This is a genomic window from Micromonospora thermarum (assembly GCF_012034245.1).
In the GTDB taxonomy this organism is placed as follows: domain Bacteria; phylum Actinomycetota; class Actinomycetes; order Mycobacteriales; family Micromonosporaceae; genus Micromonospora; species Micromonospora thermarum.
Map to the genome: position 1 here is coordinate 57,431 of NZ_JAATEO010000009.1, position 114,461 is coordinate 171,891.

At 72.6% G+C, this 114,461-nt stretch carries 102 protein-coding genes and 2 pseudogenes (2 of these 104 running past the window's edge); 69 read left to right on the forward strand and 35 right to left on the reverse strand.

From position 1 onward, the window contains the following. From HCJ94_RS30750 to polA, 7 genes are all read left to right on the forward strand, one after another. On the forward strand, nt 1–1,055 hold the 3' portion of the coding sequence (locus HCJ94_RS30750) for a hypothetical protein (RefSeq protein WP_309227215.1). Its footprint begins 124 nt before the window's first position; 1,055 of the gene's 1,179 nt are visible here — the last part of the coding sequence; its start codon lies beyond the left edge, outside the window; its stop codon occupies nt 1,053–1,055. 260 nt (nt 1,056–1,315) lie between these two features. Next, nucleotides 1,316–2,488, forward strand: a complete 1,173-nt coding sequence (locus HCJ94_RS10425) for a branched-chain amino acid ABC transporter substrate-binding protein (RefSeq protein ID WP_168000776.1) — start codon at nt 1,316–1,318, stop codon at nt 2,486–2,488. Nucleotides 2,489–2,576: 88 nt separating this feature from the next. Beyond that, nucleotides 2,577–3,527: a branched-chain amino acid ABC transporter permease gene (locus HCJ94_RS10430; RefSeq protein WP_168000777.1), complete on the forward strand. Its 951-nt coding sequence runs from the start codon at nt 2,577–2,579 to the stop codon at nt 3,525–3,527. Then, on the forward strand, nt 3,524–4,684 hold the full coding sequence (locus HCJ94_RS10435) for a branched-chain amino acid ABC transporter permease (protein ID WP_168000778.1): 1,161 nt from the start codon (nt 3,524–3,526) through the stop codon (nt 4,682–4,684). The genes HCJ94_RS10430 and HCJ94_RS10435 overlap by 4 nt, the downstream gene beginning before the upstream one ends. Then, entirely contained in the window at nt 4,677–5,597 is a 921-nt protein-coding gene (locus HCJ94_RS10440) for an ABC transporter ATP-binding protein (protein ID WP_168000779.1), read from the forward strand. The genes HCJ94_RS10435 and HCJ94_RS10440 overlap by 8 nt, the downstream gene beginning before the upstream one ends. Next, a complete protein-coding gene (locus tag HCJ94_RS10445; protein ID WP_168000780.1) occupies nt 5,587–6,297 on the forward strand; it encodes an ABC transporter ATP-binding protein in 711 nt (236 codons plus the stop codon). Before HCJ94_RS10440 ends, HCJ94_RS10445 begins: the two co-directional genes overlap by 11 nt. Before the next feature lie 138 nt (nt 6,298–6,435). Further along, nucleotides 6,436–9,135 (forward strand): DNA polymerase I, encoded by a 2,700-nt coding sequence (gene polA / locus HCJ94_RS10450; protein ID WP_168000781.1) that lies wholly within the window; start codon nt 6,436–6,438, stop codon nt 9,133–9,135. 4 nt (nt 9,136–9,139) lie between these two features. On the opposite strand, the gene HCJ94_RS10455 is transcribed toward polA, so the two are convergent. From HCJ94_RS10455 to HCJ94_RS10465, 3 genes are all read right to left on the reverse strand, one after another. Then, complete coding sequence (locus HCJ94_RS10455) at nt 9,140–9,571, reverse strand: DUF3140 domain-containing protein (RefSeq protein ID WP_168000782.1); 432 nt, start codon at nt 9,569–9,571, stop codon at nt 9,140–9,142. Beyond that, nucleotides 9,558–9,776: a hypervirulence associated TUDOR domain-containing protein gene (locus HCJ94_RS10460; RefSeq protein WP_155331198.1), complete on the reverse strand. Its 219-nt coding sequence runs from the start codon at nt 9,774–9,776 to the stop codon at nt 9,558–9,560. The genes HCJ94_RS10455 and HCJ94_RS10460 overlap by 14 nt, the downstream gene beginning before the upstream one ends. Before the next feature lie 107 nt (nt 9,777–9,883). Continuing rightward, the gene (locus HCJ94_RS10465; RefSeq protein ID WP_168000783.1) at nt 9,884–10,690 is read right to left on the reverse strand and encodes a class I SAM-dependent methyltransferase; all 807 of its coding nucleotides are present in this window, start codon (nt 10,688–10,690) and stop codon (nt 9,884–9,886) included. Nucleotides 10,691–11,171: 481 nt separating this feature from the next. Between HCJ94_RS10465 and rpsA the strand changes: the two genes are divergently transcribed. Together rpsA and coaE are read left to right on the forward strand one after the other, a co-directional pair. Then, entirely contained in the window at nt 11,172–12,656 is a 1,485-nt protein-coding gene (rpsA, locus tag HCJ94_RS10470; RefSeq protein ID WP_168000784.1) for a 30S ribosomal protein S1, read from the forward strand. 327 nt (nt 12,657–12,983) lie between these two features. Continuing rightward, on the forward strand, nt 12,984–14,165 hold the full coding sequence (gene coaE, locus HCJ94_RS10475) for a dephospho-CoA kinase (protein ID WP_168000882.1): 1,182 nt from the start codon (nt 12,984–12,986) through the stop codon (nt 14,163–14,165). A gap of 4 nt (nt 14,166–14,169) precedes the next feature. On the opposite strand, the gene HCJ94_RS10480 is transcribed toward coaE, so the two are convergent. Next, nucleotides 14,170–15,576: a hypothetical protein gene (locus HCJ94_RS10480; protein ID WP_205801020.1), complete on the reverse strand. Its 1,407-nt coding sequence runs from the start codon at nt 15,574–15,576 to the stop codon at nt 14,170–14,172. Between the two features lie 519 nt (nt 15,577–16,095). Between HCJ94_RS10480 and uvrB the strand changes: the two genes are divergently transcribed. From uvrB to HCJ94_RS10495, 3 genes are all read left to right on the forward strand, one after another. Further along, entirely contained in the window at nt 16,096–18,195 is a 2,100-nt protein-coding gene (gene uvrB, locus HCJ94_RS10485; RefSeq protein ID WP_168000785.1) for an excinuclease ABC subunit UvrB, read from the forward strand. A gap of 1,059 nt (nt 18,196–19,254) precedes the next feature. Then, complete coding sequence (locus tag HCJ94_RS29595; protein ID WP_205801021.1) at nt 19,255–20,061, forward strand: zinc ribbon domain-containing protein; 807 nt, start codon at nt 19,255–19,257, stop codon at nt 20,059–20,061. Between the two features lie 24 nt (nt 20,062–20,085). Next, the gene (locus tag HCJ94_RS10495; protein WP_168000786.1) at nt 20,086–20,946 is read left to right on the forward strand and encodes a helix-turn-helix domain-containing protein; all 861 of its coding nucleotides are present in this window, start codon (nt 20,086–20,088) and stop codon (nt 20,944–20,946) included. A gap of 117 nt (nt 20,947–21,063) precedes the next feature. Here HCJ94_RS10495 and HCJ94_RS10500 read toward each other — a convergent pair whose 3' ends face one another. Beyond that, nucleotides 21,064–21,357, reverse strand: coding sequence for an antibiotic biosynthesis monooxygenase family protein (locus HCJ94_RS10500; protein WP_168000787.1), 294 nt, complete (start codon nt 21,355–21,357; stop codon nt 21,064–21,066). A gap of 102 nt (nt 21,358–21,459) precedes the next feature. On the opposite strand from HCJ94_RS10500, the gene pnuC reads away from it, so the two are divergent. The 3 genes from pnuC (at nt 21,460) to HCJ94_RS10515 (ending at nt 24,579) form a co-directional block, all read left to right on the forward strand. Next, nucleotides 21,460–22,113, forward strand: coding sequence for a nicotinamide riboside transporter PnuC (gene pnuC, locus HCJ94_RS10505; RefSeq protein ID WP_168000788.1), 654 nt, complete (start codon nt 21,460–21,462; stop codon nt 22,111–22,113). Further along, on the forward strand, nt 22,110–23,258 hold the full coding sequence (locus HCJ94_RS10510) for an AAA family ATPase (RefSeq protein ID WP_309227216.1): 1,149 nt from the start codon (nt 22,110–22,112) through the stop codon (nt 23,256–23,258). Before pnuC ends, HCJ94_RS10510 begins: the two co-directional genes overlap by 4 nt. Before the next feature lie 322 nt (nt 23,259–23,580). Continuing rightward, entirely contained in the window at nt 23,581–24,579 is a 999-nt protein-coding gene (locus tag HCJ94_RS10515; protein WP_168000789.1) for a TerC family protein, read from the forward strand. A 59-nt stretch (nt 24,580–24,638) separates the two neighbouring features. On the opposite strand, the gene HCJ94_RS10520 is transcribed toward HCJ94_RS10515, so the two are convergent. Together HCJ94_RS10520 and HCJ94_RS10525 are read right to left on the reverse strand one after the other, a co-directional pair. Next, complete coding sequence (locus HCJ94_RS10520) at nt 24,639–25,553, reverse strand: C40 family peptidase (RefSeq protein ID WP_168000790.1); 915 nt, start codon at nt 25,551–25,553, stop codon at nt 24,639–24,641. Between the two features lie 59 nt (nt 25,554–25,612). Then, nucleotides 25,613–26,710, reverse strand: coding sequence for a mandelate racemase/muconate lactonizing enzyme family protein (locus HCJ94_RS10525; RefSeq protein ID WP_168000791.1), 1,098 nt, complete (start codon nt 26,708–26,710; stop codon nt 25,613–25,615). A 112-nt stretch (nt 26,711–26,822) separates the two neighbouring features. Between HCJ94_RS10525 and HCJ94_RS10530 the strand changes: the two genes are divergently transcribed. Beyond that, nucleotides 26,823–27,620, forward strand: coding sequence for a tyrosine-protein phosphatase (locus HCJ94_RS10530; protein WP_168000792.1), 798 nt, complete (start codon nt 26,823–26,825; stop codon nt 27,618–27,620). On the opposite strand, the gene HCJ94_RS10535 is transcribed toward HCJ94_RS10530, so the two are convergent. From HCJ94_RS10535 to typA, 3 genes are all read right to left on the reverse strand, one after another. After that, the gene (locus HCJ94_RS10535) at nt 27,589–28,284 is read right to left on the reverse strand and encodes a lysoplasmalogenase (RefSeq protein WP_168000793.1); all 696 of its coding nucleotides are present in this window, start codon (nt 28,282–28,284) and stop codon (nt 27,589–27,591) included. The genes HCJ94_RS10530 and HCJ94_RS10535 overlap by 32 nt on opposite strands. Before the next feature lie 157 nt (nt 28,285–28,441). After that, nucleotides 28,442–29,311 (reverse strand): serine hydrolase, encoded by an 870-nt coding sequence (locus tag HCJ94_RS10540; RefSeq protein WP_168000794.1) that lies wholly within the window; start codon nt 29,309–29,311, stop codon nt 28,442–28,444. Between the two features lie 109 nt (nt 29,312–29,420). Then, entirely contained in the window at nt 29,421–31,289 is a 1,869-nt protein-coding gene (gene typA, locus HCJ94_RS10545; protein ID WP_168000795.1) for a translational GTPase TypA, read from the reverse strand. Between the two features lie 136 nt (nt 31,290–31,425). On the opposite strand from typA, the pseudogene HCJ94_RS10550 reads away from it, so the two are divergent. Together HCJ94_RS10550 and HCJ94_RS10555 are read left to right on the forward strand one after the other, a co-directional pair. Continuing rightward, a pseudogene (locus HCJ94_RS10550) lies at nt 31,426–32,829 on the forward strand (DedA family protein); the annotation flags it as partial. A 201-nt stretch (nt 32,830–33,030) separates the two neighbouring features. Continuing rightward, complete coding sequence (locus HCJ94_RS10555) at nt 33,031–33,498, forward strand: lytic transglycosylase domain-containing protein (RefSeq protein ID WP_168000797.1); 468 nt, start codon at nt 33,031–33,033, stop codon at nt 33,496–33,498. A 42-nt stretch (nt 33,499–33,540) separates the two neighbouring features. On the opposite strand, the pseudogene HCJ94_RS31450 reads toward HCJ94_RS10555, so the two are convergent. After that, a pseudogene (locus HCJ94_RS31450) lies at nt 33,541–33,876 on the reverse strand (hypothetical protein); the annotation flags it as partial. A gap of 270 nt (nt 33,877–34,146) precedes the next feature. On the opposite strand from HCJ94_RS31450, the gene HCJ94_RS10565 reads away from it, so the two are divergent. The 4 genes from HCJ94_RS10565 to HCJ94_RS10580 all read left to right on the forward strand — a co-directional run bounded on the left by HCJ94_RS10565 (nt 34,147) and on the right by HCJ94_RS10580 (nt 38,601). Next, complete coding sequence (locus HCJ94_RS10565) at nt 34,147–34,653, forward strand: MarR family winged helix-turn-helix transcriptional regulator (protein WP_168000884.1); 507 nt, start codon at nt 34,147–34,149, stop codon at nt 34,651–34,653. Nucleotides 34,654–34,660: 7 nt separating this feature from the next. After that, nucleotides 34,661–36,322 carry a CocE/NonD family hydrolase gene (locus HCJ94_RS10570; protein WP_168000798.1) on the forward strand — a complete coding sequence of 554 codons (1,662 nt, stop codon included), beginning with the start codon at nt 34,661–34,663 and terminating at the stop codon, nt 36,320–36,322. A 160-nt stretch (nt 36,323–36,482) separates the two neighbouring features. Beyond that, nucleotides 36,483–37,337, forward strand: a complete 855-nt coding sequence (locus tag HCJ94_RS10575; RefSeq protein WP_168000799.1) for a hypothetical protein — start codon at nt 36,483–36,485, stop codon at nt 37,335–37,337. A gap of 58 nt (nt 37,338–37,395) precedes the next feature. Next, nucleotides 37,396–38,601 carry an MFS transporter gene (locus HCJ94_RS10580; protein WP_168000885.1) on the forward strand — a complete coding sequence of 402 codons (1,206 nt, stop codon included), beginning with the start codon at nt 37,396–37,398 and terminating at the stop codon, nt 38,599–38,601. A gap of 45 nt (nt 38,602–38,646) precedes the next feature. On the opposite strand, the gene HCJ94_RS10585 is transcribed toward HCJ94_RS10580, so the two are convergent. Further along, nucleotides 38,647–38,850, reverse strand: coding sequence for a cold-shock protein (locus HCJ94_RS10585; RefSeq protein WP_168000800.1), 204 nt, complete (start codon nt 38,848–38,850; stop codon nt 38,647–38,649). Nucleotides 38,851–39,036: 186 nt separating this feature from the next. Between HCJ94_RS10585 and HCJ94_RS10590 the strand changes: the two genes are divergently transcribed. Then, on the forward strand, nt 39,037–39,714 hold the full coding sequence (locus HCJ94_RS10590) for a class I SAM-dependent methyltransferase (protein ID WP_168000801.1): 678 nt from the start codon (nt 39,037–39,039) through the stop codon (nt 39,712–39,714). Nucleotides 39,715–39,807: 93 nt separating this feature from the next. Continuing rightward, on the forward strand, nt 39,808–40,410 hold the full coding sequence (locus HCJ94_RS10595; protein ID WP_168000802.1) for a DedA family protein: 603 nt from the start codon (nt 39,808–39,810) through the stop codon (nt 40,408–40,410). Nucleotides 40,411–40,607: 197 nt separating this feature from the next. Here the strand turns inward: HCJ94_RS10595 and HCJ94_RS10600 are convergent, their stop codons facing one another. Together HCJ94_RS10600 and HCJ94_RS10605 are read right to left on the reverse strand one after the other, a co-directional pair. Beyond that, complete coding sequence (locus HCJ94_RS10600) at nt 40,608–41,261, reverse strand: MBL fold metallo-hydrolase (protein ID WP_168000803.1); 654 nt, start codon at nt 41,259–41,261, stop codon at nt 40,608–40,610. 7 nt (nt 41,262–41,268) lie between these two features. Beyond that, nucleotides 41,269–41,985: a maleylpyruvate isomerase family mycothiol-dependent enzyme gene (locus HCJ94_RS10605; RefSeq protein WP_168000804.1), complete on the reverse strand. Its 717-nt coding sequence runs from the start codon at nt 41,983–41,985 to the stop codon at nt 41,269–41,271. A 300-nt stretch (nt 41,986–42,285) separates the two neighbouring features. Between HCJ94_RS10605 and rsgA the strand changes: the two genes are divergently transcribed. The 3 genes from rsgA to HCJ94_RS10620 all read left to right on the forward strand — a co-directional run bounded on the left by rsgA (nt 42,286) and on the right by HCJ94_RS10620 (nt 47,226). Then, nucleotides 42,286–43,365, forward strand: coding sequence for a ribosome small subunit-dependent GTPase A (gene rsgA, locus HCJ94_RS10610; RefSeq protein ID WP_168000805.1), 1,080 nt, complete (start codon nt 42,286–42,288; stop codon nt 43,363–43,365). Nucleotides 43,366–43,559: 194 nt separating this feature from the next. Next, on the forward strand, nt 43,560–46,502 hold the full coding sequence (uvrA, locus tag HCJ94_RS10615; protein ID WP_168000806.1) for an excinuclease ABC subunit UvrA: 2,943 nt from the start codon (nt 43,560–43,562) through the stop codon (nt 46,500–46,502). A 247-nt stretch (nt 46,503–46,749) separates the two neighbouring features. Continuing rightward, the gene (locus tag HCJ94_RS10620) at nt 46,750–47,226 is read left to right on the forward strand and encodes a Rieske (2Fe-2S) protein (protein WP_168000807.1); all 477 of its coding nucleotides are present in this window, start codon (nt 46,750–46,752) and stop codon (nt 47,224–47,226) included. 84 nt (nt 47,227–47,310) lie between these two features. Here the strand turns inward: HCJ94_RS10620 and HCJ94_RS10625 are convergent, their stop codons facing one another. Further along, entirely contained in the window at nt 47,311–50,559 is a 3,249-nt protein-coding gene (locus HCJ94_RS10625; protein ID WP_168000886.1) for a penicillin acylase family protein, read from the reverse strand. A gap of 149 nt (nt 50,560–50,708) precedes the next feature. Here HCJ94_RS10625 and uvrC point away from each other — a divergent pair, with 149 nt between their 5' ends. Next, nucleotides 50,709–52,676 (forward strand): excinuclease ABC subunit UvrC, encoded by a 1,968-nt coding sequence (uvrC, locus tag HCJ94_RS10630; RefSeq protein WP_168000808.1) that lies wholly within the window; start codon nt 50,709–50,711, stop codon nt 52,674–52,676. 7 nt (nt 52,677–52,683) lie between these two features. On the opposite strand, the gene recQ is transcribed toward uvrC, so the two are convergent. After that, nucleotides 52,684–54,531 carry a DNA helicase RecQ gene (recQ, locus tag HCJ94_RS10635; protein WP_168000809.1) on the reverse strand — a complete coding sequence of 616 codons (1,848 nt, stop codon included), beginning with the start codon at nt 54,529–54,531 and terminating at the stop codon, nt 52,684–52,686. A 247-nt stretch (nt 54,532–54,778) separates the two neighbouring features. Here recQ and rapZ point away from each other — a divergent pair, with 247 nt between their 5' ends. From rapZ to HCJ94_RS10675, 8 genes are all read left to right on the forward strand, one after another. Continuing rightward, complete coding sequence (gene rapZ / locus HCJ94_RS10640) at nt 54,779–55,663, forward strand: RNase adapter RapZ (protein WP_168000887.1); 885 nt, start codon at nt 54,779–54,781, stop codon at nt 55,661–55,663. After that, on the forward strand, nt 55,660–56,679 hold the full coding sequence (locus HCJ94_RS10645; protein WP_168000810.1) for a gluconeogenesis factor YvcK family protein: 1,020 nt from the start codon (nt 55,660–55,662) through the stop codon (nt 56,677–56,679). Before rapZ ends, HCJ94_RS10645 begins: the two co-directional genes overlap by 4 nt. Before the next feature lie 54 nt (nt 56,680–56,733). Continuing rightward, nucleotides 56,734–57,714 carry a DNA-binding protein WhiA gene (whiA, locus tag HCJ94_RS10650; protein ID WP_168000811.1) on the forward strand — a complete coding sequence of 327 codons (981 nt, stop codon included), beginning with the start codon at nt 56,734–56,736 and terminating at the stop codon, nt 57,712–57,714. A gap of 267 nt (nt 57,715–57,981) precedes the next feature. Then, complete coding sequence (gene gap, locus HCJ94_RS10655) at nt 57,982–58,986, forward strand: type I glyceraldehyde-3-phosphate dehydrogenase (RefSeq protein ID WP_168000812.1); 1,005 nt, start codon at nt 57,982–57,984, stop codon at nt 58,984–58,986. Continuing rightward, nucleotides 58,983–60,206: a phosphoglycerate kinase gene (locus HCJ94_RS10660; protein ID WP_168000813.1), complete on the forward strand. Its 1,224-nt coding sequence runs from the start codon at nt 58,983–58,985 to the stop codon at nt 60,204–60,206. The genes gap and HCJ94_RS10660 overlap by 4 nt, the downstream gene beginning before the upstream one ends. Next, nucleotides 60,207–60,998, forward strand: a complete 792-nt coding sequence (gene tpiA / locus HCJ94_RS10665; protein ID WP_168000814.1) for a triose-phosphate isomerase — start codon at nt 60,207–60,209, stop codon at nt 60,996–60,998. A 95-nt stretch (nt 60,999–61,093) separates the two neighbouring features. Further along, entirely contained in the window at nt 61,094–61,357 is a 264-nt protein-coding gene (gene secG / locus HCJ94_RS10670) for a preprotein translocase subunit SecG (protein ID WP_155331231.1), read from the forward strand. A gap of 137 nt (nt 61,358–61,494) precedes the next feature. Next, complete coding sequence (locus HCJ94_RS10675) at nt 61,495–61,845, forward strand: RNA polymerase-binding protein RbpA (protein ID WP_168000815.1); 351 nt, start codon at nt 61,495–61,497, stop codon at nt 61,843–61,845. A gap of 33 nt (nt 61,846–61,878) precedes the next feature. On the opposite strand, the gene pgl is transcribed toward HCJ94_RS10675, so the two are convergent. From pgl to tkt, 6 genes are all read right to left on the reverse strand, one after another. Further along, nucleotides 61,879–62,649 carry a 6-phosphogluconolactonase gene (gene pgl, locus HCJ94_RS10680; RefSeq protein ID WP_168000816.1) on the reverse strand — a complete coding sequence of 257 codons (771 nt, stop codon included), beginning with the start codon at nt 62,647–62,649 and terminating at the stop codon, nt 61,879–61,881. A 151-nt stretch (nt 62,650–62,800) separates the two neighbouring features. Then, nucleotides 62,801–63,823, reverse strand: coding sequence for a glucose-6-phosphate dehydrogenase assembly protein OpcA (locus tag HCJ94_RS10685; protein WP_168000817.1), 1,023 nt, complete (start codon nt 63,821–63,823; stop codon nt 62,801–62,803). Nucleotides 63,824–63,857: 34 nt separating this feature from the next. Next, nucleotides 63,858–65,375, reverse strand: coding sequence for a glucose-6-phosphate dehydrogenase (zwf, locus tag HCJ94_RS10690; protein WP_168000888.1), 1,518 nt, complete (start codon nt 65,373–65,375; stop codon nt 63,858–63,860). A gap of 38 nt (nt 65,376–65,413) precedes the next feature. Then, entirely contained in the window at nt 65,414–67,063 is a 1,650-nt protein-coding gene (locus HCJ94_RS10695) for a phosphoglucose isomerase-related protein (protein ID WP_168000818.1), read from the reverse strand. Between the two features lie 76 nt (nt 67,064–67,139). Beyond that, nucleotides 67,140–68,318 (reverse strand): transaldolase, encoded by a 1,179-nt coding sequence (tal, locus tag HCJ94_RS10700; protein WP_168000819.1) that lies wholly within the window; start codon nt 68,316–68,318, stop codon nt 67,140–67,142. Between the two features lie 16 nt (nt 68,319–68,334). Further along, on the reverse strand, nt 68,335–70,473 hold the full coding sequence (tkt, locus tag HCJ94_RS10705) for a transketolase (protein ID WP_168000820.1): 2,139 nt from the start codon (nt 70,471–70,473) through the stop codon (nt 68,335–68,337). A gap of 265 nt (nt 70,474–70,738) precedes the next feature. On the opposite strand from tkt, the gene HCJ94_RS10710 reads away from it, so the two are divergent. The 3 genes from HCJ94_RS10710 (at nt 70,739) to HCJ94_RS10720 (ending at nt 73,218) form a co-directional block, all read left to right on the forward strand. After that, the gene (locus HCJ94_RS10710; RefSeq protein WP_168000821.1) at nt 70,739–71,695 is read left to right on the forward strand and encodes a heme o synthase; all 957 of its coding nucleotides are present in this window, start codon (nt 70,739–70,741) and stop codon (nt 71,693–71,695) included. Between the two features lie 263 nt (nt 71,696–71,958). Beyond that, nucleotides 71,959–72,291 carry a hypothetical protein gene (locus HCJ94_RS10715; protein WP_168000822.1) on the forward strand — a complete coding sequence of 111 codons (333 nt, stop codon included), beginning with the start codon at nt 71,959–71,961 and terminating at the stop codon, nt 72,289–72,291. 6 nt (nt 72,292–72,297) lie between these two features. Then, complete coding sequence (locus HCJ94_RS10720; protein ID WP_168000823.1) at nt 72,298–73,218, forward strand: ATP-grasp domain-containing protein; 921 nt, start codon at nt 72,298–72,300, stop codon at nt 73,216–73,218. 129 nt (nt 73,219–73,347) lie between these two features. Here HCJ94_RS10720 and HCJ94_RS10725 read toward each other — a convergent pair whose 3' ends face one another. Next, the gene (locus tag HCJ94_RS10725; protein WP_309227217.1) at nt 73,348–74,313 is read right to left on the reverse strand and encodes a COX15/CtaA family protein; all 966 of its coding nucleotides are present in this window, start codon (nt 74,311–74,313) and stop codon (nt 73,348–73,350) included. Between the two features lie 98 nt (nt 74,314–74,411). Between HCJ94_RS10725 and HCJ94_RS10730 the strand changes: the two genes are divergently transcribed. The 10 genes from HCJ94_RS10730 to HCJ94_RS10775 all read left to right on the forward strand — a co-directional run bounded on the left by HCJ94_RS10730 (nt 74,412) and on the right by HCJ94_RS10775 (nt 82,929). Then, nucleotides 74,412–75,167, forward strand: coding sequence for a helix-turn-helix transcriptional regulator (locus tag HCJ94_RS10730; RefSeq protein WP_168000825.1), 756 nt, complete (start codon nt 74,412–74,414; stop codon nt 75,165–75,167). Then, the gene (gene sufB / locus HCJ94_RS10735; RefSeq protein ID WP_168000826.1) at nt 75,164–76,594 is read left to right on the forward strand and encodes a Fe-S cluster assembly protein SufB; all 1,431 of its coding nucleotides are present in this window, start codon (nt 75,164–75,166) and stop codon (nt 76,592–76,594) included. Before HCJ94_RS10730 ends, sufB begins: the two co-directional genes overlap by 4 nt. Nucleotides 76,595–76,722: 128 nt before the next feature. Next, nucleotides 76,723–77,919 (forward strand): Fe-S cluster assembly protein SufD, encoded by a 1,197-nt coding sequence (sufD, locus tag HCJ94_RS10740; RefSeq protein ID WP_168000827.1) that lies wholly within the window; start codon nt 76,723–76,725, stop codon nt 77,917–77,919. After that, complete coding sequence (locus tag HCJ94_RS10745) at nt 77,919–78,245, forward strand: non-heme iron oxygenase ferredoxin subunit (protein ID WP_155331245.1); 327 nt, start codon at nt 77,919–77,921, stop codon at nt 78,243–78,245. The genes sufD and HCJ94_RS10745 overlap by 1 nt, the downstream gene beginning before the upstream one ends. Continuing rightward, entirely contained in the window at nt 78,245–79,018 is a 774-nt protein-coding gene (sufC, locus tag HCJ94_RS10750; protein ID WP_168000828.1) for a Fe-S cluster assembly ATPase SufC, read from the forward strand. Before HCJ94_RS10745 ends, sufC begins: the two co-directional genes overlap by 1 nt. 25 nt (nt 79,019–79,043) lie before the next feature. Continuing rightward, nucleotides 79,044–80,348 (forward strand): cysteine desulfurase, encoded by a 1,305-nt coding sequence (locus HCJ94_RS10755; protein ID WP_168000829.1) that lies wholly within the window; start codon nt 79,044–79,046, stop codon nt 80,346–80,348. Further along, nucleotides 80,348–80,824 (forward strand): Fe-S cluster assembly sulfur transfer protein SufU, encoded by a 477-nt coding sequence (sufU, locus tag HCJ94_RS10760; RefSeq protein ID WP_168000830.1) that lies wholly within the window; start codon nt 80,348–80,350, stop codon nt 80,822–80,824. Before HCJ94_RS10755 ends, sufU begins: the two co-directional genes overlap by 1 nt. Beyond that, nucleotides 80,821–81,195 carry a metal-sulfur cluster assembly factor gene (locus HCJ94_RS10765; protein ID WP_155331249.1) on the forward strand — a complete coding sequence of 125 codons (375 nt, stop codon included), beginning with the start codon at nt 80,821–80,823 and terminating at the stop codon, nt 81,193–81,195. The genes sufU and HCJ94_RS10765 overlap by 4 nt, the downstream gene beginning before the upstream one ends. 310 nt (nt 81,196–81,505) lie before the next feature. Continuing rightward, the gene (locus tag HCJ94_RS10770; RefSeq protein ID WP_168000831.1) at nt 81,506–82,132 is read left to right on the forward strand and encodes a LysE family transporter; all 627 of its coding nucleotides are present in this window, start codon (nt 81,506–81,508) and stop codon (nt 82,130–82,132) included. Between the two features lie 134 nt (nt 82,133–82,266). Beyond that, nucleotides 82,267–82,929, forward strand: coding sequence for an acVLRF1 family peptidyl-tRNA hydrolase (locus HCJ94_RS10775; protein ID WP_309227218.1), 663 nt, complete (start codon nt 82,267–82,269; stop codon nt 82,927–82,929). A 156-nt stretch (nt 82,930–83,085) separates the two neighbouring features. Here HCJ94_RS10775 and ypfJ read toward each other — a convergent pair whose 3' ends face one another. Further along, nucleotides 83,086–83,997 carry a KPN_02809 family neutral zinc metallopeptidase gene (gene ypfJ / locus HCJ94_RS10780; protein WP_168000832.1) on the reverse strand — a complete coding sequence of 304 codons (912 nt, stop codon included), beginning with the start codon at nt 83,995–83,997 and terminating at the stop codon, nt 83,086–83,088. A gap of 245 nt (nt 83,998–84,242) precedes the next feature. Between ypfJ and HCJ94_RS10785 the strand changes: the two genes are divergently transcribed. Then, nucleotides 84,243–85,850, forward strand: a complete 1,608-nt coding sequence (locus HCJ94_RS10785; protein ID WP_168000833.1) for an ABC-F family ATP-binding cassette domain-containing protein — start codon at nt 84,243–84,245, stop codon at nt 85,848–85,850. 78 nt (nt 85,851–85,928) lie between these two features. Here HCJ94_RS10785 and HCJ94_RS10790 read toward each other — a convergent pair whose 3' ends face one another. Beyond that, nucleotides 85,929–86,528 (reverse strand): cadmium resistance transporter, encoded by a 600-nt coding sequence (locus tag HCJ94_RS10790; protein WP_168000834.1) that lies wholly within the window; start codon nt 86,526–86,528, stop codon nt 85,929–85,931. Between the two features lie 225 nt (nt 86,529–86,753). Between HCJ94_RS10790 and HCJ94_RS10795 the strand changes: the two genes are divergently transcribed. The 3 genes from HCJ94_RS10795 (at nt 86,754) to HCJ94_RS10805 (ending at nt 89,890) form a co-directional block, all read left to right on the forward strand. Continuing rightward, nucleotides 86,754–86,981: a helix-turn-helix domain-containing protein gene (locus HCJ94_RS10795; RefSeq protein ID WP_007462679.1), complete on the forward strand. Its 228-nt coding sequence runs from the start codon at nt 86,754–86,756 to the stop codon at nt 86,979–86,981. A gap of 46 nt (nt 86,982–87,027) precedes the next feature. Further along, entirely contained in the window at nt 87,028–87,795 is a 768-nt protein-coding gene (locus HCJ94_RS10800; RefSeq protein WP_168000835.1) for an enoyl-CoA hydratase/isomerase family protein, read from the forward strand. Nucleotides 87,796–87,913: 118 nt separating this feature from the next. Beyond that, entirely contained in the window at nt 87,914–89,890 is a 1,977-nt protein-coding gene (locus tag HCJ94_RS10805) for an ABC transporter ATP-binding protein (protein WP_168000890.1), read from the forward strand. A gap of 23 nt (nt 89,891–89,913) precedes the next feature. On the opposite strand, the gene mug is transcribed toward HCJ94_RS10805, so the two are convergent. From mug to HCJ94_RS10835, 6 genes are all read right to left on the reverse strand, one after another. Then, nucleotides 89,914–90,477 (reverse strand): G/U mismatch-specific DNA glycosylase, encoded by a 564-nt coding sequence (gene mug / locus HCJ94_RS10810; RefSeq protein ID WP_168000836.1) that lies wholly within the window; start codon nt 90,475–90,477, stop codon nt 89,914–89,916. Next, entirely contained in the window at nt 90,477–91,238 is a 762-nt protein-coding gene (locus tag HCJ94_RS10815; protein WP_168000837.1) for an SDR family oxidoreductase, read from the reverse strand. Before HCJ94_RS10815 ends, mug begins: the two co-directional genes overlap by 1 nt. A gap of 88 nt (nt 91,239–91,326) precedes the next feature. After that, on the reverse strand, nt 91,327–91,776 hold the full coding sequence (locus tag HCJ94_RS10820; RefSeq protein ID WP_168000838.1) for an SCO6045 C-terminal-like domain-containing protein: 450 nt from the start codon (nt 91,774–91,776) through the stop codon (nt 91,327–91,329). Continuing rightward, a complete protein-coding gene (locus HCJ94_RS10825) occupies nt 91,773–92,591 on the reverse strand; it encodes an MbnB/TglH/ChrH family RiPP precursor modification enzyme (RefSeq protein WP_168000839.1) in 819 nt (272 codons plus the stop codon). The genes HCJ94_RS10820 and HCJ94_RS10825 overlap by 4 nt, the downstream gene beginning before the upstream one ends. Further along, a complete protein-coding gene (locus HCJ94_RS10830; RefSeq protein ID WP_168000840.1) occupies nt 92,588–93,487 on the reverse strand; it encodes a TIGR04222 domain-containing membrane protein in 900 nt (299 codons plus the stop codon). The genes HCJ94_RS10825 and HCJ94_RS10830 overlap by 4 nt, the downstream gene beginning before the upstream one ends. 117 nt (nt 93,488–93,604) lie before the next feature. Continuing rightward, entirely contained in the window at nt 93,605–94,177 is a 573-nt protein-coding gene (locus HCJ94_RS10835) for a TetR/AcrR family transcriptional regulator (RefSeq protein ID WP_168000841.1), read from the reverse strand. Between the two features lie 92 nt (nt 94,178–94,269). Between HCJ94_RS10835 and HCJ94_RS10840 the strand changes: the two genes are divergently transcribed. The 3 genes from HCJ94_RS10840 to HCJ94_RS10850 all read left to right on the forward strand — a co-directional run bounded on the left by HCJ94_RS10840 (nt 94,270) and on the right by HCJ94_RS10850 (nt 97,017). Continuing rightward, nucleotides 94,270–95,139, forward strand: coding sequence for a carbon-nitrogen hydrolase family protein (locus HCJ94_RS10840; RefSeq protein ID WP_168000842.1), 870 nt, complete (start codon nt 94,270–94,272; stop codon nt 95,137–95,139). A gap of 61 nt (nt 95,140–95,200) precedes the next feature. Continuing rightward, on the forward strand, nt 95,201–95,845 hold the full coding sequence (locus tag HCJ94_RS10845) for an HAD family hydrolase (protein ID WP_168000843.1): 645 nt from the start codon (nt 95,201–95,203) through the stop codon (nt 95,843–95,845). A gap of 236 nt (nt 95,846–96,081) precedes the next feature. Beyond that, nucleotides 96,082–97,017, forward strand: coding sequence for a serine protein kinase RIO (locus tag HCJ94_RS10850; RefSeq protein WP_168000844.1), 936 nt, complete (start codon nt 96,082–96,084; stop codon nt 97,015–97,017). A 111-nt stretch (nt 97,018–97,128) separates the two neighbouring features. On the opposite strand, the gene HCJ94_RS10855 is transcribed toward HCJ94_RS10850, so the two are convergent. Next, entirely contained in the window at nt 97,129–97,383 is a 255-nt protein-coding gene (locus HCJ94_RS10855) for a DUF2630 family protein (protein ID WP_205801027.1), read from the reverse strand. 526 nt (nt 97,384–97,909) lie between these two features. Between HCJ94_RS10855 and HCJ94_RS10860 the strand changes: the two genes are divergently transcribed. The 7 genes from HCJ94_RS10860 (at nt 97,910) to HCJ94_RS10890 (ending at nt 105,783) form a co-directional block, all read left to right on the forward strand. Continuing rightward, nucleotides 97,910–99,253 (forward strand): cytochrome P450, encoded by a 1,344-nt coding sequence (locus tag HCJ94_RS10860; RefSeq protein ID WP_168000891.1) that lies wholly within the window; start codon nt 97,910–97,912, stop codon nt 99,251–99,253. Nucleotides 99,254–99,262: 9 nt separating this feature from the next. After that, entirely contained in the window at nt 99,263–100,168 is a 906-nt protein-coding gene (locus HCJ94_RS10865; protein ID WP_168000846.1) for a terpene synthase family protein, read from the forward strand. Continuing rightward, a complete protein-coding gene (locus HCJ94_RS10870) occupies nt 100,158–101,777 on the forward strand; it encodes a prenyltransferase/squalene oxidase repeat-containing protein (protein ID WP_168000847.1) in 1,620 nt (539 codons plus the stop codon). The genes HCJ94_RS10865 and HCJ94_RS10870 overlap by 11 nt, the downstream gene beginning before the upstream one ends. 179 nt (nt 101,778–101,956) lie before the next feature. Beyond that, nucleotides 101,957–104,371, forward strand: a complete 2,415-nt coding sequence (locus tag HCJ94_RS10875; protein ID WP_168000848.1) for a sensor histidine kinase — start codon at nt 101,957–101,959, stop codon at nt 104,369–104,371. A 14-nt stretch (nt 104,372–104,385) separates the two neighbouring features. Beyond that, entirely contained in the window at nt 104,386–104,805 is a 420-nt protein-coding gene (locus HCJ94_RS10880; RefSeq protein WP_168000849.1) for a roadblock/LC7 domain-containing protein, read from the forward strand. An 8-nt stretch (nt 104,806–104,813) separates the two neighbouring features. Next, a complete protein-coding gene (locus HCJ94_RS10885) occupies nt 104,814–105,191 on the forward strand; it encodes a DUF742 domain-containing protein (RefSeq protein WP_168000850.1) in 378 nt (125 codons plus the stop codon). Beyond that, nucleotides 105,172–105,783, forward strand: a complete 612-nt coding sequence (locus HCJ94_RS10890; protein ID WP_168000851.1) for a GTP-binding protein — start codon at nt 105,172–105,174, stop codon at nt 105,781–105,783. Before HCJ94_RS10885 ends, HCJ94_RS10890 begins: the two co-directional genes overlap by 20 nt. Before the next feature lie 116 nt (nt 105,784–105,899). Here HCJ94_RS10890 and HCJ94_RS10895 read toward each other — a convergent pair whose 3' ends face one another. Continuing rightward, nucleotides 105,900–106,922 (reverse strand): AraC-like ligand-binding domain-containing protein, encoded by a 1,023-nt coding sequence (locus tag HCJ94_RS10895; protein WP_168000852.1) that lies wholly within the window; start codon nt 106,920–106,922, stop codon nt 105,900–105,902. A 239-nt stretch (nt 106,923–107,161) separates the two neighbouring features. Then, nucleotides 107,162–110,014, reverse strand: a complete 2,853-nt coding sequence (locus tag HCJ94_RS10900; protein ID WP_168000853.1) for an aconitate hydratase — start codon at nt 110,012–110,014, stop codon at nt 107,162–107,164. A gap of 167 nt (nt 110,015–110,181) precedes the next feature. On the opposite strand from HCJ94_RS10900, the gene HCJ94_RS10905 reads away from it, so the two are divergent. Beyond that, nucleotides 110,182–110,589: an ArsC/Spx/MgsR family protein gene (locus HCJ94_RS10905; RefSeq protein ID WP_240944122.1), complete on the forward strand. Its 408-nt coding sequence runs from the start codon at nt 110,182–110,184 to the stop codon at nt 110,587–110,589. 1 nt (nt 110,590) lies between these two features. Here HCJ94_RS10905 and HCJ94_RS10910 read toward each other — a convergent pair whose 3' ends face one another. Beyond that, the gene (locus tag HCJ94_RS10910; RefSeq protein ID WP_168000854.1) at nt 110,591–110,773 is read right to left on the reverse strand and encodes a hypothetical protein; all 183 of its coding nucleotides are present in this window, start codon (nt 110,771–110,773) and stop codon (nt 110,591–110,593) included. 90 nt (nt 110,774–110,863) lie between these two features. On the opposite strand from HCJ94_RS10910, the gene HCJ94_RS10915 reads away from it, so the two are divergent. From HCJ94_RS10915 to pulA, 5 genes are all read left to right on the forward strand, one after another. Next, entirely contained in the window at nt 110,864–111,571 is a 708-nt protein-coding gene (locus HCJ94_RS10915; RefSeq protein WP_168000855.1) for a hypothetical protein, read from the forward strand. Between the two features lie 37 nt (nt 111,572–111,608). Continuing rightward, nucleotides 111,609–111,998 carry a DUF6841 family protein gene (locus HCJ94_RS10920; protein ID WP_168000856.1) on the forward strand — a complete coding sequence of 130 codons (390 nt, stop codon included), beginning with the start codon at nt 111,609–111,611 and terminating at the stop codon, nt 111,996–111,998. A gap of 148 nt (nt 111,999–112,146) precedes the next feature. Further along, nucleotides 112,147–112,818 (forward strand): cellulose binding domain-containing protein, encoded by a 672-nt coding sequence (locus tag HCJ94_RS10925; protein ID WP_168000857.1) that lies wholly within the window; start codon nt 112,147–112,149, stop codon nt 112,816–112,818. An 85-nt stretch (nt 112,819–112,903) separates the two neighbouring features. Beyond that, the gene (locus HCJ94_RS10930; RefSeq protein WP_168000858.1) at nt 112,904–113,563 is read left to right on the forward strand and encodes a cellulose binding domain-containing protein; all 660 of its coding nucleotides are present in this window, start codon (nt 112,904–112,906) and stop codon (nt 113,561–113,563) included. 173 nt (nt 113,564–113,736) lie between these two features. Further along, nucleotides 113,737–114,461 carry the beginning of a pullulanase-type alpha-1,6-glucosidase gene (gene pulA, locus HCJ94_RS10935; RefSeq protein WP_168000859.1) on the forward strand. 4,783 nt of this gene lie beyond the right edge of the window, so the window shows 725 of its 5,508 coding nt (coding positions 1–725); its start codon is at nt 113,737–113,739; its stop codon lies beyond the right edge, outside the window.

Sequence of the window (114,461 nt, forward strand, 5' to 3'; positions counted from 1 at the left end):
CGCTCCCGCCGGGCCCTCCGGGGCGGCTGCTGCTGCGCGACGCGGCGACCTGCGGGGGCCGGTGGTACGTGACGGGTGGCGTCGCCGACGCGGCGGGTGGCACCCGGCCGGCGGCGTGGACGAGTGCGGACGGTGTGACGTTCACGCCGCTGACGCTGGTGCCGTCGAGCTTCTCCGGTGAGCAGCACGTGCTGTCGGCGGTGGCGTGCCGCGGGTCGCGGGTGGCGGCGGTCGGGTCGAAGGGCGGGGGAGTGCACGGCAATCCGCGGGTCGGGACCTGGGCGCAGGGCCCGGACGGGGCGTTGCGGGAGGTGCTGGCGCCGTTCGAGCAGTTCGGTGGCCCGCGGGCGGTACGCGTCGGCCGGCTGGTGGCGGGTCCGCGGGGCTGGCTGGTGGTGGGTTCGCGGGTGGCCGGGGCCGCGGTGTGGATCTCGCCGGACTCGTCGGCGTTCACCCTGGTGGAGGGCGCGCCGGAGCTCGCGGGCGACGGTCGCGGGCGCACGGCGGCGGACGACGCGGTGGCCGTACCGTCCGGGTGGCTGGTGGTGGGGTCGTTGCTGGCGGCGGCCGGGCCCCGGCCGTTGGCCTGGACGTCGGCGGACGGCCGGGTGTGGCGGCGGGCGGAGCTGCCAGGTGGGCCGGTCGGGTCCGGGGCGGCACAGCGGGTGGTGGCCTCCGCGCGCGGGCCGGTGGCGGTGGGTTCGGCGGGTGCCGCGGGCTTCGGGGCGTGGCGGTTGTCGGGCGACGGGTGGCGGTGGGTCGGGACGTTGGGTACGGCCGGGACGTCCGCGGGGGGTGGGGTGCCGTCGGTGGCGGGTCTGGCGGCGGCCGGCGGGGACCTGGTGGCGGTCGTCCGCGAGGCGGCCGGTCACGCGCTGTGGACGTCGTCCGATGCGGGGGATTCGTGGCGACCGATGGCGCTGCCGAGGGCGGTTCCGGACACGGGTGACACGGCGGTGGCGGTGGCCACCGATGGAGATCGATTGCTGTTGGTCGAGGATGACGGAAAAGGGTCCCGTGCCTGGTGGGGGCGGGTGCCGGCGGTCGATCGGTAGCTGGTCTAACGACTTTCGCTCGTTACCTTCGAAACGAAGGTGAAAAGCCTTCACAACTGAAGGTTCTTACAGCGATCGTTTCCGATCGGGCACGGCGTGTAACGGTTCGGTCAACCCGATCCCCTGGGGCTTACATCACAGCTCAACGGTGGGATAACGTCCGGCCCCAGACCGGCGACGACGGTCTGGTTCGGCCGCCCCCGCAAGGGCCAATCGGCACCGGGTGGATCGGACCATTGGGATGGAGGAGGGTACGAGCCGTGAGGCAGAAGCTCGCACGGGTGCTGGGTGGCATCGCCATCAGCGCTCTGGTGTTCGGCGGCGCGGCCGCTTGCAAGGCTGACAGTGGTAGCGAGGGTGGCGGCGGCAGCAACGCCGCCTGCGATCTCAAGATCGGCTTCTTCGGCCCGCTCACCGGCGACGCCGCCGGTCTCGGTATCCACATGCGTAACGGCACCAAGCTGGCGATCGACCAGTACAACAAGGAGAACGCCGACTGCAAGGTCAACCTGACCGAGTACGACTCGCAGGGTGACCCGGCCAAGGCCCCCGCCCTCGCCCAGCAGGCCGTCGGTGACCAGAAGGTCGTCGGCATCATCGGCCCGGCCTTCTCCGGCGAGTCCGAGGTCGCCGACCCGATCTTCGACGAGGCGGGTCTGCCGATCATCACCCCGTCGGCCACCCGGCCGAGCCTGAGCACCAAGGGCTGGAAGATCTTCCACCGGGGCGTCGGTAACGACACCTCGCAGGGCCCGGCCGCCGGTCGGTACATCAAGGACGTCTTGAAGGCCGAGAAGGTCTACGTCGTCGACGACCAGTCCGCCTACGGCGCCGGTCTGAAGGACGAGGTCAAGAAGGTCATCGGCGCGAGCGTGGTCGGCGAGGACAAGATCCAGGTCAAGCAGACCAACTTCTCCGCCGTCTCCACCCGGATCATCTCCAGCGGCGCGACGGTGCTGTTCTTCGGTGGCTACTACACCGAGGCGGGCCTGCTGCTCAAGCAGCTCAAGGGCGCCGGCTGGAAGGGCACGATGGTCGCCGGTGACGGCGTCAACGACGCCAACTTCATCAAGGTCGCCGGCGAGGCGGTCGCCGAGGGCACGATCCTGACCTGCCCGTGCGCTCCGGCCACGGCGGCCAAGGGCACCTTCCTCACCGACTACAAGGCGGCGTTCGACAACGCCGAGCCCGGCACCTACGCCGACGTGTCGTACGACATCACCAAGATCATGCTGGAGGGCATCAAGGCGGGTAAGGCCACCCGTGCCGACCTGCTGTCCTTCATCAAGTCGTACAACAAGGCGGGCACCGCGACCGGCGTGACCTACAAGTTCGAGGGCACCGGCGAGCTGGACCCGGCCCAGGTCATCGTCTGGGCGTTCAAGGTCAACGCGGGCAAGGTCGTTCCGGACGTCGAGATCCCCAAGGCCTGACCGGACAGCCGGTCCCCCTCGGGAACCACGGTGCGGCCGGGAGTTCTGCTCCCGGCCGCATCGCTTGGCCGCACCTTTGGAGCCCCACTTGAACTTCGATGAGTTCTTCGGAAACTTTCCGGCGCTGACCATAACCGGGTTGGAGCAGGGCGCGATCTACGCGCTCGTCGCTCTCGGCTACACCCTGGTCTACGGTGTGCTGCGCCTGATCAACTTTGCCCACTCCGAGGTCTTCATGGTCGGTACCTTCACCGCCCTGTGGACGTGGGAGGCGCTGGGCTACAACCAGAACAGCCCCTCACCGGCGTTCGGTGCGCTGCTGATAGCCCTGCTGGCCGGCCTCGTCGTGGCGGCGCTGGCCTCGGCGGTGACCGCGGTGACGGTGGAGCTGGTGGCGTACCGGCCGCTGCGCAAGCGCAACGCCCCGCCGCTGGCGTTCCTCATCACCGCGATCGGCGCGTCCTTCGTGCTGGCCGAGTCGTTCGGTATCGGCACCTCCCGGGCGCCGTTCGGCATGCCCAACCTGATCCCGCAGGAGACGCTCTTCACCGTCTTCGGCGCCGCGGTCACCAACGTCCAGCTGATCATCCTCGGGGTGACGCTGGTGATGATGGTCGGCCTGGACCAGTTCGTGAACCGCAGCCGGCTCGGCCGCGGCATCCGCGCGGTGGCCCAGGACGCGGACACCGCCGCGCTGATGGGCGTCAACAAGAACCGGGTCATCCTGCTGGTGTTCGTGCTCGGCGGTCTGATGGCCGGTGTCGCGGCGCTGCTGTGGAACGTCCGGTACGGCTACACCAAGTTCAACGTCGGCTTCCTCATCGGGCTGAAGGCCTTCGCGGCCGCGGTCCTCGGCGGTATCGGCAACCTGCGCGGCGCGCTGCTCGGTGGCCTGCTGCTCGGGGTGGCGGAGAACTACGCGGCGGGCCTGTTCGGTGGCGACTGGAAGGACTTCACCGGTTTCGTGCTGCTGGTCGTGTTGCTGATGTTCCGGCCGACCGGTCTGCTCGGTGAATCACTCGGGAGGGCGCGCGCATGACCGCCACCGCAGAAAAGGGACGGGGACGGCTCGCCGGCATGAAGGAGCGCTGGGCGCACCTGCCCAAGCAGGTGCGCTGGGCGGGGATCGCGGCGCTGATCGCCTTCCTCTACATCCTGCCCAACCGCTGGTTCTACGAGTACCTCGGTTTCCCGATCGGCAGCGAGTACTTCGCCTTCTACACCACCCGGTCGGACTTCGCCGGCGTGCTCTTCGACACCGCGGTGTTCGTGCTGCTGGCCGTTGGTCTCAACGTCGTGGTCGGCTTCGCCGGCCTGCTCGACCTGGGCTACTTCGGCTTCTACGCGCTCGGCGCGTACACGGTGGCGTTGCTGACGTCGCCGGAGAGCCGGTTCGGGACCGAGTGGCCGTGGCTGGCGGCGGTGCCGCTGGCGGTCATGGTGACGATGGTCTCCGGTGTCATCCTCGGCGGCCCGACGCTGCGCCTGCGCGGCGACTACCTGGCCATCGTCACGCTCGGCTTCGCCGAGATGATCCGGCTCTACGCCGCGCGTAACGAGGGCATCCTCCAGGGGCAGCGGGGCATCCCCGCGGTCCCGCATCCGCCGGGCACCGGCACGGACGGCAAGCCGCTGTTCGGCGTGGTGGACGCCAAGCCGTACTACTGGCTGATGCTCACCCTCATCCTCATCGTCATCCTGCTGGTGCGGAACCTGGCGAACAGCCGGGTCGGCCGGGCCTGGGTGGCGGTCCGCGAGGACGAGGACGCGGCCGAGATCATGGGCGTGCCGACGTTCAAGTACAAGCTGTGGGCGTTCGCCATCGGCGCCGCCGTCGCCGGCCTGACCGGTGCGGTGTTCGCCGGAAAGCAGACGTTCATCAACTCGGACCAGTTCCTGCTGGAGAGCTCGATCCTGGTGCTCGCGGCGGTCATCCTGGGTGGTGCCGGCAACATCAAGGGAGCGATCGTCGGCGGTGCCCTCACCTGGTACCTGCCGGAGTGGCTGCGGGGCGTCGGCGATCTGGTCGGCGTCGAGTTCGACGCGGCCGAGTACCGGATCCTCGTGTTCGGTCTGGTCATCATCGTCATGATGATCTTCCGTCCGCAGGGTCTGGTGCCCAACCGGCGGCGGGCGGCCGAGTTCGCCGACCGGCGCAAGGAAGTGGTTCCCCAGGAGACGGTGCCCAATGAGTGACCCGCAGATGCACAGCGAGCGCGATGTAACCAGCGAGCGGGACATCGCCGACGACGCGCGGACCACGATCGGCGTGCCGCCGGAGAAGGGTCCGGCCGAGCCGGCCGAGGTCACCCCGGCCGGGCCGGACGCCGCGGGCCGGGAGCCGTTGCTGGAGGTCGACCACGTCACGCTGCGCTTCGGCGGCGTGGTGGCCCTCAACGACGTCAACTTCACCCTCTACAAGGGGGAGATCCTCGGCCTGATCGGCCCGAACGGCGCCGGCAAGACGACCTGCTTCAACGCGATGACCGGCGTCTACCGGCCCACCGAGGGCGAGATCCGGTTCAAGGGGGAGCGGGTCAGCGGCAAGCGGCGGTCGTGGATCACCAAGGCCGGCATCGCCCGTACCTTCCAGAACATCCGGCTGTTCCCGGAGATGACCGCGCTGGAGAACGTGATGGTGGGCGCGGACGTCCACCACAAGACCAGCGTGATCTCCGCGATGCTGCGGCTGCCCCGCCACTGGCGCGAGGAGAAGCAGGGCCGGGAGAAGGCCCACGAGCTGCTGCGCTTCGTCGGTATCGACCGCCGCGCCGACGATCTGGCCCGCAACCTGTCGTACGGTGAGCAGCGCCGGCTGGAGATCGCCCGGGCTCTCGCCACCGACCCGGCCCTGCTCTGCCTGGACGAGCCGGCCGCCGGCTTCACCCCGGCGGAGAAGGAGGAGCTGCTCGGCCTGATCCGCAAGATCCGTGACCAGGGGGTCACGGTGCTGCTGATCGAGCACGACATGCGGCTGGTGATGGGCGTGACGGACCGGATCGTGGTGCTGGAGTTCGGCAAGAAGATCGCCGAGGGCCTGCCGGCCGAGGTCCGGGAGGACCCGAACGTGATCGCCGCGTACCTGGGGGTGCCGACCGATGCTGCTTGAGATCAACGACCTGACCCTGCTGTACGGGCGGATCCAGGCGCTGCACGGGATCAGCCTGCGCGTCAACGAGGGCGAGGTGGTGGCGCTGATCGGCGCCAACGGCGCCGGCAAGACCACCACCATGCGCGCGATCTCCGGCCTGCGGCCGGTGGCGTCGGGCTCGATCGTGTTCGACGGCACCGACGTCACCCGGATGCGCGCCGACCTGCGGGTGATCCGGGGCATCGGGCAGGCGCCCGAGGGCCGGGGCGTGTTCCCCGGCATGACCGTCATGGAGAACCTGGAGATGGGGGCGTACACCCGCCGGGACCGGAGCGAGATCAACAAGGATCTCGACATGGTGCTGGACCTGTTCCCCCGGCTCGCCGAGCGGCGCAAGCAGCCCGGCGGCACGCTGTCCGGCGGTGAGCAGCAGATGCTGGCGGTCGGCCGGGCCCTGATGGCCCGTCCGCGGCTGCTGCTGCTGGACGAGCCGTCGATGGGGCTCGCGCCGAAGCTGATCCAGCAGATCTTCGAGATCATCACGCGGATCAACGAGCAGGGCACCACGATCCTGCTGGTGGAGCAGAACGCGCAGCAGGCGCTCTCCCGGGCCCACCGGGGGTACGTGCTGGAGACCGGCCGGATCGTCAAGGAGGGCACCGGCGAGGCCCTCCTGCACGACCCGGCGGTCAAGGAGGCGTACCTCGGCGTGGCCTGAGGCCCGTCCGGTCCGCGCGGCCGGCCGCCCCCACCGTGGGGGCGGCCGGCCGCCGGCTTTGTGCCCGGTCGTCGTGCTTCGGGCGCGGCGCGGTGCCGGCGGGCGGCCTTGTCGGTGGTACGGACTAGAGTCGCCACCGTGACAGCTACGACGCCGCGCCTGCTCCTCGTCGACGGACACTCCCTGGCCTACCGGGCGTTCTTCGCCCTGCCGGTGGAGAACTTCTCCACCACGACGGGCCAGCCGACCAACGCGGTCTACGGCTTCACCTCCATGCTGATCAACGTGCTGCGCGACGAGCAGCCGACGCACATCGTCGTGGCGTTCGACGTGTCCCGGCGCTCGTTCCGCACCGAGAAGTACGCGGAGTACAAGGCCGGCCGCAGCGAGACCCCGACCGACTTCAAGGGGCAGGTCAGCCTGGTCAAGGAGGTCCTGGCGGCGCTGCGCATCCCGGTGGTCGAGAAGGAGGGCTACGAGGCCGACGACGTCATCGCGACCCTCGCCTGCCAGGCCCGCGACCAGGGCATGTCGGTGCTGATCACCACCGGCGACCGGGACGCGTTCCAGCTGGTCGGCGACAACATCACCGTGCTGTACCCGCGCAAGGGCGTCTCCGACCTCGCACGGATGGACCCGGCGGCGGTCGAGGCGAAGTACGGCGTCCCGCCGGAGCGCTACCGCGACCTGGCCGCGCTGGTCGGCGAGACGAGCGACAACCTGCCCGGCATCCCCGGCGTCGGCCCGAAGACCGCCGCCAAGTGGATCACCACGTACGGCGGGGTGGACGGCGTCGTCGCCCGCGCCGACGAGATCAAGGGCAAGGCCGGCGACAGCCTGCGGGAGCGGCTCGCCGACGTGATCCGCAACTACGAGATCAACTGCCTGGTGTCCGACCTGGAGCTGCCGCTGCGCCCGGAGGACGCCCGTTGGGCCGGGTGGGACCGGGAGGCGGTGCACCAGGTCTTCGACACGCTGGAGTTCCGCATCCTGCGCGACCGGCTCTACCAGTACCTGGAGGCCGTCGAGCCGGAGGCCGAGGTCGGCTTCGACCTGGCCGGCGAGATGCTGACCGAGCCGGGCGCGCTCGCCGCCTGGCTGGGCACGCACGCACCGGCGGGCACGCCGGTCGGCGTCGCCGTCACGCTGGACACCGGCCCCAACCGGCGGCACACCGCCTCGGTGACCGGGATGGCCCTGGCCACCGCCGCCGGCGCCGGGGCCTGGTTCGACCCGGCCCGGCTGGACGCCGCCGACGAGGCCGCCCTGGCCGGGTGGCTCGCCGACGGGACCCGCCCCAAGGTGCTGCACGACAGCAAGCCGGCGGTGCTCGCGTTCGCCGCCCACGGCTGGTCACTGGAGGGCATCGCCCGCGACACGCAGATCGCCGCGTACCTGGCCCGGCCCGACCAGCGGTCGTACGACCTGACCGACCTGGCGCTGCGCTACCTGCACCGCGAGCTGCGGGTCGACACGCCGGACACCGGCCAGCTCACCTTCGACGGCCTCGGCAACGACGGCGAGGCCGAGCAGAACCTGATGCTCCGGGCCCGGGCCACCCTCGACCTGGCCGACGCCATCGACGCCGAGCTGTCGCGGGACGGGGAGCAGTCGGCCCGGCTGATGGCCGGGGTGGAACTGCCCCTCATGCGGGTGCTCGCCGGCATGGAGCGGATCGGCATCGGCGCCGACACGCAGTACCTGTCCGAGCTGGAGGCGCACTTCGCCGCCGAGGTGAAGGCCGCCGCGCAGGGCGCGTACGAGGCGGTGGGGCGGGAGTTCAACCTGGGCTCGCCGAAGCAGCTCCAGGAGATCCTCTTCGGCGAGCTGGGCCTGCCCAAGACCAAGAAGATCAAGACCGGCTACACGACCGACGCCGACGCCCTCCAGTGGCTCTACGCGCAGAACCCGCACCCGGTGCTCGCGCACCTGCTGCGCCACCGCGACGTGGCCAAGCTCAAGACCACCGTGGACGGCCTGCTCAAGTCGGTCTCCGACGACGGCCGCATCCACACCACGTTCAACCAGACGGTGGCGGCGACCGGCCGGCTGTCGTCGACCGAGCCGAACCTGCAGAACATCCCGATCCGCACCGAGGAGGGGCGGCGGATCCGCCGGGCCTTCGTGGTGGGCGAGGGGTACGAGTGCCTGCTCACCGCCGACTACAGCCAGATCGAGATGCGCATCATGGCGCACCTGTCGTCGGACGACGCCCTGATCGACGCGTTCAACTCCGGCGCCGACTTCCACGCCGCCACCGCCTCGTCGGTGTTCCAGGTCCCGGTCGACGCGGTCACCGCCGACCAGCGGCGCAAGATCAAGGCCATGAACTACGGCCTGGCGTACGGGCTGAGCGCGTTCGGCCTCTCCCAGCAGCTCGGCATCACCACCGAGGAGGCGCGGGCCCTCATGGAGGACTACTTCGCCGGGTTCGGCGGGGTGCGTGACTACCTCCAGGAGGTGGTGGCCCGGGCCCGCCACGACGGGTACACCGAGACGATCCTGGGCCGCCGCCGCTACCTGCCCGACCTGGGCAGTGACAACCGGCAGCGGCGGGACATGGCCGAGCGGATGGCGCTCAACGCCCCGATCCAGGGCTCGGCCGCCGACATCATCAAGGTCGCGATGCTGCACGTCGACACGGCGCTGCGCGAGGCCGGGCTGCGCTCCCGGATGCTGCTCCAGGTGCACGACGAGCTGGTCTTCGAGGTGGCCCCCGGTGAGCGGGAGACCCTGGAGGCGCTGGTCCGGCGCGAGATGGGTGGGGCGTACCCGCTGTCGGTGCCGTTGGAGGTCTCCGTCGGCGAGGGCCGGGACTGGAACAGCGCCGACCACTGATCCGTCAGCGTCCCGGCCCCCGGCGCTCCTTCGGCGGGGTGCCGTGCCGCTCCAGGGCCTTCCGGGACGGGCCACCCGGCGGCGGCAGCGGGCCCTTCACCGGGTCGTGACCCCAGTTCATCAGGGAGTACCGCCACCGCGTCGCGCGGACGTCACCGCTCGGCCGCTGGGCCATGTGGCGGCGGACGTACCCGACGACCTTGCGCATGTGCTTGTAGTCGGCCTCGGACAGGTCGCCGCGCCTGCGCCGCAGCAGGTCGACGATCTTCCGGCCGGACTCGTGGCCGACGGTCTCGCCGCCCCCGCCGCCCTTCCGCCGCCAGCCGACGTGCTTGGACTCCTCGGTGTCCAGCCACGTGGACAGCTCGCCGGGCTTCATGTTCACCGCCTCGGTGAACTCCCGATAGGTGTCCCGGTCCCGGTCACCGCCGCTCATGGCGCAGCGCCTCCGGCCGGTGGGCGACGTCCCGCCCCGAGTGGTCGTTGCGGATCCGGTACTGCGGGTCCTCCGGTGACGCGTCGACGGTGTGCCCGCGTACGTGTGTCCGGTCGATGAGCTTCTCCTTGACCACGCCGTGGGCCCGGCCGCTGTGGCTGGCCCAGGACACGTGGTCACCCTCGCGGAACTCCTGCTTGGCCATGCCGCCCGGGTACCCGGAGGACATGGGCGGAAACGACCGCCGGGCGGGGTCGGGATCGGTCAGCTACGCGCTGCCGCGGCCACGGCTCGTACCGGCGCCCCGTGTCCTCACGCCTCCGGTTTCTCGGTGACGAAGATGGCGGTCCCGGGGAAGAGCCGGCCGCGCAGCGGGCTCCACTGGCCCCAGATCCCCTCGTGCCCCTCCGGCCACTCCGGCTCGACCAGGTCGACCAGCCGGAAGCCCGCGCCCACCAGCTCCCGGATCCGGTCGCCGAGCGTCCGGTGCTGCTCGACGTACGTGGCGACGCCGTGCTCGTCCTGCTCCACGTAGGGGGAGCGGTCGAAGTACGAGTGCACGGCGGTCAGCCCGTGCTCGCCCGGGTCGTCGAGGAAGATCCAGCGCATCGGGTGGGTCACGGAGAACACCCAACGGCCCCCGGGGCGCAGGACCCGGGCGACCTCCCGCATGACGGCCGCCGAGTCGGCGACGAACGGGACCGCGCCGAACGCCGTGCACACCACGTCGAACGCGGCGTCGGCGAACGGCAGCGCGAGCGCGTCGGCCTGCACCAGCGGCACGCGTACCCCGGTGCGGTCGGCGGCGAGCGCCGCGTGCCGCAACATGCCGGCGGACAGGTCCAGGGCGACCGGCCGCGCCCCCTGCGTGGCGAGCCAGCGGGCCGCGGCGGCGGCCCCGGCCCCCAGTTCCAGTACGCGCCGTCCGGCCAGCTCGCCGAGGAGGCGTACGTCCGCCTCGCGGAGCCCCTCGGGACACCAGACGAAGTCCACCTCGCCCAGGAACGCCCCGTGCTCGGCCTGGTACGCGTCGGCGTCGCCGTCCCACCAGCGGCGGTTGGCGCGGCGCGCCTCGGCGTCGCCGACGGTGCGGCGGGCCACCCGGCTGTCGTCGTCCACCCGCTCACGCTAGGCGGCGACCCGGCGCCGGCGGCCGGCGGGTCCGCCCGTACGTCGGCCGGAGCCGTGCCCCCTCGCCGTCCCGGCCGTCCCGCCGTGCCCGCGGTGCCGGGCGTGCCGCCGTCTCGCCGGTTGGCCTCCGATCGTGCGGCGGTCGTCGGCGCGTCCTACCCTTGACCCTGGGCCTGGTGTGACTCGCGTGACACCCGGGGTGACTTCCGGCCGAAATCTCCGCTTTCGCAGCTGACGAGGTCGCGGTGAGGTGGGAGGGCTTGCACGCTGTGGTAATGCAGCGGGTAGGCTAGACGATGCGCTCGCGGATCGTGTGCCTCGGCAGGGAGCAGGTGCGCGGTCGACGGAGCCACATCATGATCCCCATCAGCGATCGTAGGGTGTGCCCGGCGGCGGATCCGCTGGCGCGAACAGGTCACCGCGGCCCACGTCCGTGATGACAACCCATCCGACCGGAGCAACCGCCCACATGACGAGCAGCATCGAGGCCCCCTCGAGCGCCACCAAGGTCACCGTCGACGATCTCGGTTCCGAGGAGGCTTTCCTCGCCGCGATCGACGAGACCATCAAGTACTTCAACGACGGCGACATTGTCGAAGGCACCGTCGTCAAGGTCGATCGGGACGAGGTCCTGCTCGACATCGGCTACAAGACCGAGGGTGTCATCCCCTCTCGGGAGCTGTCGATCAAGCACGACGTGGACCCGGCCGAGGTCGTCTCGGTTGGCGACCACATCGAGGCCCTTGTCCTCCAGAAGGAGGACAAGGAGGGGCGTCTGATCCTCTCGAAGAAGCGCGCGCAGTACGAGCGGGCCTGGGGCACGATCGAGAAGATCAAGGACGAGGACGGCGTCGTCCGCGGTTCGGTCATCGAGGTGGTCAAGGGTGGCCTCATCCTCGACATCGGGCTGCGCGGCTTCCTGCCCGCCTCCCTGGTCGAGATGCGGCGGGTGCGTGACCTGCAGCCGTACGTCGGCCGCGAGCTCGAGGCCAAGATCATCGAGCTGGACAAGAACCGCAACAACGTGGTTTTGTCCCGCCGTGCCTGGCTGGAGCAGACGCAGTCCGAGGTGCGCACCGAGTTCCTCAACAAGCTTCAGAAGGGCCAGGTCCGCAAGGGCGTCGTGTCCTCGATCGTCAACTTCGGCGCCTTCGTCGACCTGGGCGGCGTGGACGGCCTGGTGCACGTCTCCGAGCTGTCCTGGAAGCACATCGACCACCCGTCCGAGGTCGTCGAGGTGGGCCAGGAGGTCGAGGTCGAGGTCCTGGACGTCGACCTGGACCGCGAGCGGGTCTCGCTGTCGCTGAAGGCGACCCAGGAGGACCCGTGGCGGCAGTTCGCCCGCACCCACGCGATCCAGCAGATCGTGCCCGGTAAGGTCACCAAGCTGGTGCCGTTCGGCGCGTTCGTCCGGGTCGACGACGGCATCGAGGGCCTGGTCCACATCTCCGAGCTGGCCGAGCGTCACGTGGAGATCCCGGAGCAGGTCGTGCAGGTCGGCTCCGAGGTCATGGTCAAGGTCATCGACATCGACCTGGAGCGCCGCCGGATCTCGCTGTCGCTGAAGCAGGCCAACGAGGGCTTCGTCGAGGGCGAGGAGCACTTCGACCCGACCCTCTACGGCATGGCCGCGACCTACGACGCCGAGGGCAACTACATCTACCCGGAGGGCTTCGACCCGGAGACCGGCGAGTGGCTCGAGGGGTACGAGAAGCAGCGCGAGACCTGGGAGACGCAGTACGCCGAGGCGCGTCAGCGCTGGGAGGCCCACCAGAAGCAGGTGCAGACCTCCCGCGCCGCCGACGCCGAGGCGGCCGCCGCCCCGGCCCCGGCCGCCGGCACCACCACCACGATCAGCCCGGCCCCGAGCCGGCAGGCCGAGGAGCCGGCCGGCACCCTCGCCACCGACGAGGCGCTCGCCGCGCTGCGGGAGAAGCTCGCCGGCGGCAAGTGAGCCGAACGACAACTCCGGCCCGGCGCGGCTGACGCCGCGCAGCGCCCGGAACCGTCGCTGACGACGGGCCCCGTCCCCGCGATCGACAGATCGCCGGGGGCGGGGCCCTCGCCGTTTCCCCGCCGGCCCATCGACCGTCCGGCCCTGCCCCGCCGTGCCGGGCAGCACGGCACCTGATGGACACCGGAATGCGGGATGTCGGCCTGTTCGTCCGCGATGACGGCACCCCGCGCCCGCGGCCCCCGGCCCCGCACCGGCGGGATGCCGTACGGCGAGTGGATCACGGCCCGGTTTGGCAGCCCGGCGATGATCCGGTTGACTGGTGCCGTGCTGAAGGTGGGATTGACGGGCGGGATCGGTTCCGGCAAGAGCGCGGTCGCCTCCCGGCTGGCCGAGCGCGGCGCCGTGGTCGTCGACTCCGACCGGATCGCCCGGGATGTCGTCGCACCGGGCACCGAGGGGCTCGCCGAGATCGTCGCCGCCTTCTCCGAGCGGGTGCTCGGCCCCGACGGCGCGCTCGACCGCGCCGCGCTGGGCGCCGTGGTCTTCGCCGACGAGGCCGCCCGCCGGACGCTGGAGTCGATCACCCACCCGCGGGTCCGGGCCCGCAGCGCCGAACTGGTCGCCGCGGCGGCGCCGGACGCGATCGTCGTCAACGACGTGCCGCTGCTGGTGGAGGTGGGGCTCGCGCCCACGTACCACCTGGTGGTCGTGGCGGAGACGGCCGTGCCGACGCGGCTGGAGCGGCTGGCGCGGGACCGGGGGATGGACCCGGCGGAGGCCCGGCGGCGGATCGCCGCGCAGGCCGACGACACCCGCCGCCGGGCGGCGGCCGACGTGGTGCTCACCAACGACGGCACCCTCGCCGACCTGCACGCCGCGGTCGACGCGCTGTGGACGGACCGGTTGCTGCCCTACGAGGCCAACGTCCGCGAACGGCGGGCGGTCCGACCGCCGCGGGTCGAACTGATCGAGGCGGACCCGACGTGGCCGCTGCAGTACGCGCGCCTGGCCGCCCGGATCCGGCACGCCGTCGCCCCGGCCGACCTCCGCATCGACCACATCGGCTCGACGGCCGTTCCCGGCCTGGCCGCCAAGGATGTGATCGACATCCAGCTCACCGTGCCGCGCCTCGCCGACGCCGACGGGCCGCTGGCCGAGTGTCTCGCCGACGCGGGTTTCCCGCGCCTGCCCGGCGAGTGGTGGGACACACCCCGGCTGCCCGGCGACGACCGGTGGGAGAAGCGGCTGCACGGCAGCGCTGACCCGGCCCGGCCGGTGTACCTGCACATCCGCGAAGCCGGTACGCCCGGCTGGCGGTACGCGCTGCTGATGCGGGACCACCTGCGGGCGGATCCCGACCAGCGGGCCGCGTACCTGCTGCTCAAGCGCGAGCTGGCCGCTTCCGCGCCGGACGCCGCCACCTACTCGACGGCGAAGGACCCGTGGTTCGACGAGGAGCACCTGCGGGCCGAGGAGTGGGCCGTGCAGACCGGCTGGCGGCCCTGACCGGTCACCGCCCGCCCGCCACCCCGGTCGTGGTGGAGCGCGTGGCGTCCAGTCGGGGCACCGACCCCGGCACCAGGTCGAGCTGCGCCCATGTGTCCGCCCGGGTCCGCAGCTCCAGCCGGCGCAGCAGGCCCGACCGGTCGACCCAGTAGCGCAGGTGCGCGCCGGACGCCCGCAGCTCCACCACGTCGACGCTCGTCCCGGCGAGACTGTCCCCGCGGATCCGTCGGATGGTGCCGGTGGGTGTGCTCGCGCCGGCCCGCAGGGCGGCCGCCACGAGCGCGGTGAGGTCGTCGGCGGGGGCGGCCCGCCAGCCGCGCGCCGGCACCGGCAGCGGCGGGCGTCCGGGTGCCTCCACGGCGCCGGGGACGGTGGCAGCCGGGACGTCCGTCCGGGTCGCGCGTCCCCCGTCGTGCCGCACCAGCGTCCGTCGCGCGGGCACGGCGAGGTCTCCGACGACCAGGTACGCGTCGCGCCCGTTCCAGGTGAGCCAGCCGGCGCCGCGCAGGTTCGTGCCCGGGCCGAGGGGCGCGGTGAGCGTGACGGTCGCCCCGCCCACGCCGCGCAGGCGCGCGGGGAGCCGCTCCAGGCGGCGCCGCTCGGTGGCGGTGAGCGTCCGGGGCGTCCCGGGCCGGCCGCCCAACGCGTCCACCGGGCGCAGCGTGGGCCGGTCGGCGCGGTGGAGCTGCACGGTGACCGGGCCGGCACCCGGCAGTGGAACCTCCAGCCGGTGCAGCCGGGCATCGCGGTCCACCCACCAGCGCCCGGCCGGGACCGCCGGCGGGGACGCGCCGGGGGGCGCCGGCAGCGGCGCCTCCAGGACGTCCAGCCGTTCGGCCGCCACGTCGGCCCGGGCGGTCCAGCGCGCCGTGTCGGGGGCCGGCGCGTCGGGGCGGTCGGCCGCGAGCCGGAACAGCAGGTCGAGGACCGGGGCGAGGCGCCCGTCGGCGGGCAGCGCGGCCAGGCGCCACCGGTCGACGGGCGGCACCAGGGGCGGGGGCGCCGGGGTCGGTACGGCGGCAGGGTCCGGCCGCAGGACCACCGTCGACGGCGTGGCCTGGAGAAGCCCTCGTTCGGTGCCCGCGCCCGGTCCACCCACGTCGAGGTAGACCAGGGGGCGGGACCAGTCCACCCAGCCGACCAGTTCGGTGCGCTCGGCGCCGGTCCCCGCCGTCACGCGCACCCCGGCCCGCAGGTCGCGGTAGTTGGTGACGCGCACCGCCGCGAGCCGCGTCCGCTCCTCGGCGGTCAGCGTGCGGGGCGGGTCCGACGGTTCGGGCGCCCAGCTCAGCAGCCCGACGACCAGGGCGGCGGCGGAGACCAGGGCCACCGCCGCGAGCACCAGGAGGGTGGTGCGGCGGCGGCCGGTGACCACCCGGGGAAGGTGACCGGTCTGCGTGCCGTCGGGCACCGGGCGGTGGGGGGCCGGGGGAGGGACGCCGCCGGGTGTCCGGCGCCGGCGGGCGCCGGGTGACGATGCCGGGGTGCGGCGACCGCCGGTCGGTGCCGTGCCGCCGGTCGTTGGCGGCGGCTCCGGGTCGGCCTCAGGGTCGACCGCGTGCGGAGCGCGGCCGGTGACCGGGCGGCGCTCGGTTTCCGGTGGCGTGCGGCGGGGACGGGCGGAGGACTCCACGCGAGGTTGAACGGAATTCACCGCCCGGGGGTGACGAGCAGGGGCGCTCGCGGCGGCCGGTCAGCGCTGTCAGCGCGACCACGTCGGGTGCGCACGCCGGAGACGGGTGCTGCGACCCCCTGTGCCGGGGGCGGCCGGCCGTCGAGGGCCCGGCCACCGGCCCGGTCGGCCGCCGCGAGCGGCCTACGCGAAAAGCGTAGTCCTGTGGGATGGGGCACACAATGGGGATATCGAAGCCGATCACGGACGGTCGGTAGTCGGCCCGGAGTGTCGGACCCCGGGCGTACCGTGGGTGTCATGGCGCTCGACATTCCCCGGCTCGACGGCCGCTTCCAGGTCGTCAGTGAGTTCCAGCCGGCCGGTGACCAGCCGGCCGCGATCGACGACCTGGAGCGGCGGGTCCGGCGCGGCGACCGCCACACGGTGCTGCTCGGTGCGACCGGCACCGGCAAGAGCGCCACGACGGCGTGGCTCATCGAGCGGTTGCAGCGCCCCACGCTCGTGCTGGCCCCCAACAAGACGCTCTGCGCCCAGCTGGCGAAGGAGTTCAGCGAGCTGCTCCCGGACAACGCGGTGGAGTACTTCGTCTCCTACTACGACTACTACCAGCCCGAGGCGTACATCCCGCAGACCGACACCTACATCGAGAAGGACTCCTCGATCAACGAGGAGGTCGAGCGGCTGCGCCACTCGGCGACCATGTCGCTGCTGACCCGCCGCGACGTGGTGGTGGTCGCCACCGTCTCGGCGATCTACGGCCTGGGCACCCCCGAGGAATACCTGGACCGCGCCGTCCGGGTCGCCGTCGGCCAGGAGCTCGACCGGGACCAGTTGCTGCGCCGCCTCGTCGACATCCAGTACACGCGCAACGACATGGCCTTCCAGCGGGGCACGTTCCGCGTGCGCGGCGACACCCTGGAGATCATCCCGGCGTACGAGGAGCTGGCGGTCCGGATCGAGCTGTTCGGCGACGAGGTGGAGAAGCTCTACTACCTCAACCCGCTCACCGGCGACGTCGTCCGCGAGGTCGACCACCTGCTGATCTTCCCGGCGACGCACTACGCCGCCGGCCCCGAGCGGATGGAGCGGGCGATCCGCGACATCGAGACCGAGCTGGGCGAGCGGCTGGCCGAGCTGGAGCGGCAGGGCAAGCTGCTGGAGGCGCAGCGGCTGCGGATGCGCACCACGTACGACATCGAGATGATGCGGCAGGTCGGCTTCTGCTCCGGCATCGAGAACTACTCGATGCACATCGACGGCCGGTTGCCCGGCAGCCCGCCGCACTGCCTCCTCGACTACTTCCCGGACGACTTCCTCACCGTCGTCGACGAGTCGCACGTGACGATCCCGCAGATCGGCGGCATGTACGAGGGCGACGCCTCCCGCAAGCGGATGCTCATCGACCACGGCTTCCGGCTGCCCAGCGCCGCCGACAACCGGCCGCTGCGCTTCGACGAGTTCCTGGAGCGGGTCGGCCAGATGGTCTTCCTCTCCGCCACTCCGGGGTCGTGGGAGATGGAGCACGCCCAGGGCGAGTACGTGGAGCAGGTGATCCGCCCGACCGGCCTGGTCGATCCGGAGGTCGTCGTCAAGCCGACCAAGGGCCAGATCGACGATCTCATGCACGAGATCAAGCTGCGCACCGAGCGGGACGAGCGGGTGCTGGTCACCACGCTGACCAAGAAGATGGCCGAGGACCTGTCGGACTACCTCCTGGAGAACGGCATCCGCGTGCGCTACCTGCACTCCGAGGTGGACACGCTGCGCCGGGTCGAGCTGCTGCGCGAGCTGCGCAAGGGTGACTACGACGTGCTGGTCGGCATCAACCTGCTGCGCGAGGGCCTCGATCTGCCCGAGGTGTCGCTGGTCGCCATCCTCGACGCCGACAAGGAGGGCTTCCTGCGCAGTGGCCGGTCGCTGATCCAGACGATCGGCCGCGCGGCGCGGAACGTCTCCGGTCAGGTCCACATGTACGCGGACAAGATCACTCCGTCGATGGCGGAGGCGATCGAGGAGACGAACCGGCGGCGGGCGAAGCAGATCGCGCACAACGAGGCGAACGGCATCAGCCCGGAGCCGCTGCGCAAGAAGATCCACGACATCCTCGACGACATCTACCGGGAGGCGGAGGACACCGACACCCGGGTCGGCGGTGCGGTGCGGCAGCTCTCCCGGGGCAAGGCGCCGGTCAAGGAGACCCGCAGCCGGGGTCGGGCCGCCGGCCCGGCCCGGGAGGGCATGGCGCGGGCCGAGCTGGCCGAGCTGATCCAGGAGCTCAACGACCAGATGCTCGCCGCCGCGCGGGAGCTGCAGTTCGAGCTGGCGGCCCGGATCCGCGACGAGATCGCCGAGCTGAAGAAGGAGCTGCGGGGCATGGACGCCGCCGGCGTGAAGTAACGGCCGGGGGCCGGCACGTACCGCCTCTGAGGCGGGGCGCCGGGGCCGGGCGGTGGACGGGAAGACCGCCTAGGTTGCGTTGCGCAAGCGAGCTATTGCGTTGGGTGACCGCCGTGCGTACTCTCCCTCGATGGGGAGGAACGACTAGTGGTGGGTCGCTCGGTGGGCAAACTGTGGCGGTCGGCGGGAAAAAGCCGGTTTGCGGCTCGTCCGCTCCCATCCGGGCAGCGATACTTCGACGACTCCGATGTGCGCACGGTGCCGCAGCCAGGCTTTGATACCGCCTGGCGAAATGTCGTGGTGCATTGCCCGATCTCCTCGCCCGGCCAGAATGCCGACCTGGCCTCGCAGGTGCGTCGACGCAGCGGGTCTGCCCGGCCCGCCGCGCTTGCGACGGACGAGTTGTTCGGCGAGCTCGGTGGCTCAAAAGGGTGGACCTTGGCGACGGGTGGGGAACAGTGAGCGTCATCCGGATCGCCTACTCGGCCGGTCTGAACCCCGGTAAGTACGCGGCGCTGGTGGAGCAGGCGCGCCGGCTGGGTCGGGTGCGCAGCGAAGTATGGCAGCGCTTCGGCTCGATTGGCGGGGTCGGGTCGGGGCTGAGGGACCGGCAGGTGCGGGACCGCTGGCTGGCTGACGGCACGCATCAGCGGTTCGGTGTGCTGGCGAACGCGTGGAAGGAAACCGTCCGCGACGCGATGGCCGACATCGCGGCGAACCTGGCGGCGGCCAAGGTCGAGGTGAGGCGGGCGATCCTGCGGCGGACCGGGGATCCGGCCGAGCGCAAGCGCATGCTCACAGCGCTGAAGACCCACACGTGGGCGGACGACCCGTTCCTGGCCCGACGGATGCGCAAGCACTGGAGGCGAGGCAAGAACCGCACCCACGATCAGATCGTCGTGCGCGCCGACCAGCACCACAGCTTCGCTGACGAGCGCGGCCATCTGTGGCTGGCCGTTCCCGGCCTCGAACGCCGCAAGATGGTCAGAATTCCGCTGTCCACGACTGTCGCTCCAACCGGCACGCTGCGGCTGATCTTGCGCGGCGGCCGGGTTCGAGGTGCACTACCAGATCGACGCATTCCAGATGCGGTCGTCGCGGCGACCGTGCGGTGCCCGGATGATCGGGGTCGACAAGGGCTACACCGAAGCCCTGACCGACTCCGAGGGCGAGCACCACGGCACCCGCCTCGGGACGCTACTCGCTGCCGAGTCGGACCGGGGGAAGGAGCGGAACCGGCGTCGGGCGAAGCTGCGGTCGATAGCCAACAACGCCGCTCGCCGCGGCGACCACGCGAAAGCGCATCGGATCACAGTCAACAACCTCGGGCAGGTGAAGCGGGACCGGCAAGCGGCCCGTCACCGGGCGCAGGTCCGTACGGAGATCTTCACGGCCGTGCACCGGGTCGTCGACAAGGCCGCGACGGTGGTCGCCGAAGACCTGACCAAGAGCTTCGCCGGGCGCAAGAGGCTTGGCAAGAACGTCAACCGTCGCCTCGCCGCGTGGACCAAAGCGATCACCGCCGAGGCGCTGGCGAACGTGTCGGAGCGCAGAGGTTCTGCGTTCGTGCACGTCAATGCCGCCTACACCGCACAAGCCTGTCACCGCTGCGGCCGGCTCGGCCGCCGCGACGGGGACCGGCTTCACCGCACCGTGTGCGGGGTGGTGTGGCAGGCCGACGTGAACGCCGCGATCAACATCCCGCGGCGAGCAGGCGACCCCGACATCGCCCTGCACACCCCGCACCAGAGGGTGAGGCAGATCCTGCAGGACAGGACCGACCGCCACCGGACCAGACTGCCGGTCCAGGACTCCAGACCGGCCCCGCCGAGCGGAGAGCGAATCATCCCAACTGCTCAGCATTGAGCAACCAGTAGGAAGCAGGCGGGAATGCCGTTGCCAACAAGTCCGGTCATCCGACGCGCGCGACTCGGTGCCGAGCTGCGTCAACTGCGCCGACGGGAGGCACTCACCCTCGAGCAGGTCTGCGACCGGCTCGGCTGGGCCTCCACCTCCAAGCTGTCCCGTATCGAGCTCGGCCAGAGCCGTCCGGACCTGGCCGACGTGCTGGACCTGCTCGACGTCTACCAGGTGCCACCGGCGCAGCGGGACGCGCTCATCGTCATCGCCCGGGACGCCGCCACGAGCCGGGGCTGGTGGCGGGCGCTGGGTGAGATGGGGGAGCGGCAGCGCACGTACGCGGAGCTGGAGGCCGGCGCGGCGAGCATCGTGGACTGGCAGCCCGCCGTCGTGCCGGGGCTGCTCCAGACCCCGGCGTACGCGCGGCTGCGGGTCACCGCCGGCCACCTGGTGGACCCGACCGTGGACGTCGAGGCGGACGTCCGGGCCCGGCTGATCCGGCACGACGTGCTGCGGCGGGAGGACCCACCCCGCTACACGGCGCTCCTCGCCGAGGCGGTGTGCGAGGTCGGCGACACACCGCCCGAGGTGTGGCGCGAGCAGCTCCGGCACCTCGTCGACCTGGCCGAGCTGGCGAACGTGACGATCCGCCTGCTGCCCCGCGACCGGTCTCCCCGCGGCGGGGTGCGGCCGCTCACGCCGTACTCCTGCTACTCGTTCCCGGATCCGGCCGACCCCCGCACGGTGATGCTGGAGGCGCTGACCACTGATGTCCGGCTGGTCGCCCCGGCCGATGTGGAGCGGTACGAACGGCTCACCGGGTGGCTGCTGGAGGCCGCGTTGACACCGGAGGAGACGGTCGCGGCGCTGGGCCGGCGGCTCGCTGACTGACGTCGGTGACGGGTTGACGGCGGCACGGCGCGGCCGACCGGGCCCGGCGCCCCCGAGCCCGTCGGGACCGGCGGCCGGCGCGTGCGGACAGCACGATAGGCGGCGGGTACGACAGTGTCAGGCGGGCACGTCGACGAAGTGCTCGACCAGCGGCGGGTTGGCGAAGTGCGGGCCGATCAGCTCGCGCCACCGGGTGAACCGCTCGCTGTTGCGGAAGTTCTCGGTGTGCGCCTCGACCGAGTCCCACTCGACCAGCAGCACGAACCGCGACGGCGACTCCACGCCGCGGGTCATCCGCACCGACCGGCAGCCGGGCGTGCCGGCGAGCACCGGATGCCCCTTCGCGTACGCGGCGGCGAACTCGTCCTCGTGTCCCGGCAGCACGTCGATCAACGCGACCTCAAGCACCATGTGGGGCAGCCTCGCACGGCGGCCGGCGTGGCGTTCGCGGCGGGGCGGCTTCCCGCCGGCTGGACGGCTCTCTAGGGTGATCGCGCGGGAGAGGGGAGAGGCATGATCGACTGGCTCACCGGCGCGGCGTTCAGCGTGGGGGGCACGCCGACGACCTGGGCCGAGCTGCTGGGCTTCGCCACCGGGGTGCTCACCGTCTGGCTGGTGGCCCGCCAGCGGATCGCGAACTGGCCGCTCGGCATCGCGAACGTGCTGCTGCTGATGCTTCTCTTCTGGACCGCCGGCCTGTACGCCGACGCCGCGCTCCAGGTGGTCTACGTCGGACTGGGCCTGTACGGGTGGTGGGCCTGGCTCTTCGGTGGGGAGCGGCGGACCCGGCTCGCCGTGAGCCGGACGGGCCGTGGCGAGTGGTGGGCCCTCGCCGCCGTCGGGGCGGCGCTGACCGCCGCGATCTGGCTGCTGCTGGACCGGGCCACCGACTCGACGGTGCCGCTGCCGGACGCGTTGACCACGGCGCTGTCGTTGCTGGCGACGTACGGCCAGACCCGCAAGCGGGTGGAGAGCTGGTGGCTGTGGATCACCGCCGACCTGATCTACGTCCCGCTCTACGCCTACAAGGGCCTGCACCTGACCGCCGCGCTCTATGTCGTCTTCCTCGGGCTGTGCGTGCTGGGGCTGCGCGAGTGGCGTGCCGACCTGCGGCGCGGGGCGGCGGCGACGCCGGTGCCGCCCGGCCCGGCCCCGGTCGCCGCGTGACCGCCGCCGACGCGGCACACCACGGGACGGCCGCGGTCGTCGGCCCGCAGGCGCGACGCGGGATCGACTTCCGGCACGGCCTGGTGGTCGGGAAGTTCTACCCGCCGCACGCCGGACACCACGCGCTGATCGACGCCGCCGCCGCCCGCTGCGCCGCCGTCACCGTGGTGGTGGCACCCTCGCGCCGGGAGTCGATCCCGCTCGACCTGCGGCTGGCCTGGCTGCGTGAGGCGCACGCGGGCACGCCCTGGGTCCGTTTCGTCGGGACGTACGACGACCATCCGGTGGACTACGCCGATCCGGCGGTCTGGGACCTGCACTGCGCGGTGTTCCGCGCCGCGCTGGGCGGGGACCGGGTCGACGCGGTCTTCTCCTCCGAGGCGTACGGCGAGGAACTGGCGCGGCGGTTCGACGCCGTACCCGTCGGTGTCGATCCGGACCGGCGGACCGTGCCGGTCTCCGGCACCGCGGTGCGCGCGGACCCGGCGGGGCACTGGGACCGCCTCCACCCGGCGGTGCGGGCGTGGTTCGTCAGGCGGGTGGTCGTGGTGGGCGCCGAGTCGACGGGGACGACCACGATGGCCGCCGCGCTCGCCGCGCACTTCGGCACCGGGTGGGTGCCGGAGTACGGGCGGGAGCTGACCGCGCGCAAGCTCGCCCGGCTGCGCCGGGAGCGGCCCGCGGCCACGGTGTTCGACGTGACCTGGGGCCGGGACGACTTCGTCGAGGTGGTGCGGGAGCAGCAGGCCGCCGAGGACGCGGCCGCGCGGTCGTCGGGCCCGCTGCTGTTCTGCGACACCGACGCGCGGGCCACCGCGGTGTGGGAGGAGCGCTACCTCGGCGCCGCCTCCCCGGAGGTGCGTGCGGCGGCCCGCCGTCCGGCGCTGTACCTGCTCACGGACCACGTCGGGGTGCCTTTCGACGACGACGGCCTGCGCGACGGGGAGCACCTGCGGGCGTGGATGACCGACCGGTTCCGGGCCGAGCTGGCCGGCTGCGGGGTGCCCGTGGTCGAGCTGACCGGCCCGCACGAGCGGCGGTTGGCGGTGGCGGTCGCCGCCTGCGCCGACCTGCTGGCGGCTGGCTGGGAGCTGGCCGACCCGCTGCTCCCCGCGCCGCCGGGAGACTCAGGGCTAGCCTCCTAGGAAGCCATACGCGGTGTGGCCCCCCCGCCTATTCCCGCGCCGAATGGTGGGGAGGGACACCGAACGCCCAAGGTGCGGTCACTGACCGCAGTGGGTGAGAATGGTGGTTGAGGAGGGGAGTATTCCCCTGCGACGGAGTCGTCAGCACGGTCGACCGCCGGCCCCCCCGGTGGCGCGACCCGGCCCCGTCGGTCGCCGTCCCATCCGGGGACGGCGGCGGAAGAGACCTCCGACAGTCACCAGAGTCAGCGTCACCGGCTCACCGCGCTTCGTGAGGGCGTACGGTGTGCCGGACGTTGCGTGTCTGCCGGAGGAATGAACCTTGGACGTGTCCGGAGTGGTGTGGGCGGGGACGCTCGTCGCACTCACCGCCATCCTGCTCGTCGACCTTTTGATCATCGGTCGGCGCCCGCACGAGCCCAGTGTGCGCGAGTCGAGCATGTGGGTCGGCTTCTACGTCGCCCTCGCTCTGATCTTCGGCGCCGGTGTCTGGCTCGCCTCGGGGCCGAGCGCGGCGGGCCAGTTCTACACGGGCTGGCTGACCGAGTACAGCCTCTCGGTGGACAACCTCTTCGTCTTCGTGATCATCATGGCCCGCTTCGGCGTGCCGCGGCAGTACCAGCAGAAGGTGCTGCTGATCGGCATCGTGCTCGCGCTGGTCATGCGTGGCGGCTTCATCGCCGCCGGTGCGGCCCTGATCTCCCAGTTCTCCTGGGTCTTCTACATCTTCGGCGCGTTCCTCATCTACACCGCCGTGAACCTGGCCCGGCAGGGCGAGCCGGACGAGGACGAGTTCACCGAGAACGTGCTGATCCGCTGGAGCCGCCGGGCGCTGCCCATCTCGCGGGACTACGACGGCGCGAAGCTCACCACGCACGAGAACGGCCGCCGCCTGTTCACGCCGATGCTGATCGTGATGATCGCGATCGGCACGACCGACCTGATCTTCGCGCTCGACTCGATCCCGGCGATCTTCGGTATCACCCAGGAGCCGTACCTGGTGTTCACCGCGAACGTGTTCGCGCTGATGGGTCTGCGGCAGCTCTACTTCCTGCTCGGCGGCCTGCTGGACCGCCTGATCTACCTCAGCTACGGCCTCGCGGTGGTGCTCGGCTTTATCGGCGTGAAGCTGGTGCTGGAGGCCCTCGCGGACAACAACCTGCCGTTCATCAACGGCGGCGAGCACGTCGCCTGGGCCCCGCACATCCCGATCTGGCTGTCGCTGACGGTCATCCTCGGCACCCTGCTGGCGGCCACCGTGGCGAGCCTGGTCAAGTCGTCCCGGGACCGCCGCCGGGAGCTGGTCAAGGCCCGCGGCTGAGACGTCGGTGACGGCGGGGGCGCTCCGGTGGGGGTGCCCCCGCCGTCGTTCGTACGGGGTCAGACCCGGTGGGCGCCGACCAGGGTGGCGGTGCGGTCGGCGGGCAGCCGCTCCTCCAGGACGCGCCGCTGCCGGTAGCAGGCGTGCAGCATGCGACGGTCGTCGCCGGGGCGCGGGTCGGCGGTGACGATGCCGATGTGGTGGATGCCCCGCCCGGGGCGGGCGAAGAAGTAGAGGTCGCCGGGGCGCTCACTGCCGGGCGGCAGGGGCGTGGTGGCGGTGGCCTGGTCGTCGGCGTCGCGGGGCAGCCGTACGCCGAAGCGCCGCCAGGCCAGGTGGACCAGGCCCGAGCAGTCGATGCCGTACGTGGAGACGCCGCCCCAGACGTACACGACGTCGAGCAGGCGGCGGGCGACCGCGAGCGCCTCCGCGGCCGTGGGGGCGGCGTCCGGAACGGCGGCGGTGTGCCGGTCGGGGATCCACAGTGGCGCGTCGTGGCCGGGGGCGTGCACCGGTCGCCAGCCGTCCACGACCGGGCCGGCGGTGGCCAGCCGGGTGCCGAGGACGACGCCGGGCAGCCGGACCGGGCCGTCGGGCGTGGCGTGCAGGGCGGTGACGGTGGCGTCCACGACGAGCGGGTCGGTGTCGGGGAGCGCGGTCGCCGGGGTGAGCTGCCCGGCCGGGAGCCAGCCGGGGTAGCCGCGCGGGTCCAGCTTGGCGGGCTGTTCCACGGCGACGACGTGCGCCCAGCCGCCCGGACGTAGCTCGGTCACGAGCACCCGCTCGCCGAGGAGGAGCTGGCTGAGCACGCAGTCGCCGACCTGCTGGTCGGCGTCCATGCCGGCGATCCAGGCGGCGATGTCGGTGCGGGGGGCGAGGGCGGGGCGGTCGACCGTGCGTACCGCCTCGGGCGAGGCCCACAGGGTGGCGACGCCGACCCGGACGACGGCCTCGCGGCCCGCTTGCAGCTCCACGGTCCACCCCCAGGTCGCGCCGCCCGCTGCCGCGACCCTATGAAAATTTCCGCCAGAGATCAACCGCGTGGCTGAACCTTTACTTCAGCCAGTGCCTCGATCCCGAGGCCCGGGGCGTCGGGCAGGACCACCGACGCGCCCTCGTACCGGGGGCCGCCGCGCACCGGCGACCAGGCCAGCCACCACGCCGCGTCCAGGTCCGGGACGGCCGTCGTGCCGTACGCGGCGGCCAGGCTGGCCGCCGCGCCGATGCCGACCTGGGTCTCCATCATGGACCCGACCACCGTGCCCATGCCATGGGCGACGGCCAGGTCGAGCAGCGTACGGGCGGCGTGCAGGCCGCCGCACTTGGCGAGCTTGACGTTGACCAGGTCGGCGGCGCGCCGGCGGATCACCTCCACCAGGTCCCGGGCGCCGAAGACCGCCTCGTCGGCGAGGATCGGCGTGGACACGCGCTCGCTGACCCAGGCCAGGCCGTCCAGGTCCCACCGGGGGACCGGCTGCTCCACCAGTTCGACGTCCAGTCCCGCGTCCTCGATGCCCCGGATCACCCGGACGGCGTCGCGGGGCGTCCACCCCTGGTTGGCGTCGAGCCGGATGCGGACCCCCGCGCCGACCGCGGAGCGGACCGCCCGGACGCGGTCCAGGTCGCCGGCGGCGTCCGTGCCGACCTTGAGCTTGAGCACGTCGAAGCCCTCGGACCGCCGCGCCCGGGCGGCGGCCGCGAGGTCCACCGCGTCGCCGGCGGCGAGCGTGACGTCCGTCGGGACGCGCAGGGCCGTGCCCCCGAGCAGCCGCACCAGCGGTACGCCGAGCCGCCGGGCGGCCAGGTCGTGCAGGGCGACGTCGACGGCCGACTTGGCGGCCTCGTTGCCGGCGACGGCCCTCCCCACCTCGGTGCACCGGGCCACCAGGTCGTCCGGGGTCCGACCGGTGAGCAGCGGGCCGAGCACCTCGCGGACACACGCCTCGGAGCCGGCCACCGACGCCCCGGTCACCTGCCACACCTGCGGGGCCTCGCCGAAACCGCGGCGCCCGTCGGCGTCGACGACCTCCACGACGAGGGTGTCGACCGTGGTGGTGCGGCGCAGCGCGGTGACGAACGGGGTGTGCAGGGGCGCGGAGAGCCGGTGGGTGCGTACCGCGGTGATCGTCATGTCGGGCACCCTATAGGGGGACGGGCAGGCGATGGGGAGGCCGGATGAGCGAGCGAATCACGCACAGCCCACTGGTGCCGCGGGGCGCCGCCGCGCGCGGTGGGGCGGCGGCATGAGGGCACGGGAGTGGGATCTGGTGGGCGCGCCGAACGCGCGTGACCTCGGCGGACTGGTCGGGGCGGACGGGCGGCGGGTGCGCCGCGGGGTGCTCATCCGCACCCCGGCGCTGGGCCGGTTGACCGACGAGGACCTGCCGGTGCTGGCGAAGTTGGGGCCGTCGTGCGTGGTGGATCTGCGGGACGCCTCGGAGCAGGCGGTCGCCCCGCCGGACCGGCTGCCGGGGGACCCGCGGGTGGTGCACCTGCCGGTGCACGACGCGGCGCACCCGGTCTTCACGTACGTGTCCGCGGTGCTGCTGGGGCACGACCTCGGGGCGTACGCGGAGCTCGCCGTGCAGGGCACGCCGGCGGCGATGGCGGCGATCTACCGGTGGTTCGTGACCGGGGAGTCGGCGCGGGTCGGGTTCGGCACGGCCGTGCGGCTGGCGGCCGAGGCGGACAATCTGCCGCTGCTCTACCACTGCTCGGCGGGCAAGGACCGCACCGGCTGGCTGACGGTGGTACTGCTGCATGCGCTCGGGGTGGACGAGGCGACGATCCGCGCCGACTACCTGGCCAACAACCCACTGACGGAGAGCCTGCGCGAGGTGATCCTGACCGCGATGCACCGGCGGCAGCCGGAGCTGGACGTCGACGCGGTACGCCCGGTGCTGGAGGTCCGCGACGAGTACCTCGACGCCGCGTACGAGGAGGTGCGGCGGGTGCACGGGTCGTTCGGGGCGTACCTGCGGGACGGGCTCGGGGTGAACGACGACCTGGTCACGGCGCTGCGGGCGCGGCTGCTGGAGTGACCGGTGCGGGAGCGGTGGGGCGGGCGGCCCAGCCGGTGACGATGAGGGCCTGACCGGCCGCGTAGGTGGCCATCACCCAGATGGGCGGGCCGGGCAGGGTTCCCACCTCGGCGACGCCGGTGGCGATGAGCAGGTCGGAGCCGAGAAAGAGCGCGCCGCCGAGGCCGACCCGCCAACCGTGCGCGGCGGCGGTGCTCGCCATGGTGGCCAGGGCCACCGCGTACCCGGCGACCGGGATCGCCAGGCCGGCGTCGCTCAGCCCCGGCCACATCCAGGCGAGGGCGGCGACGGTCAGCACGGCGTACCCCAGGGGGACGAAGACCAGCGGCGGGCGGCGCAGCGCGGCGGCGGCGCCGCCCCGGGTGAAGGCCTTGATGTAGCAGACGTGCGCGGCGAGGAACAGCGCCATCCCGGCGAGGAAGGCCGCGTCGCCGTCGCCGAGCAGCGCGACGTCGCCGCCGGTGGAGAAGGCCAGCGCGGCGAGGACCAGCCGGTCGGGCTGGGCGCCGCGGTCGGTGCCGGCCCGCCAGAGGTACGCGGCGAGCAGCGGCATCAGCAGCGGCTTGGTCAGCAGTTCACCGGTGGCGCTGCCGGTGGCGTTGGCGAGCAGGTTCGCGGCGGTCACGACGGCGAACGCGGCCAGCAGGACACGACGGGACGGCATGGGTGCTCCTCGCGGCGGGGTGGGCAGCAGCGTAGGCGGCACCGGGGCGCCCCGGCCAGCATCACTCCCCGCGATCTTGCACTTTCTGCCCGGACATGAGTCGCATACGCCGCGAATCGAGGGCCGAAACTGCATGATCGCGGGGGTTGGGCGGGGGCTATTCCGCGACGAGGTGGTGGCGGGCGTTCCAGACTTCGCGGGAGATGCGGGCGATGAGGCGGCAGGCGTCGTCCTCGATCTCCTCGCCGCTCGGTCCGCCGTCGGCGAGGTCGGTGGTGGTGCAGACGGCGATGACGTACGGGGGCGCGTCGTCGGGGTGGACGACGCCGGCGCCGTGGCGGACGCCGTGGACCCAGCCGTTCTTGTGGGCGATGCGCGTGCCGGCGGGCAGGCCGGCGGCGAGGTCCTCGCGGTGCTCCTGGGCGGTGAGGGTGTCGAGCATCGCGACGCAGCTCTCCGGCGCGGCCAGCGGGCCGGGCCGGGCGGTGCCGCGGGCCAGGCCGCCGAGGAGGGCGGCCAGGTCGGCGGCGGTGACCAGGTTGGTGATGCCGGCGTCGCGGGCGGCGAAGTCCTCGATGCCGCGGCCGGTGACGCTGTGCCGGGCTCCGGCGCGGGCCCAGACGTCGGCCACGGCCGGCAGGCCGACGTGGGCGATGACCAGGTTGGTGGCGAGGTTGCTGGAGCGGGTGATCATGCGCTCGGCGAGCCAGCGCAGGGGTGCGCTGCCGCCGGCCCGGGCCCAGACGGCGTCGTCGTTGTCGTAGTGCTGCGCGCAGGAGAAGCGGGGCGCACCGGGCAGCGCGGAGTCGAACTCGTTGCGGACCGGGACGGGGGCGTCGAGGTCGACGCGGCCCGCCTCGGCGGCGCGGTGCAGCGCCACCAGGACGGCGACCTTCATCGTGCTGGCCGCGTAGTGGGTCGCGTCCGCGTGCCGGGTCCAGGTGGGAGGCGCGTCGAGGCGGGCCACGTACGCGGACACGGTGCCGGGCACCCGGTCGAGGTGGGCGTCGAGCCCGTCGAAGATCACCCGCCGAGGGTAGCGGTGCGAACGGGCCCCGCACCACGACGGACGCGGTGCGGGGCCCCTTGCGGCGCTCGGGGTCTGTCCTGCCGACAGATGACCGGCAGGGCAGACCCTAGCCGGCGTGCTTGCGGCGGGCGGCGGTGCGCGCCCGCCGCGTCTGGTCGAGCACCACCTTGCGGATGCGGACCGCCGCCGGGGTCACCTCGACGCACTCGTCCTCGCGGCAGAACTCGAGGGCCTGCTCCAGCGACAGCTTCCGCGGCGGGATCAGCTTCTCGGTCTCGTCCGCCGTGGAGGAGCGCATGTTGGTGAGCTTCTTCTCCTTGGTGATGTTGACGTCCATGTCGTCGGAGCGGGAGTTCTCCCCGACGATCATGCCCTCGTACACCTCGGTGCCGGGCTCGACGAAGAGCTGGCCGCGCTCCTGCAGGTTGGTCATGGCGAACGCGGTGACGGCGCCGGACCGGTCGGCCACCAGGGAGCCGTTGTTGCGGGTCCGCAGCTCGCCGAACCACGGCTCGTACGACTCGAAGACGTGGTGCAGGATGCCGGTGCCCCGGGTCTCGGTGAGGAACTCGGTGCGGAAGCCGATCAGGCCGCGGGCCGGGACCAGCCACTCCATGCGGATCCAGCCGGTGCCGTGGTTGACGAGCTGCTCCATCCGGCCCTTGCGGGTGGCGAGGAGCTGGGTGATCGCGCCCAGGTACTCCTCCGGGGCGTCGATGGTCAGCCGCTCCACCGGCTCGCAGGTCTTCCCGTCGATCTCCTTCGTGACGACCTGCGGCTTGCCGACGGTCAGCTCGTACGACTCGCGGCGCATCTGCTCGACCAGGATCGCCAGGGCCAGCTCACCGCGGCCCTGCACCTCCCAGGCGTCGGGGCGCTCGGTGGGCAGCACCCGCAGCGAGACGTTGCCGATCAGCTCCTTGTCGAGGCGGTCCTTGACCATCCGGGCGGTGACCTTGGCGCCCTTGACCCGGCCGACCAGCGGCGAGGTGTTGGTGCCGATGGTCATCGAGATGGCCGGCTCGTCGACGGTGATCAGCGGCAGCGGCTGCGGGTCCTCGGCGTCGGCGAGCGTCTCACCGATCATGATCTCCGGGATGCCGGCGACGGCGATGATGTCGCCCGGCCCGGCGGACTCGGCGGGCTTGCGCTCCAGGCCCTCGGTCATCAGCAGCTCGGAGATGCGGACCCGCTGGGTGCTGCCGTCGGTGCGGCACCAGGCCACCGTCTGGCCCTTGGCGATCGTGCCCTGCCGCACCCGGCACAGCGCGAGCCGGCCCAGGAACGGCGAGGCGTCGAGGTTGGTGACGTGCGCCTGGAGCGGCGCCGCCTCCTCGTACGCGGGCGGCGGGATCGTGTCGAGCAGGGTGCGGAACAGCGGCTCCAGGTTGTGGCTGTCCTGCGGGACCGACCCGTCGGCGGGCTGGGTCAGCGAGGCGATGCCGTCGCGGGCGCACGCGTAGACGATCGGGAAGTCGATCTGCTCCTCGTCGGCGTCCAGGTCGAGGAAGAGCTCGTACGTGTCGTCCACGACCTCCTTGATCCGGGCGTCGGGGCGGTCCACCTTGTTGATCACCAGGATGATCGGCATCCGGGCCTTGAGCGCCTTGCGGAGCACGAACCGGGTCTGCGGCAGCGGGCCCTCGCTGGCGTCGACCAGCAGCACGACGCCGTCGACCATGGTGAGGCCGCGCTCCACCTCGCCGCCGAAGTCGGCGTGCCCGGGAGTGTCGATGATGTTGATGGTGACCGGGTCGGACCCGTCCGCCGGCATGTACCGCACGCCGGTGTTCTTGGCGAGGATGGTGATGCCCTTCTCCCGCTCGAGGTCCATCGAGTCCATGACCCGCTCGGTCACCTCACCACGGGCGCCGTAGGCGCCGGCCTGCCGCAACATGGCGTCGACCAGGGTCGTCTTGCCGTGGTCGACGTGGGCGATGATGGCGACGTTGCGGAGGTCGGTGCGAAGCTGCATACCCTCCATACTCTCCTGTCTGCGGTTGCCGGGGTCGCGTCGGGGTCAACCCCCAGATGGCCCGGGTCTCTGGTAAAACTTGTGTCCCAGCCGTTCACACGGCTGGCATGCTGACCCTCGTGTTCATGGGGGCCAGATGCACGACCTGCTGACCGCACTGCAGGGTCTGCCACCCCTGCTGATCTACCTGGTCGCCGCCCTGATCGTCGCGGCGGAAACCGCCGTGATCTTCGGACTGCTGGTGCCGGGCGAGGCGACCCTGCTGCTGGTCGGCTTCCTAGCGTACGCGGGGACGTTACGGCTCGGCCCTGCGCTGCTGGTGATGGTGGCCGCAGCCGTGACCGGCGACACACTCGCCTTCCGCGCCGGCCGCCGGTACGGGCCGCGGCTGCGCGCGAGCCGCTTCGGCGCCCGGGTCGGTCCGGAGCGGTGGAGCCGGGCGGACGCGATGCTCGGCCGGCTGGGCGGCCGGGGGGTGTTCACCGCCCGCTGGGTGGCCTTCGCCCGGACCCTGGTGCCCCGGCTGGCGGGGGCGGCGAACATGCCGTACCGGCGGTTCGCGTCGTGGAACCTGGCCGGGGTGGTGACCTGGGTCGGTGGGTCGGTGCTCGCCGGCAACCTGGCCGGCGAGTCGTACGAGACGGTGTCGCACCTGCTGGGCCGGGCCACCGGCGCGGTGCTGGTGCTGCTCGGCGCGGTGGTCGCGGTGCTGCTGGCGGGGCGCTGGCTGGGCCGCAACCCGGACCCGGTACGGGCGCTGCTGGCCCGGGCGGGCGCACTGCCCCCGGTGCGCTGGCTCACCGGCCGGTACGGGGTGCTGTTCTTCCTGCTCGCCATGCACATCGGGCCCGGCTGGACGCTGCTGCTCAACCTGGCCGCCGGCCTCCTGCTGCTCTTCCTGGCCGGGCTCGCCGTCGCCTGGGTGCTGGGCGCCGTGGTCCGCCACAGCGGCCTGGCGGTGGTCGACGGCGCGATCGCCGACTGGTTCGCGGCCCGCCGCACCCCGGAGGCCGTCGACGTGACGCTCACGGTGGTGTCGGTGCTGCGCGGGCCGGTGCTGATCGTGGTGGTGGCGGTGGTGGCCGCGGTGCTGGCCTGGCGGCACCGGCCCTGGCAGGCCGACCTGCTCAGCGTGCTCGGCACCGCCGGCGCGTTCGTGCCGCTGGTGGTGCTCGCGGCGGCCGCCGATCTGGCCCGGCCGGACGAGTCCGGGCCGCCGGTCCTGTTCCCGACGCAGGACGCGGTGGTCACCGCGAGCCTATGCACCCTCGCGTGGCTGCTGTCCCGGGGCGCGCGCTGGCCGGTGGCGGTCGCCGCGTGGACGGTCGCCGCCGCCGGGGTCGTCGGCGTCGGCGGCGCGCGGCTCTACCTGGGCCTGAGCACGGGCAGCAGCGCCCTCACCGGGCTCCTGCTGGGGGTGGCCTGGACGGCGGTGTTCATGGTGGCGTGGGCGACCCGCGACCGGGCGGTCGGCGTGGCCCCGCCGGCCGCCGACCCGCCCGGGGCCGTCGACGCGCCGCCCGCACGAGGCGTCGAGGGCGCGGCGGTCGTCGGCGTGCCGGGGGATGCCGTCGCGGGGGCACCGGCCGCCGGTGCCGCGGCGCGGCCGGAGCAGGCGGGGGGCGGCTCGCCGGGCGCCCGGGCGACCGCCGCGGCCACCAGGCCGGATGCCCACGCGCCGGCCGCCGACCGGCCCAACGACGCTTGACCCGACGGGTCGACGTCGACGCCGGCGGCCCGCGTGCCGTCCGTCACGGGGCGGCGGCGGTCCGCTCCCGACATCCGGATCCCGCTGCCCCTGGTGAAGGCGACCGCCTGGCAGGAGAGCGGCTGGCAGTCGAACATCGTCGCCTGCGACGGCGGCATCGGGCTGATGCAGGTGATGCCCGCGACGGCCGACTGGATGAACCAGCGGTTCGGGCGGAGCTACGACGTGCGCGACTACCGCGACAACGCCTACCTCGGCGCCAACTACCTGGCCTGGCTGACGAAGTACATCGGCGACATGTACTTCGAGGCCGACTACCGACTGGACCCGGGCCTGTGCACCACCGAGCTTGACTCGTGCCTGCTCAACGCGGTGATCGCCGCGTACAACTACGGGCACGGCGCGGTCGCCCGCGAGGGGGAGCCGCTCACCATCCCCAACCCGCAGTACGTGCGCAACGTCCGCGCCCTCATGACCGAGTGCGTCTGCCTCACGTACTGAGGGGTTGCGGCCCGGTCGCCACAACCCGTCAGGACCGTACGGTCAGTCGTGCGCGGTGACCGGCTCCCGCGGTGCCGGCGCCTGCGCCCCGGCCTCCCGCCGGACGCGGCCCGGCCACCAGAACCGGTCGCCGAGCACGAACGCCAGCGCCGGCACGAGGACCGTCCGCACGAGCAGCACGTGGTCGAAGAGCAGCCAGGCCGCCCCGAGGCTGGCGAAGAACGACGCGATGACGGTGAGCACGAGCAGCGCCGGGGCGAGCAGGCCGCGCAGCAGCAGCCGGTCGACGGTGTCGGCGACCTGCTCCTGGCCCCCGGCGGTGGACAGCGGCACGGCGACCAGCGCGACCGTTCCGTCCGGGGAGAACTGCGGGGGAGCGACCTGCCCGCCGACGGCGAACCGGCTCAGGTCGCCGGTCCGGGCGGCGGCCGCTTCCCGGTCGGCGGCGGTGAGCGGCCCGCCGTCGGGCGCGGCTGGCGACGACCAGGGCCGGCTGGACGTTTCCTCACGGGGCTGGACGGGAAACCGCTCGACAGCCACGAATGTCACTGCCATCGAGTATCTCGATAACCGAGATTATCGACCGCTGAGTTATGCTGCAACCGGACCCAGGACGAGGAGATGCGGCGGGACGTGGCAGGTCACGGCATGTACCGGCGGCGCGACACGCGGCGTGAGCAGCTGGTCGCGGATATCACCAACAACCTCCGGCGGTACGCGGTGGACGCCCAGCACGTCGGCCACGCCTTCGCCGGGCTGCACGGTCTCGGGGCCACCGACCTGCAGGCCCTGATCGCGGTCATGGACGCCGAGCTGCACGGCGACCCCATCACCCCCGGCCGCCTCGGCGAGCAGCTCAACCTGTCGTCCGGGTCGGTCACCGCGCTGATCGACCGGCTGGAGCGCGGCGGCCACATCCGGCGCGACCGGAACGCCACCGACCGGCGCAAGGTCCTGCTGCACTACGCCGACCAGGGCGCCGCCGTGGCCATGGAGTTCTTCCAGCCGCTCGGGCGGCGCACCGACGCGGTGATGGCCGACTTCACCGACGACGAGCTGGAGACCGTTCACCGGTTCATGACGGCGATGAGCGCCACGGTCCGGGAGCACCGCGACGCCGTACGCGCCGAATCACCGCGACGGACGAACGGCTGACCCGGTCGTGCTCACGGCGCTGGCGACCCGGCTGGCCACGGCGGCCCTGCGGCTGCCACCACCCCGGACCCGGCGGGTCACCCTGACCCGCGACATCCCCGTCCGGGTCCGTGACGGCGTCGCCCTGCGCACCGACCACCACGCGCCGGACCTGCCGGGCGCCCCCACCGTGCTGATCCGCACCCCGTACGGGCGCGGGGGCCCGATGCGCCTGCTGGGCCGGCTCGCCGCCGAGCGGGGATACCACGTGGTGATCCAGTCCTGCCGGGGCACGCACGGCTCCGGCGGCCTGTTCGACCCGCTCGTCCACGAGCGCGACGACGGTCTCGACACCCTCGACTGGCTGCGCCGCCAGCTCTGGTGGAGCGGTGCGTTCGGCATGTTCGGTGCCAGCTACCAGGGCTTCGTCCAGTGGGCCCTCGCCGCCGACGCGGGGGACGAGCTGCGCGCGATGGTCGCGGTCGTGACCGCCTCCGGCACGCGCGACTCGACGTACGCGGGGGAGTCCTTCGCCCTGGACACCGTGCTCACCTGGGCGGAGCTGCTCCAGGCGCAGACCGTGCCCTGGCTCGCGCGGCAGTGGGAACTCAAGCGCGGGCAGCCCCGGCTCGCCGCGGCGCTCGCGCACCTGCCGCTGGCCGAGGCGGACCGGGTGGCCACCGGCGTCACCGTGCCCTTCTTCCAGGAGTGGCTGCGCCACCACACCCCCGACGCCGCGTACTGGCGCACCCGGGTCTTCGGGGACCGTCTGGCGGAGGTCCGTGCTCCCGTCGCCATGATCAGCGGCTGGCACGACATCTTCCTGCCGGCGCAGCTGCGTGACTTCGCGGCGCTGCGCGCCGCCGGCGCCCGACCCCGGCTCACCGTCGGGCCGTGGACGCACGGGAGCCCCGGGCTCTTCGTGGCCGCCCTGCGCGACGGTCTCGACTGGCTCGACGAACACCTCGGTGGCCGGCCGGCGCCGGGACGGACCCCGGTGCGGGTGCACGTCGGCGGAGCCGGCGGCGGGTGGCGCGACCTGCCGGACTGGCCGCCACCCGCGACGCCGACCACGTGGCACCTTCACCCGTACGGAGAGCTGAGCACCGCGCCGCCGGTGGAGTCGGCCTCCGACGGCTTCTGGTACGACCCGGCCGACCCCACTCCGTCGCTGGGCGGCCCGCTGCTCGTCGCCCAACGGGCCGGACCGGTGGACAACCGTCCCGTCGAGGCCCGCCCGGACGTGCTGACCTGGACCAGCGCCGTCCTGCCGGCCCCGGTGGAGGTCGTCGGGCCGGTCCGGGCGGAGGTCTTCGTCCGAAGTGACCTGCCCCACCTCGACGTCTTCGTGCGACTGTGCGACGTGGACGCGCGGGGCCGGTCCTGGAACGTGTGCGACGGGCTGGTGCGGGTGACCCCGGACGGGTTCCGCGCCGACGGGACCGGCGCCGTCCGGGTGCCGGTGGAGCTGTGGCCCGCGGCGCACCGGTTCGGGGCCGGTCACCGGCTGCGCGTGCAGGTCTCCGGCGGCGCGCACCCCCGGTACGCGCGCAACCCCGGCACCGGCGAACCCCTCGGTACGGCGATCACTCTGCGTGCCGGATGGCGGGAGATCCTGCACGACCCCCGGCATCCGTCCGCCGTCGTGCTGCCCACTGTCCACTCCGGCTCACCGCTTCCTCCACGGTAAACAGTGTCGCTCTGAGCTGGGCGTTTGCCCTCCGTACGAGTTATGGTTGGGCCACGCCCGGCGCTGTGCGCACCTCGGCCGGGCCCGCTCGCGAAGCCCCCACACCACGTACGCGGTGTCACCGTCGTGCCCGGCCCCCGACCATCCGCAAGGGGGACCCATGACGCGGGCTCCGGAAAACCTCCTGGCCCTCCGCGGCCTGCTCCTCGCCCACCTCAACGTCGACCCGAAGACCGTCCGGAGCCAGGACCTCGAACCGGCCGAGGTCGGCATCGTCGGCGACAGCAACCACCGGGGCGGCTACCACTGCGGATCCGACCGGGTGGTGGCGAACGACTACTCGGTCGTCGAGTCGCCGCGGGACTCGTCGGGGCTGACCCTCGACGCCGCCGCGCTCGACGTCGGGCTCTTCCAGGTCGGCTCCGGCGGCGGTACGCACACCCTGCGCACCTTCTCGGTCTGGTGCGTCCAGCAGTGCGTCGCCAACGCCCCGGATGCCCGGGACATCCGCGAGATCATCTACAGCCCGGACGGCCGGACCGTCCGCCGGTGGGACCGGCTCGGCCGGCGTACCACCGGCGACAACTCCCACCTGTGGCACACCCACTTCAGCTTCTTCCGCGACTCGATCAAGGCGGGCCGGGACCAGACCCCCCTGTTCCGCCGCTACCTCGCCAGCATCGGACTCCTGGAGGACGACATGCCGCTCACCGACGCCGACCAGCCCATCATCAAGGCCGCCGTGCACAACACCCCGATCGGACGCTCCGGCGTCACCATCGGAGAGGTCCTGGACCAGGTGCGCATGCTGCCCGGCCAGGTGGAGGCGCTCCGGAACCAGCTCACCCAGCTCGCGGCGCGCGACTTCACTGACGAACCCGCGATCATCCAGGGGGTCCTCGCCGGCCTCACCCCGGAGAAGATCGCCGCGGCGATCCCCCCGACCCTCGCCAAGCAGGTGGCGGACGAGCTGGCGCGCCGCCTGAGCGTCGGCGCGGCCGGGTCGACGGTTTAGCAATAGCCATTGCGCAAGAGCGGGCGTACGGGGACTGCGGCACGAGCGCGACTTCCGCCTGCTGTGGATCGGGCACGCGGCCAGCAGCGTCGGCAGCAACGTGACCGTGGTGGCGCTGCCGCTGGTGGCCGTCGCCGTGCTGGACGCCACCCCGTTCGCCGTCACGGTCCTGACCGCGGCCGCGTGGCTGCCGTGGCTGCTGGTCGGTCTGCCCGCCGGGGCCTGGGTGGACCGCTTGCCGCGTCGCCCCGTGATGATCGCCTGCGACCTGCTGTCCGCGGCGCTGTTCCTCAGCGTCCCGGTCGCCGCCGGGCTCGGTGTGCTCACCATCGGCCAGCTGCTCGCGGTCGCCCTGGGCGCCGGGCTGGCCAAGGTCTTCTTCGAGACGGCCGATCAGGCCTACCTGCCCGTGGTGCTGCGTCCCGAGCAGGTCCCGGGCGGAAACGCCCGCCTCCAGGCCACCCGGACGGGGAGCTACCTGCTCGGCCCCGGCATCGCCGGTGTGGTCGCGCAGGCCGTGGGCGCGGTGGCCGCGCTCCTGCTGGACGTGGTGAGCTTCCTGCTCTCCGCCCTCTGCCTGTCGCGCATCCGGGTGGACGAGCGCCGCCCCTCGCGTACCCGGGAGAGCCGCTCGCTGCGCCGCGAGATCGCCGAAGGCGTCCGCGTCGTGGCCGGTGACCCGTACCTCCGGGTCCTGACCGTCTTCGGGGCGGCCAGCAACTTCGGCCTGACCGGCTACCAGGCGCTGATGGTGGTCTTCCTGGTCCGCGACGTGCACCTCGCGCCGGGGCTGGTCGGTCTGCTCCTGGCGGCCATGAGCGCCGGCGGGATCGTGGGCGCGGTGCTGGCCACAGCCGTGGGCCGGTGGTGCGGGACGGCGCGCGCCCTGTTGGTGGCCGCGGCGTTCACCGGGCCGCCGGCCCTGCTCATCCCGCTCGCGGCACCCGGCTGGCGGCTGGGGTGCCTGGCCCTCGGCGGCGCCCTGGTGAGCTTCGGGGTCGCGGTCGGCAACGTCCTCAAGGGCAGCTTCCGGCAGACGTACACCCCGCAGCACCTGCTGGGACGCGTCACGGTCAGCATGCAGCTGCTGAACTACGGGACGATCCCCGTCGCCGCCCTCGCCGGCGGCGTGCTCGCCAGCATCCTCGGAGCCGGCCCCGCGATCGCGGTGATGACCGGCTGGTTGGCGCTCACGCCGCTGATCCTGCTCGCCGGTCCGCTACGCCACCGCCGGGACCTGCCGGTGGCGCCGCTCACGGTCTGACCGTGCGCGACGGCGGCCGGGTGCGGCCGCCGTCGCCGCCACGGATCACATCGGACGGACGTTGTCCGCCTGCGGGCCCTTCTGGCCCTGGGTCACCTCGAACTCGACCTTCTGGCCCTCGTTCAGCTCCCGGTATCCGCTCGACTGGATCGCGGAGTAGTGGACGAAGACGTCCGGCCCTCCGCCGTCCTGCTCGATGAAGCCGAAGCCCTTTTCCGCGTTGAACCACTTGACGGTGCCGGTTGCCATGCATCTCTCCCTGTTCCCAAGCAGGCGACCGCGGCCGTAGGCCAATGATCGCCCGGTACCTTCCCGACAGTAACCGCCCAAACCCCGATCTGCCGGGCGAAGTGCCGTAGGCGGTGTGGTGAACTCTCGGAAGCGGGCTCGGCAGACCCGGCGTGGCGGGCCGCCGAGTGCGGCATGCTTGCGTCGGTGAGCCGAGTCGCGACCGCGCTGGTCGACCTGGAACAGGAGATCGACGCGCCCGGCGCCGGTCTGGACCGGCTGTGCCTGGTGCCCACCCCGTTCGTCCCCGAGGTTCGGCTGCACGTCGCCGAGGACCCGATCGTCTGGTGGGCGCGGATGGAGGCCCGCGCGGGACGGGCGCTGCCACCGCCGTACTGGGCGTCGGTCTGGGCCGGCGGTCAGGCGCTCGCCCGCCACCTGCTCGACCACCCCGAGCTGGCCGCCGGTCGCCGGGTCCTCGACCTCGCCGCCGGCTCCGGCCTGGTCGGGATCGCCGCCGCCCTGACCGGCGCGGCCGTGGTCGCCAACGACGTCGACCCGTACGCGGTCGCCGCCGTCACCGTCAACGCCCGGGTCAACCGGGTGGCGGTGCGGGCCACCGGGCAGGACCTGCTCGACACCGCGCCGTCCCCGGTCGACCTCCTGGTCGCCGGCGACGTCCTCTACGACGCGGGGATGGCCGCCCGGGTGCTGCCGTTCCTGCACCGCGCCGCCACCGCCGGCGCCGAGGTACTGGTCGGCGACCCCGGGCGGGGCCACCGGCCGCCGGACGGTCTGGTGGTGGTGGCCGACTACCTCGTGCCGGTCACGGAACCCAGCGTGGGGCCGCCGCTGCGCCGGGTGCAGGTCCTGCGGCCCGGATGACCGGATCAGGGACGACCCCGAGGCGGGGACCAGGGGACGGTGGGGGATCCGACCCGATGTCCCGGGTGGACCGGCGGCCATAGCGTACGTGGCATGGCGGATTGGCTGGCCCAGGTCGGAGAGCTACCCACCACCCTGCTGATGGGGGTGCTCGGGGTGGTGATGATCTTCGACGCCGTACCGCTGCTGGGTGTGCTGGTTCCGGGGGATGTGGCGGTCCTCGCGGCGGTGGGGGTGGGTGGCCCCATCGCCGGCCTGGCCACCTTCACCGCCGTCGTCGCCGGCTGCCTGGCCGGCTGGTCGCTGAGCTTCCTGGCCGGCCGCCGCTGGGGGGACCGGCTGCGGCACAGCAGGGTCGGCGGCTGGATCGGCGAGGAGCGCTGGACCGCGGCGGAGGGGATCCTGCGCCGCGGTGGCGGGCGGATGGTGCTCGTGGCGCCCTTCCTGCCGGTCTTCAACGCGCTGCTGCCGCTGGCGGCGGGCGGGCTGCGGATGTCGTACCGGCGCTTTCTCGGCTGCGCGGCGCTCGGCGCGGCCGCCTGGGCCGGTCTCTACCTGCTGCTCGGCACGGTGGCGCGGTCGCTCGCCGGCCTGCTGCCCGGCGAGCCCAGCCCGCTGGTGGTGACGATGGGGGTCGGCGCCGCGCTGGCCGGCGTCGTGCTGGCGTCGACACGGCGTCGGCTGCTGTCGGTGTGAGTGGTTGCGGTTGCGGATGGGGCCGACCGTGCCTGGTGGTTGCGCTTGGGGGTGGGGCCGACCGTGCCCGGCTCCGGGCGGTCAGGCTTGATCCCTCCGCCGGGCACGGTCGGCCCCACCCTCACGTGGTCCCGGTGTGACCGTCGGTGTCGGTGGGCGGGCGGCGCCGGCCAGGGTGGAGGTTGATCTAAAGGTCGCTACCAGCCGCGGGCTCGCCACTGGGGGAGGGCGGGGCGCTCGGCGCCCAGGGTGCTGTCCTTGCCGTGGCCCGGGTAGAACCAGGTCTCGTCGGGCAGCCGGTCGAACAACTTGTGCTCGACGTCGTCGATGAGCTGGCCGAAGCGCTCCGGGTCCTTGTCGGTGTTGCCGACGCCGCCCGGGAAGAGACTGTCGCCGGTGAAGAGGTGCGGGACGCCGGCCGGGTCGCGGTGGAGCAGGGCGATCGAGCCGGGCGTGTGGCCCCGCAGGTGGATGACCTCCAGCGCGCAGTCGCCGACCGGCACGGTGTCGCCGTCGCCGAGCGTCTCCGCCTCGATCGGCAGCCCGGACGCGTCCTCGGCGTGCACCAGCGCACGGGCGCCGGTCTTGGCCACCACCTCCTCCAGCGCCACCCAGTGGTCCATGTGCTGGTGGGTGGTGACCACCGCCGTGAGCCCGCCGTCGCCGACCAGGTCGAGCAGCCGGGGCGCCTCGTTCGCCGCGTCGATCAGCACCTGCTCGCCGGTGGTCCGGCACCGCAGTAGGTAGGCGTTGTTGTCCATCGGGCCCACCGACAGCTTCGTGATGGTGAGCCGGTCGAGGTCGCGTACGGCCGGCGGGCCGCCGGGCGTGACGTCTCCGGTGTAGGTCATGGGTCGTCTATATCCATTCCGGTGGGGTCGGCAGCGGACCGTCGGGGGTGACCGTGAGCACGGTGCCCGGGCTGCGGCCGATCAGCCAGACGGCGAGTTCCGGGGCCGCGCCGGTCACCGTGGGGGCGGCCGAGCGGTCGCCGACCACGAGTTCGTGCCGGCTGCCGTCGAAGCGCAGGACCATCGGGGGCGCGTCGGGGCGCTCGGCCAGGCCGGTGGCGACCTCGTGCAGGAGCCGGTGGCCGAACGCCTCCGGCCAGTCGGCCGGCCGGTAACCGGCGGCCAGGTCCACGTGGTGCACCTCGATCTCCCGCAACCGCCCCCAGACGAGCATCGCGGCCGGCCAGGGCCCGCGGCGGGTCTCCACGGTGACACCCCACGCCTCCACCGGCATCGCCGCGACCGCCTCGGCGAACCGGTCCGCGGTGCGCCGCAGGTCGTCCAGGTGCGCGGCGGGCGGGCGGGGCGCCCCGGCGTCGATGTCGGCGGTACGGGCGGCCGCGCTCGCGTACATGGGGATCCGTTCCCCGGTGCGTGCGGCGGTCAGCAGGTTGACGAACCCGTCGGCGTTGCGGGCGAGGTGGGCCAGTACGTGGCCCCGCGTCCAGCCGGGCAGCAGGGACGGTGCGGCGAGCTCAGCCTCGTCGAAGGTCGCCGCGGTGCGCAGCAGGCGGGCCGTGGCGTCGTCCACCTCGCCGGTCAGCAGAAGCGGATCCGTGGTCACGTGTCGACCCTATCGGTCGCGGGCCGATGCGTCGCCGGGGTTGTCAACTGTTGCTGGTGGACTAGACGAGTGATTCCGAACTCTGGGTTGAGTGGCGTGGCAGGGTTGACCAGCGCAAGAAGAGAGGGCATCCGATCATGAGCTCACCCCTGCGTCATGAGAGGAACGGAAATCGCTTTCGGCGCGTCGCCGCGCGCCCTACCGTCGGCGTCGAACGCGGCACCGGGAGGTCGGAGGAGGTGGTGATCGTGCCGGTCGGCGCACGCGTGAGCCATCCGAACCCACACCCGTGAGGACGCCATGACCATCGACCTGACCGCCCTCGGCTGGGACGCCGACCGGGCGAGTGACGTACGACGGCGCACCGACCGGCGACCGGGCCGCGTGACCCGGGTCGACCGCGGCGTGTGCACCGTCCTCGGCGTGGACGGGCCGGTCCGCGCCACGCTCGGCGGCGCCGTGCTGGCCGCCGCCGCACACGACCTGACCTGCCTGCCCTGCGCGGGCGACTGGGTGCTGCTCGCCACCTGGCCGGACGGCAACGTCACGGTTGAGGCGGTGCTGCCCCGGCGTACCGCGCTGATCCGCCGTACCGCCGGCAAGGACGCCAGCGGCCAGGTGCTGGCCGCGAACCTGACCGCCGCGGCGGTGGTCGAGCCGGTGCACCCGGAACCGGACATCGGGCGGATCGAGCGCCTGCTCGCCCTCGCCCACGAGTCGGGCGCGCGTCCGCTCGTGGTCCTGACCAAGGCCGATCTGGCCCCCGACCCGGCGGCGTTGGCCCGGCAGATCGCGGCCGTGGCGCCCGGCGTGCCCGTGCTGCCGGTCAGCGCGGAGCGGGGCGACGGGCTCGACCCGCTGCGCGCCGAGGTGGCGCCGGGCCGGACGCTGGGCCTGCTCGGCCCGTCCGGCGCGGGCAAGTCGAGCCTGGTCAACGCCCTCGCCGGGGCGGTGATGATGCCGACGCAGGCGATCCGCCGGGTCGACGGCAAGGGCCGGCACACCACCACGTGGCGGGCGCTGGTCCCGGTGCCGGGCGGCGGGGCCGTGCTCGACACCCCGGGCGTACGTGCGGTGGGCCTGCTCGACGGCTCCGCCGGTCTGGACCGGGCGTTCGCCGACATCGCCGCGCTCGCCACCGGCTGCCGGTACGCGGACTGCGGGCACGACGGGGAGCCGGCGTGCGCGGTCCGGGAGGCGCTGGAGTCCGGGGAGCTGACCGCCCGGCGGTGGGAGAGCTGGCGACGGCTGCAACGCGAGGTGACGTACGAGACGCGGCGGCGCGACGTCCGGCTCGCCGCCGAACGGCGCGGCGGCTGGCGTGGCGCGCGCCGGCGGGCGGGCCGGTCCGCTCGGCCGCCCGCGGCGGGGGACTTCTGACCCGCCGGCACCCGGTGTCCGGCTGCCGGCGGTCCGCCGGACCGGCTTGACCTGGGGGAATGTGCCGGCCGGCGACGTTGTCGTACCTCAGGGCTAGTCTTGCGCAGGCGCGTTCCCGCGCCCGCACAACCGCTCGTACGGGCCGTCGGGCGGACAGATCCACCCCATCTTCTGCACCCGGGAGTACACGCACCGTGGCCGACCGACTGATCATCCGTGGCGCGCGCGAGCACAATCTGCGTGACGTCAGTCTCGACCTGCCGCGGGACGCCCTCATCGTGTTCACCGGGCTGTCCGGGTCGGGCAAGTCGAGCCTGGCGTTCGACACGATCTTCGCCGAGGGGCAGCGCCGCTACGTGGAGTCGCTCTCGTCGTACGCCCGGCAGTTCCTCGGCCAGATGGACAAGCCGGACGTGGACTTCATCGAGGGCCTGAGCCCCGCGGTGTCCATCGACCAGAAGTCGACCTCGCGTAACCCCCGGTCGACCGTGGGCACCATCACCGAGGTCTACGACTACCTGCGCCTGCTCTTCGCCCGCATCGGCGAGCCGCACTGCCCGGTCTGCGGCGAGCGGATCTCCCGGCAGAGTCCCCAGCAGATCGTCGACCGGGTCCTCGCGATGGCGGAGGGCACCCGGTTCATGGTGCTCGCCCCGGTCGTGCGCGGCCGCAAGGGCGAGTACGTGGACCTCTTCGCCGAGCTCCAGGCCAAGGGCTACGCGCGGGCCCGCGTCGACGGCGTCGTGCACCCGCTGACCGAGCCGCCGAAGCTCAAGAAGCAGGAGAAGCACACGATCGAGGTGGTCATCGACCGCCTCAGCGTCAAGCCTGGCGCCAAGCAGCGGCTGACCGACTCGGTCGAGGCCGCGCTCGGGCTCTCTGGCGGCATCGTCCTGCTCGACTTCGTCGACCTGCCCGAGGACGACCCGGACCGGGAGCGCCGCTACTCGGAGCACCTGGCCTGCCCCAACGACCACCCCCTCGCCATCGAGGACCTGGAGCCCCGGGTCTTCTCCTTCAACGCGCCGTACGGCGCCTGCCCCGAGTGCACCGGCCTGGGCACGAAGAAGGAGGTCGACCCGGAGCTGGTGATCCCCGACCCCGAGCGCACGCTGCGTGAGGGCGCGATCCAGCCCTGGGCGACCGGCCACAACCTCGAATACTTCCTGCGCCTGCTGGAGGCCCTGGGCGAGGCGGAGCACTTCGACGTCGACACGCCATGGCGGGCGCTGCCGTCGCGGGCGCAGAAGACGATCCTGCACGGCTCCGACGACCAGGTGCACGTGCGGTACCGGAACAAGTACGGCCGCGAGCGCTCCTACTACACCGGCTTCGAGGGCGTGGTGCAGTGGATCGAGCGCCGCCACTCGGACACGGAGTCGGAGTGGTCGCGGGACAAGTACGAGGGCTACATGCGGGACGTGCCCTGCGCGGCCTGCGGTGGCGCCCGGCTCAAGCCCGAGGTGCTCGCGGTCACCCTCGCCGGCAAGAGCATCGCCGAGGTCTGCAACCTGTCCGTCGGCGAGTGTGCCGAGCTGCTGGCCGGCATCGAGCTGACCGACCGGCAGAAGCTGATCGCCGAGCGCGTCCTGAAGGAGATCAACGCCCGGCTCAAGTTCCTGCTCGACGTCGGCCTGGACTACCTGTCCCTGGACCGCCCCGCCGGCACCCTCTCCGGCGGCGAGGCGCAGCGCATCCGGCTCGCCACCCAGATCGGCTCCGGCCTGGTCGGCGTGCTGTACGTGCTGGACGAGCCGTCGATCGGCCTGCACCAGCGGGACAACCACCGGCTGATCGAGACGCTGGTCCGCCTGCGCGGCCTCGGCAACACCCTGATCGTGGTCGAGCACGACGAGGACACCATCCGCACCGCGGACTGGATCGTCGACATCGGCCCGGGCGCCGGCGAGCACGGCGGCCGGATCGTGCACAGCGGGTCGGTGCCGGCCCTGCTGGAAAATCCGGACTCGGTCACCGGGGCGTACCTGTCCGGCCGCAAGGAGATCCCGACGCCCCGGCAGCGTCGCCCGCAGACGCCGGGGCGGGAGCTGGTGGTGCACGGCGCCCGCGAGCACAACCTGCGCAACCTGACGGTGAACTTCCCCCTGGGCCAACTGATCGCGGTCACCGGGGTCAGCGGGTCCGGCAAGTCGACCCTGGTCAACGACATCCTGCACGCCGTCCTGGCCAACCAGATCAACGGCGCGCGGCTGGTGCCGGGCCGGCACACCCGGGTGGCCGGCCTGGAGCACGTCGACAAGGTCGTCGGTGTGGACCAGTCGCCGATCGGCCGGACCCCGCGCTCCAACCCGGCCACCTACACCGGCGTCTGGGACCACATCCGCAAGCTCTTCGCCGAGACCACCGAGGCGAAGGTCCGGGGGTACGGCCCCGGCCGGTTCTCGTTCAACGTCAAGGGCGGCCGCTGCGAGGCCTGCTCCGGCGACGGCACGATCAAGATCGAGATGAACTTCCTGCCCGACGTGTACGTCCCGTGCGAGGTCTGCAAGGGCGCCCGGTACAACCGGGAGACCCTGGAGGTGCACTACAAGGGCAAGACGGTCGCCGAGGTGCTCGACATGCCGATCGAGGAGGCGGCCGAGTTCTTCTCCGCCATCCCGGCCATCCACCGGCACCTGAAGACGCTGGTCGACGTGGGTCTCGGCTACGTCCGGCTGGGCCAGCCCGCGCCCACGCTCTCCGGCGGCGAGGCGCAGCGGGTGAAGCTCGCGTCCGAGTTGCAGAAGCGCTCCACCGGGCGGACGGTCTACGTGCTCGACGAGCCGACCACCGGTCTGCACTTCGAGGACATCCGCAAGCTGCTGATGGTCCTGGAGGGGCTGGTCGACAAGGGCAACACGGTGATCACCATCGAGCACAACCTCGACGTGATCAAGACGGCCGACTGGATCATCGACATGGGCCCCGAGGGCGGTCACCGGGGCGGCACCGTGCTCGCCACCGGCACCCCGGAGGAGGTCGCCGAGGTGCCCGAGAGCCACACCGGCCAGTTCCTGCGCCAGGTGCTCAGGCTCGACGGCGAGGCGAAGGGCGCCACAGCGGCCACCTCGCGGGCGGCCAAGGCCAACGGCGCGAAGACCCGCACGGCACGGAAGGTCCCGGCCGGCGCCCGCTGACGCTCGCCGGCCGGCGGCTCGGCGACCGCGGCTCGGCGCCCGGAGCGGCGACCGCTTCCGGAGGCGCGGCCGACGGCCCGAGGCTCGGCGGGCGGCGGCGGGCGGCGGCGGCCGGCGGCGGCCGGCCTGGCGATCGCGGCCGACGGCGCGGTCGCCGATCGGGTGAACCGTCGGGCAGAGTGGTTCGTGTACCCGGGATAGGGCCGCGGATCATCACGAGCGGCGTGTGTCGAGGAGAGGGCGAGGCATGAGTGACGATCAGGCGCTGACCGGACCGGGCACGCAGACCCGTCGGGCGCTGCTGACCGGCGCGGGTGCCGTCGGCGCGGCGGTCGTCCTGGCCGCCTGCGGGAGCGACGACTCCGGTGACGGCGCGCCCAGCCCGGGCGCGGCCGTCTCCGACACCGGCGACGCCGGCGGGGGCGACCGGCAGGGCGCCCAGTCCCTGGCCCGGACGACCGACATCCCGGTCGGCGGGGGCGCGGTCTTCGCCGCCCAGGGCGTCGTGATCACCCAGCCGTCGCCGGGCCAGTTCAAGGGCTTCGACCCGATCTGCACCCACCAGGGCTGCCCGGTGTCGAACGTCGACGGCGGCACGATCAACTGCACCTGCCACGGCAGCAAGTTCTCGATCGAGGACGGTTCGGTGAAGGCCGGCCCGGCCACCCAGCCCCTCGCGCCGAAGAACGTCACGGTCGACGGCGACCGGATCGCGCTCGCCTGACCCGGGACGCCGTGACGCGGGCCCGGCGACCAGGCCCCGGTCGCACGGCCGGCGCGGGAACGCCCGCGCCGGCCGTGCGCCGTCTCAGCGGGCGTACACCGCCATCTCCCACAGGCTGAATCCGTAGGAGGTGGCCCGGGTCAGCCCGCGCATCCGCACGTACCGGGCCGTCCCGGCGGGGAAGGCGGCCACGTCGGTGCCGCCGTCCCCGGCCGTGGCCGACCACGCCGTGCGCCAGGTGCTCCCGTCGGTCGAGACCTCGATCCGGTACGACCGGGCGTACGCCGCCTCCCACGCCAGCACCACCCGGCCGACCTGCCGCGCCGCGCCGAGGTCGACGGTGAGCCACTGGTCGTCGGACCAGGCACTGGCCCAGCGCGTACGGTCGTCGCCGTCGACCGCCCGGCCGGGGCCGTGGAACAACTGGCTGCTGGACGCCGTCACCGGCCGGCCCGCCGCCAGGTTCGGCAGGGTGTCGCCGCGCCCGGCCGGGAACGACACGACCTGCTGGAAGGTGGGCCGGTTCTGCCAGGCGACCTTCTCGTGCGTGATGCCGCCGAGCGGGGACTGCATGATCGCGTCGGCGCACCACTGGTCGCCGGCGGCGCAGTGCTCGTCGCCGGGGTACACCTGCGCCGCCGAGGTGGTGCTCGCCGTCCGCAGCGTGTCGAGCAGGACCTGCCGGCAGGCGGCGAGGTTCCCGTCCCCGCAGAAGGCCCGGCCGGGGCCGCCCCGTACCGGCTCGCCGAGGACCGCGCGCAGGTCCTTGTCGACCCAGCCCCACCAGCCGTACTGGAAGGCCGAGCCCTTGTGGGTCTGCGCGCTGTTCGCCGAGGTCGGCAGGTTGGCGACGTCCCCGGCGTGGCGGCCGGAGGGCGGCTCGTCGACCTGCATCGTGTTGACCAGCGTCTGGTAGAGATCCGCACCGAGCGGTGCCCGGAACACGCCGCGGACCAGCAGCGGCCACCACGCGTCGAGGGTCCGGATCGCATCGGCGTGCCGGTAGACCTTCGAGCCGGGTGCGGTCTCGACCCGCAGCGAGCCGGCCGCCCGCCAGGCCTTGAGCCGGGAGATCTCGGCGGCCAGCGCGGCGTCGGTGACGGGCTGGCTCTCCAGCACCCGGATCAGCTCGCCGAGCACCTCGGTGGCGCGCAGGTCGGTCAGGCCGGCCCGCTGCACGAGGGCGGTGAGGGAGGCCCGGTCGACCTTCCGCCCGCCGCTGATCGCCGCCCGTACCGGCCGGTCCAGCAGGTCACCCCGGTGTACGGCGGAGAAGCTGAAGTTGCCGTCGGCGGCGCCGAAATCGTGGGCCTGCTTGTTGTTCCAGCTGACGTAGTAGTCCTGGTCCACCGAGCGGGGGTGGGCCGTCAGCGGCGCGTACGTGGCGGTGTTCGTGGCCGGGTCGTAGCCCTGCCACTCGAAGCGCTGCTCGGCCCGCATCGGCAGGTTCGGGTTGGACCCGTCCGCGCGCACCGGGTTGCGGCCGGAGTTGAAGTACGCCGCCTGGGTGGAGTTGACGTAGAACCAGTTGAAGGCGTACTCGACGTTGTTCGCCGAGGCGATGAAGGCGTCGGCGGTGCCCATCTGCTCGGGGTCGTTGAACATCTGGAAGCCGATCGCCGAGTCCGCCTCGTGGCGGTAGGTGGAGCGCAGCTGGGTGAAGGCGTGCGGCCGTCCGTCGACCGTGCCGCGCCACGCCACCAGGCCGAGGTTGGTCCGGCGGGCGACCAGCTTGTACGACCCGGCGGGGGTGCCGTCCGCCACCGTCGGGCTCCACCGGTTGACCTGTGTGATCTCCTCCATGGGCAGGCAGCGGCCGCGGAACAGGTAGTGGTTGCTCGCCAGGGTCGGCGTCGCGTCGTCGGGGGCGCAGAGCGGGACCGCGTACGTGTCGGTGATGTCGTGGGCCGAGGAGGTGGCGCTCCACGCGTAGTCGCGCCCCCGGCCGAGCAGCACGTACAGGTTGAGCCCGGCGAACGCGGCACCGCGGGCGCTGATGCCCGGGCCCTGCAACTCCTGCACCATGAGCAACTGCGGCGCGAAGTAGCCGGTCTGCGGCCCGAACACGGCGATCGGGTGGCCGGTCGCCGAGTGTGCGGCGGAGACGACGGCCGCGTTGGACATGCCCCGGTTGGCCGGGCCGACGGTGAGCCCGGACAGCGCCGCGGCCAGCTCCGACGAGCGGGTCGATGTCGCCGCCGCGGTGCCGGCGGCCGAGCCGGTCGCGTCGGTCACCACGGATTCCACCCGCGCCGATCCGGCGTCGGGCAGCACCACGCTGGGGGCGTCGTCATCGGCGTCGCCGTACGGGAAGCTCTGCCCGTCGTGCAGGGTCAGCACCGCCTCCGGGTCGTTCCGGCCGCGGAACCCGTTCCACACCCGGTCGCCCTCGACCGGGCCGTACCGGGCGCGGGCGGCGATGCGGACCAGCGCGGACTGCATCTCGCTGCCGCCTCCGCCGCCGAACAGGCCGCCGACGACGCCGGCGATGGCGATCAGGTCGGTCATCTGGAACGGTTCGGGCCCGCCGGCGTTGGTGATCGCGTCGAGGTGGCCGGTCAACACGTACTCGCCGGGACAGTTGCGGTTCGCCATGCAGGCGCCGATGTAGGCGTTGATGCCGGCCACGTACTCCCGTACGTCGGCGTGGAGCTGCTCGCCGCGCGCACCGCCCCTGGTCCGCAGCGCCTCCACCTGGGCCTGGAGGTCGGCCTCGGTGTACGGCGAGGTGCGCCAGACGCTCTGCTCCAGCGCGCGGTTGCCGGGCGCGCCGCCCGCGAACGAGGTCAGCCGGCCCCGCCCGACGTGGCGCAGCAGGTCCATGGTGAACAGCCGGTCCTCGGCACCGGCGTACCCGGCGCCGAACATGGTGCCGCCGCGGGTGGTGCCGGTGACGTGCGGGACGCCGGTCGCCCTGTCGCGGACGATCCGTACGTCGGCGCGGGGTGAGTAGTCCCGCTCGACCTGGTCCGGGGGGACGCCGAAGGAGGCGTCGTTGAAGAACGTGCCGATCTGGTCCTCGCGGAGGCCGGCGTAGCCGTAGACGAGGTTGGCGTACCGGTCGAGCTGGTCGGCGGAGTGCTTGGGCCGGGTGCCGACGGTCTGGTGGCCCAGGATCTCGACCAGCGTGGCGTTGCCGTTCTGACCGGGCGGGAGGATGTCGCCGCACTCGCCGAGGCAGTGGTCGTCCGGGGTGAACGTGGTGACGCTCGGGCGGGCGGCGGTCGCCGTCACGGGGGCGGCGGTGCCGGCCGCGGGGGTGGCGGTCAGCAGGGCGGCGATCCCGGCGAGGGCGGTGGCGCCGGCGAGCAGGGGACGGTGGGTACGCGGCATGGTGATCTCCCGGGGGGTGGGGATCATTCACGAAGAACATTCGGAAACCGGATGGTAACGTTTCCGGTCTTCCATCGGAAGACGTCAATCAGCGGTCGGGGTGCGCCGACGGCCGGGGGCTGTCGGGGGTCCGGACTAGGCTTGCTGCCGTGGCTGACCCCTCGACCTACCGTCCCGCGCCCGGCACGATCCCGGAGTCGCCGGGGGTCTACCGCTTCCGCGACGGCACCGGCCGGGTGATCTACGTCGGCAAGGCGAAGAACCTGCGCAGCCGGCTCAACTCCTACTTCGCCGACCCGGTCAACCTGCACCAGCGCACCCGGCAGATGGTCTTCACGGCCGAGTCGGTGGACTGGATCTCCGTCGCCACCGAGGTCGAGGCGCTCCAGCAGGAGTTCACCTGGATCAAGCAGTACGACCCGAAGTTCAACGTCCGCTACCGGGACGACAAGTCGTACCCCTACCTCGCCGTCACGCTCGACGAGGACTTCCCGCGCCTGCAGGTGATGCGGGGCGCGAAGCGCAAGGGTGTGCGCTACTTCGGGCCGTACTCGCATGCCTGGGCGATCCGCGAGACGCTCGACCTGCTGCTGCGGGTCTTCCCCGCGCGCACCTGCTCCTCCGGTGTGTTCAAGCGGGCCGGCCAGGTCGGCCGCCCCTGCCTGCTGGGCTACATCGGCAAGTGCTCCGCCCCGTGCGTCGGCAGCGTCTCCGCCGAGGAGCACCGGGCCATCGTCGACGGCTTCTGCGACTTCATGGGCGGCCGGACCGACACCATGGTCCGCAAGCTGGAACGCGAGATGGGCGAGGCCAGCGCGCAGCTGGAGTTCGAGCGGGCCGCCCGGCTGCGCGACGACCTGGCCGCGCTGCGCCGGGCCCTGGAGAAGCAGACGGTGGTGTTCGGCGACGGCACCGACGCCGACGTGGTCGCGTTCGCCGACGACCCCCTGGAGGCCGCCGTCCAGGTGTTCCACGTCCGCGACGGCCGGGTGCGCGGCCAGCGGGGCTGGGTGGTGGAGAAGACGGAGGAGCTGACCACCGGCGACCTGGTACACCACTTCTGCACCCAGGTCTACGGCGGCGAGCACGGCGAGGCCGACGTCCCCCGGGAGCTGCTCGTCCCCGAGCTGCCGGCCGACGCCGACGCGCTCGCCGACTGGCTCTCCACCCACCGGGGCAGCCGGGTGACGCTGCGCGTGCCGCAGCGCGGTGACAAGCGCGCCCTGCTGGAGACGGTGGAACGCAACGCCAAGGACGCGCTCGCCCGGCACAAGCTCAAGCGGGCCGGTGACCTCACCACCCGCAGCAAGGCCCTCGACGAGATCGCCGACGCGCTGGACATGCGGACGTCGCCGCTGCGCATCGAGTGCTTCGACATCTCCCAGATCCAGGGCACCGACGTCGTCGCCAGCATGGTCGTCTTCGAGGACGGGCTGCCCCGCAAGAGCGAGTACCGGCGGTTCATCATCCGGGGCGCCACCGACGACCTCTCCGCGATGTCCGAGGTGCTGCGGCGGCGCTTCGCCCGCTACCTCGACGCCCGTGCCGAGACCGGTGAGGCGGGCGTCGACCCGGACGCCCCGGCGGGGCAGGGGGTCCCCGACGAGCCGCGGGTCGGCACGTTGATCGACCCGACGACCGGGCGGCCGCGCAAATTCGCGTACCCGCCGCAGCTGGTGGTGGTGGACGGCGGCGCACCCCAGGTCGCGGCGGCCGCCCAGGCCCTCGCGGAGCTCGGGGTCGACGACGTGGCGCTGTGCGGGCTGGCCAAGCGGCTGGAGGAGGTGTGGCTGCCCGACGACGACTTCCCGGTCATCCTGCCGCGCACCTCCGAGGGGCTCTACCTGCTGCAACGCGTCCGCGACGAGGCGCACCGGTTTGCCATCACGTTCCACCGGCAGCGGCGCTCGAAGCGGATGACCGAGTCCGCGCTCGACCGGGTGCCCGGCCTGGGCGAGGTGCGGCGCAAGGCGCTGCTGCGGCACTTCGGCTCGCTCAAGCGGCTCTCCGCCGCCAGCGTGGAGGAGATCACCGAGGTGCCGGGCGTCGGCAAGCGGACCGCCGAGGCGATCCTCGCCGCCCTCGGCGGCGACACGAAGACCCCGGCCGCCGACTGACCGCAGCTCAGGCAGGGGCGGCTTCGTCGGCGAGGACCGTGAGGATCTGCTCGCCGTACTTCGCGAGCTTGGCCTCGCCGACCCCGCTGATCCGGGCCAGGTCCGCGAGGGAGGCCGGCGCGTCGCCGGCGATCTGGCGCAGCGTGGCGTCGTGGAAGATCACGTACGCCGGGACACCCTGCTCCTTGGCGGTGGCGGCCCGCCAGGCGCGCAGCCGCTCGAAGATGCCGGCGGCGGCCGGGGCCAGCTCGGCGACCACGGTCGCCGCGCCGCGCGGTTTCGCCGACCGGGCGGACGGCGCGCGGGCCGGCTCGCGGCGCAGCATGACGGTGCGGCGCCGCCCCAGCACCTCGCCGCTGGTCTCGGTGAGGGCCAGGGTGCCGTAGTCGCCCTCGACCGCCAGCAACCCCTCGGCCAGCAGTTGGCGGACCACGCCCCGCCACTCCGCCTCGCTCAGCTCGGTGCCGACGCCGAACACGGTCAGCGAGTCGTGCCCGTACTGCGTGACCTTGTCGGTGGTGCGGCCGAGGAGGATGTCGACGCAGTGCCCGGCGCCGAAGCGCTGGTTGCGCTCGCGGTCGAGCCGGAACACCGTGGAGAGCAGCTTCTGCGCGGGGATCGTGCCGTCCCAGGACTCCGGCGGTTCGAGGCAGGTGTCGCAGTTGCCGCAGGCGGCGGAGGTCTCGCCGAAGTACTCCAGCAGCTGCACCCGCCGGCAGCGGACCGTCTCGCAGAGCGCGAGCATCGCGTCCAGGTGGGCGGCGAGGTTGCGCCGGTGGGCCAGGTCGCCCTCCGACGTCTCGATCATCCGGCGCTGCTGCACCACGTCCTGGAGGCCGTACGCGAGCCACGCCGTGGACGGCAGCCCGTCGCGGCCGGCGCGGCCGGTCTCCTGGTAGTAGCCCTCGACCGACTTGGGCAGGTCGAGGTGGGCGACGAAGCGGACGTCCGGCTTGTCGATGCCCATGCCGAACGCGATCGTCGCGACCATGACCAGCCCGTCCTCGCGCAGGAAGCGCTGCTGGTTGGCCGCCCGGGTCGCCGCGTCCAGCCCGGCGTGGTAAGGCAGGGCGGGGATCCCGTTCGCGACGAGGAACTCGGCCGTCTTCTCCACCGAGGCGCGGGACAGGCAGTAGACGATGCCGGCGTCGCCCGGGTGCTCGTCGCGCAGCAGGCTGAGCAACTGCTTGCGCGGCTCCCGCTTGGGCACGATGCGGTACTGGATGTTGGGCCGGTCGAAGCTGGCGACGAAGTGCCGGGCCTCGGTGAGGCGCAGCCGGGTCGCGATCTCGGCGCGGGTGGCGCTGGTGGCCGTGGCGGTGAGCGCGACGCGGGGAACGCCCGGCCAGCGCTCGTGCAGCATCGACAGGTTGAGGTAGTCGGGGCGGAAGTCGTGCCCCCACTGCGACACGCAGTGCGCCTCGTCGATCGCGAACAGCCCGATCCGCCCTCGCTCCAGCAACTGGACCGTGCCGCGGCCGGCGAGGGCCTCGGGGGCGAGGTAGAGCAGGTCCAGCTCGCCGGCGAGGAACGCCGCCTCGACCGCGCGTCGGGCGTTGAGATCCTGCGTCGAGTTGAGGAAGCCGGCGCGGACGCCGACCGCGGTCAGGGCGTCGACCTGGTCCTGCATGAGGGCGATCAGCGGTGAGACCACCACGCCCACGCCGTCGCGGACCAGCGCCGGGATCTGGTAGCAGAGGGACTTCCCGCCACCGGTCGGCATCAGCACCAGGGCGTCGCCGCCGGCCACCACGTGGTCGACGACCTCCTGCTGAAAGCCCCGGAAGGAGTCGTAGCCGAAGACCCGGCGCAGCGCCTCCAGCGCGTCGGGCCGCTGATCGGTGGGGGAGGACATTGGCGCAGTCTACGAGCGGCCCCTGACGCTACGGCCGACGCGCGGCCGGTGCGGAATCCGGCGTAACCGGACAATCAGGTGTTCCAGGCGTCACCCCGTGGAATCCCGGGTGGGGTCGCAGCCGTTAGAGTCGCTGACTGACCATGCGCGGCCGGACCGGCCGTGGCGTCACGGGTGGGGGTTTCTGGTGAGCGAGGCGCGGACCGCGGAACAGGGTGTCCCGGCCGGGACGGCGGCTGCGGAGACCATGAGCCAGCCGGCGCCGGCGGAGGCGGACACCACCCTCGTCGTGGTGACCGGCGTCTCCGGCGGCGGTCGTAGCACGGTCGCGCGGGCCCTCGAGAACGTCGGCTACTACGTGGTGGACAACCTGCCGCAGGCGCTCATGCTCGACATGGCGGAGCTGGCCATGAAGGCCGGCGGCGCCGCCCGGCGTACGGCGATGGTGCTGGACGTGCGCTCGCGGGCGTTCTCGACCGACCTCGTCGGGGCGATCCGGGAGCTCAAGGAGCGCGGCTTCTCGCCCCGGGTGGTCTTCGTCGACGCCGACGACGAGGTGCTGATCCGGCGCTTCGAGAGTGTCCGCCGCTCGCACCCCCTCCAGGGCGAAGGGCGGCTCGCCGACGGCATCGCCGTCGAGCGCGGGCTCCTGGAGGAGGCCCGCGACCAGGCCGACGTGATCATCGACACCAGCCACCTGAACGTCAACCAGCTGCGGCGGCGCATCGAGGAGCTGTTCGGCGGGGAGGACGCCCGCCGGCTGCGGGTCACCGTGCTCTCCTTCGGCTTCAAGTACGGGCTGCCGCCGGACGCCGACTTCGTGTGCGACGCCCGGTTCCTGCCGAACCCGTACTGGGTGCCGGAGCTGCGTGAGCACACCGGGCGGGAGCAGGCGGTCAGCTCGTACGTGCTGGGCCAGGAGGGCGCGGACGCCTTCGTGGCCACGTACGCCGACCTGGTCAACGCCACCACCGCCGGCTTCGAGCGCGAGGGCAAGCGCTACCTGACCGTCGCGGTGGGCTGCACCGGCGGCAAGCACCGCAGCGTCGCCATCGCCGAGGAGCTGGCCGCCCGGCTGCGGCAGTCCGGCATCGCCGCCAACGCCCAGCACCGCGACCTGGGGCGCGAATGACGGCCACTCGCGTGGTCGCCTTCGGGGGAGGGCACGGCCTGTCCGCCTCGCTGCGCGCGCTGCGGCGCTGCGCACCCGAACTCGACCTGGACATCACGGCCGTGGTCACCGTCGGCGACGACGGCGGATCGAGTGGCCGGCTGCGCGCCGAGCGGGGTGGCCTGCCGCCGGGCGACCTCCGGCAGGCCCTCGTCGCGCTGGCCGGCGACCACCCGTCGACCCGGCGCAGCGCCGCGCTGTTCCAGCACCGCTTCGCCGAGGTGTCGGCGGGGGTGGGCCCGGGCACCCGGACCGGAACCGCCGGCCACCACACCGTGCCGCAGGGCGACGGGCTGGCCGGGCACGCGGTGGGCAACCTGGTCCTGTGCGGCCTGATGGAGCTGCTCGGCGACCCGGTGGCCGCCCTGGAGCACGCCGGCGCCATGCTCGGCGCGGTCGGCCGGGTGCTGCCGATGTCCTGCCAGCCGGTGGGTATCGAGGCACGGGTGCGGGGCGCCGACCCGGCCCGCCCCGACGACGTCGACACCGTCACCGGCCAGCACCAGGTGGCCGTCACCACCGGGCGGGTCGAGTCGCTGCGGCTCAACCCGGAGGCGCCGGAGGCCTGCCCGCAGGCGCTGGAGGCGATCGGCGCGGCCGACTGGCTGATCTTCGGGCCGGGCAGCTGGTACACCAGCGTGCTGCCGCACCTCCTGGTGCCGGAGCTGGCCGGCGCGATCGTCGCGAGCCCGGCCCGCCGGCTGGTCACGCTCAACCTGGCCGCGGAAAAGGAGACGTTCGGGTTGTCCCTCGCCGACCACCTGGCTGAGCTGCGGTGGTACCTCCCGGAGTTGAAGGTGGACTTCGTGCTGGGGGATTCCAAGGCGGTGGGTGACCCCGAACCGGTCGGGCGTGCGGCAGAATCGCTGGGTGCCCGGCTGGTCCTCGCCCCCGTCGCGGTCACCGACGGCACTCCCCGTCATGATCCGGCCGCCCTCGGTGCCGCTCTGGTGCCGGTCCTGGGCGCCGCTCGTTAGACACGTACGTAATCTCCGGCGACACGCCGGAACCGGTCCGTGAGGGGACGCACAATGGCGATGACGGCGGCGGTCAAGGACGAGCTGAGCCGGGTCGACGTGCCCAAGCCCTGCTGTCGACGGGCGGAGATGGCGGCGCTGCTGCGCTTCGCCGGCGGGCTGCACATCGTCTCCGGCCGGGTGGTCGTGGAGGCCGAGCTGGACACCGGCGCGGTGGCCCGGCGGCTGCGGCGGGAGATCGCCGAGGTGTACGGCTACCCGAGCGAGATCCACGTGCTCGCCTCCGGCGGCCTGCGCAAGGGCAGCCACTTCATCGTCCGGGTGGTCAAGGACGGCGAGTCCCTGGCCCGGCAGACCGGCCTGCTCGACGTGCGCGGCCGTCCGGTGCGGGGCCTGCCGCCGCACGTGGTGGCCGCCAACGTCTGCTGCGCGGTCTCCGCGTGGCGGGGCGCGTTCATGGCGCACGGCTCGCTGACCGAGCCCGGCCGGTCCAGCGCCCTGGAGATCACCTGCCCCGGCCCGGAGTCGGCGCTCGCACTGGTCGGCGCCGCCCGCCGCATCGGCATCACCGCGAAGAACCGGGAGGTGCGCGGGGTGGACCGGGTGGTGGTCAAGGACGGCGACGCCATCGCCGCCCTGCTCACCCGCATCGGCGCCCACTCCAGCGTCCTCGCCTGGGAGGAGCGCCGGGTGCGGCGGGAGGTGCGCGCCACCGCCAACCGGCTGGCCAACTTCGACGACGCGAACCTGCGCCGCTCGGCGCGCGCCGCGGTGGCCGCCGCCGCCCGGGTCACCCGTGCCCTGGAGATCCTCGCCGAGGACGCGCCGAACCACCTGACCTCGGCCGGCCGGCTGCGGCTGGAGCACCGCCAGGCCTCCCTGGAGGAGCTGGGCGCGCTCGCCGACCCGCCGCTGACCAAGGACGCGATCGCCGGCCGGATCCGGCGGCTGCTCGCGCTCGCCGACAAGCGGGCGCGTGACCTGGGCATCCCGGATACGGAAGCGGCAGTCACGCCCGACATGCTCGTGGTCTGATAGGACGGTGGCGGTTCCTACGGCGCGAGAAGGATCACCACCCGCCGCAGCGCGACCCCGCGCGCTCGGATATGGTCGCTGCGTACGGCAAGGGGGCCGGCACCGGCACTCCTCGCCGTGCTCACCGCCTCGGGCGGTCAGGTCCCTCAGACCGCGGCGGGGCGGCCGAGATGAACCGTCAACGGCCGGCTCCAACGGTCGGCGCACATCACTCCGCCGGCCGCGGGTCACCACGCCGGCGGACCAGAACGCGAGGAGATGGGACCTGTGACCATCCGGGTTGGCATCAACGGCTTCGGCCGGATCGGCCGCAACTTCTTCCGGGCAGTGCTGGCGTCCGGCGCTGACATCGAGGTCGTGGCGGTCAACGACCTGACCGACAACGCGACGCTCGCCCACCTTGTCAAGTACGACAGCATCCTCGGCCGCCTCCCGCACGAGGTGAAGGCCACCGCCGACGAGATCACCGTGGGCGGCAAGACCATCAAGGCGTACGCCGAGAAGGACCCGGCCAAGCTGCCGTGGGGTGAGGTCGGCGCGGACGTCGTCATCGAGTCCACCGGCTTCTTCACCGACGCGACCAAGGCGAAGGCGCACATCGACGGCGGGGCCAAGAAGGTCATCATCTCGGCGCCGGCGAAGAACGAGGACGTCACGGTCGTCATGGGCGTCAACCAGGACCAGTACGACCCGGCCAAGCACAGCATCATCTCGAACGCCTCCTGCACGACCAACTGCCTCGCGCCGATGGCGAAGGTCCTGCACGACACGTTCGGCATCCAGCAGGGCCTGATGACCACCATCCACGCGTACACGCAGGACCAGAACCTGCAGGACGCCCCCCACAAGGACCTGCGCCGCGCCCGGGCCGCCGCGCTGAACATCGTGCCGACGTCCACCGGTGCCGCGAAGGCGATCGGCCTGGTGCTGCCGGACCTGAAGGGCAAGCTGGACGGTTACGCGCTGCGGGTGCCGATCCCGACCGGCTCCACCACCGACCTGACCGTCACGGTCGGCCGGGAGACCTCGGTGGACGAGGTCAACGCCGCCATGAAGGCCGCCGCCGACGGCCCGCTGAAGGGCATCCTCGTCTACAACGACGACCCGATCGTGTCGTCCGACATCGTCACCGACCCGGCGTCGTGCATCTTCGACGCGCCGCTGACCAAGGTCATCGGCAACCAGGTGAAGGTCGTCGGCTGGTACGACAACGAGTGGGGCTACTCGAACCGCCTGGTGGACCTCGTGAAGCTGGTTGGTCAGTCGCTGTGAGCATCCGTACCCTCGACGACCTGCTCGCCGAGGGGGTGTCGGGTCGGCGCGTGCTGGTGCGCGCCGACCTGAACGTCCCGCTCGACAAGCAGACCGGTGACATCACCGACGACGGGCGCATCCGCGCCGTCCTGCCGACGCTGTCGGCGCTGGTGGAGTCCGGCGCCAAGGTGGTCGTGTGCTCGCACCTGGGCCGGCCGAAGGGCAGCCCGGCCCCGCAGTTCAGCCTCCGCCCCGTCGCCGGGCGGCTCGGCGAGCTGCTCGGTGCCGAGGTCCGGTTCGCCGAGGACACCGTCGGTGACTCCGCCCGGTCCACCGTGGAGGGCCTGGCCGACGGTCAGGTCGCCCTTCTGGAGAACCTGCGCTTCAACGCCGGGGAGACCAGCAAGGACGACGCCGAGCGCGGCGCCTTCGCCGACCAGCTCGCCGCGTTCGGCGACGTGTACGTCGACGACGCGTTCGGCGCGGTGCACCGCAAGCACGCCAGCGTGTACGACGTCGCGGCGCGGCTGCCGCATTTCGCCGGCCGGCTGCTGCTGCGCGAGGTGGAGGTCCTCTCCACGCTGACCGGTGACCCGGAGCGGCCGTACGTGGTGGTGCTCGGCGGTTCCAAGGTCTCCGACAAGCTCGCCGTGATCGAGGCGCTGCTGCCCAAGGTCGACCGGCTGCTCATCGGCGGCGGCATGTGCTTCACCTTCCTCAAGGCCCAGGGCCACGAGGTGGGCTCCTCCCTGCTGGAGGAGGACATGGTGGAGACCTGCCGCAACCTGCTGGAGCGCTCCGAGGACAAGATCCTGCTCCCGGTCGACGTGGTCGCCGCGGACGCGTTCGCCCCCGACTCCCCGCACGACGTCGTGCCCGCGGACGGCATCCCGAGCAAGCGCGTCGGGCTGGACATCGGGCCGGAGACGGTGGCCGGCTTCGCCGCCGCCCTGAAGACCTCGGCGACCGGAGATCCCGGCAACGCGCGGACGATCTTCTGGAACGGCCCCATGGGTGTGTTCGAGATGGCGGCCTTCGCCAACGGCACCCGGGGCGTCGCCGAGGCCATCGCGGGGTCCGAGGCGTTCTCCGTGGTCGGCGGCGGTGACTCCGCCGCGGCGGTGCGCGTGCTCGGCCTGGACGAGAAGTCGTTCAGCCACATCTCCACCGGCGGCGGCGCCTCCCTGGAGTACCTCGAGGGCAAGACCCTCCCCGGCATCGCGGCCCTGGAGAACTGAATGGCGAGCACCCCGCGCCGGCCGCTGATGGCCGGCAACTGGAAGATGAACCTCAACCACCTCGAGGCGAACCTGCTGGTGCAGAAGCTCGCCGCGAGCCTCACCGAGAAGCAGCTCACCGAGGTCGAGACGGTGGTGCTGCCGCCGTACACCGACCTGCGGACGGTGCAGACCGCCGTGGACGGCGACAAGCTGCTCATCGGCTACGGCGCGCAGGACCTCTCGCCGCACGCGTCGGGCGCGTACACCGGGGACATCTCCGGCCCGATGCTGGCGAAGCTGGGCTGCACGTACGTGGTGGTCGGCCACTCCGAGCGGCGGGCGTACCACCACGAGGACGACGCGCTGGTCAACGCGAAGGTGCAGGCGGCGCTGACCCACGGGCTCACCCCGATCCTCTGCGTGGGGGAGGGGCTGGACGTCCGCGAGCAGGGCACCCACGTGGCGCACTGCAGCGAGCAGCTCGACGGCGCCCTCAAGGGGCTCTCCGCCGAGCAGGTGACGAGCGTCGTCGTCGCGTACGAGCCGGTCTGGGCGATCGGCACCGGCAAGACGGCCACCCCGGAGGACGCCCAGGAGGTGTGCGCCGCGGTCCGCCAGCGCCTGGCGGACCGCTTCGGCGCGGAGACCGCGGACCAGGTCCGCATCCTGTACGGCGGGTCGGTCAAGTCCTCGAACGTGGCGGCGATCATGGCCCAGCCGGACGTGGACGGCGCCCTGGTCGGCGGTGCCAGCCTGGACGCCGAGGAGTTCGCGAAGATCTGCCGGTTCCCGGAGCACACCGCCCGCTGATCGCTCGCTATCCTTGACTCCGCCCGTCCGCCGGCCGGTGCCACCGTGCCCGATCTGCCCGGGCGAGGATCGCAACGAGAGGACTGTCCCCAGCCATGCCGATCTGGTTCGCATACACGTTGATCGTGTTGCTGGTCATCACGAGCATCCTGCTCACCATGCTGATCCTGCTGCACCGCGGTAAGGGCGGCGGGCTGTCGAGCATGTTCGGCGGCGGGGTCAGCTCCAGCCTGGCCGGGTCGTCGGTCGCCGAGAAGAACCTGGACCGCTACACCGTGCTGGTGGGCATCGTCTGGTTCGCCTGCATCGTCGGGCTCGGGCTCTGGCTCCGGCTCCAGCAGACCAGCGGCGTCGCCTGAGCAGCCGCGTCAAGTCGTACAATCTGCGCGCGGTCCGTCCCCCGACGGGCCGCGCGCAGTCCGTTTCACCCCGCTGCACCGCGTCGCCCGCCGCCACCCCGACGGCGATTCCCCTCCGACGACAGGAGCGAGCAGCCGTGCGCAACGGTAACGTCCTCCGGGGCAGTCGTGTGGGCTCCACCCCGGCCCGCCCCACCGAACGCTACGAGCCGGCCCCCTGCCGGCCGGTCACCTACTGGTGCCGCAACGGCCACGACGTCGAGATCCGGATCGCCGCCGAGGCGCCGGCACCCGACCTGTGGGACTGTCCCCGCTGCGGGCTCCCCGCCGGCCGGGACCCCGGGAACCCGCCGGGCCGCGTCCGGTCCGAGCCCTACAAGACCCACCTGGCGTACGTGAAGGAGCGGCGCACCGACGCCGAGGGCGCGGCGATCCTCGCCGAGGCCCTCGACGCCCTGCGGCGCCGCCGCGGCCGGCCGGAGTGCTAGGAAGGGTCCCGTTCAGGGCCCATTCCTCGCCGCTCAGCGCAGGCTGCGGAAGCGGGCCGGCACGTCGGCCGCCGCCGCCCGGTCCAGCAGCCAGAGGGTACGGCCGGTGCCCTGCACGCCGGCCGCCGGCAGCTGCACCGGACCCGCGCCGGCGAGGGCCATGCCGACCGCGCGGGCCTTGTCCGCGCCGCCGGCCACCAGCCACACCTCCTCGGCGGTGTTGATCGCCGGGAGGGTGAGGGTGACGCGGACCGGCGGCGGCTTCGGGCTGCCCCGGACCGCGCTGACCGGCCGGCTCTCGTAGCTCACCGGATGCTCCGGGAAGACCGACGCCACGTGCCCGTCCTCGCCCACGCCGAGCATCAGCACGTCGAAGTGGGGGAGAGCGGCGGTGCCCGGGCGGGCCGAGCGGGCCAGCTCGGCCGCGTACCGGGCGGCGGCCTCCTCCGGGTCGTGCCCCGCCGGGCCGTCCGAGGCCGGCATCGGGTGCACCCGAGCCGGGTCCAGCGGCACCGCGTCCAGCAGCGCCGCCCGCGCCTGCGTCTCGTTGCGCTCCGGGTCACCGGACGGCAGGAACCGCTCGTCGCCCCACCACACGTCCACCCGGGACCAGTCCACCGCGTCCCGGGCGGGCAGCGCCGCCACCGCCCGGTACACGGCCGCCGCGATCCGACCGCCGGTCAGCACCACCGACGCCTGGCCGCGTTCGGCCTGCGCGTCGAGGAGCCGGACCACCAGCCGGGCCGCCACCGCCTGCGCCAGCAGGTCCGGGTCGGCGTGGACGGCGACACTCGCCTCGCTCATGCCGGCGCTCCGCTGCGCCGAACGGTCCGAGCCACGGCCGCGTCGGTCTGCCCGGCAGCACCGGTACGGCCTCGGCCGGGGATCGGACTGTGAGCAGTGCCGTCATGAGGCTCCGTTGCGCTGAGCCTGATGATTCGCTCGCTCCGCTCGCTCATGCCGGCACTTGCCCGCTGGTGCCGGAGTGGGCGGTGATCCCCGCCTCGGCCCGCTGGGCCTCCGCCGGATCCTTCCAGACGTGCACCCGCTGGGCGGGACGCTGGTCCAGCCCGGTGAGCCCGGCCGCGGCGCCCAGCGCCTCCGCGTACACCTGGTCGGCGTCGAGCCGGCGCAGCTCCTCGGCCAGCTCGTCGCCGAGCGGCCGGCGGACCAGCGGCAGGTGCCGGTCCTCCTGCCCGGTACGCCGGAAGATCGCCATGCTGTCGTCCCGGGTCAGCGTCAACTCGTCGCCGTTGGCGCAGCGCAGCTGCACCTCGTGCATCCGCGGGTGCTGGTCGGTGTGCTGCCACCGCGGGTCGATCCCGAGCCGGGCGGCCAACCAGCCGCGCATCAGGGCGGCCGTCGGGTCGGTGCGCGGTGCGACCACGGTCGCGTCGGTGACCTGCGCCTCGGTGGTGTCGAACGCGCCCGCCACCAGCGTGCGCCACAGCGTGATCCGCGTCCACGCCAGGTCGGTGTCGCCGGGCACGTAGTCCCGGGCGCGCTGCCGCAGCGCCTCGACCGGGTCGGCCGCCTGCGCCGCGTCGGTGATCCGCCGGTCCGCGACGACGCCGAGGAAGTCGGTGGCGATCTCGGCCGGCGGCTCGCCGTGCCACCACGTCACCACCGGCACGTCCGGCACCAGCAGCGGCATCACCACCGACTCGGCGTGCAGGGCCAGCCGCCCGTACATCCGGGTGACCACCGCCTCGCACGGGCCGAGCCGGCCGCCGACGACGATCTCCGCGTCCAGCCGGTTGCGGTCCCGCTCGACGTCGGAGCGGACCACCACGAGCAGCCGGCACGGGTGGGCGGCGGCGGCGATGGTCGCCGCCGCCTCGGCCTCACGGACCCGCTTCTCGTCCACCACCACGATCAGGGTGAGCGCCATGCCGCTGGCCACCCCGCCGGCGCTGCGCCGCTCGGCGGCGAGTGCCTTGACCACCTCGTTGCCGGTGGTGTCCCACAGGCCGATCACAGGAGCCTCCCGGTGTGCTCGCGTCGCTCGGTCGTCACGCCCGCCGCCAGGCCCGGCCCTCGCGGGCCAGCATCTCGTCGGCGGCGCGGGGGCCCCACTCGCCGGCCCGGTACGGCTCCGGCTTCGTACCCGCCCAGGCCCGCTCCAGCGGGTCCACCACCGCCCAGCTCTGCTCGACCTCGGCGGCGTCGGGGAAGAGCGTCCGGTCGCCGATGAGCACGTCCAAAACCAGCCGCTCGTACGCCTCGGGGCTGGACTCGGTGAACGCCTCGCCGTACTGGAAGTCCATTGCGATGTCGCGGACCTCCATGGCGGTGCCCGGCACCTTCGAGCCGAACTTGAGGACCACGCCCTCGTCCGGCTGGACCCGGATGACGAGCTGGTTGTTGCCCAGCGACTCGACGTCCGCGTCGTCGAACGGCAGGTGCGGGGCCTTCTTGAACATGATGGCGACCTCGGTGACCCGGCGCGGCAGCCGCTTGCCGGCCCGGATGTAGAACGGCACCTCCGCCCAGCGGCGGTTCTGGATGCCCAGGCGCACCGCCACGTAGGTCTCCGTCGTGGAGTCCGGCGGGACGCCCGCCTCCTCCAGGTAGCCGAGCGCGCGCTCGCCGCCCACCCAGCCGGGCAGGTACTGGCCCCGGACGGTGCCCTTCTGGACGTCCTTCGGCAGGGTGATCGCCTTGAGCACCTTCAGCTTCTCGGTGCGGATCTCGTCCGGGTCGAAGCTGGTCGGCTCCTCCATCGCCACCAGCGCCAGCAGCTGGAGCAGGTGGTTCTGGAGGACGTCACGGGCGGCGCCGGCCGAGTCGTAGAACCCCGCCCGGGTGCCGATGCCGACGTCCTCGGCCATGGTGATCTGTACCGAGTCGACGTACTTCGAGTTCCACAGGGGCTCGAAGAGGTTGTTGGCGAACCGCAGGGCGAGGATGTTCTGGACGGTCTCCTTGCCCAGGTAGTGGTCGATCCGGAAGACGTCCTCCCGGGTGAAGACGTCGTCGACCAGGTCGTTGAGCGCCTTCGCCGAGGGCAGGTCGTTACCGAACGGCTTCTCCACCACCACCCGACGCCACCCGCCGGACTTGGCGTTGTCGGCCATGCCGGTGCGGGCGAGCTGCTTGAGCACCACGGGGAACGCCGCCGGGGGGATGGAGAAGTAGAAGGCGGCGTTGCCGGGGATGCCGTGGGTGCGCCGCAGCTCGTCCAGGGTGGCCGCCAGGTGGTCGAAGGCGGAGTCGTCGTCGAACGACCCGCCGACGAACTTCATGTTGCCGGCCAGCCGGGCCCACACCTCCTCGCGCCACGGGGTGCGGGCGTGCTTCTTCGCCGCCTCGCAGGCAAGCGTCTCGAAGTCGCCGTCACCCCAGTCGCGGCGGGCGAAGCCGAGCACGACGAAGCCCGGGGGCAGCAGCCCCCGGTTCGCGAGGTCGTACACGGCCGGCAGCAGCTTCTTGCGGGCCAGGTCCCCGGTGACGCCGAAGATCACCAGAGCGCAGGGCTCCGGGATCCTCGGCAGCCGCCGGTCCTGCGGGTCGCGTAGCGGGTTCGTCACGCCGCCTCCTCGCTCCGCCTCGGTCACGTCCGTCATCGTCACGCGCGCGCTGTCCCGACCGCATCGAGCAGCTGGGCCACGCCGGCGGACCGGTCGGTCAGGTGCAGCCGCAACAGCGGGCGCTTCCGGCCGGCCAGGGCCTGCCGGTCGCCGGCGGCCTGCGCCGCCTGCAGCTCCCCGAAGGTGTACGGCTTGCCGGGCACCGCCAGATCAACGTCGACCGCGCCGGTGATCTGGAGGAAGCTGCCGAGCTGCGGACCGCCCTTGTGGTACTGGCCGGTGGAGTGCAGGAAACGCGGCCCCCAGCCGAAGGTGACCGGCCGGTCGGTGCGCCCGGCGAGCAGCGGCCGCAGCCGGGCCGCGTCGGCGTCGGCGAACCGGTCGAGGTACGCCATCACGGCGAGATACCCGTCGTCCTCCACACCGTCGAGCAGCCAGCGCAGCACGCCGGCCAGGTCGCCCGGCGCGCCGGACGGGGCGTACACCTCGATCGCGCCCTCGGTGAACGACGGCGTCTCCGCCGGCGGGCCGGAGGCCAGGATCTTGTTGGTGTTGTCCTTGGACTCGGTGACGTTCGGCTGGTTGAACGGGTCGATGCCGAGCACCACGCCGGCGATAGCGGTGGCGTACTCCCAGGTCAGGAACTGGGCGCCGAGCGGGCCGTTGACCGCCACGTCCGGGTCGGCGCCGCCGCCGGGGACGGTGCCGGGAGGCAGCGCGCCGCCGTAGGTCACGGTGAGCACGTTCCGGCCGGTGGTGCCCGGGCCCCGCGGCGACTCGACCACGACCGGGAGGATGCCGAGGCCGGCCTTGCCGGTCGATTCGGCGACCAGCTGCTCGATCCAGTCGCCGAGGCCGTCGATTCCGGTGCCGTCGGAGATCAGCGCGACCTTGTCCCGGCCCATCGTCGCCGCCGCGCCGAGCGCGGCGCCGAGTGCCAGCCCCGGGTTGTCCCGGTCCCCGCCCAGGGACTCGGCGAGCGCGTCGGCCTCGTCGAGGATGTCGGCCACCTCGACGCCGGCCAGCGCCGTCGGGACCAGCCCGAACGCGGTCAGCGCCGAGTAGCGCCCGCCCACGTTCGGATCGGCCAGGACGCAGAACGCGCCCATCTCGGCGGCGGTCTGCTCGAGCGGCGAGCCCGGGTCGGTCACCACGACGAAGTGCCGGCCGGCCTCCTCCTCGGTCATCCCGGCGTCCAGGAACGCCTGCCAGTACGCGCGGCGGTGGCTGTCGGTCTCCACCGTGGAGCCGGACTTGCTGGCCACCACGACCACCGTCCGCTCCAGCCGGTCGGCCAGCGCCGCCCGGACCTGGCCCGGGTCGGTGGTGTCCAGCACGGTCAGCGGCTTGCCGAGGGTACGCGCGATCACCTCGGGGGCCAGCGACGAGCCGCCCATGCCGGCGAGCACGACGTGGTCCAGGTCGCCCAGCTCCGCCTTCAGCTCGGCGAGCTGGGGGAGCAGTTCACGGCTGCGGCGGTGGGTGTCCACCCAGCCGAGGCGGATCTTCGCCTCGGCCTCAGCGTCCGGACCCCACAGGCTCGGGTCCTTGCGCGCCAGCCGGCCCGGGGCCTCGTTCGCGACGAGCGCCTGGCGGGTGGATGCGGGGGCGGACCGGTCGACGGCGTCCGCCCCGTACACGGCGAGCCCGGCCGCCGCCTCCACCGGCCCGGAGAGCAGGTCACTCACGCCGCCACCTCGCTTCGCTCGGCGGCGGCGCGAGGCGCCACACTGCTGTGCCTGATGGTTCGCTCGCTGCGCTCGCTCACGCGTTACCTCCGGCCTTCCGCGCGGCCTCGGCGCTGCCCTTGGCGGCGGCGCCCGGGTGCCCGGTGCCCTTGACCGCCGCCTCCAGCGACTTGCGGACGCCGTCGAGCAGCTCGTTCCAGCTCGCCTCGAACTTCTCCACGCCCTCGCGCTCCAGCGTCTCGATCACGTCGGCCATGTCGACGCCCACCGACTCCAGACCCGCGAAGACCTGCCGGGCGTCGTCGTACGCGCCGGTGACGGTGTCGCCCCGGACCTCGCCGTGGTCGGCGAACGCGTGGATCACCGCCTCCGGCATGGTGTTGACCGTGCCGGGCGCGATCAGCTCCTCCACGTAGATCACGTCCCGGTAGTCCGGGTTCTTCGTCGAGGTGGACGCCCACAGTGGGCGCTGCGGGTGCGCCCCGGCGTCGGCGAGGGCCTGCCAGCGGGCGGAGGAGAAGACCTCGGTGTACCGCTCGTACGCCAGCCGCGCGTTGGCCACCGCGGCCTTGCCGCGCAGCGCCCTCGCGTCCGCCGAGCCGATCTTCTCCAGGCGCTTGTCGACCTCCGTGTCGACCCGGGACACGAAGAACGACGCCACCGAGCCGATCTTGGACAGGTCGTGGCCGTTCGCCTTCGCCTGCTCAAGGCCGGCGAGGAACGCGTCCATGACCGCCGAGTACCGGTCCAGGCCGAAGATCAGGGTGACGTTCACGCTGATGCCCTCGGCCAGGGTGGCGGTGATCGCCGGCAGGCCGGCCTCGGTGGCCGGGATCTTGATGAACAGGTTCGGCCGGTCGACCAGCCACCAGAGCGCCTTGGCCTCGGCGACGGTCCGCTCCGTCTCGTACGCCAGCCGCGGGTCCACCTCCAGGGAGACCCGGCCGTCGACCCCGGCGGTGGCGTCGTACGCCGGGCGCATCACGTCGCACGCCCACCGCACGTCGTACGCGGTGAGGTTGCGCACCGCCTCCTCGACGTCCACCCCGCGGATCGCCAGGTCGCGCAGCTGCCAGTCGTACTCGTCGGCGTCGCTCAACGCCTTGGCGAAGATCGTCGGATTGCTGGTCACGCCGACGAGGTGCTTCTCGCGGCGCAGCTGGTCCAGCCCGCCGGAGCTGAGCCGTACCCGTGAAAGATCATCGAGCCAGACCGCCACGCCCGCGGCGGTGAGCTCACCCAACCTGTCCGTCATGCCGTCCACGCTCCCCTCAGTTGCCGGTGGTGAAACCAGTGATGTCACCGACGCGGGTCAGCGCCGCGTGCGCGGCGGCCACGATCCGGTCGGGGGTGAACCCGAACTGCTCGAAGAGCATCGAGTGCGGCGCGCTCGCGCCGTAGTGCTCCAGGCTGACGGTCTCGCCGCAGTCGCCGACGATCGCGCGCCACGACATCGCGATACCCGCCTCCACGCTCACGCGCGCCTTCACCGCCCGCGGCAGGACCGACTCGCGGTACGCCTCGTCCTGCTCGGCGAACCACTCCTGGCACGGCATCGACACCACGCGGGTGGGGGTGCCGTCGGCCTCCAGCCGCTCGCGGGCGGTGAGGCACAGCTGCACCTCCGACCCGGTGCCGACGATGATCACCTGCGGCTTGCCGGTCGACGCCTCGGCCAGCACGTACCCGCCCTTCGCCACGCCCTCGGCGCCGGCCAGCGTCGACCGGTCGAAGGTCGGCAGCGCCTGGCGGCTGAGCGCCAGCGCGGTCGGCCGGTCGGTGTGCTCCAGCGCCTGCCGCCAGGCCCACGCGGTCTCGTTCGCGTCGGCCGGGCGGACCACGTCCAGGCCCGGGATGGCCCGCAACGCGCTCAGGTGCTCCACCGGCTGGTGGGTCGGGCCGTCCTCGCCGAGGCCGATCGAGTCGTGCGTCCAGACGTAGATCACCGGCAGCTTCATCAGCGCCGCGAGCCGGACCGAGGGGCGCATGTAGTCGCTGAAGACGAGGAACGTGCCGCCGTACGGGCGGGTGCCGCCGTGCAGGGCGATGCCGTTGAGGATCGCGCCCATCGCGTGCTCGCGGATGCCGAAGTGCAGCGTGCGGCCGTACTCGTGGCCGGGGAAGTCCTTGGTCGCGTGCACGGCCGGGACGAACGACGGCTCGCCCTTCATGGTGGTGTTGTTGCTCTCGGCCAGGTCGGCCGAGCCGCCCCACAGCTCCGGCAGCACCGGCGCGAGCGCCTCGAGTACCTTGCCGGAGGCCGCGCGGGTGGCGATGCCCTTGGCGTCGGCCGGGAACTCCGGCAGCGCGTCCGTCCAGCCCGTCGGAAGCGTGCGGGTGGCCAGCCGGTCCCACAGCGCCTTGCGCTCGGCGTTCCCCTGCGCCCAGGTCTCGAAGGCCTCGGTCCACGCGCGCTGCGCCGCCGCGCCGCGCTCCATCACCTGCCGGGCGTGCTTGAGCACGTCCTCGTCGACCTCGAACGTCCGCTGGGGGTCGAAGCCGAGGACCTGCTTGGTGGCGGCGACCTCGTCGGCGCCGAGCGCCGAGCCGTGGATCTTGCCGGTGTTCTGCTTGTTGGGGGCGGGCCAGCCGATGATGGTGCGCAGCGCGATGAAGGAGGGGCGGCCGGTCTCCGCCTTGGCGGCCAGCAGCGCCCGGTACAGGGCCTCCACGTCCTCGTGGTAGTCGCCCTGGTCGGCGTCGCCGCGGCGCCAGTCCACCGTCTGCACGTGCCAGCCGTACGCCTCGTAGCGGGCCGCGACGTCCTCGCTCTTGGCGATGCGGGTGTCGTCCTCGATCGAGATCTCGTTGTCGTCGTAGATCACGCAGAGGTTGCCCAGCTGCTGGTGCCCGGCGAGCGCGCTGGCCTCGTGGGAGATGCCCTCCTCGATGTCGCCGTCCGAGGCGATGCACCAGATGTCGTGGTCGAAGACCGAGCCGCCCGGCTCGCTCTCCGGGTCGAACAGGCCGCGCTCGCGGCGGGCCGCCATCGCCATGCCGACCGCGTTGCCCATGCCCTGCCCGAGCGGGCCGGTCGTGGTCTCCACGCCCGGGGTGTGCCCGTGCTCCGGGTGGCCCGGGGTGAGCGAACCCCACTGCCGCAGCGACTTCAGGTCCTCCAGGCCCAGCGGGTACCCGGAGAGGAACAGCTGGATGTACAGGGTGAGGCTGGAGTGGCCGGCGGAGAGGACGAACCGGTCCCGGCCGGGCCAGGTCGGGTCCGCGGGGTTGTGTCGCATGACCCGGTTGAAGAGCAGGTAGGCCGCGGGCGCGAGGCTCATCGCGGTGCCCGGGTGGCCGTTGCCGGATTTCTCCACGGCGTCCATGGCCAGCACACGGACCGTGTCGACGGCCCGGCGGTCGAGGTCGGACCAGTTCAGTGCGGGATGCTCGGGTCGGTTGGCAGCCACGATGGTTGTGCTCCTCGGCAGATGGGCGGAACCCTCACTGGTGACCCTATCGAGCGGTCCTAAACGTCCGCCCAGGGATCTCTGCATGCTGTTCTGTACGCGTCCGCGCGGTTCCACGTTCGATCGAAGGTGTGACGCCTCGCACCGTTGCCGGGCCGCCCGGGCTGCCAAAACGACAGCGCGTAGTGTGTGGGGCGGTGTGTGGACCCCGAGGCGGGCCGCGCCGACCCCGACCTCCCCAGCCGACGCCGGAAGGTGGCAATCCGTGAGCATGATCACCGAGCGCCCCGTCAGAAACTCTGCCGGGCAGCCGGTGCGCACGGTGGCGGCCGAGTCGGCCACCTCGCGGCGGGACGTGCGGGCGGTCGTCGCGGCGTACGTGGCGTTGACCAAGCCCCGGATCGTCGAGCTGCTGCTGGTCACCACCGTGCCCGCGATGATGCTCGCCCACGGCGGGATGCCCTCGCTGTGGCTGGTCGCCGTGGTGCTGGTCGGCGGGTCGCTCGCCGCCGGCGCGGCCAGCGTCCTCAACTGCTACATCGACCGGGACATCGACCAGCTCATGCGGCGGACCAAGCGCCGCCCGCTGCCGGCGCACACCGTGACGCCGCGCGCGGCGCTGGTCTTCGGTCTGGTGCTGGCGGTGGTGTCGGTGGCACTGATGGCGGCGTTCACCAACCTCCTGGCAGCCGGCCTCACCCTGGCCGCGATCGTCTACTACGACCTCGTCTACACCGCCTGGCTCAAGCGGACCACCGCGGCGAACACCTTCTGGGGCGGCGCGTGCGGGGCCGCGCCGGTGCTGATCGGCTGGGCGGCGGTGACCGGTTCGCTGGCGCCGGCCGCCTGGGCGCTGTTCGCGGTGGTCTTCTTCTGGCAGATGCCGCACTTCTACCCCCTCGCGATGAAGTACAAGGACGACTACGCGCGGGCCGGCATCCCGATGCTGCCGGTGGTCGCGTCCACCCGGCGGGTCAACGCCGAGATCCTGGTCTTCGCGTGGCTGACCGTGCTCACCTCGCTGGCGGTCTGGCCGCTCGGGATGAGCGCCGTCTACGGGGTGCCGACCCTGGTGGTGGGCGGGATCTTCGTGGTGGAGGCGCACAAGCTCGCCCGCCGGGCGACCCGGGGCGAGGCGGTCAAGCCGATGCGGCTGTTCCACTGGTCCACGACCTACCTGACCATCGTGTTCGCGGCGGTCGCGCTCGACGCATTGATCTGATCCGTCGCCGAAGAGTCCGGACAAGTCATCCTCATGGATGACTTGTCCGGCTTTTTCATTTAGTCATGGGGGCTTTCCTCACACCGGCGGGACTGTCTTTCGCGTTCACGTCTGGGCAACTTTGTCGCCACCTGTTCGTGAGGAAATTACGGATAAGTACGGGCGAATCACCTGTGCTCTTCCTTAAACCTCGGGGTAATTGGCATCACAAAAGGTTCACGGAACTCGCCCGCACGGGTGCGGGTCTGCTTAGGCTTCGCGTCATGGCAGATGGTTCCGATACGACGCTGACGGCTGAGCAGACCACCGACCAGGCTCCCAACGGCCTGGTTGCCGGTATCAAGTCGTTCGCCGCCGGACACGGCGGGGCGAAGGCGGTCATCGAGTACGTCGGCAAGCGCGGCGCACGCATCGTCCTCGTCGGCTCCGACGGGGCCTGGGGCGACCAGTTCGCGGACGACACCGTCGTCGCGCGGCAGGCGTGCGCCAAGGCGGGAGTCACCGTCGAGAACGCCTGGGAGCGTGAACTGATGGACCAGATGCGTCCGAGCAACGACCTCTGGCGGTCGATGGCCCGGCGCACGATGGCCCGTTGACATAAATTGACCAACCACCACCAGCCGACCCGGGGGGAACCCCGGGTCGCTCTCGTCACCTGCGCCGCCCTGCCCGACCTGGAGGACGACGACCGCCTCGTCGTCGCTCCCCTCGCCGCCCGGGGCGTCACCGCCGTACCGGTCGTCTGGGACGACCCCGCCGTCGACTGGGCCGGCTACGACCTCGCGGTGCTCCGCTCGCCCTGGGACTACATGCCCCGCCGCGACGAGTTCGTCGCCTGGGCGGCGGCCGTGCCGACCCTGGCGAACCCGGCGGAGGTCATCGCCTGGAACACCGACAAGCGGTACCTCGACGAGCTCTCCGCCGCCGGGGTGCCGACGGTCCCCACCGCGTGGGTCACCCCCGGCGAGGAGTGGGAGCTGCCGGGCGAGCACGGCGAGTACGTGCTCAAGCCCTCGGTGAGCGCCGGCAGCCAGGACACCGGCCGGTACGACCTGGCCGATCCGGAGCACCGCGATCTCGCCCGGGAGCACGTGCGGCGGCTCGGCGCGGCCGGGCGGGTCACCATGGTCCAGCCGTACCTCTCGGCGGTCGACACCGCCGGTGAGAGCGCTCTGCTGTTCCTCGCCGGCCCCGGCGGGCTGGCCTTCAGCCACGCGATCCGCAAGGGCGCGATGCTGACCGGCCCCGACCTCGGCGTCGACGGCCTCTACAAGCCCGAGGCGATCACCGCCCGCACCGCCACCGCGGAGCAGTTGGCGGTGGCCGAGAAGACGCTCGCGGCGGTGCCGGGCGGCCCCGACCGGCTGCTCTACGCCCGGGTCGACCTGATCCCGGGTGCCGACGGCAGCCCGGTCCTGGTCGAGCTGGAGCTCACCGAGCCGTCCCTCTTCCTCGGATACGCCGACGGCGCCCCCGAGCGCCTCGCCGAAGCGATCCTCACCCACCTCACCAGCCGCATCTGACGCCCGCGCCACCCGTGTCGAAGTGGGTGGCGTGGCCGCAGGGCGCGGCAACTTCGGGGAAGTTGCTGTCTCAAGCGGCAGCGAGGGGACATCTTCCCCGAAGTTGTCCCCTCACGACGGCAGCGATCGTCAGGCGTGGACCGCGACCGGTGCCTCGGTGGCGGGCGTGGTCTCGGTGGGGGCGGGTGGGCGGCGTTCGCGGGTCGACCAGAGCACCGACAAGGTCGCCAGCCAGACCAGGCAGGAGCCGAGCATGTGGGCGCCGACGAGGATGGCCGGCAGATTCGTGAAGTACTGGACAAAGCCGACGATTCCCTGAGCCAGCTCGACGACGAGCAGCATGCGGGCGGCGCGGACGGCGCTCGCCGGCCCGCCGACCGCCCGTAGCGCCAGCCACAGCGCCAGACTCAGGCCGACCAGGAGGAACACCAGGTCGGCGTGCACCTGGGAGATCGACTCGGGGTTCAGCCCGTTGCGCACCGCGTCGGCGTCACCGGCGTGTGGCCCGCTGCCGGTCACCGCCACGCCGACGACGATCACCGCCGCGCTGGCCGCGACCGTGATCTGCACCAGCGTCCGGAGCGGTGCCGGGACCAGGGGGCGCGTCGGGCCGTCCGGTTCGCCGATGCGACGCCAGAGGGCGTAGGCGGCCAGCAGCAGCACCATGGAGACCACGAAATGGATGCCGACGATCGAGGGGTGCAGTTGCATCCGCACCGTGATTCCGCCGATCACCGCCTGCGCCGCGATGCCCAGCACCACCGCCACGGCCAGCAGCACCACGCTGCGCCGGCGCGGGCGGTGCGCCCATGCGGCCAGCAGGGTGGCGCCGGCGATCAGCACCAGGACGAAGGTGAGCAGGCGGTTGCCGAACTCGATCACGCCGTGCACGCCCATCTCGGCCGTCGTCACGTACGACTCGTCCGTGCACCGCGGCCACGTGGGGCAGCCGAGGCCGGACGCCGTGAGCCGGACCGCCCCGCCGGTGACGACGATCGCGACGTTCGCGATGATGTTGGCGAACGCCAGACGGCGCAGCAGGGTGCTGGAGACCGGGAACCGGACGGCAGGAGTCACGGCGCAAATCCTACGCACCGTAGTGGTACCCGATCGGGTGACTCCGCCGGTGCGGTGGTTCGGATCACCGGCCCCCGGGTTTGCGGGGCCCTTGCGAATTACGTAACGTTGGCGTTGTGAAAAACGCGGCGGAGGTCTCCGGGCACCGGCCGGCGCCCGTACCGGCCGCCGGTCAGTCTGCCGCGTCCGACCTCTCGACCCGCGACCGGGTCACCCAGCTGCTGCTGGAGCGGGGCGCCACGACCGCCGCCCAGCTCGGCGACGCGCTCGGGCTCAGCCCGGCCGCCATCCGCCGGCACCTCGACGCCATGCTCGCCGAGGGCGACGTGGTCGCCCGCGAGCAGGCGGTGCGCGGCCACCGGGGAAGAGGCCGACCCGCAAAGGTGTTCCTGCTGACCGAAGCGGCCCGGGTCCGCTGCGGCACCCACCACTACGACAACATGGCGACCGCCGCGCTGCGCTGGATCGCCCGGAACGGTGGGCCGGAGGCGGTGGAGGCGTTCGCCGCCGATCAGGTGGCCACCCTGGAGGCCCGGTGCCGGGCCGCCATGGAGGACGCCGGCGACGACCCCCTCGCGCGGGCGGAGGCGCTCGCCGGAGCGCTGACCGCCGAGGGCTACGCTGCCAACGCGTCCACGATCGCCTCGGGCGGCCAGCTGTGCCAGCACCACTGCCCGGTGGCGCACGTGGCCGCCGAGTTCCCTCAGCTGTGCGAGGCCGAGACCGCGGTGATCTCCCGTCTGGTCGGCACCCACGTGCAGCGCCTGGCCACCATCGCGCACGGCGACGGGGTGTGCACCACGCACATCCCGGCCCAGCCGGGGCGTGCCCAGTCCGGTAAGACCGTCACCACTGTGAGGACAGATAGATGACCGAGCAGATCGTCCAGCCCCTGACCCAGGAGGAGCAGCTCGCCGCCCTGGGCAACTACGAGTACGGCTGGGCCGACCCCGACGTCGCCGGGGCGATCGCCCAGCGCGGTCTCAGCGAGGCGGTGGTGCGGGACATCTCGGCCAAGAAGAACGAGCCGGCCTGGATGCTCGACCTGCGCCTGAAGGGCCTGCGGCTGTTCGACCGCAAGCCGATGCCGGCGTGGGGCGCCGACCTCACCGGGATCGACTTCGACAACATCAAGTACTTCGTGCGGTCCACGGAGAAGCAGGCCACCAGCTGGGAGGACCTGCCCGAGGACATTAAGAACACCTACGACAAGCTGGGCATCCCCGAGGCGGAGAAGCAGCGCCTCGTCGCCGGTGTCGCGGCGCAGTACGAGTCCGAGGTCGTCTACCACAAGATCCGTGAGGACCTGGAGGAGCAGGGTGTCGTCTTCCTCGACACCGACACCGCCCTCAAGGAGCACGAGGACCTCTTCAAGGAGTACTTCGGCACGGTGATCCCGGTCGGCGACAACAAGTTCGCCGCCCTGAACACCTCCGTGTGGTCCGGTGGCTCGTTCATCTACGTGCCGAAGGGCGTGCACGTGGAGATCCCGCTGCAGGCCTACTTCCGGATCAACACGGAGAACATGGGCCAGTTCGAGCGGACGCTGATCATCGTCGACGAGGGCGCGTACGTGCACTACGTCGAGGGCTGCACCGCGCCCATCTACTCCTCGGACTCGCTGCACAGCGCCGTGGTGGAGATCATCGTCAAGAAGAACGCGCGCTGCCGCTACACGACCATCCAGAACTGGTCGAACAACGTCTACAACCTGGTCACCAAGCGCGCCGTGTGCCACGAGGGCGCGACCATGGAGTGGATCGACGGCAACATCGGCTCCAAGGTCACCATGAAGTACCCGGCGGTCTACATGACCGGCGAGCACGCCAAGGGCGAGGTGCTCTCGGTGGCCATGGCGGGCGAGGGCCAGCACCAGGACGCCGGCGCCAAGATGGTGCACGCCGCGCCGCACACCAGCAGCACCATCGTCTCCAAGTCGATCGCCCGGGGCGGCGGCCGCACCTCGTACCGGGGCCTGGTCCAGGTGCTGGAGGGCTCGCACAGCAGCAAGAGCACGGTGAAGTGCGACGCGCTGCTGGTCGACACCATCTCCCGCTCGGACACCTACCCGTACGTCGACATCCGCGAGGACGACGTGTCGATGGGGCACGAGGCGACCGTCTCCAAGGTCAGCGAGGACCAGCTCTTCTACCTGATGAGCCGCGGCCTCAGCGAGGACGAGGCGATGGCGATGATCGTCCGCGGCTTCATCGAGCCGATCGCGAAGGAGCTCCCGATGGAGTACGCGCTGGAGCTCAACCGCCTGATCGAGCTGCAGATGGAGGGCGCGGTCGGCTGACGCCGGACCGCGGACCCCGACCTGTCGGGCGGGGGCCGCGCGGACCCGACCCGTCAGGCCGGGCCGCGCGAACCCCGACCCACCCTCCGGTTAATGACACCGTCGTCGCAGAACAGACCAAGGAAGAGATGACTACCCAGGCTTCCGCGCCGCCCAGCACCAAGTCGCAGGCGCTCCGCTCGTACGACGTCGCCGACTTCCCGGCCCTCACCGGCCTGGAGGAGGAGTGGCGCTTCACCCCGCTCAAGCGGCTGCGCGGGCTGACCAGCGACGGCTCCAGGTCGCCGCGCGGCGCCAGCCGCGCCGAGCTGGAGTCGTCGGACGGGGTGCGGGCCGCGACCGGCACGGTCGGGCACGAGTACGGCGACCTCCCGGCCGGCGTCACCGTCGAGCGGATCGGCTCGGACGACCCCCGGGTCGGCAGCGTGCTCACCCCGGTCGACCGGATCAGCGCCCTCGCGTACGGCGGTGCGGACGGTGCGCTGCTGGTGCAGGTCGCCCGCGAGGCCGTGGTGGCCGAGCCGGTGACCGTGCGAGTGGTCGGTCAGGGCGCCGACAGCCTGGCGTACGGGCACACCTTCGTCGAGGTGGGCCGGTTCGCCGAGGCGGTCCTGGTGCTGGAGCACGTCGGCTCGGCGACGCTCGCTGACAACGTCGAGGTCTCCGTGGCCGACGGCGCGAAGCTCACCCTGGTCACCGTGTCCGACTGGGCCGACGACGCGGTGCAGGCGCAGCACCTCAAGGTCAAGCTGGGCCGGGACGCGCGCGTGCTGCACGTCCAGGTGACCCTCGGCGGTGACCTGGTCCGCCAGTACACGACCGTCGAGTACACCGAGCGCGGCGGCGAGGCCGAGCTGTACGGCGTGTACTTCGCCGACTCGGGCCAGCACCTGGAGCACCGGCAGTTGGTCGACCACAGCGTGCCGGACTGCCGCAGCTACGTCGGCTACCGGGGCGCGCTCCAGGGCGAGAGCGCCCGCACCGTCTGGGTCGGCGACGTGCTGATCCGCGCCGAGGCGACCGGCACCGACACGTACGAGATCAACCGGAACCTGCTGCTCACCGACGGCGCGCGGGCGGACTCCGTACCCAATCTGGAGATCGAGACCGGCGAGATCGCCGGCGCCGGCCACGCGAGCGCGACCGGCCGTTTCGACGACGAGCAGCTGTTCTACCTGATGGCCCGGGGCATCCCGGAGGCCGAGGCCCGGCGCCTGGTGGTCCGCGGCTTCTTCGCCGAGCTGCTCAACAAGATCCCGGTGGAGTCCCTGCGCGAGCGCCTGGGCGAGGCGATCGAGGCCCGGCTGTCGAAGGCCGGCGCCTGATGATCCGCATCTGCTCCACCGAGGACGTGCCGAAGGGCACCGCGATCAGCGCGGACGTCGACGGCACGCAGATCGCGCTGGTGCACGGCGAGGACGGCGAGTTCTACGCCGTGTACGACGAGTGCTCGCACGCCGCGGTCGCCCTCTCCGAGGGGGAGGTCGAGGGCTGCACGCTGGAATGCTGGCTGCACGGCTCGCGTTTCGACCTGCGGACCGGCGAGCCGACCGGGCTGCCCGCCACCGAACCCGTACCCGTCTACCCCGTCGAGATCCGCGACGGTGACATCTACGTCGACCTGACGCCGAGCAATGGAGTGACCCGATAATGAGCACCCTGGAGATCCGCGACCTGCAGGTGTCGGTGAAGCTGCCCGAGGGTGAGCTCAAGCCGATCCTGCACGGCGTCAACCTGACCGTGAGGTCGGGGGAGACCCACGCGATCATGGGCCCGAACGGCTCCGGCAAGTCGACCCTGGCGTACTCGATCGCCGGTCACCCGAAGTACGAGATCACCGGCGGTTCGGTGACCCTCGACGGCGAGGACGTCCTGGAGATGTCCGTCGACGAGCGGGCCCGCGCCGGCCTCTTCCTGGCCATGCAGTACCCGGTCGAGGTCCCCGGCGTCTCGGTGGCGAACTTCCTGCGCACCGCCAAGACCGCGATCGACGGCGAGGCGCCGAAGCTGCGCACCTGGGGTGGCGAGCTGCGCGGCGCCATGGAGCGCCTCCAGATGGACCCGGCCTTCGCCCAGCGCAACGTCAACGAGGGCTTCTCCGGCGGTGAGAAGAAGCGGCACGAGATCGTGCAGCTGGAACTGCTCAAGCCGAAGATGGCGATCCTCGACGAGACCGACTCCGGCCTCGACGTGGACGCGCTGCGCGTGGTCAGCCAGGGCGTCAACCGGGTGCGCGACACCGGCGACACCGGCCTGCTGCTGATCACCCACTACACGCGGATCCTGCGCTACATCAAGCCGGACTTCGTGCACGTGTTCGTCGCCGGTCGGATCGTCGAGGAGGGCGGCCCGGAGCTGGCCGACAAGCTCGAGGAAGAGGGCTACGAGCGGTACGTCGCCGGGGCCGGTTCGGCGCGGGCCTGACGCCGAGGAAGGGCTGGTCAGGACGATGACCTCCATCGCGTTCCCGGCGGGCATGCCGCAGTACGACGACGTGCCGCGCTTCGACGTCGCCGCGGTGCGCGCCGACTTCCCGATCCTGGACCGGGAGGTCAACGGGCACCCGCTGGTCTACCTGGACAGCGCGAACACCTCGCACAAGCCGCGCCAGGTGCTCGACGTGCTGCGCGAGCACTACGAGCGGCACAACGCCAACGTGTCGCGGTCGGTGCACACGCTGGGCACCGAGGCGACCGAGGCGTACGAGGGCGCGCGGGCCAAGGTGGCCGCGTTCATCAACGCGCCGAGTGTGGACGAGGTGGTGTTCACCAAGAACTCCACCGAGGCGATCAACATCGTGGCGTACGCGTTCTCGAACGCCTCGCTGCGCCCGGACGCCGACCCGCGCTTCCGCCTGGGCCCGGGTGACGAGGTGGTGATCTCCGAGATGGAGCACCACTCGAACATCGTCCCGTGGCAGCTGCTGTGCGAGCGCACCGGCGCGACCCTGCGCTGGTTCCCGGTCACCGACCACGGCCGCCTCGACGAGTCGGGCCTGGAGGACCTGGTCACCGAACGGACGAAGATCGTCTCGTTGGTGCACATGTCCAACATCCTCGGCACCGTCAACGCCACCGCGCGGATCACCCAGCGGGTCCGCGAGGTGGGTGCGCTGCTGCTGCTCGACTGCTCGCAGTCGGTGCCGCACATGCCGATGGACGTGGTCGACTACGACGCGGACTTCATCGTCTTCACCGGGCACAAGATGTGCGGCCCGACCGGCATCGGCGTGCTGTGGGGCCGGGCGGAGCTGCTCGCGGCGATGCCGCCGGTGCTCGGCGGCGGCTCGATGATCGAGACCGTGGCGATGTCGGGGTCGACGTTCGCCGCGCCGCCGGCCCGGTTCGAGGCGGGCACCCCGCCGATCGCCGAGGCCGTCGGCCTCGGCGCGGCGGTGGACTACCTGTCCGGCATCGGCATGCGGGCCATCCAGTGGCATGAGAAGCAGCTGACCGCGTACGCGCTGGACGCCCTGGCGACCGTCCCGGGCCTGCGGGTCTTCGGCCCGACGGTGCCGGTCGGCCGGGGCGGCACGATCTCGTTCGCGCTCGGCGACATCCACCCGCACGACGTCGGCCAGGTCCTGGACTCGCTCGGCGTGCAGGTGCGGGTGGGCCACCACTGCGCCCGTCCGGTCTGCACCCGGTTCGGGGTGCCGGCCACGACCCGGGCGTCGTTCTACCTCTACACCACCACGGAGGAGATCGACGCCCTGGTGGCGGGCCTGGAGCAGGTGCGGAAGGTGTTCGACTGATGCAGCTCGACCAGCTCTACCAGGAGATCATCCTGGACCACTACAAGCACCCGCACGGCCGCGGCCTGCGCGACGCGGACGACCCGGCGGCGACCGTCGCCGAGGCGCACCACGTCAACCCGACCTGCGGTGACGAGGTCACCATCCGGGTGGCCACCGACGGCGAGGTGCTGCACGACGTCTCGTACGACGGCATGGGCTGCTCGATCAGCCAGGCGTCGGCGAGCGTGCTGCACGAGCTGCTCGCCGGCCGGAAGGCCGGCGAGGCGGCTGTGGTGCACGAGGCGTTCGTGGAGTTGATGTCCGGTCGTGGCCAGGTCACGCCGGACGAGGACGTGCTCGGCGACGGGGTCGCGTTCGCGGGCGTCGCCCGCTACCCCGCCCGGGTCAAGTGCGCGCTGCTGCCGTGGATGGCGTTCAAGGACGCCGCGGCACGCGCCGGTGTGGGCGTCAGCCCGACGGAGGTGAAGGCATGAGCAGCGAGGAAACCGCCACCGCGGCGACGCCGGCGACCGGCGGCGGCAAGGCCGCCGTCGCCGACATCGAGGAGGCGATGAAGGACGTCGTCGACCCGGAGCTGGGCATCAACGTGGTCGACCTGGGCCTGGTGTACGGCGTCCACGTCGACGACGAGAACGTCGCCACCCTGGACATGACGCTCACCTCGGCGGCCTGCCCACTGACCGACGTCATCGAGGACCAGGCCCGGTCGGCGCTGACCACCGGCCCCGGCGGCGGCCTGGTCAAGGACATCCGGATCAACTGGGTCTGGCTGCCGCCGTGGGGGCCCGACAAGATCACCGACGAGGGGCGCGACCAGCTCCGCTCCCTCGGCTTCAACGTCTGACCGGCCGGTCGGAGATCGGGCGCGGCATCCCCGGTGGGTGCCGCGCCCGATGCTTGTCCGGGGTTGGTGTGACAAGATCCACTCGGCTTTCCTGAAGTCGGGGTGTTGGCACGCGGGACACCCCGATTTCCATGAAGGCGAGTGGATCACGCCGAGCCCGGGCGGGAATTCGGTGGACCGCCGGGTTCGGGGTGGCGCAGGATGACCGGGTGATCGAGGCGTACCCCATGCAGGTTCCTGTCCGCGCGGCCAGCACCGCGCGTCGACAGCGGCCCGCGCCCGGGTCCGGCTCGACCCGCCACCCACGATCGTGACCGGCGCGTTCCTGGCCGGGCTGGTCGCCGGGTACGGCGTCGCGATCCCGGTCGGCGCCATCGCCGTCCTCATCATGGGGCTCGCCGCGCGGACCTCGTTCCGGGTGGGAGCCGCCGCCGCGCTCGGCGTCGCCACCGCGGACGGCCTGTACGCCGCCGTCGCCGCCCTCGGCGGTGCGGCCCTGGCCGCCCTGATCGCCCCCATCGCCGGTCCGCTGCGCGTGGTCGCCGCGCTGGTGCTGCTCGGCCTCGCCGCCCGCACCGCCTGGCGGGCCCTCCGCCCGGCAGCCGGCACCACGACCGACACCCCGCGGCGGGGGCTGGACGGCCCGTCCCGGGCGTTCGCCGGGGTGCTCGCGCTGACCCTGCTCAACCCGGCGACGGTCGTCTACTTCGCGGCGCTCGTCCTCGGCCGGCGGGACGCCGCCGACCCCGACCTCACCGTGGCGGGCGCGTTCGTGCTCGGGGCGTTCCTCGCGTCGGCGAGCTGGCAGTTGCTGATCGCCGGGGGCGGTACCCTGGTCGGCCGCGTGCTCGCCGGCCCGCGCGGCCGCCTGCTGACGGCCCTAACCTCCAGCGCCATCATCGCCACCCTCGCCTTCGCGACCCTCCTGTCGGGATAACCCCCACTCCCCTCCCCGCGATCTTGCAGCTTCGGCCCCCTGATTGTGGCTTTCGCCCTGGTTCGACCGGGCCGGAAGTGCAAGATCGCGGGGGAGGAGGGGGCGGGGATGGCGGGGTGTCGTAGGTTCGGGGCGTGAGCAGCAGGCCTGCAGCCGGGGGCGGTCGCTGGGTCGAGGTGGACCCGGGACGGGTGCGGCGCTGGGTTGACGGCTTTGCTGGCCGGCATGGCTCGCCCGAGGTTGGTCCGCAGGAGTACGGGCTGCTGCTCACCGCCCCGGACGGCGCGACCGCCGAGCTGCACGCCCCGCCCGGTGCGCCGGGCGCCGGGGATCTCGACGGATACGTCGCTGCCGCCACCGCGCCCCGGCGGATCGGCCTGCTGCTCGCCCGCAAGGGCGCGGTGGCGGTCGGGATCGCTGTGGGGGAGGACCTCGTGGTGTCGAAGGTGGACACCCGCTACGTGCAGGGCCGTACCGCCGCGGGCGGCTGGTCGCAGCAGCGCTTCGCACGACGGCGGGACAACCAGGCGAAGGCGGCGCTGGGTGACGCGGTGGACCTGGCCGTACGGCTGCTCCTGCCGGAGGCGGCGACGCTGGCCGCCCTGGTCTGCGGCGGTGACCGGCGGGCGGTGGACACCGTGCTGGCCGACCGACGGCTGGCCCCGCTCGCGGCGTTGCGCGCGGACCGGCTGCTCGACGTGCCCGAGCCCCGGCACGCGGTGCTGGTCGACGCGATCGCCGCCGCCCGCGCGGTCCGGATCCGGGTCCGCGACCCGGCGCCCGAGCGCGCCGACTGACGTCAGCGGTTGGCGGTGCCGTCGCGTCGCCGCCCGCCCTGCACCGCCCAACAGGAGGCTCGGCTGACCAGGTCGTGATGCCGCCCCTGGGCCCGTGCGCGCGGAAGGACCCCGGCGTCGGGTGATCGCCGGGGTCCTGTCGCGGGCGGTCGCCGGTCAGACCGCCCCGGAGAACGTGTCGCAGGACTTCGGGTCGCCGGTCTCGTAGCCCTTCGTGAACCACTCGCGGCGCTGCGCGGACGAGCCGTGGGTGAACTCGTCCGGGTTCACCGGCCGGTTCGCCCGCTCGGAGATGGCGTCGTCGCCGATCTTCTCCGCGGTGTCGATGGCCTGGGCGATGTCCTGCTCGCTGATGCTCTTGAAGATCTTCTGCCCGCTCTCGTCGGCGGTGCCGGTGGCGTTCTTCGCCCACGCCCCGGCGTAGCAGTCGGCCTGGAGCTCCAGCTTCACCGACAGCGCGTTGGCGTTGTCCGGGTCGCGCTGCTGCTGGCGGCGCACCTGCTCGTTGGTGCCGAGCAGGTTCTGCACGTGGTGGCCGTACTCGTGGGCCAGCACGTACGGCTGGGCGAACTCGCCCTCCGCGCCGAGCTGCTGGGCGAGCACCCGGTAGAAGCTCAGGTCGATGTACACCTGCGCGTCGGCGGGGCAGTAGAACGGGCCCACCCCGGAGTCGGCCTGCCCGCACGCGGTGTTGACGGCCTGGCTGAAGAAGACGGTGTCGGTGGCGCGGTACTGCTCACCGAACGCCTGCGGCAGGGCGGTCCGCCAGTACGCCTGGATCGAGTTGACGTACAGGGTGTTGCGGCAGTCGAGCTGCTGGAGGGCGTCGTCCGCGGAGCACTTCTGCTCCAGGGAGGTGTTGTCGCCCTGCTCGCCGCCGTTGGTGGCCGCGTTCAGGCCGAACCCGCCGCCGACGAGGGCGACCAGCACCGCGATGATGATTCCGACGATGCCGCCCCGCCCGCCGCCGATCGGGATGGGGATCCCGCCGATGCCACCGCCGCCACCGGACCCCCGCCGGTCGTCCACCTGGCTGGTGTCGATCCGCGCCTTCTCGTTCAGCTCCATGTCGCTACCCCGATCACCGTCTGATTCCGTGTGTGGTTGCGGTACCGGACCGGGTCCGGACGTCCGTTTCCGTACCCGATGATCTTGGGCGGTAATCCGGCGGGTCGATCCGGCGACGCCCGGTACACTTGCCGCGTGCTGCTCTGCGAAGGCTGAACCGCCCCGCGCCGACGGGTCTCCCGCCCGCCGGCGCTCTCGCGTGCCCTGAGTCAGCCCTTCCAGACCCCGAGAGCGAGTCCTCCGACATGATCACTGCCACCGGCCTGGAGCTCCGTGCCGGCGCCCGGATCCTGCTGTCCGACACCACGCTGCGGGTGCAGCCCGGCGACCGGATCGGCCTGGTCGGCCGCAACGGCGCCGGCAAGACCACCACGCTGAAGGTCCTGGCCGGCGAGGGCCAGCCGTACGCCGGGCAGCTCGACCGGCGCAGCAACATCGGCTACCTGCCGCAGGACCCACGTACCGGCGACCTGGAGGTCACCGGGCGCGACCGGGTGCTCTCGGCCCGCGGCCTGGACGTGCTGATGGCCCAGATGAAGGAGCTGGAGGCGAAGCTCGCCGAGGGGGCCGACGACGAGAAGCTGGTCCGCCGCTACGGCGCGCTGGAGGACCAGTTCGCCTCCCTCGGCGGGTACGCGGCCGAGGCGGAGGCCGCCCGCATCTGCGCCAACCTCGGCCTGCCCGACCGGGCCCTCGCACAGACCATCGGCACCCTCTCCGGCGGCCAGCGCCGCCGCATCGAGCTGGCGCGGATCCTCTTCCGCGACGCGGGCGAGAACGGCGGCGGCATCCTGCTGCTCGACGAGCCGACCAACCACCTGGACGCCGACTCGATCACCTGGCTGCGCGGGTTCCTCGCCAACCACAAGGGCGGCCTCATCGTGATCTCCCACGACGCCTCGCTCCTGGAGGCCGTCGTCAACAAGGTCTGGTTCCTCGACGCCACCCGCTCCGTGGTGGACGTCTACAACCTGGGCTGGAAGGCGTACCTGGAGGCGCGGGAGACCGACGAGCGGCGTCGCCGCCGGGAGCGGGCCAACGCCGAGAAGAAGGCCGGCGCCCTGATGGCGCAGGCCGACAAGATGCGGGCGAAGGCCACCAAGACGGTCGCCGCGCAGAACATGGCCCGCCGCGCCGAGCGGCTGCTGTCCGGCCTGGACGAGGTCCGGGTCGCCGACAAGGTGGCGAAGGTGCGCTTCCCGACCCCCGCGCCGTGCGGGAAGACGCCGCTGACGGCCAGCGGCCTGTCCAAGTCGTACGGGTCGCTGGAGATCTTCACCGACGTCGACGTGGCGGTGGACCGGGGTTCCCGGGTGGCGATCCTCGGCCTCAACGGCGCCGGCAAGACCACCCTGCTGCGGATCCTCGGCGGCCTGCTGGAGCCGGACACCGGCGAGGTCCGGCCGGGCCACGGGCTGCGGCTGGGCTACTACGCCCAGGAGCACGAGACCCTGGACGTGGAGCGGACCATCCTCGAACACATGCGCAGCGCCGCGCCGGAGCAGAGCGACACGGACCTGCGCAAGATCCTCGGCGCGTTCCTGTTCTCCGGCGAGGACGTGGACAAGCCGGCCGGGGTGCTCTCCGGTGGCGAGAAGACCCGGCTGGCGCTGGCCACCCTGGTCTGCTCCGGCGCGAACGTGCTGCTGCTGGACGAGCCGACGAACAACCTCGACCCGGTCAGCCGCGAGCAGGTGCTCGACGCCATCGCGCGCTACCCGGGGGCGATCGTGCTGGTCACGCACGACCCCGGTGCGGTGTCGGCGCTCAAGCCGGACCGGGCGATCCTGCTGCCCGACGGCGACGAGGACGCCTGGAGCGACGACCTCCTCGAACTGGTCGAGCTGGCCTGACGCCCGCCGGCCCGCCCTCGCCGGAGTCGTGGCGGTCCGCGCCGGCGTGGCCGCCACGACGTCGGGGTCACGGCGGGGTCAGCGGGCCAGGTCGAGCAGGGCGCCGACCACGCCGGAGGTGACCAGGATGACCACGCCGATGGCGACGAGGACCGCCGGGACGAGCCAGTGGCCGGCGCGCTCGACCAGCCGGACCACCCGGGGGTGGCCGCCCAGCCACGCCCCGGCGGCGCACCACAGGGCGATGAGCACCACGAAGACCAGCAGGAAGACGGCGCTGTCGGCGGGGCCCAGCGCTCGGAACACCGGCACGTAGACCGCCACGTTGTCGGCGCCGTTGGCGATCGTCACGCCGGCCACACCGAGCGTCCCGCCGACCACCGCGGGCGTCTCGTCGTCGTCCCGGTCCAGCAGCGCCCGGACGCCCAGCGCGACGGGCAGCAGGCCGAGTAGGCCGGTCCACGGGTCGGGGACGACGAGCAGCCCGGCCGCCACCACCGCGCTGGCCAGGGCGAGCGCCCCGATGCCGAGGTACTGCCCGGCGACGATCTGTCCGGGCCTGGGCCGCCCGGTGGTGCGGGCGGCGACGAAGAACAGCGTCAGGATGACGATGTCGTCGACGTCGGTGGCGGCGAAGACCACCGCCGCGCCGGCCGCGCTGCCGAGAAGATCGAACACGCCAGGGAGGGTACGGCGTCCGTGGCCGCTCCGGCGCCTGCCGCGTCCGCGCCGGGCCGACCGGCCGGTCCGGTGGCCCCGGTCCGCGGGGTCACCCTATCGGGAACCTGACATCGCATAGCGTGTCGGTTGGCGAATAGTTGATATCTGGCGCATGATCGTTCGAGGCGGTCTAATAGGTGGGACCGTATCCGAACCGCACAGTCTGGGACGTGAGGACACAGCATGGCAGCCACTGGCACAGCCACCAGCACTGAGAAGGGTCGCCGGATCGTCGGAGCCGAGCGTCAGACGCTCGCCAAGGACCTGGTTAAGCGGTACACCTCGGGGGAGAGCATCCGCGCGCTCGCGGCCTCGACCGGCCGTTCCTACGGGTTCATCCACCGGGTGCTCACCGAGTCCGGGGTTCAGCTGCGCCAGCGCGGCGGCGCCCGGCGTCGCAAGAAGGCGTGACCCGCCCACCAGCGTCGTCCATCAGCGCCGCGCCCCGGGCCGCCCGGTGACCGCCGAGGCGACCGGGGTACGGCTGGAATGCGACGGGCCGATCGCCACGGTCACGTTGTGTCGGCCCGACGTGCTCAACGCCCAGACCCCGGCGATGTGGCGCGCGATGAGCGACTTTTCCCGGGACCTGCCCGGCGACGTGCGCGTCGTGGTCGTGCGCGGCGAGGGCCGGGCGTTCTCCGCCGGCCTCGACCTGTCGGTGGCCGGTGCGACCGGGCCCGGCTCGTTCGCCGAGCTGTCCGCCCTGCCCGAGCAGGAGTGCGCGGACCGTATCGCCGAGTTCCAGGCCGGCTTCACCTGGCTGCACCGACCCGACCTGATCTCCGTGGCGGCCGTGCAGGGGCACGCGATCGGCGCCGGCTTCCAGTTGGCGCTCGCCTGCGACCTGCGCGTGCTCACCGAGGACGCCAAGCTCTCCATGGCCGAGGTGACGCTCGGCCTGGTCCCGGACCTCGCCGGCACCAAACGCCTGGTCGAGCTCGTGGGATATTCGCGCGCCCTGGAGATCTGCGCCACCGGCCGGCGGATGGACGCCGCCGAGGCCGACCGGATCGGCCTGGCCACCCTGGTGGTGCCGACCGCCGAGCTGGACGGCGCCGTCCGGGACCTGACCGCCGGGCTGCTCGCCGGCAACCGGGACGCGGTCGTGGAGATCAAGGCGCTGCTCGCCGGTGCGGCCGGCCGGTCGCACGCCGACCAGCAGCGGGTGGAGCGGGAGGCGCAGACCCGCCGGCTGCGCGACCTCGCCGGGCGGGGAGAATAGTCAGTAAGGACCGTTCGGGAAGATCCGGGTTACGACCGAGGTTGTCAGAGGCGTCGGGAGAATTGACCTCAGGCGGTGCGGTCGGCCCGACGACCCGGAGGTGAGCGTGTCCAATCCGATGTCCGGCGGTGGCATGGGCGGGTGGAGCATGCTCCGGTCGATGCGCAACCGGGACGAGATCTCCACCCACCGGCTCCAGCGGGGGGTCGCCCGGCGGATCGTGGCCTTCGCCCGGCCGTACCGGCGCGACATCGTCGTCTTCCTGGTGACCGTGGTGCTGGCCGCCATGATCGGTGTCGCCACCCCGGTGCTCGCCGGTGACGTCATCAACACCATCAACCGGGGCGGCTCCGACGCCGGTGGCACGGTCGTCCGGCTGGCGCTGATCATCGCCGCGCTGGCCGTCGCCGACGCGCTGCTCTCCCTCGCCCAGCGGTGGTATTCGGCCCGCATCGGCGAGGGCATCATCCTCGACCTGCGCACCCGGGTCTACGACCACGTCCAGCGGATGCCGCTGCAGTTCTTCACCCGTACGCAGACCGGCGCGCTGGTCAGCCGGCTCAACAACGACGTGCTCGGGGCGCAGCGTGCCTTCACCTCGACGCTGTCCGGCGTGGTCAGCAACGTCATCCAGTTGGTGCTCACCGCCGCGGTGATGTTCACCCTCTCCTGGCAGATCACCGCGCTGTCGCTCGTACTGCTGCCGATCTTCATCATCCCGGCGCGCCGGGTCGGCCGGCGTCTCGCCGACATCACCCGCGAGGCGTACAACCTCGACGCCAAGATGAACGCGACGATGACCGAGCGGTTCGGCGTCGCCGGCGCGCTGCTGGTCAAGCTGTTCGGGCGGCCCGACGTCGAGGCGGACCGGTTCGCCGACCGCGCCCAGCGGGTGCGCGACATCGGCATCCAGTCCGCGATGTACTCGCGGACGTTCTTCGTGGCCATGCTGCTGGTGGCGTCGCTCGCCCAGGCACTCACGTACGGGCTCGGCGGCTGGCTCGCGGTCACCGGCAGCGTCAGCGCCGGCACCGTCGTGACGCTCGCGCTGCTGCTCACCCGCCTCTACGGCCCGCTCACCGCCCTGTCCAACGTCCGGGTGGACGTGATGAGCGCGCTCGTCTCCTTCGACCGGGTCTTCGAGGTGCTCGACCTCCAGCCGGGGATCACCGAGAAGCCGGGCGCCGTGCCGGTGCCCCGCGGCAACGGCCGGGTCGAGTTCCGGGACGTGCGCTTCCGCTACCCGAGTGCCGCCGAGATCTCGCTGGCCTCGCTGGAGGAGGTGGCCACCCTCGACCGCACGGTCAGCGAGCCGGTGCTCAAGGGCGTCTCGTTCACCGTGGAGCCGGGTCAGATGGTGGCCCTGGTCGGCCCGTCCGGCGCCGGCAAGTCGACGCTGTCGATGCTGATCTCCCGCATCTACGACGTGACCGACGGCCAGGTGCTGGTCGGGGGCGTCGACGTCCGCGACGCCACCCTCGACTCGCTGCGCGACGAGATCGGCGTGGTCACGCAGGACTCGCACCTGTTCCACGAGACCATCGCGGAGAACCTGCGCTACGCCAAGCCCGGCGCCACCGACGACGAGCTGTGGGCGGCCCTGGCCGGCGCCCAGGTCGCCGACCTGGTGCGCGCCCTGCCGGACGGCCTCGACACCGTCGTCGGCGAGCGGGGCTACCGCTTCTCCGGCGGTGAGAAGCAGCGCATCGCCATCGCGCGGCTCCTGCTCAAGGCCCCGTCGATCGTGATCCTCGACGAGGCCACCGCCCACCTCGACTCGGAGAGCGAGGCGGCCGTGCAGCGGGCGCTGTCGGTGGCGCTGACCGGGCGGACCGCGCTCGTCATCGCGCACCGGCTCTCCACCGTCCGGGACGCCGACCAGATCCTGGTGCTCGACCAGGGGCGCATCGTCGAGCGGGGCCGGCACGAGGAACTGGTCGCGGTCGGCGGGCTCTACGCCGAGCTGTACCGGACGCAGTTCGCCGTCGCCGACTCGCCGGCGCCGTACCAGGACGCGACCGGGCCGGAGCCACTGGCGGTGCCGATGCGCTCGTACCTCGCCGACGAGGCCCTGCCGCCCGCCGCCGCCAACTGACCGGTCCCGCCGCCGACCGGCCCTCAGCCGGCCGTGACGGCGGCCCGCAGCTCGCCGAACGCGGCGCCCAGCGACTCCGGGGTGAAGTGCGCGTTCAGCCCACTGGGGTTGGGCAGCACCCAGAGCCGGGCGCCGGCCAGCGGCTCCGGCTGCGGGCCGAAGGCCGCCTTCGGTCGGGCGAACCCGATCCGGTACGCGGTCACCCCGACCACCGCCACCCACCGCGGCCGGTAGCGGGCGACCTTGCCGGCCAGGATCTCCGCACCGGCGACGAGTTCGGCCGGCGTCAGCTCGTCGGCCCGGGCGCTGGCCCGCGCCACCATGTTGGTGATGCCCAACCCGTAACCGGGCAACTGGTCCTGCTCACTGGGGTGCAGCTGCCGGGGTGTGAACCCGCCCCGGTACAGCGCCGGCCAGAACCGGTTGCCCGGCCGGGCGAAGTGCCACCCCGTGGCCGCGGACCACAGGCCGGGGTTGATCCCGACGAACAGCACGTCCAGCCCCGGCGCGATGACGTCGGCGAGGAGGCGGTCCGCCGCGGCCGCCAGCTCCGCCTTCGTCGGCCGCGGATGGCGGGGGACGGCCATCACAGGCCCCGCAGCGCGCCGCCGTCGACCGGCAGCGTGATCCCGGTCAGGTAGCTCGCGGCGGGGGAGAGCACGAACGCCGCCACCCGGCCGAACTCGGCCGGATCGCCCAACCGGCGCAGCGGGATGTCCGCCTCCGCCTCGGCCCGCGCCCGCTCCGGGTCGCCGGTCGCGGCGAAGAGCTGCACGTTCCGGTCGGTCATGATCCGTCCCGGCAGCAGCGCCACCACCCGGACGCCCCGGGGCCCGTACTCGTCGGCGACGTCCTTGGCGACGCCGGCCAGACCGGGGCGCAGGCCGTTGGAGATCCCCAGGCCGGACAGGGGGCTCCGGGCGGAGGTGGACAGGACCAGCCCGATCGCCCCGCCGCCGGCCAGCGCGCCGGCGACGGTCCGCACCGTCCGGACCGTCCCGAGGAAGACCGTCTCGAAGGACCGGCGCCACTGCTCGTCGGTGACCGACGCCGCGCTGCCGAGCGGCGGACCGCCGACCGAGACCAGCGCACCGTCGATCCGCCCGTACGCGTCGAGGGCCGCCGACACCAGGCGTTCCGGCGTGTCCGGGTCGGCCAGGTCGGCCGCCACGCCGACGGCGTGCCCCGGACCGCCGAGGCGTCGGGCGGCGGCCTCGACCGCGTCGGCGTCGCGGGCGGAGAGGACCACCCGGGCCCCGTCGGCGACGAGGCACTCGGCGGTGGCGTAGCCGAGCCCCCGGGAGGCGCCGGTCAGCACGTACACGCGATCGGTCAGTCCGAGATCCATGCGCCGATCCTGCCGCACCGGCGGGCGGGACGCCCGGCGGGCGCGGTGCGCTCCGCGGCCGGCCGGCGCCGCGGGCCGGGCCGTGGGGTCAGCGGCGCGCGGGGCGCAGCAGGCGTACGCGACCGGCGAGCTGGACCGCGACGGCGCCGCCCGCGCGACCCCAGGCCGGCAACGGGCGCGGACGTGGCGCTGCCTGCCCGTCGTAGCGGTGGCCGGCCTCCCGGGCGGCCAGTTCCTCGGCGCCCAGCGGCGGCAGCGTCCCCGCGTCGCGCAGGTGGCGCGCGAAGTCCCAGCCGTCGCGCAGCGAACCCGCGCCGGGCCGCCCGTCGGCCCAGTGCAGGAAGAGCTCGGGCCAGCGGGCGCCCAGGCCGGCGGCGAGCAGCGGCCAGTGCCGGGCCACCTCGCCGGCCCGCTTGCGGAGCAGGGCGGTACGCGCGGCGGCCACCGGCTCCGCGGCGAAACCCGGCGGCAGCGGCGCCCCGGCCACCAGCGCGGCGACGAGCGCGGCCTGCCGGGCGGCCAGGTCACCGGTGCTCACGTGACCGCCGGGAAGCCCGACGCGGCGGCGAGTGCGTCCAGTTCGGTGCGGAGCACGTCGGCCGGCGGGTAGTGCCCGTCCCGCTCCAGCAGCAGGGCGGGCGGCCGCCGCCGGGCGCACAGCTCGCCCACCAGGTCCAGGACCGGGCGCGGCACCGGGTCGGTGTGCGTGTCGTGGTAGAAGCCGCCCTGTTCCGCCCCGCCGGCCACGTGCGCGTACGCGATCCGCTCCAGCGGGAGCCGGTCCAGCAGGGCGAGCGGGTCGCCGCCCCGGTTGCGGGCGTTGGCGTACACGTTGGCGACGTCGAGCAGGAGCAGCGCGCCGGTGCGCTCCAGGATCTCGGTGAGGAACGCGGCCTCGTCCAGCTCGTCGTCGGGCCAGTCGAAGAGCGCCGCGATCGGTTCCAGCGCGATCGGCACCGGCAGCTCGGCCTGGGCGCGGGTGACGTTGGCGCAGACCGCCGCGACGGCCTCCCGACTGCGCGGCAGGGGCAGCAGGTGCCCCGCCTCCAGGCCGCCGGCGCGGACGAACGCGATGTGTTCGCTGACCAGCGGCGCGCCCGTCAGGTCGGCGACCGCGGCCAGGTGGGCCACCCGCGCCGGGTCGATTGCCTCCGCGCCGCCGAGCGAGAGCCGCACCCCGTGGGGTACGACGGTGACGCCCCGTTCGCGCAGGGCGGCGAGCCCGTCCGGGAGCGGGCCGGTGGCGGGCACCGATTCCGCGATGACCTCGACGAAGCGCAGCCCGGGCAGCTCGGCGACGAAACCGGCGATCTCCGGCCGCCAGCCGATGCCCACCCCGGCCGGCCCGGTCATCCCCCGCACCCGCCACCGCCGCAGCCGCCCCCGCCACCGCAGGAGCTGCCGCCTCCGCTGTCGCCGCCGCCGCACCCGCCGCCTCCGGACGCGCCGCCGGCGCTCATCGCCTGCCGCTGGATCTCCGCCTGCTCGGCGAAGCCCGGGTCCATGGCCCAGAGGGTGGCCGTGCCGAAGAGGGCGACACCCATGGCCGCGCCGGCGGCGCCGTACGTGGAGTAGGCCGGCGCCGACCGGGGCGCCAGGTACGTGTGCTCCCGGCGCAGCTGGCGCAGCTGGCGGTCGGCCGCGCGGGTGCGCCAGGGCCGCCGGAACAGCAGGATGGTCACGAAGAGCAGCGGGAACTGGATCAGGAACAGCCAGCCGACCGGGCGGTCGTTCGCCACGCCGGCGAAGAACCGCAGCGTGCCGACCGCCAGCAGGGCGACCAGCAGCATCGGGCCGAGGCGCAGGGCGGCCCGCCGTTCCGCGGTCAGCGCCAGGCCGCGCTGCTCCAGAGCGGTGCGGAGCTGGTCGAGGGCCGACCGTACCCACTGGTCCTGACGCAAATCCCGAGTGTGGACACCGCGGCCCGCGGCGACGTGGATCGCCTGGTCGAGCGGGGTGACGCCGGCCGGCAGTGGACCGCCGGTGGTGAGCCGCCGACCGCGTGCGCTGATCGCCCCGCTGCTCCGCAGCCCGCCGAGGGAGGTCCAGACGGCCAGCTGCTCGCCGCCGTTGAGGTACGCGACCTGCTGGGGGCCGAGCGGGCCGGCGTCCGTCGACTCGCCGCCGAGCACGCGGGCGCGCTGGACGAGCGTGCCGATGACGAGCACGGCGGCGGCCAGCAGGTAGAGCCGGAGGAAGACCGGGCCGGGGATGCCCCAGGTGTCGCTGGGGGCCGCGAGGACGGTCATGTGCTGCTCCTGTCGCGAGGGGGATCGCGGCCCCATTGTGGAGCAGCGCCGCCAGCACCCGCCGCGCGTGAGGGCGCAGTTACCGGACCGCAACGCGCGGAGGCTCGCGCACACCGGTCAGCGGCGGCGGACCGCCTCCTCCACGAGGTCTAGCACCGGGCCGAGGTCACCGGCGGGCCGGCCCATCGCCAGGTGCAGGACCAGGCCGTCGTACGCCAGCTCGAGGAACTGCGCCAGCACGTCGATCGGCACGTCGTCGCGCAGGACGCCGGCCTCCCGCTGCCGCACCAGGCGGTCGCGGGTCGCCTCGGCGATGGCCGCGGACCGCTCCGCCCACCGCTTGGCGAACGCCGGATCGGTCCGCAGCCGGCGGGACACCTCCAGCTGGCTGCCCAGCCAGCCGGTCGTGTCCGGCGAGACCGCCCGGGCCAGCAGGTCGCGCATCACCTGGACCAGGCCGTTGCGGGCGACCGTCTCGACCATCGTGGCCGCGTCGTCCTCGGCGACGGCGAGGAAGAGCGAGTCCTTGTCACGGAAGTGGTGGAAGATCGCACCCCGGGACAGCCCGGTGGCCTCCTCCAGGCGGCGCACGGTCGCGCCCTCGTACCCGTGCCGGGCGAAACAGGCCCGCGCCGCGGCGAGGATCTCCTGCCGGCGCGCGTCGAGCTGGTCCTGACTTACTCTGGGCACGGGTCGATCGTGTCAGGTCACCCCGCGTCACGCAAACCGTACGTACGGCTTGTGGCCGCTCACCCCGCCGGTCCGCCGGTTAGGATCCGCGCGTGACGCCACCCCCCACCGCCCCCGCCCTCCCCGCCGCACCGTTGACCGTCGCGGCGGTGCAGTCCCAGCCCGTCCCGGGAGACCTGACCGCGAACGCGGCCAGCGGCGCGGCCCTCGTACGCCGGGCAGCCGGTGCCGGGGCGCGGGTGGTCGTCCTGCCGGAGCTGTTCCTGCCCGCGTACCACCCGCCGACCCTCGCCGCGGATCCGGCCGGCACGGACGTCACGGCCGACCTGGCGCGGCGCGTCGCGGACCCTCGCCTGGACCCGCTGCGCGACACCGCGCGCGACGGTGGCACCGTCGTCGTGGTCGGCGCGGCGGTCCGGCAGCCCGACGGCCGGCGGACCATCTCCGCCCTGGTGGTGGACCGGGCCGGGGAGGTCCGCGTCGGGTACGACAAGCAGCAGCTCTGGAGCGGCGAGCGGGAGCTGTTCGATCCGGGTGACCGGGGCGCCACCCTGCTCGTCGACGGCTGGCGGCTCGGCCTCGGCATCTGCTACGACGGCTGCTTCCCGGAGCACGGCCGGGCGGCCGCGGCGGACGGGGCGCACGCCTACCTCTGCCCGAGCGGCTACCTGGCCGGCTCCGCGCACCGCCGCGACCTCTACTACGCCGCGCGCGCCCTGGACAACACCATGTTCGTGGTGTTCGCCAACGCCGTCGGTGGCGCCGACCCGTGGCGGTTCAACGGCGGCGCCGCCATCTACGACCCGGAGGGCCGTCCGCTGGCCCGGGGCGCCGACACCGGGGAGGCGGTGCTGGTCGCCACGCTGGACCCGGACGCGCTGGCCCGTACCCGCGCCGCCCACTCCATGCTCCTCGACCGGCTTCCCGATCAGGGGCTCACCCGTTCGTCGTTGACGGCCTGACGGACGGCGACCCGGCACTCGGCCCTGTCGGCGGGACAGGTCGGTCCCGTAAGGTTCCCGAGTGCCGCTGCTCCTGCTCGATCTGGACAACACGCTGCTCGACCGGGAGGGTCCGTTCCGCGCCTGGGGCGAGCAGTTCCTGGCCAGCATCGGTGCGCCGGCCGCAGACATCGACTGGCTGCTCTCCATCGACGCGGACGGGCTCACCGACCGCTGGGACATCGCCGACGCCATCCGCGACCGGTACGCGCTGCGGATCCCCTCCATCGACCTGGTGGAGGAACTGCACGACGGGGTGGTGGCGTACACCCGCCTGGACCCGCTCGTGGCCTGCGCGCTGCGGATCGCCGACGGCGCCGGCTGGGTGCCCGTGGTGGTGACCAACGGTGCGGTGCGCCAGCAGGACGCCAAGATCCGGGGGACCGGGCTGGACCGGTACGTCGCCGACTGGGTCATCTCCGAGGAAGCCGGTGTGAGCAAGCCGAACCCGAGGATCTTCGCGCTGGCCGCCCAGCGGGTCCGGATGCCGTTGCGGGGAGCCTGGGTGATCGGCGACGGCCCGGAGGCGGACATCGGCGGCGCGGCCGCCATCGGCCTGCCGAGCGTCTGGCTGCACCGGGGCCGGACCTGGACCGACGGTCGGTTCGCCCCGACCTACACCGTGGACGGCCTGATCGCGGCCGTCGCCACGGTCCTCGGCGCCTGACCCGGGCCCGTGGCGGGAGGGCCGGTCCGGACCGGCGCGTAAATCGGTTGCCCCGCCGGCCGCCGGCGGTGAGCATGGTGCCGCACCCGCACCGCCGCCGGCCGTCGCCAGCGGTCGTCGTGCGTCACGCGAACCCGGGCCGGACGCCCGGTCGAGGAGAGGGGGTCGGTCATGGCCGTCTTCGCAGGTCGCTTCCACCTGCCTCCAGCAACCTCGACCAAGGGACTCTCACCGCAGTGCGCGATCACGACCTTCCGGCGCCGGAGCGCCGTACCCGCGGCAAGCGCCGCTTCGACGACGACGAACCACACTTCCTGAAGCGCGGCCGGCCCGCCGAGCCGCTGCTCACCGACCCCGACACCGAGCCGGACCCGGAGACGGGGGAAACCTGGTCCTCCTGGGACGACGCGGTCCACGGGCCTGAACCGCACCCGGACTGGCTGGTCACCGAGCTGGCCGCCAAGGACATCGACCTGGGCGTGCTGAAGACCGGCAAGGAGGCCGACGTCCACCTGGTTCGCCGGGCCGTACCCGGCACCGACCGGTCCTGCCTGCTCGCGGTCAAGCGGTACCGGGACGCCAACCACCGGCTGTTCCACCGGGACGCCGGCTATCTGGAGGGGCGCCGGGTCCGCCGGTCCCGGGAGATGCGGGCGATGACCGGTCGGACCTCGTTCGGCCGCCAGATGATCGCCGGGCAGTGGGCGGCGGCCGAGTTCGCCGCGCTGAGCCGGCTCTGGGAGATCGGCTCGCGGTACGGGACGATCGCCGTGCCGTACCCGGTGCAGCTGCGCGGGACCGAGCTGATGCTGGAGTTCCTCGGCGACGCCGACGGCGGGCGCGCCGCCCCGCGACTGGCCCAGCTGCGGCCCGAGGGGGAGGAGCTGCGCGACCTGTGGCGGCAACTCGTGGACGCCCTGGTCGTTCTCGCCCGCGCCGGCCACGCCCACGGTGACCTGTCGCCGTACAACCTGCTGGTGCACGCCGGGCGCCTGGTGCTCATCGACCTGCCGCAGGTCGTCGACCTGGTCGCCAACCCGCAGGGCGCCGAGTTCCTGGCCCGGGACGTGCGGGTGGTCGCCACCTGGTTCGCCGCGCGCGGGCTGCCGGCGGCGCAGGCCGACCCGGCGGCCCTGACCGAGCTGCTGCTGGATGAGGCTGGCCTGCGCTGATCGGGATCCCCCCGGGCGGCAGGCCAGGCCGCCCGGGACCGCGCGACGGTCCGGCGCCGCCCACGAGGGCAGCGCCGGACCGCCGGGCCGGTCGCCGAGGCCGTCGGCCCCTCACTGGAGGTAGCGCTCGACCTCCGGCACCGGGCGTGCGCCCTGCGCGTCGGGATCGCCGTGGGTCGTCCGGGCGGCGCGCCGCCGGCGCAGCAGGTCCCAGCACTGGTCCAGGGACTCCTCCAGCTCACGCAGGCGGGTGCGGGCCTCCTCGTCGGTGCCCACCTCGTTGGCCTGGGCGTCGGCGCGGAGCCGATGCTCCTCGTCGACCAGCTCGGAGATCCGCTTCAGGATGGTCTTGTCGTCCATGACCATGAGCCTGTCACAGGGCGCCCGGGAACGCCCGCGATCGGACCGGGCGGGGCCGGTTGGCTCCCGGGCCGGTACGAGGTGGCGAGGAGACGTGGCGGCGCGAATTGTTGCGGGAGCAAACGCTGCCCCGTCAACTACCAGTCTGAAGTCCGAAGCCCGCACGCTGGCACGGGTTGCAAGGGGCCGGAAGACTGCTCGGTTGGTATGGACACAGACCGAACCCGGTCGTTACCGAGGATGGCGACGAACTACACTGTGGATCGCCGAGGGCAGGTCCCTGCGCGTGCCACGTGGCCAGTCACCGAACCTGCCGTTCACGGTCCAGCGAATGCCTTGCGGGCCGCCGCTCCCGCCTCCGCTCGCGGGATCCAGAGTCGTCGGGTGACGAAGATGATCATCCATTGCGTGAACTGAGTTACAACTTGCACACTGACTGTGCTGCAACTTCCACCGGGCGCCACAAGGCTTACCGGCGGGGCGGCAGGGGAGGGGGATCGGGTTGACGGCGCCGCGGACCAAAACCAAGTCCATTCCCGCCCGGAAGGCCCTACCGTGGCTGATCCGCGACACCCACCAGGCGCTCGTCGACATCGCCAACCGGTCCGGCGGTGGCGCCGTCCGCGTCGGGCTCGGCGTCTCGAGCGCCTACCTTGTCACCAATCCCGACGACATCCAGCGGGTGCTCGAGCAGGCGGACGTCTACCCGCGCCCGGGCGACACCGCGCTGTGGCGGTCGGTGCGCAAGCTCGTCGGCGACGGCATCCTTGCCGAAGGCGACACGTGGACGGCCAGCCGGAGGACACTGGCTCCGCTGTTCCGAGCCACCCGCGTCGACGCCTTGGTCGGCACCATGGCCGAGGCCATCGAGGGGTCGGCAGGCCGGCTGGACGAGGCGGCTGCGACGGGAACGCCAATCGACATCGGTGCGGAGCTGTCTCGCATGGTTGCCGCCGCCATCATGCGGGTCTTCTTCGCCGACCGGGTCTCTGTGGACTCCGCCCTGCGAATCATGGCAGCGCAGGAGGTGATCGTCACCTCGATGGCGCCGCGCCTGCTCGCACCCTTCGTGCCCTGGTGGATCCGGCTGCCTGGCGACCGACAATTCCACGCAGCAGTCCAGGCCATCGACGACATCCTCCTCCCAGTGCTGCGCGAGGCGCTCCAGCGACCGGGCGACGGTGACGATGTCCTGTCGACCCTCGCTCGCGCCCGCACGGCCGACGGGCACGCGTTGAGTGAGAAGCAGATGCGCGATGATCTCGTGTCGATGGTCGCCGTCACGACCGAAACAACGTACGTCGTGCTCACCTGGCTGTGGCCGGTCCTCGCCAACCATCCGCACATCGCCGCCCGGCTCTACGACGAGATCGATGAGGTCGTGGGCCGGAACCCCGTCCGTGCCGACCACCTGCCGAACCTGGCCTACACCAAGATGGTTCTGCAGGAACTCCTCAGGCTCTACCCCGCCGGATGGATCGTGCCCCGCCGGGCGGCCGCCGCCGACGTCCTCGGCAGGGTACGGATCGAACAGGGCAGCACCATCGTCCTGTCCCCGTACGCCACCCACCGTATGTCGTCCCTCTGGGGGCCGAACGCAGAGGTCTTCGACCCCGAACGCTTCGCGCCCGGGCGCGAAGGGGCGGAGGAGCGGCACCGCTACGCGTACTACCCTTTCGGCGGCGGGAAGCACCGGTGTCTCGGCGAGCACCTGTTCAACCTCGAGGCCATCCTCATCGTGGCCACGCTGCTGAGCAGATTCCGGTTCACCCTGACCGATCCCGCCCTTCCCGGCACGAGGGTAGCCGCTTCCCTTCGCCCTGCCCGTCGCGTCAAAATGATCTTGACGCCCCTCGAACGGACCGCCGCACGATAGGAGCCGCCCGTGCCCCCATCCCTCCTCAACGACGGATTCGCGGCCGCGTCCGACCAGGGACGGATCTGCTCGGTCGCCGCGCGGGGCCAGCGTGACCTGCAGCAACAGGTGAAGGTCTATCCGAGCCTGTTCCCTAACCCGCCGGTCGACGACGCCATGCTCAGCGCCCTGGCGCTGTCCACGGCGTTCATCGCCCCGTGGTGCGGCGCGGGGCAACTGCGCATCGCCAACCGCGCCTCCCTCTGGGTCACCGCCGAGGACTGGCAGATCGACAACGTGGCGACCGCGCTGGACGACGTCACCGCGACGGTGTCCGCCTGCGTGGCCGTCGCCGGCGGCGCCACGCCGGCGGCCGGCGACGAACTCGCTCAGTTCCTCGCCGACATCCGCGACGAGTTGGCCGCCAGCGCCGCGTTCGCGGCGGTGCAGCCGCTGTGGATCGACGAGGTCCGTCGGATGCTCACCGCGGACGCGCGGGAGTGGCGGTGGCGCGCTGCCCGGGCTGACGACGAGACGCAGGTGCCCACGTTCGCCGAGTATCTGGCCAACGCGGACAACTACGGCGCCAGCTTCGTGAACGCCTCGCACTGGATCGCCACCGGTGACGAGCAGACGCTGAACCACCTCCCCGAGCTGCTCGCCGTCAGCCGTGCGGTGCAGCAGGTCCTGCGGCTGGTCAACGACCTGGCCAGCTACGAGCGGGACGTCAAGACCGGCGACCTCAACTGCCTCATGCTGGGCGTCGACCGGGTCGAGGTCGAGCGGCAGGCCGCCGACCGGATCGGCCAGTGCCGCGCCCTCCTGCAGAGCCTGCACGGGTCGTGCCCGCAGCAGGCGCTCTATCTCGCCCGGGAGATCGGGTTCACGACCGGCTTCTACCACGGGACCGACTTCTGGGGGAGCCATGAGCGCTGACCGCCAACCCCAGACCCCGCTGCTGGCCGGTCCTGCGGCCGGCCGCCGCAGCCGCGCCGCTGATGACCTGCTCACGGCGATGGCCCTCGAACCGGCCGGCCAGGTCTCGCCGTCGCTGTACGAGACCGCCCGGCTTGTCAGCCTGGCCCCCTGGCTGACCGGCCATGCGGAACGCGTGCGGTACCTGCTCAGCAGCCAGCGTGCAGACGGCGGATGGGGGCCGCCCGAGGGGTACGCCCTGGTGCCGACGTTGAGCGCGGTCGAAGCCCTCCTCGTGGTGCTCCGCACGGCGCCGGCGGTCGATCCGCTGACCCGGGCCGTCGATCGTGGACTGCAGATGCTCACGCGGTGGCTCAGCGCGGCGCGTTCCATCCCCGACACGCCCGCGGTCGACCTCATCGTGCCCGCGCTGACCGCCGCCATCAACCGGCACCTCACCCGGGCGGACGCGCCGCCGGCGCTGAGGCATTGGCGGGCAACCCCGCGCCTGCGCCTCCCCAACGGGATGGACGACCGTCGACTCACGGCCGTCCACGGCCTGATCGGCGCCGGCCGGGCAGTGCCGGAGAAGCTGCTGCACGCCTTGGAGGTGGTCGGCGCGCTCGCCCGTGGCGCCCAAGGCGTCCGGCCCACCCCGTCGGGCGTCGTGGGCGCATCGCCGGCCGCCACCGCCGCCTGGCTGGGACCGCCTGACGCCGGTGAGCGGCATCCGGGCGCATGCGCCTACCTGGAGGGCGTCGTCCACCAGCACGGCGCGCTGGCGCCCTGCGCGACGCCGGTCACCGTCTTCGAGCGGGCCTGGGTCGTCGCCACCCTCACCCGAGCGGGTATCGCGGTCGCACCGGCACCGCACCTGATCCGCACCTTGACCGCAGACCTGTCGCCCGCCGGCATCACGGCCGGGCCCGGGCTACCGCCGGACGCCGACACGACGGCCGTAACGTTGTATGCGCTCACCCGTCTCGGTGTCCACGTCGACCGGGAGTGCCTGTGGCGGTACGAGACGCCGGATGGCTTCTGCACCTGGCCTGGCGAAGACGGCTACTCGGTGACCACCAACGCTCACGTCCTCGATGTCATCGGCCAGCACCTTGCCACGCGCCCGGACGCCCAGCCGCGCTATCGGGCAGCCGCCCGTCGCCTGGTCGACGCGCTGCAACAGCGTCAGCAGCCAGACGGCAGTTGGCTGGACCGCTGGCACGCCTCCCCGTACTACGCCACGATGTCCTGCGCCCTGGCTCTCGCTGAGGTCACCGGCCCGCCCGTAGCCGTCACGTCGCTCACCAGGGCAGCGGACTGGGTCGTCAGCAGCCAGCGCGCCGACGGCTCGTGGGGTCGCTGGGAAGGCACGGTGGAAGAGACGGCGTACGCGGTGCAGGTGCTCGCCGCCGTCGGCCGCGGCCGGCCCGGCGCCGAGGAGGCCATCGAGCGCGGCGACGCGTACCTCGCGGCGAACTCCGCGGCGCAGGACGTGGGGCCCGCGCTCTGGCACGACAAGGACCTGTACCGCCCCACCATGATCGTACGGGCGGCGCTGCTCGCCGCCCGGCACCTCGCGTCAGGTTCTGACTCGGCCCGGTTCCAGCCGGATCTCTCGCTGACCGGATGACGAGCGACGTCGATTCCTCGAACTCCCCTCGGCGGCTTCACCTGCTGTAACCGTTGATTTACGCCCCGACCTTGAGCGGTGAGTCAGACAACTGCTAGCGTGCCCCGGTCTGCACACTCGAATCGCTTGTACGGCAAGCATTGTCGGCAAGTTGCTGATGTCCGGCATGGGACGGTCTAATGCGGTCTCGCAGCACGAATCTGCGCGCGAAAGTTGTTGCTCTCCTGCTGTCACTGGTCGCGCTGTGGGCATTCGCCGCCTGGGTGACAGTCCGAGACGGAGTGAACCTGCTCGGGGTCCAGGCGGTCGACAGTCAGATCGTCGGACCAAGCGAACCCCTGCTGCTTGAGCTACAGGTCGAACGCCGGTTGTCCACCGCCCAACTCGGCGGGGGCAGCCCGGACCGCGCGAAAGCCCTCGCCGCCAGCCGGATGAAGGTCGACGCCGCCGCGGCGAGGTTCAGGTCGACGGCGCAGAGCTGGCTGGCCGAACTGGTCAGCAGCGCCGAGGCCGAAAGCACCGTCAACGCGGCCATCGCCGCGTTGGACACTCTGCCCGCCACCCGTCGGTCGATCGACAACCGCGACCTTGGTCGAGAGCCGGCCGCCCAGGCGTACACCGACCTCATCGACTCCCTGTTCAAGCTGTATGACGTCGTCGGCGGCCTCGACGACCGGGAGATCGAGGCGGACACGCGCCACCTGATCGAGCTCTACCGGATCCGAGAGCTGATCTCGCAGGAGGACGCCCTGCTGTCCGGCGCCCTCGCGGCCGGCCGGATCACCGCCCCGGAGAACGTGCGGTTCACCGAGCTCGTCGCGGCGCAGCGATTCCTCACCAACCGGGCATCCGGGCAACTCCGGCCCTCCGACAGGGCCCTGTTCGACCAGGTGGTCGCCGGTCAGGCATTCACGAAGCTCCGCGACCTGGAAGACCGGATCCTCGCTGGCGAACGCGGAACGTCCAAGCTGCCCGTCACGACCCAGGAATGGAACACCAGCACCGAATCGGCTCTGACCGAACTGCAGAGCATGGTGCTCGACGCCGGCGACGCCTTGGTGGAACGTGCCACGCCGATCGCGGTCGGGGTCGTCGTTCGGCTGGTGCTGGCCGCCGGGCTCGGTCTGCTGGCCGTCATCGCCTCGATCGTCGTGTCGGTAACCACGGCCCGTGCGCTGGTCGCCCAGTTGCAGCGCCTCCGCGCCGCAGCCCACCAACTGGCCGACGAGCGGTTGCCCGGCGTGGTCGAGCGGCTCGGCCGCGGCGAGAAGGTCGACGTCGACGCCGAGGCCCCGCCGCTCGACTTCGGTGACGACGAGATCGGCCAGGTGGGCCAAGCGTTCAACCGGGTTCAGCAGACTGCCATCCGCACCGCGGTGGAGCAGGCTGAGCTGCGACGTACCGTCCGGGATGTCTTCCTCAGCCTCGCCCGCCGGACCCAGGCCCTCGTGCACCGGCAGGTCAGCCTGCTTGACGCGATGGAGCGGCGGGAGCAGGACGCCCAGGAACTGGAGGATCTGTTCCGGGTCGACCACCTGGCCGTCCGGATGCGTCGCAACGCGGAAAACCTCGTGGTGCTGTCCGGCGCGACGCCTGGCCGTACCTGGCGCCGCGACGTGCCGATGGTCGACGTCGTCCGCGGCGCCGTGCAGGAGGTCGAGGACTACGCCCGGGTCACCGTCATGCCCCTCGGGTCCGTCGGACTCGCCGGCCGGGCGGTCGGCGATGTCATCCACCTGCTCGCCGAGCTGATCGAGAACGCGCTGTCCTTCTCACCCCCGCACACGGAGGTCCACGTCCGAGGGCAGGCGGTGGCACGGGGCTTCGCCATCGAGATCGAAGACCGCGGGCTCGGCATGGACGACGAGGAGTTCGCGGCCGCCAACGAGCAGATCGCCAGCAACCGCGAGTTCCAGCTGGAGAACGCCAACAAGCTCGGTCTGTTCGTGGTCAGCCGGTTGGCGGCTCGGCACAGGCTCGGCGTGCACCTGAAGGGCTCACCGTACGGCGGCACCACCGCGGTGGTGCTGATCCCGACGGAGCTGATCACCAACGAAGAATCAGTGGCGACCGTGCCCGTCGCGACCCGCCAGGCGGCCACACCTACCGCCTCCCCTGCCGATCCGGCACAGCAAGACCGTGAGCCGGTGCTCGCGTCCGGCGGCCCTGTTGCCGGGACCGAGGCCCCTGCGCAGTCTGCGCTTACGTCGCCGACGCCCAGCCTGGGAGTTCCCGCCGTGCGCCATGACGCGCCACGACCGCCCGCGTCGGCAGACGCCACCAGTGGCCGCACGGCGCCGGTTCAAGCGGCGTCCAACTCGACGCCCGACCTGCAGCCGCGGGAGTCCCACACGCCCGGTGGCCTTCCTGTCCGCGTGCGCCAGAGCAGCCTCGCACCGCAGCTGAGGGACAGCTCCGGCCCGACCGAGGACACCACAGACAGCGATCTGACCAGATCGCCCGATCACGTCCGCCGGATGATGGCTTCGTACCAGAGTGGCAGCCTGCGCGGCCGCGCCGATGCCGAGCGCCTGCGGGACGAGGACGGCGACGCGGGAGCGGATGACTCGGCAGCGCCCGGGACCGAGCGGTAGAAAGAGGATCGAGAGTGGTACAGCACAGATCGAGCGGCGATCTGGCCTTCTTGCTCAACGACTTGGTGGGCCGGGTCAAGCAGGCCGAGCATGCCGTCGTCCTCTCCGTCGACGGACTGCTCATTGCCGCCTCGGCGGGACTCAGCCGCGACGACGGAGAACACCTCGCGGCGATCGCCTCTGGAATCCAGAGCCTCGCCAAGGGCGCCGGCGCGCGATTCGCGGGTGGCGGCGCGGTGCGGCAGACCATCATCGAGATGGAGTCCTCGTTCCTGTTCGTCATGGCCGCCGGTCACGGGGCATGCCTGGCGGTTCTCGCCACGGAGGATGCCGACGTCGGGCTTGTCGCTTACGAGATGGCCATGCTCGTCGGTCGCGCCGGCAGGTACCTTGCTGCGCCGGCGCGGTCGCCCGAACAGCCCGTCAACAGCTAGGGGCCGCCATGACACCGTCCGATACAGAGTCCCTGTGGGTGGATGATGACGCCGGACCCGTCGTCCGTCCCTACGCGATGACCCGGGGCCGGGCCGCTGCAAGGAACCGCTACAACGTGATCTCGCTCGTGATGGCCACCACCCGGGTGGCGCCGTCACTCGAGGTCGGCATCGGGCCCGAGCATGTCCATATCGTCAACCTCTGCCAGCGGCCCCTGGCACTGGCCGAAGTCGCCGCGCACCTCAGCCTGCCCCTAGGAACGGTTCGTGTCCTGCTCGACGACCTGCTCGCGCGACGGCTCGTGCGGGTCACCGAGCCCGCGCCCACCAATCTTCCCGACGACTCCGTATTCGAGGCACTCATCAATGGACTACGAGCTCTCTGAGGGCGACGCCGGGGCCGTCCTGCCCACCGCCATCAAGATCCTCATCGCGGGCGGCTTCGGCGTCGGCAAGACCACCCTCGTTGGCGCCGTCAGCGAAACCAAGCCGCTTCGCACCGAGGAGATCCTCTCCGAGCAGGGCGTCGGGGTCGACGACCTCACGGGCGTCGAGTCGAAGTCGACCACGACCGTAGCCATGGACTTCGGCCGGATCAGTTTCGGCGATGACCTGGTGCTGTACCTCTTCGGCACTCCGGGTCAGGACCGGTTCTGGTTCGTCTGGGACGAACTGGCGCTGGGGGCTCTCGGCGCCGTCGTCCTGGCGGACACCCGCCGCCTCGCCGACTGCTTCCCCTCGGTCGACTACTTCGAACGCCACGGGCTGCCGTTCATCGTCGCGGTGAACTGCTTCGACGGGGCGCGCCGCTACAGCCTCGACGAGGTGAAGGCTGCCCTCAACCTTGACCCGGACGTGCCGGTGACGCTGTGCGACGCCAGGGAGCGGGAATCGAGCAAGGACGTCCTCATCACCCTGCTCCAGCACGTGATGAAGGGCCGCGGAGCGGGCCGCGCACGGCAAGCAGTCGGGTCCTGACCATCTCCTACTCACCTGCCCGATCGGCGTGGCTTGGTGGGCAACGCGGCGTACGACGCCTTCAGGACGGCGCTCGGGCGGCTGCGGCACCTACCCGACCGAGGAGCCGCCGGTCATCAGCCAGCAGCGGATGGCGGAGTGCTGCGTTGGGCAGCGGCAATCAGCCCGCCGGCGTCTCGGTACAGCTGGGGCGACACGCCGAATGTCACGCGGAAGAGGCGACTGAAGTGGGCTTTGTCCGCGAAGCCCCATCGAGCCGCGATGGTGTAGATGGGTCGGTTCCGCAGTGATGGGTCACGCAAGTCGCGGGCACAGCGGTCGAGACGCTTCGCGCGGATGAGTCCCGCTATGCTCCGGTCTTCCTTCTCGAACAGCCGGTGCAGCGTCCGGACGGAGATGTGGTGCGCGGCCGCGACCGCCGTCGGGTCGAGGTCTGGGTGATCGAGATTCCTGTCGATGAACGCGGTGATCTGCGTGCGGAGGGAGCCGTCGCGGACCTCCTCTGCGAGGGTGTCGGCAACGTCAAGCCGCTGCCCGAGCGCTGCGGCCACGAGTTCGCGAGCGACGTTGTCCAGCCGGGCGGCGTCGCCCGCGGCGTACTCGTCCGGGTGGTCGAGGATTCGCTTGACGAACTGCCCGAGCAACGCTCCGAACCCCTCAGTGGCGGGGATGTTGGTCCCGAGCAGCTTGTCGACCTTGTCCGGGTGCAGAGGGATCAGCGCGTGCGGGACGAGCAGGGTCAGGGTCGTCACCTGGTCATTGGTCTGGGCGTCGGCCCGATGGGTCGACATGTGCGGGCGGGATGTATCAACCAGGGCGAAGCTCCCGGCGATGAGTGGGTTCTCCTGCCGTCCCTGGGTCAAGCCACCGGTACCTGACAGAGGCAGCGCCAGGTGGTACATCTCCGGGTCGCTGCTGCGAATCTGCTTCGCCGTCCGCTGCATGTGGAGCGACGGGTACTGCCAGGACGACAGGACGATGTCCCCCAACGCGACGACCCGCGCCTGGGCGCGGAAGTTCCCGGCGTGGTCGCTCTGGACTCGCATGGGCACGGACTCCCGGGCGACGAGGTCGTGCCAGAAGCCGAACCGCTCGCTTTCCGGCAGCACCGCGGTGTCCAGCGATTCGACGGCGAGCATGAGCTGAGCCCCTGTCTCCCTCTTTCCACCCGGCAGTCCGGACATCCGTATCAGCGGAGCGTACCGAGCGGATCCCGTCGCGATGGTGTGCGGGTTGCAGAACATCCCTGCTTGGCGTGATCGCGCGGGGCAGGTTGTGGCGATGATCGCTCGACAGCGCGTTGCGGCTTTCGGGACACCGACCGGTACGGCCAGGGCCCCTTCCCGGTGTCGGGAAGGGGCCCTGGCCGCGTGGTCGGTCAGCTGGCGATCATGCGGCGCAGCACGTACTGCAGGATGCCGCCGTGCCGGTAGTAGTCCGCCTCACCCGGGGTGTCGATGCGGACGACCGCGTCGAACTCCACACCGCTGTCGGTGGTGACCTTGACGGTCCGCGGGGTCTCGCCGTCGTTCAGCGCGGTCACCCCGGCGATCGAGAAGGTCTCGGTGCCGGTGAGGCCCAGCGACTCGGCGGTCTCGCCGGCCGGGAACTGGAGCGGGAGGACGCCCATGCCGATCAGGTTGGAACGGTGGATCCGCTCGTACGACTCGGCGATGACGGCCTTCACGCCCAGCAGCATCGTGCCCTTGGCCGCCCAGTCGCGGGACGAGCCGGAGCCGTACTCCTTGCCGGCCAGGACGACCAGCGGGATGCCCGCCTCCTGGTAGGCCACCGAGGCGTCGTAGATGGTCGTCTGCTCGCCGGTCAGGTGGTTGACCGTGAAGCCACCCTCGACGCCGGGCACCAGCTGGTTGCGCAGCCGGATGTTGGCGAAGGTGCCCCGGATCATCACCTCGTGGTTGCCCCGGCGCGAGCCGTACGAGTTGAACTCGTGGCGCGGCACGCCGTGCTCGGCGAGGTACGTGCCGGCGGGCGAGTCCGCCTTGATCGAGCCGGCCGGGGAGATGTGGTCGGTGGTCACCGAGTCGCCCAGCTTGGCCAGCACGCGGGCGCCGGTGATGTCACCGACCGCCTTCGGCTCCCGCTCCATGCCCTCGAAGTACGGGGGCTTGCGGACGTACGTCGACTCGCCCTCCCAGGCGAAGGTGTCACCGGTCGGCGTCGGCAGCGACTGCCACCGCTCGTCCCCGGCGAAGACGTCCGCGTACGCCGAGCTGAACCCGGTGGCGCCGATCGCCGAGGCGATGACGTCCTGGATCTCGGCGGTGTTCGGCCAGATGTCCCGCAGGAACACCGGGTTGCCCTGGCTGTCCTCGCCGATCGGCTCGTTGGCCAGGTCGATGTCCATCGTGCCGGCGAGCGCGTACGCGACCACCAGCGGCGGGGACGCGAGGTAGTTCATCTTGACGTCCGGGTTGATCCGGCCCTCGAAGTTCCGGTTGCCGGAGAGCACCGAGACGACCGCGAGGTCGTTCTCGTTGACCGCGGCGGAGATCTCCTCCGGCAGCGGGCCGGAGTTGCCGATGCAGGTGGTGCAGCCGTAGCCGACCAGGTGGAAGCCCAGCTTCTCCAGGTACGGCGTGAGGCCGGCCCGCTCGTAGTAGTCCATGACGACCTTCGAGCCCGGCGCCAGGGTGGTCTTCACCCAGGGCTTGCGGGACAGGCCCTTCTCCACCGCGTTGCGGGCCAGCAGCGCGGCACCGATCATCACCTGCGGGTTGGACGTGTTGGTGCAGGAGGTGATCGCGGCGATCACCACCGCGCCGTGGTCCAGCTCGAACTCGGTGCCATCGGCGCCGGTGACCCGGATCGGGTTGGTGACGCGGCCGCCGGATCCCACCGCGGCGGTCTCCAGGTCGCGCGGGGCGTCGGCCGGGTCGCTGACGGCGTTGGCCGGGGAGTCGCTGGCCGGGAAGGACTCGGCGCTGGCCTCGTCGGCGTGGCCCTGCACGCCGTACGGCGGGTTGCTGCGCAGGCCGCCGCGCGGGTCGGCGTCGGTGCCGGTCTGGTCGTCGGCGACGTAGTCGGTCAGGGACGCGCGGAACAGGGTCTTGGCGCTGCCCAGCGGCACCCGGTCCTGCGGGCGCTTCGGGCCGGCGAGGGACGGCTCGATGGTGCTCAGGTCGAGCTCCAGGCGCTCCGAGTACTCCGGCTCGGCGGCCGGGTCGTGCCAGAGGCCCTGCTCCTTGGCGTACGCCTCGACGAGCGCGACCTGCTGCGGGTCCCGGCCGGTCAGCTCCAGGTAGCGGACGGTCTCGGCGTCGATCGGGAAGATCGCGACGGTCGAGCCGTACTCCGGGGACATGTTGCCGATGGTGGCCCGGTTGGCCAGCGGCACCGCGCTCACGCCGGGGCCGTAGAACTCGACGAACTTGCCGACCACACCGTGCTTGCGCAGCATCTCGGTGATCGTGAGGACCAGGTCGGTGGCGGTGGTGCCGGCCGGCATCTCGCCGGAGAGCTTGAAGCCGACGACCCGCGGGATGAGCATGCTGACCGGCTGCCCGAGCATCGCGGCCTCGGCCTCGATGCCGCCGACGCCCCAGCCGAGCACGCCCAGGCCGTTGACCATCGTGGTGTGCGAGTCGGTGCCGACGACCGTGTCCGGGTACGCCTGGCCGTTGCGCTCCATCACCGTACGGGCCAGGTACTCGATGTTGACCTGGTGCACGATGCCGGTGCCCGGCGGGACGACCTTGAACTCGTTGAACGCGGTCTGGCCCCAGCGCAGGAACTGGTAGCGCTCCTTGTTGCGCTCGTACTCCAGCTCGACGTTGCGCTGGAACGCGTCCTCGCGGCCGAACAGGTCGGCGATGACCGAGTGGTCGATGACCAGCTCGGCCGGGGCGAGCGGGTTCACCTTGGTGGGGTCGCCGCCCAGGTCGCGGACCGCCTCGCGCATGGTGGCCAGGTCGACCACGCAGGGTACGCCGGTGAAGTCCTGCATGAGCACCCGCGCCGGGGTGAACTGGATCTCGACGCTCGGGTCGGCCGTCGGGTCCCACGCGCCGAGCTGGCGGATGTGGTCGGCGGTGATGTTCGCGCCGTCCTCGGTCCGGAGCAGGTTCTCCAGGAGGATCTTCAGGCTGTAGGGCAGTCGTTCGTGGCCCTCCACCTTGCTGATCTTGAAAATCTCGTAGCTCGCGTCTCCGACGCGTAGCTGGGTCTTCGCACCGAAGGTGTCGAGGCTCGCCACGTCGTACTCCTTCACACCAGCGACCGTGAGTAGTCCTGAGCAGTCTGTCGCACCGGTCGGGGTGGTGCCCTGCTTAGGCAACACTTACCCGCTGTCCGTTGCTCAACAAAACCGTACGTCCGTCTTGCTATTCGCGCAACCTCGGCCCGGTGTCGTGGCGCGACGACGACGCGGGATGCGGCATGCCGTGGATCTCTGCCACGATGACCGACGTGGAGATCTGGAACAACCCGTCCTGTTCCAAGTGCGTCGGCGCCCGCGACACGCTGGACGAGGCCCGTGTGCCGTACGTGGTGCGGCCCTACCTGGACCAGCCGCCGAGCGCGGCGGAACTGACCGACGTGCTGCGGCGGCTCGGCGTCCGCGCGTGGGACATCTGCCGGACGGGGGAGCGGGCCGCGGTCGCCCGGGGCATGGCCGACTGGCCGCGGGACGAGGCGGCCGAACCGCGCTGGATCGAGGCCATGGTGGCCGCGCCGGAGCTGATCCAACGGCCCATCCTGCTGCTCGACGACGGCGGCGCGCTGGTCGGGCGTACGCCCGAGGCGCTGGCGGAGGCCGTGGAGCGCGCGCGGCCGGGCGACGGGTGAGTCAGGACTCGTCGCGGGGCGCGACCGTCGCCTCCGCGTGCCGGTCCCGCAACCGGGCCCGGATCTCCTCCGGCGTGTACGCCCGGCGCCGCCGCTCCGCGCGGGCGATGACCACACCGGACGCCGCCACGCCGGCCAGGCCCGCCAGACCGAGCACCTTCCACCACCGCAACCGTCGCCGCATCGGCCTAGGGTAGACGCTCATGAGCGTGCGTAAGGGCGCCGCGCCGGCGGGTCCGGCCGGTCGCGTACGGAAGTACGGCGAGGTGGCGGCATGAGTCTCAGCCTGGACGAGGCCGTGGAGCTGACCCGCACCGGCGACGTGTGGGTGTTCCGCGGTCGCAGCGTGCCGGACCGGGCCATCCAGCTCACCACCAACAGCCCGGTCAACCACGTCGGCATGGCGGTGGTCCTGGACGACATGCCGCCGCTGATGTGGCACGCCGAGCTGGGCCGGTCGTTGCCGGACCTGTGGTCGGGCACGCATCAGCGCGGCGTGCAGCTGCACGACCTGCGCGACGCGGTCTGCGTCTGGGCCAACCGGTACGGGCAACGCGGCTGGCTGCGCCAACTGGAGCCACCGGCGGACGCGGAGATGGAGAAGGCGGTGCTGCGGACGATCGCCCGCCTCGACGGCACCCCGTTCCCGTCCACGGCCCAGCTCGCCTGGCGGTGGCTGCGGGGCCGGGCACCGGCGGTGCGGCTGCCCGGCCGGCGGGCGCCGCTCGCCCCGGACCGCGGGGCCGGGCTGAACGGCCGGGTGGCGGACGGCCGGGGCCGCACCCCCGTGCCGGAGCACCGGCTGGAGACAGCGTACTGCGCGGAGGTCGTCGCGGTCACCTACGAGGCCATGGGGCTGCTCCCGCCCGGGCGGCGTCCGAACTGGTACGACCCGGGCCGCTTCTGGAGCGGTGACGACCTCGGCCTGGCCGGCGGTGCGCGGCTCGGCGCGGAGATCGAGGTGCGCATCCCGCCGCGCTGAGGTTTGGGCCGGTCCCGTGCCGGCAATTCCCATCCGCGTGACGGCTTTCACCGACCTCGACGCGTTGACCGACTTCTTCGGGCGGTACGGCGCGGCGCTGACCGCCGGCGACGTGCCCGCCCTGACCGGCTGCTACGCCCTGCCCGGGCTCGTGGTCGCCGACACGTACAGCTTCTCGTTCACCTCGCCGGCGGCGGTGGCACTGTCCTTCGTGGGCGCCGCACCCGACTACCAGGAGCGCGAACTCGTCGCGGCACACGCGGCCATCGAGGACGTGCAGCAGGTGTCGGCGCTGCTCACCATGGTCGCGGTCGAGTGGGAGTTCCTCGACAGCCAGGGCCGCCGGGTCCCGGGGGAGCGCTACCGCTACCTGTTGCGCACCACCGCCGACGGCCCGGCCATCTGCACCGTGGTCCGCCCGGCCTGACCGCCGGAGCCGGACAGACCGACGGGCGCGTGGCGACCGGCCGTTTTCAGCCGTCCGCTGCCCGGTCGGCCGGGTTAGGGGACGGGCCGTTCCGCCGGTAGCGGCCGGTGGCTACGCTGGCGCGGCGGTTCGATGAGGGGGGAACCCGATGTCAGTGCAGCCAGCCGGGGGCACCGGTGGGCGGACCACGTCCAGGGTGCTGGCGTCGGCCCCGTGGATCGTCGTGCTGTCCGGTGTCGCGCTTCTGGTGGTGCTGCTCGTGACGGCGCTGCTGTCGTTCCGTGGGTCCGAACGGCAGGCCGTGCCGCCGCCCGCGCCGCCCATGCTCCTGCCGACGGTGGACGCCGCCGTGCCGGCGACGGGTTCGCCGACGGCCGTCGCGACGCCAACGACCGTCGCGACGCCGACGGCCACACCGACGCGGACCCAGTCAGCGACGCCCAGTTCCCCGGATCCGGCGGTGCCCAGTCCCCGCGTGATGGCCGGGGGTCAGACCACCGGCCAGGTCACCGCGCGCTACGCGGTGACCGCCAGCGACCGCGACTCGTTCGAGGCGGACCTGGTCGTCCGCAACGGGACCGGCCAGGCGCGGGACTGGCGGGTGGAGCTGCTGTTCACCGGCAACGTCAAGAGCATCCGGGTCTCCGGCGCCTCCGGCGTCTCGGTGTCCACCAACGGCAGCGGCTGGTACGTGCTGCGCAGCACGAGGTCGCTCGGCGCGGGGGAGACGGCGTCGGTCCACCTGCGGTTCACCCGCAACGGCGCCGGTGAGGAGCCGGGCCAGTGCACCGTCAACGGCGCCGACTGCGTCATCGGATGACCTGCTCCCCGATCGGCCCGACCCACCCGGCACCGTCCGGCGTGGTCGGTGGCTACGCTTTCCGGACGGCTCGCTGAGGAGGGACATGTCCGGCTCGCGTCGTGCCCCGCGATCGTCCCGCGCCACCGCCGCCATCGCGTCATCGCCGTGGATCCTGGTGGCTGCCGGCGTGGTCGTCATGGTCGTGCTGCTGGTCATCGCGCTCGGCGCGTACCGGGGCCGCAGCGGTGTCGACACGCCGCCGGATCCGCCCGCGCCGCCGCTGCTCCTGCCGGAGGTGCCGTCGTCGTCGGCCACCCCGACCGGGCCGGTCCGGCCCGGGCTGTCGCCGCGCGCGTCGGTCCAGCCCACCACGGGCGTCGCGACGCCCCCGCACCCCGCGCCGCGTGTGACCAGCCGCGCCGCCAACCCCACGTCGCCACCGCCGCCGGCCGGGATGATCGGCCGGTACCGGGTGGTGAACTCCTTCGACGGCGGGTTCATCGGCGAGGTCCTGGTACGCAACGGGACGGCGGAGCGGCGCGGCTGGACGGTGCGTGTGACGTACGCCGGCGGGCGGTTCGTGACCGCCTGGGTCGAGAGCTCTGAGCAGGGCCGCGCGACCGCCATCGAGGGCGGCTTCACCTACCGCAGCGGCGTCGACGTCGCCCCGGGCGGCAGCGCCACGCTGCGCTTCCACATGGAACGTACGGACTCCCGCCCGACCGGTTGCACGGTCGACGGCACGCCCTGCGTCCTCGGCTGACGTCCACCTCGGAGACGCACACGCCGCTCCCGCGGGACCGACTCTTTTAGCCCGCGACGCGGAAAGGGTGCTGCAAGCAGACTGCTTTGTTGCGACTCTGTTTGCAAGGCATTGCAGAATGTTTCGGCAAGGGCTAGCGTGCGGGCGAATCAGCGACCAGAGGAAGGCCGTCGATGAAACCCCCGCCGCTACCGCGCAAGGCCCTGCTCGCCCTCGTCTCGCTCCTGACCCTCACCCTCGTCGGCGCCCCGGTCGCCGTACACCAACTCGACGCCGACGCCAGTGGTCGCGGTGCGGGCACGTCCGTCGATCCGCTCGCCGCCGCCGGCGCGGTCCAGTGGAGCACCGAACCCTCCGCCGCGGCCCTGCTCGCCGCCGGTGGCAGCGAGGCCCGGGCCGAGCAGTTCTACTTCGTCCTGCCGGACCGCTTCGCCAACGGCGACCCGCGCAACGACCGGGGCGGCCTCACCGGTGACCGGCTGAAGACCGGGCACGACCCGGCGGACAAGGGCTTCTACCACGGCGGCGACCTCAAGGGCGTCATGGACCGGCTGGACTACATCCAGGGCCTCGGCACGACGGCCATCTGGCTCGCGCCCGTGTTCAAGAACCGCCCGGTGCAGGGCGCGGGGAAGGACGCCTCCGCCGGCTACCACGGCTACTGGATCACCGACTTCACCCAGGTCGACCCGCACTTCGGCACGAACGACGACCTGAAGCGGCTGGTCACGCTCGCGCACGGGCGCGGCATGAAGGTCTACCTGGACATCATCGTCAACCACACCGCGGACGTCATCAGGTACGCCGAGGACAAGTACGCCTACGTCGACAAGAAGACGTCCCCGTACCGGGACGCGCAGGGCCGGCCCTTCGAGGACCGCCACTACGCCGACGGCAC

What these genes read in the sequence shown, in the direction of transcription:
- uvrB (WP_168000785.1), top strand. Translation starts at nt 16,096, where the DNA reads ATGGCGCTCGACATTCCCCGGCTCGACGGCCGCTTCCAGGTCGTCAGT.
- HCJ94_RS10765 (WP_155331249.1), top strand. Translation starts at nt 80,821, where the DNA reads ATGAGCAGCGAGGAAACCGCCACCGCGGCGACGCCGGCGACCGGCGGC.
- HCJ94_RS10525 (WP_168000791.1), bottom strand. Translation starts at nt 26,710, where the DNA reads ATGACGATCACCGCGGTACGCACCCACCGGCTCTCCGCGCCCCTGCAC.
- HCJ94_RS10895 (WP_168000852.1), bottom strand. Translation starts at nt 106,922, where the DNA reads ATGCTCGCCGTCGAATCGCTGGACACCGCGGTGCTGCCGGAAAGCGAG.
- HCJ94_RS10530 (WP_168000792.1), top strand. Translation starts at nt 26,823, where the DNA reads ATGAGGGCACGGGAGTGGGATCTGGTGGGCGCGCCGAACGCGCGTGAC.
- rsgA (WP_168000805.1), top strand. Translation starts at nt 42,286, where the DNA reads ATGACCATCGACCTGACCGCCCTCGGCTGGGACGCCGACCGGGCGAGT.
- HCJ94_RS10500 (WP_168000787.1), bottom strand. Translation starts at nt 21,357, where the DNA reads ATGGTGCTTGAGGTCGCGTTGATCGACGTGCTGCCGGGACACGAGGAC.
- HCJ94_RS10440 (WP_168000779.1), top strand. Translation starts at nt 4,677, where the DNA reads ATGAGTGACCCGCAGATGCACAGCGAGCGCGATGTAACCAGCGAGCGG.
- HCJ94_RS10585 (WP_168000800.1), bottom strand. Translation starts at nt 38,850, where the DNA reads ATGGCAACCGGCACCGTCAAGTGGTTCAACGCGGAAAAGGGCTTCGGC.
- HCJ94_RS10600 (WP_168000803.1), bottom strand. Translation starts at nt 41,261, where the DNA reads ATGACCTACACCGGAGACGTCACGCCCGGCGGCCCGCCGGCCGTACGC.
- sufB (WP_168000826.1), top strand. Translation starts at nt 75,164, where the DNA reads ATGACCGAGCAGATCGTCCAGCCCCTGACCCAGGAGGAGCAGCTCGCC.
- HCJ94_RS10625 (WP_168000886.1), bottom strand. Translation starts at nt 50,559, where the DNA reads ATGCCGCGTACCCACCGTCCCCTGCTCGCCGGCGCCACCGCCCTCGCC.
- HCJ94_RS10565 (WP_168000884.1), top strand. Translation starts at nt 34,147, where the DNA reads ATGTACCGGCGGCGCGACACGCGGCGTGAGCAGCTGGTCGCGGATATC.
- tal (WP_168000819.1), bottom strand. Translation starts at nt 68,318, where the DNA reads ATGACGGACAGGTTGGGTGAGCTCACCGCCGCGGGCGTGGCGGTCTGG.
- HCJ94_RS10435 (WP_168000778.1), top strand. Translation starts at nt 3,524, where the DNA reads ATGACCGCCACCGCAGAAAAGGGACGGGGACGGCTCGCCGGCATGAAG.
- sufU (WP_168000830.1), top strand. Translation starts at nt 80,348, where the DNA reads ATGCAGCTCGACCAGCTCTACCAGGAGATCATCCTGGACCACTACAAG.
- HCJ94_RS10870 (WP_168000847.1), top strand. Translation starts at nt 100,158, where the DNA reads ATGAGCGCTGACCGCCAACCCCAGACCCCGCTGCTGGCCGGTCCTGCG.
- HCJ94_RS10795 (WP_007462679.1), top strand. Translation starts at nt 86,754, where the DNA reads ATGGCAGCCACTGGCACAGCCACCAGCACTGAGAAGGGTCGCCGGATC.
- tpiA (WP_168000814.1), top strand. Translation starts at nt 60,207, where the DNA reads ATGGCGAGCACCCCGCGCCGGCCGCTGATGGCCGGCAACTGGAAGATG.
- HCJ94_RS10855 (WP_205801027.1), bottom strand. Translation starts at nt 97,383, where the DNA reads ATGGTCATGGACGACAAGACCATCCTGAAGCGGATCTCCGAGCTGGTC.
- HCJ94_RS10910 (WP_168000854.1), bottom strand. Translation starts at nt 110,773, where the DNA reads ATGCGGCGACGGTTGCGGTGGTGGAAGGTGCTCGGTCTGGCGGGCCTG.
- secG (WP_155331231.1), top strand. Translation starts at nt 61,094, where the DNA reads ATGCCGATCTGGTTCGCATACACGTTGATCGTGTTGCTGGTCATCACG.
- HCJ94_RS10830 (WP_168000840.1), bottom strand. Translation starts at nt 93,487, where the DNA reads ATGACCGTCCTCGCGGCCCCCAGCGACACCTGGGGCATCCCCGGCCCG.
- mug (WP_168000836.1), bottom strand. Translation starts at nt 90,477, where the DNA reads ATGGCCGTCCCCCGCCATCCGCGGCCGACGAAGGCGGAGCTGGCGGCC.
- HCJ94_RS10755 (WP_168000829.1), top strand. Translation starts at nt 79,044, where the DNA reads ATGACCTCCATCGCGTTCCCGGCGGGCATGCCGCAGTACGACGACGTG.
- HCJ94_RS10645 (WP_168000810.1), top strand. Translation starts at nt 55,660, where the DNA reads ATGACGGCCACTCGCGTGGTCGCCTTCGGGGGAGGGCACGGCCTGTCC.
- HCJ94_RS10885 (WP_168000850.1), top strand. Translation starts at nt 104,814, where the DNA reads ATGACACCGTCCGATACAGAGTCCCTGTGGGTGGATGATGACGCCGGA.
- HCJ94_RS10930 (WP_168000858.1), top strand. Translation starts at nt 112,904, where the DNA reads ATGTCCGGCTCGCGTCGTGCCCCGCGATCGTCCCGCGCCACCGCCGCC.
- HCJ94_RS10785 (WP_168000833.1), top strand. Translation starts at nt 84,243, where the DNA reads ATGATCACTGCCACCGGCCTGGAGCTCCGTGCCGGCGCCCGGATCCTG.
- HCJ94_RS10815 (WP_168000837.1), bottom strand. Translation starts at nt 91,238, where the DNA reads ATGGATCTCGGACTGACCGATCGCGTGTACGTGCTGACCGGCGCCTCC.
- HCJ94_RS10455 (WP_168000782.1), bottom strand. Translation starts at nt 9,571, where the DNA reads ATGAGCGGCGGTGACCGGGACCGGGACACCTATCGGGAGTTCACCGAG.
- HCJ94_RS10495 (WP_168000786.1), top strand. Translation starts at nt 20,086, where the DNA reads ATGCCGTTGCCAACAAGTCCGGTCATCCGACGCGCGCGACTCGGTGCC.
- HCJ94_RS10890 (WP_168000851.1), top strand. Translation starts at nt 105,172, where the DNA reads ATGGACTACGAGCTCTCTGAGGGCGACGCCGGGGCCGTCCTGCCCACC.
- HCJ94_RS10925 (WP_168000857.1), top strand. Translation starts at nt 112,147, where the DNA reads ATGTCAGTGCAGCCAGCCGGGGGCACCGGTGGGCGGACCACGTCCAGG.
- HCJ94_RS10825 (WP_168000839.1), bottom strand. Translation starts at nt 92,591, where the DNA reads ATGACCGGGCCGGCCGGGGTGGGCATCGGCTGGCGGCCGGAGATCGCC.
- HCJ94_RS10595 (WP_168000802.1), top strand. Translation starts at nt 39,808, where the DNA reads ATGGCGGATTGGCTGGCCCAGGTCGGAGAGCTACCCACCACCCTGCTG.
- HCJ94_RS10620 (WP_168000807.1), top strand. Translation starts at nt 46,750, where the DNA reads ATGAGTGACGATCAGGCGCTGACCGGACCGGGCACGCAGACCCGTCGG.
- whiA (WP_168000811.1), top strand. Translation starts at nt 56,734, where the DNA reads ATGGCGATGACGGCGGCGGTCAAGGACGAGCTGAGCCGGGTCGACGTG.
- HCJ94_RS10905 (WP_240944122.1), top strand. Translation starts at nt 110,182, where the DNA reads ATGCCGTGGATCTCTGCCACGATGACCGACGTGGAGATCTGGAACAAC.
- HCJ94_RS10805 (WP_168000890.1), top strand. Translation starts at nt 87,914, where the DNA reads ATGTCCGGCGGTGGCATGGGCGGGTGGAGCATGCTCCGGTCGATGCGC.
- HCJ94_RS10445 (WP_168000780.1), top strand. Translation starts at nt 5,587, where the DNA reads ATGCTGCTTGAGATCAACGACCTGACCCTGCTGTACGGGCGGATCCAG.
- HCJ94_RS10575 (WP_168000799.1), top strand. Translation starts at nt 36,483, where the DNA reads ATGACGCGGGCTCCGGAAAACCTCCTGGCCCTCCGCGGCCTGCTCCTC.
- typA (WP_168000795.1), bottom strand. Translation starts at nt 31,289, where the DNA reads ATGCAGCTTCGCACCGACCTCCGCAACGTCGCCATCATCGCCCACGTC.
- sufC (WP_168000828.1), top strand. Translation starts at nt 78,245, where the DNA reads ATGAGCACCCTGGAGATCCGCGACCTGCAGGTGTCGGTGAAGCTGCCC.
- HCJ94_RS10715 (WP_168000822.1), top strand. Translation starts at nt 71,959, where the DNA reads ATGGCAGATGGTTCCGATACGACGCTGACGGCTGAGCAGACCACCGAC.
- HCJ94_RS10535 (WP_168000793.1), bottom strand. Translation starts at nt 28,284, where the DNA reads ATGCCGTCCCGTCGTGTCCTGCTGGCCGCGTTCGCCGTCGTGACCGCC.
- pnuC (WP_168000788.1), top strand. Translation starts at nt 21,460, where the DNA reads ATGATCGACTGGCTCACCGGCGCGGCGTTCAGCGTGGGGGGCACGCCG.
- ypfJ (WP_168000832.1), bottom strand. Translation starts at nt 83,997, where the DNA reads ATGGAGCTGAACGAGAAGGCGCGGATCGACACCAGCCAGGTGGACGAC.
- recQ (WP_168000809.1), bottom strand. Translation starts at nt 54,531, where the DNA reads ATGTCCTCCCCCACCGATCAGCGGCCCGACGCGCTGGAGGCGCTGCGC.
- rpsA (WP_168000784.1), top strand. Translation starts at nt 11,172, where the DNA reads ATGACGAGCAGCATCGAGGCCCCCTCGAGCGCCACCAAGGTCACCGTC.
- HCJ94_RS10875 (WP_168000848.1), top strand. Translation starts at nt 101,957, where the DNA reads ATGCGGTCTCGCAGCACGAATCTGCGCGCGAAAGTTGTTGCTCTCCTG.
- HCJ94_RS10460 (WP_155331198.1), bottom strand. Translation starts at nt 9,776, where the DNA reads ATGGCCAAGCAGGAGTTCCGCGAGGGTGACCACGTGTCCTGGGCCAGC.
- sufD (WP_168000827.1), top strand. Translation starts at nt 76,723, where the DNA reads ATGACTACCCAGGCTTCCGCGCCGCCCAGCACCAAGTCGCAGGCGCTC.
- pgl (WP_168000816.1), bottom strand. Translation starts at nt 62,649, where the DNA reads ATGAGCGAGGCGAGTGTCGCCGTCCACGCCGACCCGGACCTGCTGGCG.
- HCJ94_RS10745 (WP_155331245.1), top strand. Translation starts at nt 77,919, where the DNA reads ATGATCCGCATCTGCTCCACCGAGGACGTGCCGAAGGGCACCGCGATC.
- HCJ94_RS10915 (WP_168000855.1), top strand. Translation starts at nt 110,864, where the DNA reads ATGAGTCTCAGCCTGGACGAGGCCGTGGAGCTGACCCGCACCGGCGAC.
- rapZ (WP_168000887.1), top strand. Translation starts at nt 54,779, where the DNA reads ATGAGCCAGCCGGCGCCGGCGGAGGCGGACACCACCCTCGTCGTGGTG.